Here is a 102,358-nt window from a genome sequence, read left to right as displayed (position 1 = left end):
AGAGACACACTTAAGTTACTTAGCCAATGTATATAACCATAAAGCTAAGGAATTTTATGCACAACATGGCGTAAAATTAATTGAAAGTGCGTATGAAGCACACGAAATAAAAGATGATGTCCCACTAATGATAACGAAACATTGTTTACGATTTGCGTTTAATTTATGTCCAAAACAAGCAAAAGGAATCCAAGGAGTAAAAACCAAAGTAACGCCAATGAAATTGATTCAAAACAATGAAGAATTATTATTAAAGTTCAATTGTAAAGCTTGTGAAATGCAAGTTTGGGGAAAAATCAAAAGCCACATCTTAAAAAAACCGTTACCTGGTAGTGATGTTATTTTTATGACAAAGAATTAAATTACTATAATAACAAAAATAACAAAAATAACAAAAAAATTTAGTTTTAAATTGATGAGAACAGATATAAAGCAGTAGTTTCAAAAAATAAAGTTAGTAATGCAAGCTGGAATTAATTCTATAATTACCTGTTTTGTAAACTAAGCTTATTCATTATCACTAAAGTGCCTATATGTGAAACTATACTTGGTTAATCAAATAGGCATTTGCCTATCAACACACTTTAATTAGCAACATAAAGCCTGTTTAAGTGACACCAAGCTTAATTGTAAATATCCGAAACAAAGGTGATGAGGTGGCAGAAAGTACGGTTGTAAATAAACACAATAAAAAACAGTCAGAAAACGCATTGATTTTATTTAACTTTTTTTAAACAACTTTGAAGGACAAAGTGCCCAGCATTAAAAAAGAAGAGCGACGATAAACGGCCAATTAAACAGCCGACAAGTTATAACATAATTGATTTTAATGGTCATTTATTCTTCATTCTTAATTCACAAATTGATTAATTTAATTTTTTGTTGGCGGGTTATGTTTTTTTATTTGAGGTCATGATTATGCTAGTTTCATCGTCTAGTTTTACGTACGTTTATCGTGGTACGCAAAATGCCATTATGCGTACCACGATAAAAATATCTATGAAACTTTAAGTCCTTTATCGTCCGTATCAGTTCTAATTATTAATTGCTACTTAACATCTTTTGATTGAGTATTTTGTCAATCAATTATTACTAGAACAGGAAAAATCTCATATTCAAAAGCTAATCGAATTTATACTTTTTATCGATTATTACTAAATGACGGTTATCAATTTGTTAAGAACTCTATGTCACAAAAAACTTTTTGGCTGTACGAAAAAGACTTGTTATTAATTGGTTTAAGTAAAATGTAATTATAAAACTTACAACAACAAAAAAATAACGTAATTCCGTTGCGCAGGGTTATTAATATTGATTTTAGTCATCAGTGTCCGAGCGGGTACGTAGAGCCGACATTATTTTACGATAATATAATTCACAACAACCTTATTTAACATAATATACATTATGCGAACCTAGATAAACGTACATAAAATTAGACAATGAAACCAGCATAATCTGACCTCAATTGAAAAAACACAACTCACTAGTAAAATATTAAATTAATCAATAAATTAACAAACATTAAAAATAAATAATCATTAAAATCAATACGTTAGAATAATGTATATTATGTTAAATAAGGTTGTTGTGAGTTGAAAGGTAAAGTTAATTGTAATTATCACCTATTATTAGAATATTTTTTAAATAATAAAATAATAATTAATGAACAATTGTTATTTTATTATAAAATATGATAACCTGCTCGTTTGATAAACTGTAATTATTCTATTTAGTCAATATGCAAAATATTTTTAAGACATTACGTTCAAACAGTTATTCTGTTCAATGTGAATTATGTAGCATAAGCTCTCTTTGTCTTCCCGCGTTACTTAACAATAATTTAGATAATGTATTAGAGCGTAAAATGTCTTATGCCAAAGATGAAATTATTGTTAAAGCAAATACACCATTTACTAAATTTTATATTATTCATTCTGGTGCATTAAAGACTTTTGTTACAACACCTGATAATCATCAGCAAATTAATGGCTTTTATTTACCTGGTGACATTGTTGGTTTAGATTCAATTTCAACAAAATTATATAACAACAATATCCAAGCGCTTTGCAATACACTTGTTTGCCAGCTTAATTATGATGAATTGATGTCACTGGTTGATCACCAAAAAGATATTAGAGAAATGGTACTTAATTTACTAAGTTCTGATATTTATAATTATCAAAAATTAGTACTTTGTTATTCTCAGAAAAAAGCCGATGAGCGATTAGCAACCTTTATATATTCACTTTATCAACGTTACAAACAAAGAGGTCATTCTTCATTAAATATTAAACTTATGATGAGCCGAGCTGATATTTCTAATTATTTGGGCTTAACAGTTGAAACCGTTAGTAGAAATTTATCAAAGCTTCAAGAGCAAAATATTTTATCAGTTAAAGGAAAACATTTATTTATTAAAGATTTAAATGCTTTGATGGATTTAGGCAAATAAATTTATTTATGTTAAAATAATCACAATAATTTATTGTAAGGTCTTAATATATGACAAGTTTAAAGAAAACATTTATTGCAGTAACTTTGGCCCTCACCCCTATTTCTTCATTTGCTGCCCAACAGTTAACTGAACAGCAGGCTAAAGATCTGCAGTCGTTTAAAAGCATAACTATCCGAGGGGCATTTTATACTGATAATGATTATGTTTTAGCTATGTCAAAAGCGGCAGATAAAGAAGGTGCGGCTTCTTTCTTTATAACAACAACCAATATCAGCCCATCTAATGATACTTTACGTATTGTTTACGCTAAGTTATATAAAGCAGATGCTGCTAAAGCTGAAGAAAAAGCCGAAAATTTACGTAAATTCGAAGGCGTATATGAATATCCAAAATCTAAAGCAATCCGTTTAGAGCCTTTCAATATTGTACGAATTCGTGGATATTTTCCTAGTGAATATGATATAAACCAAGCAATTGCCAAAGAAGCCTCAGCAAAAGGTGCTTATGCCTATTATATCGATTCACGTAGCGAGCTTGGTAGCAATCTACAAATTGCTGCTTATTTGTTTAAGAAAGATGCACCAGAACGTAAACTTCAACCTGAAGACGCAATTCCATATGATTCTGAGGCTGGCCAACTCGCTCTTGCACAAGGCGGAGATGCGGCTATGCAAGTTGAAAAACCGGGATATTATTCTCCTTCAGCTTTTAATGAAAAATTTTATGCTGATAAATTTAATAATAAAGTAAAAGTTATTCGTGAACCAGTAAATAATACAAAAACATCTACAGTAAACAGCACATCTACATCTGAGGTTACAGCAGTGACGACGGAGCCTCAACGCATAAATCGTTACACTGTAACGTTATCAGATGGGCGGAAAATTCAAGAATTAAATGATGCAACAGCGGCTAAAATGGTTGCCTTTGATACAATCAAATTTAGAGGCTACTATGTGACTGATCAGGAAATTTCTTATCAAGCAGGTAAACGCGCTATTGATGCTGGTGCCAAATATTATCATATCTCTCGAGTAGCCCATGACTCTAATGGGCCGAACATCACTGTTTTTGTTGATCTTTATCGATAACTTATACCAATAAATGGGCGCATTTCACTGCGCCCTACTTTTCTATCAAACAAAATTACTTAGCCAACTAACCACTATAATTCAGATTTGACTTTATCGATTTGTTGCTCAATACGTTTTGCGGAAATTGGATACGGAGTACCAAGTTGCTGAGCAAATAGATTCACTCTTAGCTCTTCAATCATCCAACGGATATTTATTACTTCTTCTTGCGATTTTGAATTTTCTGGCAAACTATTCACCCACGTTACATATTGCTTTTCAACCGATTCTATGATGTTCAGCGATTGCTTATCTTTGGTAAAATTTACCATTAGTTTTTCAATTCTTTTTTCAATTGCGGATAAATAACGATTAATATCTGGTAGCCGTTTATAACCTGATTTTGCAACAAACCCTTTATAAACAAGGTGATCAAGTTGTTTTTTGATATCAGATAAAGAAAAGGCTAATGATAAATCGATGCGACCTTTTAGTTTTTTATTGATGTTATTATATAAAACCAAAATGGACTCAACCTGTTTTGCAATATCAACCACAGTTTCATTAATATTGCCTTTGGTATAATTTAACAATGACTGATAATTATCTCGATTTTGAATGATCTGATTATTTTTTTCAATCAAATAGTCAACAGCACAAGCAATGCAATCGTCAATTAAACTAAGCACAGTGCCAAAAGCATTAAAATATAAGCTTAATTTAGATTTATTCGGCAATTTTTCATGTAAATATTTAATTGGTGATGGTATGTTAAGTATAAGTAGACGTCTTAATCCTAGTTTAGTTAGTCTTTGTTGCTCATATTGATTATCGATTAATTTAATGCTTACTGAATTTTGGTTATCAATGATTGCAGGGTAAGCTTTAATAGTGTAATTTTTATGAGTTTCTTCATACACACTTGGTAACAAATCAAAAGTCCAATCAGTTAAATCATTCTGTTCAATTTGAACTGTCTTTTGGGTTGTTAACGACGATAATGCCTGTTGAATTTCGTTTTTAAGCTGTTCTTTTAGCAAAATTAGATCTTTACTTGAAGCAATTTCTTTGTTGTTATTATCAACAATGCTAAAAGTTATTTTCAAATAGTCGGGGATTTGATCTAGTTGCCAATCTTCAGTGGTAATTTTTACTCCTGTCATTTTGTGAAATTCAGTTTCTAAACTTTCTAACAAAGATTGGTCTGTCGAAATAGCTCTACGTAAAAACGCATCAGCATAGTTCGGCGCCGGAACAAGATTTCGGCGCAATGATTTTGGTAATGATTTAATGAGTGCAATGATTAAATCTTTTCGGAAACCAGGTACTTGCCAATCAAACCCTTTATTTTTGATCTGATTTAATAAATTAAGAGGTATCTTAATTGTGACACCGTCACGATTATGCCCTATATCGAATTGGTAACTGAGTGCTAATTTTAGATTGCCTTGGTGCCAAAAATCAGGAAAATCATTTAAATTAACTAATTCTGCCGACTGTTTGATCAACATCTTTTTCTCAACACTAAGAAAATCAGGATCAGATTTTTGTTTTTGTTTCCACCAAGTATCAAAGTGTTTAGATGAAATAACGGATTTATCAATTCGTTTATCATAAAAATCAAAAAGTTCATCATCATCGATTAAAATATTTTGTCGGCGAGACTTATGTTCAAGATCTTCAACTTCGCTGATTAATTTTTGGTTCTTTTTATAAAACTGATGACGAGTAAACCAGTCTCCCTCAACTAAAGCATGACGAATAAATAAAGAGCGACTTAACACAGGATCGATTTTACTATAATTTACTATTCGGCTAGCAACAATAGGCAAGCCAAACAAAGTCACTTTTTCATTTGCTATAGTCGTTCCCTGTTTTTTTGACCATCTCGGCTCGTTATAACTGTATTTCACCAAATGTTTAGCTATAGGCTCAATCCACTCGGCTTCAATTTTTGCTACTACCCTTCCCCATAGTCGGCTGGTTTCTACCAGTTCACTAGCAATACACCATTTTGGCTGATTTTTGAAAAGAGCCGAATTAGGAAAAATGGCAAATTTAATATTACGCGCCCCAATATACTCATGCTTTTCAAGTTCTTTCATTCCAACATGAGATAGTAAACCACTTAGTAACGATATATGTAATGAACGATAATCTGCTGTATTGCTATTAATTGGAAACGCTAATTGTTTTATCGTTTGCCTAATTTGTGTATAGACATCTTGCCACTCTCGAATACGGAGATAATTTAAAAACTCTTTTTGACATAATCGCCTAAATTGGTTACCAGATAATATATTTTGTTGCCCTTTAATATAATTCCATAAATTAATCAAAGAAATAAAATCAGAATCCTTGTCAACAAAACGACGATGTTTTTCATCTGAGGCTTGTTGCTTATCAAAAGGTCTTTCTCTTGGATCTTGAATTGACAAAGCCGCAGTAATTATCATTATTTCTTTAGTACAGCCTAATCGCTTTGCTTCAAACAACATTCTGGCCAACCTTGGATCGATAGGAAGCTGAGCTAAAGTTTTCCCTATTTCGGTTAAATGATATCGATTATGTTTGGTATCAATTGCGCCAAGCTCTTCTAATAAACGAATGCCATCACGAATATATTTTGAATCGGGTGCTTCAACAAAAGGAAACGCTGCAATATCGCCTAAACCGAGTGAAGTCATTTGCAATATAACTGAAGCTAAATTGGTGCGTAAAATTTCAGGATCGGTAAATTCGGGGCGAGATAAGAAATCGTGCTCATCATATAAACGAATACAGATACCATCTGAGGTTCGCCCACATCGGCCTTTTCGTTGGTTAGCTGATGCTTGAGATATTGGCTCAATTGGCAATCGCTGAACTTTAGTACGATAGCTATAACGACTAATTCTAGCTAAACCAGGATCGATAACATATTTTATTCCTGGTACTGTTAACGATGTTTCCGCCACATTGGTAGCAAGAACGATTCTCCTTTTTGTGTGGGGCTGAAAAATACGATTTTGTTCTGCTGTAGATAGTCTTGCATATAATGGCAAAATATCAGTATGGCGAAGATCTAATTTATTAAGCGTATCAGCAAGATCTCGTATTTCTCTTTCACCTGTTAAAAAAACTAATATATCACCTGCGCTTTCGGTCGATAGCTCATCAATTGCATCAATAATGGGTTGAAAATCATTATTTTTATCGCTATAGCTCTCATTTTCATTTAATGCCAGAGGACGATATCTTACTTCAACAGGAAAAGTACGGCCCGATACTTCAATAATCGGCGCTTGATTAAAATGTTTAGAAAAACGTTCTACATCAATAGTTGCTGATGTTATTATGACTTTCAAATCAGGACGTTTAGGTAATAGCTGTTTCAAATATCCTAAAATAAAATCAATGTTTAAGCTGCGTTCGTGCGCTTCATCAATAATAATAGTATCATATTGCAATAAAAGTCTATCTTTTTGAATTTCTGCAAGTAATATACCATCGGTCATTAATTTAATCAGAGTAGTTTCACTAACGTGATCAGAAAATCTCACTTTGAAGCCAACTAATTGTCCGATTTCTGTCTTCAACTCTTCGGCTATACGATTAGCCACAGAACGTGCAGCTAAACGCCGTGGTTGAGTATGACCTATAAACCCTTTTACTCCTAACCCCAATTCTAAGCAGATCTTAGGTATCTGGGTGGTTTTTCCCGAGCCTGTTTCGCCAGCAATAATAACGACTTGATGATGCTTAATTGCATCATAAATTGCTTGTTTTTTTTCAACAACAGGTAAATTAGCTGGAAAATTAATTTTTTTTGGTAACAACGCTACTCTAGCTTGATAATGTAAAATAGCACTTTGTATATTGGCATCTATATCAGCTATAGTTTGACTTTTTTGGGCTAGTTTAATAATTTTGTGCTTATCTAAAAAAGTCATTGAATCAAGATTTTTTAGTTGTTTTTGCGTTAACATAGAGACCAAATATTTTATTTAAAGTAAAAATTAACTTCAATTATAGCAAATTTAACCTATTAGTAGGAGTTCAAATGAAAAAAACGTTATTGCTAATTTCACTATTTTCTTCTTCTTTACTTATGTATGGTTGTAATGAAGCAAAGAAAATACAAGATACCGATCTTATGCATCACCGTTTTGTGCTCACTAAAGCAAATGGCCAAGATATCTCTTTAGATGATCAAGCTGACATTATATTTGGTGAAAAGATGACTATAACAGGCAAAATGTGTAATCAGTTTTCTAGCCAGGTTACTTTGGATAGCGATAACATTAAAGGTTCAGGTGTTATAATGACTAAAATGCTTTGTAATGACGAACAATTAAACCAATTAGACTATATCATTGAACAGTTAATAGTTAATGGTGCAAAGATCGATTTAACCAATAATCAATTAATCTTAAAAAATGAAAAAAATGAGCTGATTTACCAACTTAAAGATTTAATGTAATTCAAACATTTTATTGGCTAGATACTATGGCTAAAATACCTCTCTCTAATGGCTATAATTAGTTTGTTTTATAAGCAAAAGTATGTATGATATAAAAAACTTTATTTAAAATACTGTTAAGAATATAATAAGGCTAATTTTTAAAGGATTTAACTTATTGATGAAATTATCATACTCTTCAGATATTTTATGTGACTTTTGTAGCTGTTTAAAGCTACAAAAAGTACTTTTAGCCTATCTTACCAATGCCTTGTCATTGGTTTTTTTTTGCATAACGTTGATTTATCGAATTTTTAAATTAAAACATTAACATTAACATTAAATACATTACTAAGTAGATACTATTATGAAAAAGACAAAAATTGTTTGTACTATCGGACCAAAATCTGAATCAAAAGAAATGTTAGCAAAACTATTAAACGCAGGAATGAATGTTATGCGTTTAAACTTTTCTCATGGTGATTATGAGGAACATGGTAACCGTATTAAAAATTTACGAGAAGTAATGCAGGAAACTGGTTTAAAAGCAGCAATTATGTTAGATACCAAAGGACCAGAGATCCGCACTATTAAATTAGAAGGCGGTAATGATGTATCACTTGTTGCAGGCCAAACTTTCACTTTTACAACCGATAAAAGTGTTATTGGAAATGCCGAACGAGTTGCCGTGACCTATGATGGCTTTGCGCATGATCTTAAGCCTGGTAATCGTGTACTTGTTGATGACGGTTTGATTGCTATGGATGTTAAAGAAATCAAAGGCAATGAAGTTATCTGTACGGTTTTAAACAATGGTGATCTTGGTGAAAATAAAGGTATTAATTTACCCGGCGTCTCAATTAAGTTACCAGCCCTTGCAGAAAAAGATAAAAACGACCTGATTTTTGGTTGTGAGCAAGGCGTTGACTTTATTGCTGCATCATTTATTCGTAAACGTTCGGATGTCGAAGATATTCGCGCACACTTAAAAGCCCATGGTGGCGAAGATATTAAGATCATCTCAAAAATCGAAAACCAAGAAGGTTTAGATAATTTTGATGAGATTCTTGAAGCTTCCGATGGTATTATGGTGGCTCGTGGCGATCTAGGTGTGGAAATTGCTGTTGAAGAAGTTATTTTTGCTCAAAAAATGATGATCAAAAAATGTAATAAAGCATCTAAACCTGTTATTACAGCAACACAGATGCTTGATTCAATGATTAAAAATCCTCGCCCTACTCGTGCTGAAGCTGGCGATGTGGCTAATGCAATTATTGATGGTACGGATGCTGTTATGCTTTCTGGTGAAAGTGCTAAAGGTAAATACCCTTTAGAAACAGTCAATGTCATGGCAACTATTTGTAAACGCACTGATGGCACAATTCCAGCGTCATTAGAATTAACATCAAAAGAAGAAAAATTACGTATAACAGCAGCTGTTTGCTGTGGCGCTGTAGAAATCGCTGAGCGTCTAAATGCCCCACTTATTGTTGTTGCAACCCGTAGTGGTAAATCAGCTCGAGAAGTTCGCCATTATTTCCCAAAAGCGCGCATTTTAGCATTATCATCTAGCCAAAAAACAGTTAATCAATTAGCTGTCACCAAAGGTGTAGAGCCTATTTTAATTGATTCAATCAACTCAACTGATGATTTTTATCGCTTAGGCAAAGAGATGGCGGTAAAAGTATGCGGTTTACAACAAGGTGATATTATCGTTATGGTTTCAGGCGCTTTAGTTCCAAGCGGCACCACTAATACAACTTCTGTTCATCGTATTTAAAAATTAAATTTTAATCTTATATAAAATAAAAAAGCTAGCTACCTGCTAGCTTTTTTTTTTACTTAAGCTATTCTGTACAAGATATTATTAATTGAGTTTGAAAAACTAAAATGATTGAAGAAAAAGTATATTTACCTAAAGAACTCAGTTGGTTGTCTTTTAATCAACGTGTTTTACAAGAGGCGGCAGATAAAAGTAATCCACTTATTGAACGTGTGCGTTTTTTAGGCATATACTCAAGTAACCTTGATGAATTTTATAAAGTACAGTTTGCTAACCTAAAAAAATATGTGCTTATTGAACAAGAACAAGCACATTCTTTGCCTAATGCTAAGAATTTATTGCGTCAAGTAAATCAAAAAGTTATCCAATTGGAATTACAATTTGATCAGCTCTACAATGAATTATTATTAGAAATGGCTAGAAACCAAATCTTTTTGATTAACGAACGACAACTTTCCGCCTACCAAGAAAATTGGATCAAAAATTATTATAAACAAAATCTTAGGCAGTACATAACCCCTATTTTGCTTGATAGCCATACAGAGCTTATTCAATTTTTAAAAGATGATCATGCTTATTTGGCTGTAGAAATTATTTGTGAAGATAATATCAGTTATGCATTACTGGAACTACCAACAGATAAGGTTTCTCGTTTTGTATTATTGCCATCTGAAGTGTCCACTAAAAATAAATCCATTATCTTTTTAGACAACATACTTCGATATTGCTTAACGGATATTTTTAAAATATTTTTTGATGCTAAAGAATTAAATGCTTATTCAATTAATATCAATAGGGATGCAGAATACGAATTAAACACCGAATTAGATAGTTTACTTGAGCTTATGTCTCAAGGTTTAAAACAACGTTTAACGGCACAGCCTGTACGCTTTACTTATCAAAAAGATATGCCAAAAGCATTATTTGAATTGTTAATTAATAAATTACGATTAACTGAACAAGAGGCGATGCCTGGCGGTCGCTATCCTAATTTTAAAGATCTGGTCAAGTTTCCTGATTTTGGGCAGAAGAAGCTATTAAATAAAAAAATTTCAAGTCTAAGTTACAATCGATTTAAACAATTTCGTAATGCTTTTGATACAATAAAAGATCGCGATGTTTTACTTTATTATCCTTACTATTCTTTTGGGCATGTTCTTGAAATTATGCGCCAAGCCTCATTTGATCCTTCTGTTACGCATATTCGTATGAACATATATCGAGTAGCTAAAGACTCTCGTTTTATTCATACTGCGATTAATGCTGCTAATAATGGTAAAAAAGTTACTGTAGTGGTTGAGTTACAGGCAAGATTTGATGAAGAAGCAAATATAAAATGGGCAAAACGGCTAATTAGTAGCGGAATTAAAGTCATCTATTCACAACCAAAACTTAAGATCCATGCCAAGTTATTTTTAATTGATCGTAAAGAAGATGATGGAATTGTTCGTTATGCTCATATTGGTTCTGGTAATTTTAATGAAAGAACGGCGGCCATTTATACCGATTTTTCACTATTAACTGCAGATCCAGCCATTACCGATGAAGTTAGAAAAGTATTTAATTTTATTGAAAACCCGTTCAAACCTGTATCATTCAACCATTTGCTTGTTTCACCGCAAAATACACGATTACGATTTTATGAGTTTATCGAACGGGAAATAAATAATGCAAAAGTGGGGAAACCCGCGGGCATTTATTTAAAGTTAAATGCAATAACAGATCAAGATATGATAGATCAACTATATCGCGCATCATGTGCTGGAGTAAAAATTAGAATGGTAGTAAGAGGAACCTGCGTATTGGTACCGCAAATTCCTAACTTAAGTGAAAATATCACGGTCACCAGTATTGTTGATCAGTTTTTGGAGCATGCTCGTGTCTATATTTTTGAAAATGATGGAAGAAAAGATACATATATTTCTTCCGCAGACTGGATGCCTCGTAATCTCGATAACCGTATTGAAGTGGGTGTAAAAATTTTCGATCCAATAATAAAATCAACTATTCATAATATTTTTGATATACAGTGCAATGATAACGTAAAAGCTCGCATTATTGATAAAGATGCCACCAACAATTATGTGCAAAGAGGCAATAAGAAAAAAACCAGAGCCCAATATGCCATTTATGATTATTTGAAACGGTTAGAATCATTTGAATAATGAATTGAGGATTTTAAAGTGAACAAATTCAATGAATATGCCGTAGTTGATCTTGGTTCAAACAGCTTTTATATGGTTATAGTCCGTATCATTGATGGCGCGATGCAAATTATTTATAAAAATAAAAAAAACATTCATCTTGCAACGGGGCTTAATGCTAATAATCAGCTCAATGAATCAAGCATTATACGAGGAGTGCAGTGCCTTGAATTATTTGCTGAACGATTAAAAGGATTTCCAGCTGAACATGTTCGTGTTATAGCGACACATACTTTGCGTGTTGCCAAAAATAAGCATCAATTTTTGATGGCTGCAGCCAAAGTATTTCCTTTTCCTATTGAAATTATTTCAGGTCAAGAAGAGGCTCGCCTTATTTATTTAGGTGCCATGACGACAGAATCAACATCGTCAACTGATACCAAATTTGTAGTAGATATCGGTGGTGGATCGACTGAAATTGCAATAGGAAAAGGAAATGATTTAAAACCATTGCTTGTAGCTAGCCGTCCCATGGGGTGTGTAACTTATGCTAAGCAATTCTTTCATGATCAAAAAATCGATTTTGATTCATTTCAACGAGCAAGGCTTGCCGCCGAACAACAAATTGAAAGTATGATTCATATTATTAAAAAGCAGAAAATCACTGTAGCATTTGGATCATCGGGAACGATTAAAGCTATTTATCGTATTTTATTAGACATTGGTGTCTGTGATGGAATTATTACGCCTAAAAGGCTAAATGATTTAATTCGTTATATTTTGGAATTTAAATCTTGCCAAGATATTAACTACCCTTCACTTTCTAATGAAAGAAAAAGCATATTTGTTAGTGGGCTGGCAATATTTTGTGGTATTTTTTATGCCCTAGGCTTAGAGGCTTTACGCTTTAGTCCGTGTGCATTACGTGAAGGCGTGCTTTATGAACTCATTGATGGTCCTAATTTTCGAGATATTAGACAAAATACAGCTCAATTACTTTCCGATCATTACAACGTTGATCAACGCCATGCAAAACAAGTGGTTAAAACTGCAAAATTTTTATTTTCTCAATGGCAACAACAAACACAAATCGTTATTCCACCTAATTTAGAATCTATATTGTATTGGGCTGCGCAATTGCATGAAGTTGGGTTAAAAATCAACTTTACTTCGATTCATAAACATTCGAGTTATATTTTAAAGAATAGTAATTTGCCGGGGTTTAATGAAGAACAACAATTACTTTTAGCAACGCTTGTTCGTTATCATCGCAAATCAATTAATATTGATGAAATCCCTTATTTCAGTTTGTTTGAATACAAGCATATAATATCAGCCATGCAAATGCTTAGATTATCTATTCTAATAAATAATCAGCGAAATACCGATCTAAACCTTGATGCATTTAAATTAAAATTATCAAAAAATAGCCCCACCCAAATAACGTTAGAAGTTAATCAAGATTTTGTCGAAAAGAATAAATTAATCTTATTGGATTTAGAACAAGAACAAAAATATTGGAAACCGATTGATGATTGGCAATTATCAATTAAAATTTGTCGCTATAAAATTAACTCCGTATAAAAATACCGCCAGTCAATGTGGCGGTATATAATCTTTAGTGTATATAATTAGTTATTAGCTAAGACCGATTATTTTCCACCATAAAATACCCACAGTAAATAAGATAGCCAGATTTATAATGCTACAAATAAACCCGACTTTCCACCAAGTTTTTACAGGAACAAAACCTTCAGCAAATAATAGCGGATTTCTTGCATTGGCAAATTGTGTAATTGAACCAAAATAGTTAGTACAAATAACTAAAGCAAAAATTGCAATAAATGTGGGTACGCCAAGAGCAATAGCTATCGATAAGAAAACTGGAAATAAAGCGGCGATATGCGCATTACCACTGGCAAAAAGATAGTGCAAATAAACATACGCAACACATAAAACAATCAGTACTAATAACCAGCTACTTTCACCTAAATAACCTTGCACAGCACTACCTATTGTATCACCTAACCATTTTGTCACACCAAGTTTATTGACTTGCCCTGCTATCATCAATAATGCCGCAAACCAAATTAATGTATCCCAAGCTGCTTTTTCACTTTTGATGTCATCCCAACTTAATACACCGGTTAAAAGCAAAATAGTCAAACCAATAAAGGCAGTTGTTGTTGAATCAATATTGAAGTTTTTACCAAAAATCCAAAGTGCTAATAATAGAATAACTGTTCCACCCATAATGATTTCTTTAACGGTGATAGATCCCATTTTTTTCAATTCTTCAGCAGCTAATTTAGGTGCTTCTGGTGTCTTTTTTAGCTCTGGGTTAGTTAAAAAGTAGATAACTAAAGGAATAATAATAAATGAAACTAAGCATGGAACAATAGCTACAATAAACCATTGTCCCCAGCCTAATGTGATATCTAGTGATTTTGTCACTAACTTAGCAGCTAATAAATTTCCAGTAAACGCCGTTAAGAACATTGCCGAGGTAATGTCATTGATATGGCTAATAGTTAACATTAAAAATGTACCAATACGGTTTCTTGATTCATCCTTAGGGCTAGAATTAAAATTGATAGCTAATGCTTCAGCTATTGGGTAAATAACCCCACCAGCACGTGCAGTTGTACTTGGAATCGCTGGCGCTAAGGCCATATCAGTGACAGCTAAACCATAGGCAAGTCCCAATGTATTTTTACCTAAGATCTTCACAAGATAATAGGCAATACGTTTACTTAAACCCGTTTTAATAAAGCCGCGAGCAATCATAAAAGCAATAACAATTAACCAAATTAACCCACTATTTAATTCGCTTAATGATACCTCTATAGCGTTTTTAGCACTTTCAGCTCCCGTTGGTCTCAATACTGCAAATACCGTAATGGCTAATAAGCCGATTGCACCAATTGGCATAATTTCAGCAACAATACACGCAATTGTTGCAATAAAGATAATGCTTGTTTGCCAACCTTCTTGACTGATGCCTTGAGGAGGAGATATAAACAACCAAAGTATTGCTGAAATTGCCGCAATAATTATAAATGGCAGCCATTTTACTGGCGGTTTTTTTACTACGTTCATAGTATTTCCCTTTTTAATTTAAATATAATTTTATTACACCGATGTAAATCTTTCTTTTTTAACCTTACAAACTTATCCAGAAAAAACTTCAATAAAATCAATGGGTTTTCTGAATGTTTTTTATCAACACAAAACTGCTATTAAATTAAAACAGTAAAAACAAAGATCTAATATAATCGTTATTTTTATCATTTTTTAATGCTAAGCCTGTTGATTAATCGGTGATTATTTTGTACTGAGTGTCAATTAGTTGAAAAACAAAATTATCTGGGTTTATTAATGCTATTGTTTTATTTTTTAACAAAAATATAGCTGATAAGTTTTGATGCTTTTGTAAATATTTTCTGCTGTTATCAAGTCCCCATCCATAAAATACCGTTGAGTAAATATCACCTTCTAATGAAGAGTTGGATATTACTGTCACACTGTCTAGTTCATTATCTAATGGATAACCTGTCTTGGGATCTAATATGTGATGATAAAGATGATTGTTTTGTATAAAAAAACGTTCATAAATCCCCGATGTTACAACAGACTTATTTTTAACTTTAATAACTCCTGATAACTTATCATCAGTTGCAAATGGTTTTTTTAGCCCCACATGCCAATAGCTGTTTTCATTGGTTAAAGGGCTACCTAAAGTTAATACGTTACCACCTAAATTAATAATACCTTGATAAACTTGATATTTATGTAAAATTAATTTGGCAACATCGGCAATATACCCCTTAGCAATTGCACCTAAATCAATTTCCATGCCGAATTTTTTCAAAAAAACAGAACGATTATTTGTATCTAGCTCAATATTATTAGGATCTGTTAACAATAACCGCTGTTTAATCAATTTTGCTGGTGGAACTTGTTGCCCGTTGAAACCAATTTTCCAAAGTTTAACTAAAGGACCAATGGCAAAATTAAAGCAGCTATTGAAATGCAAACTGACTTTTTGTGCTTGTTCAATCAAAGAAAATACCGAGCTACTCACAGTAACAGGGTGACTGCCCGCAGCTAAATTGATTGACATAACTTCTGATATTAACCTATTTACAGTCAACTTATCTTCAAGCAATTTAATGCTGTCAAAAACGGCCTGTGCAACGGTGTCATTAGGCTCTATAAGCGTTAATGACACCGTTGTTCCCATTAAAGTTTGAGTATATTTATAACTCGACCTTAACATACTAAACAAGACCCAAATCGCTACAACTCAATTAACTTTTTATATAATGGGCAGCTTTTTTACCTGCTTGCATACCGAAAATAATGATATCTGCAACCGCATTACCACCTATTCGGTTTGCTCCATGTATTCCCCCCACAACTTCGCCTGCGGCAAAAACACCTTGAATGACATTTTTATTAGCATCTAAAACTTGTGTTTGAGTATTGATAGTCACACCGCCCATAGTATGGTGAACACCAGGGGCAATTTTTATTGCATAAAAAGGTGCTTTTTCTATAGGATGACGTATGCCCGTTGTTCGGCCAAAGTCCTGATCGTGCTTAGTAATGGCAAACTGATTATAGCGCGCTACTGTGTTAGCTAATGTGCGACTATCAATTGATAACTCTTGTGCTAATTCTTCAAGAGTATTTGCTTGAGTGACCAGCTGATTTGAGACATATTCTTCCACCGATTTATTTTCATCACGAACTTGTTGATCAAATAAGATATAAGCATAATGTTCAGGTAAATGAATAATTTCTGCTGATACTTTATCTCGGGTATCAAGCTCATTAACAAATCGTTGGCCTTTTTGCGATACGAGTATCGCCCCACCACCTCGAATAGATTCAGAAATCAAGTAAGAAGATGTTTGTTCTACTGTTGGATGAATTTGGATTTCACCCATATCAACAGTTCCAGCCCCAAGTTTTTCCAATATCATAATGCCAGAACCCGTTGCACCTTTATGATTGGTGGTAACAAAACCTTTAAGATCAGGGCGATATTTTTCAACCATGGCAGTATTAGCACTAAATCCACCTGTTGCGATAATAACGGCCTTAGTTTTTATCACGCGAGTTGAGCCATCTTCTTCGGAAATTTTAACGCCAATGACTTTATTGTTCTCCGTGACAATTTCAGTAACCGCAGTATCTAACATAACTTCAATACCACGCTTATTGATATTTTTAACTAGACCACTAATTAAAAAACCACCAACTGCCGCCCCGCTTTCTGGGCGATGGGTTCGATCGATGCTCATTCCCCCTGTGGTTGTAATACCACTTAATTCAATATCATTATTATCTAACCAATCGATAGCCTCTGGTGCATTTTCAACAAAGTATCGTAATAAGTCAGGATTATTTTTATTTTTTCCACCTGCCATAGTTTCTTTATAAAAAAGCTCTTTACTATCGACAATGCCTTTGAGTTTTTGGAATTTAGTTTCCGCAGCATTCATACCTGCCGAAGCTTTATTAGTATTACCACCAATCACCGGCATTTGCTCAACAATAACAACCTTTGCCCCATGATCATGTGCTTGAATAGCTGAGGCAAGCCCCGCGCCACCACTACCAACAACGACAACATCAAAAGAAAGATCATCAGGATCCCCCCCTTCGGCAATAATTGCGTCTTTGTTAGATTTTGCCATTGCTTTAGTTACAGCTTTCTTAAATGCTTCACATTGTGTTGTTGCTCCAGAGATAGCATCAACATGTGGACTATTTGAATCAATAATTCTATGTTTAATTTCAGTAAAATTATTTAAAACTTCACTATCAAAATTTTGCGCATTAACTAATTGTATATCTTTTATAAAATCCTTACCTAACTCAACGTTAATCAAAAATTCATAAGATTCATCATTAACTTTCTCTTGATACTGACCTGGTTTGAACTTTTTCACATCAAGGTTAGCATCACGAATCAAACTTTCAACAAGGGAAAAATGCCATAAAGGCTCAGGAATATTAAGCTCTTCCCGTTTATCACTATTGATAAATAGTTCTAACCTTTCCCCTTTTTTAATGCGACTAACCCAATCAGGATAAGCAATACAAGCACGACCAACAGCAACTAAATCATAGCCATTTTTAAAAGCTGCATCGATATCACTTTGATTAACAATATTACCGACGCCCACAACAGGAATTTTAGCTAATTGCTCAGATCGCATTGCAACATATTTATTGATTAGTGGTGTTGTATCTTCGGTATCAACGATCGAAGGTCTTAAAATCGACCCCATTGAGAAATGAACATAATCAAGCCCTTTTGCAGCCAGTTTTTCAAGCAAATACATGGTATCATCAAAACGAATACCAGGGACTTCTAGCTCTTCGGGGGAAAACCGATATCCAACAATAAACTCAGGAGTTGCATATTGTTGAATCATATTATGTGTGATATCTAAAATCGCAAGCGGGAATCGAGTACGATTATCACGATTCCCCCCCCATTTATCATTACGTTGGTTTGAATTAGGTGAGTAGAATTGTTGAATTAAATAAGTATTTGCGCCATGAATTTCTACACCATCAAAACCAGCCTGAATAGCACGACGCACAGCTTGGCCAAACTTGTCAATCATTTCATCTACTTCTTCAGCCGTTAATTCAACTGGAGTTGGAGCATTCGGGCGTGGAGCAGCAATAGCACTCGGGCCTACTGGTGATTGGCCACCAATTAACTTTGGCTCAACCATTCGTCCACCATGATAAACTTGAATAATAGCTTTAGAACCTTGCTCTTTGATAACTTTAGCTATTTTTGCTAATCCCTCAATTTTATCATCACTATCTAAGCCAATTGCGCCAGGAAAAGCTAATCCTTTATTATCAACAAAGCCACATTCGACTATCACTGTGCCAATATCACCAGCTCTTACTCGGTAGTATTCAATCAAATCATGCGTAACAGAACCATCATAAAAACCTGAACAGGTTGTCATCGGCGCCATCATGATGCGATTTTTTAATTCTACCCCATTTGGTAACGTTAACGACTTAAATGTAAGTTGATTTGTCATTTGATATACCTAATTATTTTATTTGAATTCATTATTAGCAATTATGATAGCATCCCAAACAACAATTCTCTATGTAAATTCAGTCTATCAATACATTAAGTATCAATTTTTCGACAGTATTTTTTACATATTTATTAATGAATTAGGCATGCATCGTTTTTAGAATCAACAAAATTACTTCGTTTTCATATAAAAAATCATTAAATTTAATGTATCCAAGTAGAAAAAATCTAAAAAAAAACACTGTAACCATTTCATTTAGTTACATATTTCCTATTATTTTTATGTTGAACTTTAATTTTGTTTAGATAGAATGTCTTGAAACCAACACAAAGAGAATATCGTATATGTTTATAACACCGATTGAGCTTTTAACATTGCAACCGACTTTTAATTCTCTTTCTGCCCTGTTTTTTAATCCTCCTTCATGGAGGATTTTTTTTGTTGCAAAAATCTTTTCTTTTTATTCTTGTTATAAATTAAAAGCCAAAATCAATTTTACTTTAAGAAAGCGCATGATCAGGAGATAGCATGAAATCTTTAACACCTTTTTATAATCCAAGTATAAGCTATGAAGATAATTATGCTCAAGGACCCTTTGGGCTTTTTGCACAATTAGATAAATCACAACAGATTCCAACAAAACCCTCAACGTTCTTAAATATTGATGTCAATTTACCATTCGGTATGCCAGCAGGCCCATTATTAAATGCCAATTATATCAAAGCAGCGTTTGCTTATGGATTTGATTTATGTGTGTATAAAACAGTTCGAACTAAGTTTCATAAATGTCATCCATTACCTAATGTCTTGTCTGTTCATCCTAAAGGTAAACTATCGTGCAACTTAGATACAGTATTAGCAGATACTAATTATAATCAACCTCTATCAATTACCAACTCATTTGGTGTGCCTTCATTTTCACCCGACATTTGGCAACCCGATATGGCTGATGCGGTACAATCGGCGGGTCATGGGCAATGTGTAATCGGTAGTTTCCAAGGCACACAAGGGCATGGAGAAATAGAAAAAGATTATGCTCTAGCGGCAAAATTAGTGCATGAAACTAATGCACCTATTCTTGAAGCAAATTTAAGTTGCCCGAACGAAGGGGCAAGCAAGCTACTATGTTTTGATGTAGATAAAGTTGAACGAATTGTAAATGCGATAAAAACAGCAGTGCCTGATCGCCCTCTTATTTTAAAACTGGCCTATTTTCCTGATAATGAAAGAATTATTTCTTTATTAACTCGTGTGGGTACTATTATTGATGGTTTAAGCACCATCAATACGTTATCGGCAAAACCCGTTGATGCGAATGGTCACCCCGCCTTAGGCGAAAACAGAAAAGAAGGCGGAATCTGTGGTGATGCCATTCGTTGGGCCGGTTTAGATATGGTGAAACGTTTAGCCAAATATCGCAAAGAGATGGATCTAAAATTTGCTATTATTGGTGTAGGCGGCGTTAGCACTAGCGAGCATTATCGTCAATTTATAGACAATGGTGCTGATGCAGTTATGAGCGCAACAGGTGCTATGTGGAACCCATTGCTAGCAATAGAGATCAAAAAAAGTCTTTAATGTCAGCAAATCATAGCCTATAAAGGTTACAGTGTAACTTACTGCTGTAACCTTGTTTTCATAATTCGTATTAAATTGATAATATAAGATGATATATAGAATATATAACAATAAAGATGCCTAAATAACTAGTTACCATTTTTAACAAAATAAACGATAAATGGCTGTACAGGATTTTGACACCATTTACTCTTTAACTAAAAAACAGTATATCAATAATATTGCTTATCTATTACTGATTGATCATTTTTTAAAGCAAAAATAATAATCGCTAATGAAATAGACAATCACTTTGAAGAAAAAAGACTATCCTTATCCTCATAAATTAGAGATTTTGAATATATTCAGAAAATATTAATTGTAGAAAATCATTTCACATAACAAGAGGTGCAGCTTAGATTCTAGACATTGGTTAACATATCGCTTACTTAGATAACCAAGTTTGCTTAAAAAAGTTTAAATAAAATTTAGCAAATTATATATGGGCTGGGCAATGATTTTATACTAACACTCACATCCACCTGAAATTTTTGACGGAAATAACACGGATTTTTTATTTCTCAATATAATTGGATGAAAGCTAACTTTAAAAATTAGAAAAAACAATAAGCATGGCAACTTTTGACAAAAATTATTAGCATATGCGTAGAGGCCATTAGACTATATGGAAAATTTGATTAGTATAACTACTACATGTAATTGGCGGAACGGACGGGGCTCGAACCCGCGACCCCCTGCGTGACAGGCAGGTATTCTAACCAACTGAACTACCGCTCCGCTTTTTAGTCACTTAGATGAAGAACATCTAAAGTAGGCGCAATATTAAAGATTATTTTTAGTCTCGTCAATAAAAAATTTTAAATTGAAATTTAATTGAATACAAAACAATCATTGCAACGAATTCCATAATGCACCGCCACATTTTTTATCAATTTTCTTCAAAACTGCCTCATGTTCAAAAAGCTCATCTTCTGTTGCTTTAATGACTTTTAAAGGAACCCCATTACGCTCTACTCTTTTTATTGCATTAGGTTCAGATGAAGATAAATTATTGTCTTCTGAACTAAAAGATAACGTCGTTTGTCCCCCTGTCATAGCTAAATAAACTTCAGCTAGAATTTCGGCATCTAATAAAGCACCATGCAACGTTCGATGAGAATTATCGATCTGATAGCGTTCACATAATACATCTAGGTTGTTACGTTTACCTGGAAATAGGCGCCTTGCCATAGACAGGGTATCAGTAACAAGACAATGATCAGCAGTTTTAAAATCTAGCCCACAAAGACGAAATTCATAATCCATAAAGCCTACATCAAACGAGGCATTGTGAATGACTAATTCGGCACCATCAATAAATTTAATAAAATCGTGGGCAATATTTTTAAAAATAGGTTTATCTTTAACAAATTCATCACTTATACCGTGGACTTTAAAAGCATCCTGATCAATCAAACGTTCTGGGTTAATATAAACATGGAAATGATTACCCGTTAATCGGCGATTTATGACTTCAACGGCACCTATTTCAATAATCTTATGACCTTCATAATGATTATTACCCTCTTGATTCATACCTGTTGTTTCTGTATCTAATACGATTTGGCGTGTAGGATTATGTATCACTTTCTTCTCTTTTATATCAGTAATTGGGGAAAAACGTTTTTAATGGTATAGTCTAACACCAAAACCCTTTAATGTTGATACCTGATACCTATAGATGAAATAAGGTCAAATGGTTAAATTGGTGGGGGGAAATCAACAAACAAAATAAAGCCCAATTATTGCATGCTTTCAATTGGAATAAAAAATTTAACTAAAACAACAAACTTGATCAACAATATTGAGAAAAGAAATCAGAACATGCTAAAAAAGATAGAAATATATACAGATGGTTCTTGCCTTGGTAATCCAGGTCCTGGTGGTTATGCGGCTATTTTAAAATATAAAGAAACTGAAAAAATATTATCAGAAGGTTTTTTTAAAACAACGAATAATCGCATGGAATTATTAGCTGCGATTGTTGCTTTAGAAAAATTAAAACATCCCTGTCAAATTGAACTATATTCTGATAGCCAATATTTGCGTAATGGGATTATCAATTGGGTAAATGGCTGGAAAAAAAATGGCTGGAAAACAGCCAACAAAAAACCCGTAAAGAATGTCGACTTATGGAAAAGGCTTGATGAATTAGTGCAACCTCATAAAATTGAGTGGATTTGGGTCAAAGGTCATGCAGGGCATATTGAAAATGAACGTTGTGACATTATAGCTAAAACACAAGCTCAATCCCCTACTTTACAAGATATGATATTTGAACAATCTGTAGATAATTAACTTATAAAATAGTGTTATTCAACAAATATAAATTAACTTGCTTTAGAAAAATAACTAATGGTATAAACGTAATATGTATCAATTACATAGTATTAAATCCTTAAAAGACAATTATATTTGGATTCTAACTAATCCTAATAATCAAGCTGTGATTATAGATCCTGGCGAAGCTGAACCTGTGATTAATTATATTAATAAACATCAATTATTACCCCTTGGAATTTTAATTACTCATCACCATATCGATCACACTGGGGGGGTATATGAATTAAAAAATCAATATCAAAATATTGAAATCTACGGCCCTAGCGAAATTGATTTACCAATTAATTATCTTGTTAATCAAAATAGCGTTTGTATTGGTGATTTTAATTTTACTGTCATTGCTGTACCAGGGCATACTCTTGGTCATTTAGTGTATTACTGTAAGCCTTTTTTGTTTTCTGGAGATACTTTATTTTCAGCGGGTTGCGGTAGAGTTTTTGAAGGGACTTATCAGCAAATGTTAGATTCGTTAAATCATTTAAAAAAACTACCTAACGATACTTTAGTTTGTGCAGGGCATGAATATACTCTATCCAATTTAGCATTTGCCTCTCAAATGCTACCCGATGATGAAAACATCAAAAGCTACTTAAATTCGATCTCAAAACAATCGCAAACATTACCGTCTATTTTGTCTAAAGAAAAACAAATTAATTTATTTTTGCGATGCCATGAAAAGCAATTGCAAAATAAATTCAATTTTAACAATGAATTAGATTTGTTTGTTTTTTTTAGGAGCCAAAAAGACATTTTTTAGGTATAATACCGAACTCAATTTAGATGAAAACTTACGAACCAATGAAAAAGTTATTAATATTTACAGCGTTATGTTTGTTTTTAATCGCATGTCAACATAATGGACCGCGATATAATCCTATAGTTAAAATAAAGTATTCCAGAAACACAGCTAATAATATAAATAGTTCTCGTAATTATGCATCTATCACGCAAAATCCATGGCAATATATGCTTAATCAAATTGACGCATATATTCCAGAAAATAGTCGCGTTAATGCAGAGAGAGAACGATTATTACGTAATCCTAAAGGATTTGAAACGATTGCTTCACGTTCAGAGCCTTATGTCTATTACATAATAAATCAACTTCGTAAAAATAATCTACCTGCTGAACTAGCTTTAATTCCTCTTATTGAAAGTGCTTATGATCCACTTGCAACATCATCAGCACAAGCAGCGGGATTATGGCAATTTGTTCCAATTACAGCTAAAGAATACGGACTACAACAAAGTAGTTCATTTGATGCTCGTCGGGATCTTATTGCATCCACTAACTCGGCTATTTCTTTGTTGCAAAATTTAAATAACCGTTTTAACGGCGATTGGTTATTAACTTTGGCGGCTTATAATGCTGGTGAAGGTCGAATAAGAAGAGCCATTGAAAAAAATCAGGCTAAAGGTTTACCAACTAATTATTGGGCACTAGAATTGCCGACAGAAACTATGCATTATGTCCCTAAAATTTTAGCAATTATTGATATTGTTAAGAATAATAAACGATATGGAATTAAGTTACCTGATTGCAATTATGAAAACTCACTTGTTAGAATTGATATATCTAAAAATATTTCGTTAGCTAAAATTGCTAAATACTCTAAGTTATCACTTGATGAGTTAACAACATATAATGCAGGGTATGTGCAACAAACAGTAAATGGTCCTTTCCATTTGCTTGTTCCTTATGCTCATGCGGCAGATTTATTTAAAAAATTACAAGCAGATAACCTTGTTGTCAATGAGGTTACAGAACTTCTACAAGATACTCCTCGTACTAATATGCCATTTGAATTTAGATCTGGCTTTATGCAAAACAATAGTATTGCACGTAAAGAGAGTTTTTCTAGAAATGTGAAAAAGATTGCCTATCTTGTCAAAGCAGGTGATAGCCTTTACTCTATCGCTCAAAGTTATCGTGTAAAGATTACCGATATATTGCAGTGGAATAATCTTAAGAATTCTAAAGTACAAGAAGGCGATATCTTAACAATCAATCTTGCTAATGCAAATCCAATCTAAAATTGACTAATAGAGGATTATGATCTGAAGCTGTTGTACTAATGATTTCAGCAGCATTAAGTTGTAATCCTCGATAAAAAACAAAATCAAGTGGTCTTCCCATAAATGTTTTTCGAATATCCACAGGAAAATTAACAGGCTTAAGCTCAATTGAGCGCACAAGATGATACAACAAATTTAGTCGCTGTTTGCTCCATGCATTAAAATCCCCTGCTAAAATAACTGGACCGTTATGCTCTTTTATTCGAATTAATAGCATACGTATTTGTTGGCGGTAGGCTTTTACACCAATACTAAAATTTACAGCATGAACATTCGCAACTAATAATTGCTTTTTAGAATTGTTGATAGGATAAATAGTAATTAAAGCAGATTTAGGGACACGAATTAATGGCTCTCTTTCTCTGAAAGAAAAAAGAGAAGCTGGTAATACATCTGAAATTGTCATTACGCCAGCATAAATATCATTAAAACAATATGCTGGAACATGATCGGCAATTTTATTATGTTGTGAAATAAAATTAAGTAACGGTGATGTGGTTTGAGCTTCTTGTAATAAAATCAGTTTAGTTTTATCAGCATGTTGTTTAAGAATATCGATACAATCAGCTTTTTTTTGTTTAAAAATATTCCAAACTAAAACCGAAAAGGAAGTTTGATCGATTAACGGCTTATTTACTATAATTGGTTGATTAGGCAAGATTAACTCAACTTCATTACTTGCCTGATATCGTAATGTATAATGTCGTTTTTTAAACATCTTTTCCGTTCAACTTATTCTTCAAATATTCATCAAAAGATAAAGTATCACTCTGCTCTTTTTTATTCTGTTTTTCAATAGATAAATTACGTTGTTGAACAAAATCACCATCAGTTAATAATGCTAAAGGCTCAGCAATAAGCTGTTTTCTATATTGACTTGCTAAAGCTAAACCAAATTTTTCCGTGCCTAAATCACTTATTGCTTGCAATGTTCTTGCTGATAAAGTTAATTCGGGTTGATCAAACATTAAGTCTAAATGCTCGCAGACAGTGCGATAGCTTCTTTCATCGTCTTGATGATCTAAAACATCAGCAACACGTAATAAGTCTTTAAATAATTCATGCCCAACTTTAGCCAAAGGCTCTCGATAGCTATCACAACCCATACCGATTTCAAGCCCTGGTTTTCGGCCCTCCATAATAACTCTATTCCAATTTAGTTTAGCACATTCAAGCTCTTGGCTACTCATTTCAGGAGCAGGTGCTAATGCACACCAAATTAAGAAAAGATCAATAAAGCGTATTTGCTCTTCGGTAATACCCACCGGTGAAAAAGGATTAACATCTAATGCTCGCACTTCAATATACTCAATACCACCACGCAAAAGAGCATCTGACGGTGACTCCCCTGCCATTGGTACTCGTTTAGGTCGAATTGGTGCATAAAACTCATTTTCAATTTGTAAAACATTGTCATTTAATTGGCGATAGTGACCATCAACCTTAATACCTAACTTAGCAAATTCTACTGACTTAGTATGAGTTGCACGTTTTAGGCCTTCAACATAGGTATCTAAATGATTAAACGTAATACCAAGCTGTTTTTGTGCATTATTTGTATACCCTATGTCACTTAATCTTAATGAGGTTGCATAAGGTAAATAACAGTTTCCATTAGTCTGCTCAATAAATGCTTTAGCTTTTTGTGGATCTTGAATAAATGAAGAACACATCGATGGCGATGCACCAAATAAATAAGGAATAACCCAACCGAAACGATAATAATTACGAATTAGCGTAAAATAGCCCTCCGAAATGACCGCTTTACCTTCTTCGGTATTTTTTACTCCATCTCTTGCTTGCCAAAATGCAGTGGGCAATGAAAAATTATAATGAACCCCCGAAATTGTCTGCATCATTGCGCCATAACGGTTTTTTAACCCTTCTCGGTAAACTGTTTTAAAGCGCCCTTCATTTGAAGTACCATATTGTGCAAGGATAATATCTTCTTCATTAGCAACAAAACAAGGCATGCTTAAAGGCCATATCATTTCATCACCAATATTTACACTAGCATAACGATGCAAATCACGCAAAAATGTCAACATATAGTCAATATTGCTATTAACGGGGGTAATAAACTCTAACATTGATTCGGCAAAATCAGTCGTTATCCACGGATGAGTTAATGCTGCCCCAATTTTTGGCGGAAATGACGTTTTTGACAATGACCCATCAGGCAAAATGCGTAAAGTTTCACGTTCAAGGCCTCGTTGAATACCTTGTAAAATGGTATAGTGTTTTTCTAACCAACTAAGTGCTTTTGAGACATCAGGAATCATAATCTTGCTTTTCCTACATTAAGTTTTTATAAGGTTAATATTATCATAATTTACTCGTTACTATAGATCATTTTGGCATTTTGTGAATGGCTAAAATAAATAACGCGTGTTGTAGAAATAAAATAAAAAATAATGCTACCTATTATCAATAGTTAAAACTATCGAGATAAATTTTTATCTATTGCATAGATAGTATTTACTAATCATAATTGAAATCATGATCAATAGAGTAAACATTATGCCTACTTTGATGCCATTCTCTTGTGGTTATGTACTTAAGGTTTGAGGATATTTACATGAACACATTGTTTTCGACATATAGCCACTTTTTTGGCATTAATATTAAGAGAAATAAAGCAATAGAAATTAGAAAAGCCATAATTCATAATTTTAGAAAGCCTTTTATAAAAAAAGATATAAAAACGCATGGTCCTTTATGGAGTCAATATATTGCGTCTCAAGGGGCAATTGATATTAATCATCTTGATATAGATAAAAACATATCGGGTTATGTGTTAATTGATGGAAAAGGCAACAATCTACATCTATTTTTATCTTCTTTAGAAAAGTTTTTATCCTATCTTGAAAATAGAAATGATGGGATATTTCCGCCCATTTATTTTGTAAATAAAGATTTTACTTTTTGCCTTGCTGAAAATGGAGAACGTGGTTCAATGAGGCCAATTTATGTTTATAAAGGTACGATAATCTAAAATTAATAAAAAATAATTATCAATTTGGGCATTAAGGCACAGCTACTATTACCTATATATCAATATAGGAATCAAATGTATTATGTGGCAATGAACCAAGAAATATCCGATTTGAATCATTCCACAATGATTAATTGATAGTAATAGACTTGCTCGTTTGCTTCTCAATCATTTGCCGTGCAAATACGATACCACCTACCCCAACATCTTGTTAAAGCAATCAGTGCTCCATAGGTGGTTCAATAAATTAGAGACAATTTCATGAACTGGGATTATCGCTGTTTTATATTTAAATTTACGATTAGGTTGTCGCTTTACTACATAAAACTGGCGATTTAAAAAACTTGTTGGCTATGCTTTTTAAAACCAAAATTTAGATGATGCCAATAGTTACACCTAGCATTTATTCAACAACTCTAGCGCAGAACTTATGGAAAAATTAAAGCTTTTTATTTTCATGTGCACTCTTTTTTTTCAACAAAATTAAAACTTCCATATGAGCAGTATGTGGGAACATATCAAATAATTGCGATTTAGTAATTTGATAATTATTTAACCATTTTAAATCTTCAACAAGTGAAGATAAGTTACAACTTGAATACATAATATAATTAGGCGACATTTGTTCTAAATACTGTGAAAGCATTTTGCCAGCTCCCCGCCTTGGCGGATTTAGCAATACTAAATCAGGAATCTTTTGTTCAGCAATAGCATACTGGGTAGCATCAAGCGATTTAAAAATTAACTGTTTAAATCCCAGATTATTAGCAGATTTTGTTGCGCACTCAATTGCATCTGGGCTAATTTCAATCCCTGTTAATTGAATATTTTTCTTTATTCCTTGGCTGACACAACTTAATCCAAAACCACCTACGCCACAAAACAGATCCCAAATAGAATAGATAGGTAAATTTGCAATCCAGTCACTTGCTGTTTTATAAAGATTGCTAGCAACATCAGTATTAGTTTGAAAAAAGCTTTTAGGTTTAATAAAAAGAGGAACACCATTTAAGGTCATGGGTAGGAATGGGCTCTTTGTTAAAACTAACTCTTCGTCGCCTTCTAATATTGCCGCATGATTAGGTTGTATATTTATTGATACCACCAATAAGTTTTGAATTTTTTCTTGTAATTGTTTGAAAGAATTATTTATTCTATCAACAAACTTGTGCGATTTTAAAATAAATCGGATCATAAAACAGATTTTATCATCTATTTTACTTTCGGTAATGATAACAAATTTTAACTCCCCTTTCCGCTTATTGATGTTATAAGGCACAAGCTCTTGTTTACGGATGAAAGTTCGAACCAGTTTTAAAATATTTTGCATACTATTTGAGTAAAGAGGACAATCACATAAATCGACCATCTCATTTTCCGTTTGTATACCCAAAATAGGTTTTTCAACAGTACCTAGCACCGCCATTTTTGCTTTATTACGAAAAGCGGTTTCATGGCTAGCAAATGGCTCTTTGACGTCGGTTGGTTTAAACTGATTTAATTGTTGTAACAGCTTATTTTGTTTTTCGGCTAATTGTATGTGATATGGGCGGTCTAACCACTGGCAAGAAAAACATTTTTTTTGCTGATAAAAACGACATTGCATTAATATAAAAACCTTTTTTATAATGAATTATTATGGATTGAATTCACTCTAATAAATAAGTATTGTTTTTTATTTTATACTAAAACATATAGCTTCTTGAAACTTTTTTACAAAAATATTAAGTAAAATACCCATTTAATCCGCTAGTATGATTTGACGAAATAGCGGTGTATGATAGGATATTGTCATTACTATTACAGGAAGAATTTAATGTCTATTAAGTTAAAAACCCCCGCAGAAATCGAAAAAATGCGCATAGCTGGTAAGCTGGCGGCTGAAGTTTTAGAAATGATTGAAGCCTATGTAAAACCAGGCATTAGTACAGGTGAATTAGATAAAATTTGTTACGATTATATTATCAACGTACAAAAAGCCATACCTGCTAATATTGGTTACCATGGTTATCAACACACGAGTTGTATTTCAATTAATGATGTTGTTTGCCATGGCATCCCAAGTTTTGATAAAAAGCTGAAAGATGGTGATATTTTAAATATCGATGTGACTGTTATCAAAGATGGTTTTCATGGCGATACCTCTAGAATGTATATTGCAGGAAAGCCAACAATTACAGGTGAAAAGCTATGCCAAGTTACACAAGAAAGTCTCTACGAAGCAATTAAAATCATAAAACCAGGTATTCGTTTAAAAGAAATTGGTAAAACGATACAAAAGTATGTAGATAAGTTCGGTTTCTCATCGGTACGTGAATATTGTGGCCATGGTATTGGTGAAGTCTATCATGACGAACCACAAGTTTTACATTATGATGCAGATGATGGCGGTGTCATTTTAAAACCAGGTATGACCTTTACGATTGAACCTATGGTAAATACTGGTGACTGGCGCACTCGAACCATGAAAGATGGTTGGACTGTCAAAACGAAAGATCATGGTCTTTCTGCGCAATATGAACATACCATTTTAGTGACAGACAATGGTGTTGAAGTGTTGACGCTACGTAGCAACGAAGATTTTCCTCGTATTATTGAACACTAAGTAAAAAAAGATTCAACAATATGTTATTGTTGAATCTCTCCATTTTATAAATCTCTATCTATAATATTTATATTAGCGTTTTTTTGCGCTAACTTTTTATTTAACTCATCTATTTTACTTCTATGTATATCTTTTTTCAGAGATTTAATATAAGCAGCACAGGAAATTGCAGTCCCCTGATTTGTACTTAACAACATTATCAGCAATCTCTTAAAAATTCGTTCTAATTTAAATTTCATAGCGCTTAGTTTTTAATACAATTTAGTTTTTAATACAATAATGTGTATAACTTGCGTCGATAACCGCTTGCTAGTGGATTACTTGTACCTAGTGCTGCAAGTAAATCAAGTAACGCTTTTTTTAACTGTCCGTCACCAGCATTAAGATCTTTAGTTAATGGGTTAAAAAGCAATTCAAGTGCTTCCTCATGGCGGCCTACCGACATTAATTGTGACGCTAATTGAATCATAAGTTCAATATTGCCTGGTTGCTTGGCTAGTTGATTTTGTAACTGCTGAAGCTCTGGCGAATTAGCCGCTTGTTCAAGCAGTTCGATCTCTGCTTGCAAACTATGATAATCAGCACCTTGATCTTGCAAAGGGATGGTTGCAAGCACTTCTTTTGCTTCGCTTAATTGTTTTAATTGTATATACGCTTTTATCAACAATAGTGCAATATCAGTTCTTGGCTTACCTAGATGGTCAGTTAACGATTTCCACGTCTCTTTTAATAAAGGCAAAGCTTCTTGATATTTTTTTTCATTAAATAAATTTTGTGCTTCAACTAACTTAAGTTCATCCTCATTCGGCAGCACTTTTTTTAGAAAATCATTAATTGCTTCCTCAGGTTGTGGCCCCTGAAATCCATCAACAGGTTGCCCATTTTGAAATAAGTAAACGGTTGGGATCGCTCGTAATCCAAATTGAGCTGCGAGCATTTGTTGCTCATCACAGTTAACACTCGCTAAAATAAATTGCCCATGATGTTGATTAGCTAATTTAGTTAATATTTGAGTCATCGCCTCATAATTTGGACTTCTTGCTGACCAAAAATAAAACAACACGGGAGATTGAGATGATCGTTCAATCACCTCTTGAATATTTTGCTCATTAACATCAAAAATAAATTGATTTTGCATATTATGTCCTAGGGATATGATCGGTTATTACTTGTTGTTTAGAATTTTATCCATTAATCTATCAGGAAGCAAACGTTTAGCAATAGCTGCTATCTTAGTTATTTTTGTTACCCTGTAACGGATTTTTGGCTTAGCGTGCTCTAACGCATGATATAAATAAGGTAAAATGGCTTCAGGCGGTAAAGTGAACCGTTTAGCTATAGGCGGATTTTTTACAATTTTTTCCTTTTCAACCTGATTAACATTATTCGAAAAGTAAGTTTTTAATGGTCCTGGCTCAATTAAACTAACCTTGATATTGGTCTTAGCCAATTCCAGCCTTAATACATCAGACCACGCTTCTAATGCATATTTACTCGCTGAATAAGCCCCTCGCCCAGGCGTTGCAACTATTCCAACAATAGAACTTGTTTGAATAATACGCCCTTCATTTTGTGCCAGCATGGCAGGAAGTAATAATTGCGTCAACTGATGTACACCAAAAAAATTCGTAGAGAATTGAGATTCTAATTGTTCACGGCTGATCGTGTTTAATCGTCCATAAACACCAAAACCGGCATTATTAAATAACGCATATAATTTACCTTCTGTTAAGGCTATAACCGTTTGGGCAGCTTGTTTAACTGATTCTGGATTATCAAGATCAAGCAACACTGTTTCAAACCCTTGCTCGATAAGTTTTTGCTGATCTGATAATTTTCGACACGACGCTATAACACGATAACCGCGTTTTTTTAATGCAATTGCCGAAATAAGCCCTATTCCACTTGAGCACCCTGTGATAAAAATTGTTCGCAATTTCAGCTCCGATTGATTCATATATTGTCAAATTTATCTTCTCAAATTATGATAGCACATCTAAATTAAAGTTACCCAAACAAAGCCCAGAGGATCGTATGAAAATCGCCATTATTGCAGCCATGGAAGAAGAAGTCACCATTTTAAAAAGTAAAATCACCAATTATCATGTTGAGCACTATTTAGGTTGTGATTTTCACTGTGGGCAAATTGCGGGCTGTGACATTGTGTTACTGCAATCAGGTATTGGTAAAGTCGCTGCAGCATCAGGAACAACATTATTATTAAACAATTATAAAGTTGATGCCGTTATCAATACAGGGTCGGCTGGCGGGCTATCTTCTAGCCTCAATATTGGTGATATTATTGTTTCAAAAGATGTTTTTTATCATGATGTTGATTTAACCGCTTTTGGCTACAAACCAGGGCAAATGTCTGGTTGCCCTGTGGCATTTGCCGCAGAGCCTAAATATCAATCATTAGCTAAAAATTGTATCGAAAAACACGGCGTTAATGCAATTGAAGGCTCTATTGGTAGTGGCGATGCATTTATCAATGGGAAAAGCAATTTGGCAAGAATAAAACAAACTTTCCCTCATGCCATTGCTGTTGAAATGGAAGCGGCTGCCATTGGGCATGTTTGTTGGCTATTTAAAGTGCCATTTGTCGTTGTTCGAGCTATTTCAGATAATGGAGATAGTGAATCTGCTGTTGATTTTCAAGCCTTTTTAAAATTAGCCGCAAAACAATCGTCGTTGATAGTTGAAGCAATGCTAAGTGAGCTTGCGTGAATTATCTTTTCTGGTTTGACATATTAGGGACTATTGTATTTGCTATTTCTGGCGTATTATTAGCAGCCAAAAAAGAAATGGATCCCATTGGCGCTTTAGTTTTAGCTGTTATCACCGCCATTGGTGGTGGCACCATTCGCGATATAGTTTTAAATCATGGACCAATCTTTTGGATCTCTGATTCGACTGATTTGTATGTTGCTATCGTTACCTCGTTAGTGACAATGCTTTTATTACGTTATTCACCTTCAATCACGATACCTAAATGGTTATTTTCTGTATTAGATGCTATCGGGCTTGCAGTATTTGTAGGCATCGGTGTGAATAAAGCCATTGATTCTAATGTAAATAGCTTAGTAGCTGTATGTATGGGAGTAATGACGGGTGTTGGTGGCGGTATTCTTAGAGATGTGCTAGCTCGAGATATTCCAATGGTATTTAAAACCGACATTTATGCTACGGCTTGCTTAATTGGCGGTGCAACTCATGTTATCGCCTATAATGCACTCAAACTCCCATTGGAATATTCAACATTAATTGGTATTATTACCACGCTTATTATTCGATTATTGGCTATTTATCGTAAACTCACTTTACCTATTATTGGATTAAAAAATACTTAAACCTCAAAATAAAACCTACACGCAACCAATAATTAAGAGCAATATGGTTTAAATAAAGATTTACGCCAGCCTGTTAATAATTCAGGCTCATTGCCCTTTTTGTCTACTTTCCATTTTACATACTGATTAATTAAGCGCCTTGAAAGCAATAAATCCTCATTAAGCTTTGTTTTTAAAGAAATAGTCTGTGCTGCTTGTTTTAGTTCTTCGGTAATTTTTTTATAATCGGGGTAACTATTCACTCGGCAGATAGTTGAAATGTCGGGTGTAGGGGTCGCTAAAATATCTAAAATTGCTTGCCCATATAACCGAATTTCCTTCCCCTTTACACCTAGCTTGTCAAGTTCAGCTAATGAAGTGGGCAAGTAACGAGCTATTTTCCATAATACTTCTTCACGAATCACAAAATTTAAAGCAATATCTTGCTCTTTAGCCAGTCTGTATCGCCAACTCGCTAATTTATACAATTGCCCTAAACTTTTACCTTTCAGTTGCCAACTATTTTTAATGTTTAAATAAGCATCGTTTGGATCCATTATTTCACATTTCCGATCTACTGCCATTTGGCACTCTTGATAAGCTGCTTGTAAATAATGATTAGTAGTTAATTTTTCCTTTAAAATGTTGATTAATGGAAAAAGGTATAATACATCGTTAATAGCATAGTTACACTGCTTTTCAGTTAAGGGCCGTTTTAACCAATCTGTTCGAGTTTCACTCTTATCAAGCTCAACTTCTAAATATTTTTTTACCAAGCTAGCATAACCACTACTTAAAGGATTATCTAAAAAAGAAGCTAATATTTGGCTATCGATAATTGGAGTCGGCACAATACCAAAATGATGAAGAAAAACTTCGATATCCTCACTGCACGAATGAAAATATTTTTCAATTTTAGGATCATTTAACATCACTAAAAAAGGTTGCCAATCAGTAATATTAATAGGATCAATTAACGCAGCACATTTACCATCAAACACTTGTAATAGTCCTAAGTGAGGATAAAAAGTTCGAGTCCGAACAAATTCAGTATCTAAAGCAATTGCTGAGCTATTTTCAATTTTTGAACAATAATCAGCTAACTGATCATTAGTTACAATAAGTTGATAAGACAAAATCAAACTCCTATTAAAATATGTTTATTCTTTGTGTATGCTTTTTTCAAATTCTATATCAATTACTACAATCTCAGAACGTGTCATTAGCCGAATTGGTGGTCCCCAAAAACCATACCCGCTACTGACAATACTAGTAAAATGATGATCTTGATTTTGGTACAAACCATAAGTATTTTTATACATTAATTTTTCAACGAGATTGATCGGAAATATTTGTCCTGCATGGGTATGGCCAGAAATCATCAAATCAACACCTAATTCTGCTGGTTCATTAAGATCTTTGGGTTGATGATCGAGTAAAATAATTGGTGTATTGGTATCAGTAAACATAATCAAATCGGATAATGATGCCCGTTTCACATCATAGAGAAATGAAGAAAAATCATCTCGGCCAACTATCGTGATACCTAAATCATCAAAAGAAATAATATCATCCTTTAAGACTTTCATACCTGCTTGCCTAAAAGCGCTAATAATATCTTCTTCTCGGTTATTTACTTCATTTGTCGCTAAATACTCATGATTACCGAATATGACATAAGTACCATATTTAGCTTTTAATTGTCGAAATTGCAGATCAAAATCATTTTGGATAAAAGGTTTTAAGCGTTTATCCAATGTATCTCCAGTAATAACAATAAAATCAGCATTAAGCTTATTGACATCAACAACCATTTGTTGAATAAATTGGTGTGTAGTTAACTCATTAATATGAATATCAGAAAGCTGTACAATACGTAAATGCTCGGTATTAGCTGGTTTATTTATCTTAACCTGATAATAAACAATCTTGGGGTTAATTGCCATTTCATGACCAAAGCAAAATAATAATACTACTATAACGATATATGCAATTTTAAGCCATAGATTAGGTTTTACTTGTTTTTTACTTAGCCAACGTACAGTATCAAAAATAAGCAATACAAAAAAGCAACAAATTATTAAGCCAGTAATAGTATTACAAAACAAAGGTAACCAATAAGTTGAAATACCATTCACTATTTTTAAAAAAATGAGCGATAGTCCCGCTATAAAAACAACAATCCAATAAATAAACCGACAACAACCTGTGACATAAAAATCAAACCAAAACAGCCATCGTTTTCCCAGATAGATGGTTGCTAAAACACTAACCACAAATACTATAAAAATAGTAATAAAATTGACAAACCCCATAATTATCCGAGCAGTTGAATATAAAAAAATGCTATAATAGCAAAATTAATTTCTATAGTACCAATTAGTTTTATGAATATTAAAAAAGACCAATTGTTCTCAACACCGATTGATAAACTAGGCGATTGGACGTTTGATGATAAAGTTGCCGAAGTTTTTCCTGATATGGTGCAACGCTCTGTTCCTGGTTATTCTAATATCATATCAATGATCGGTATGTTAGCTGAACGATTTGTACAACCCAATTCAACAATTTATGATTTGGGTTGCTCATTAGGTGCTGCTACATTATCTATTCGTCGTCATATTACTCAAGAAAATTGCCAGATTATCGCAGTCGATAACTCCCAACCGATGGTTGAACGCTGTAAAAGGCATATTGAGTCTTATAAATCCAATACACCTGTGGATATAATATGCGATGATATTTGCAACATCAATATGCAAAATGCATCAATGGTGGTGCTGAATTTCACTTTACAGTTTTTAACCCCAAAAAAACGCCAACATGTTTTGAATAATATCTATAACGCACTGAAACCTAATGGCATTTTAGTGCTCTCGGAAAAATTTAGCTTTAGCGATACAACAGTCGATGAATTGTTATTTAATATGCATCATGATTTTAAACGTGCTAATGGCTATAGTGAACTTGAAATCAGTCAAAAACGTAATATGTTAGAAAACGTCATGCTAACAGATACAATCCAAACGCATAAACAGCGACTATCTGAAGCAGGTTTTAGACATATTGATACATGGTTTCAATGTTTTAATTTTGGATCTATTATTGCTATAAAATAGCCAATTAATTTCAGCGCAATTGATAAGGATGAAAAAATGATTGATTTTGGTGATTTTTACCAAATTATTGCAAAAAATAAACTTAGCCACTGGCTAGAAGTGTTGCCAGCTCAGCTCGCAAATTGGCAAAGACAAAATAACGATAACCGCTTCAATCAATGGCTAAATAGTATTAAACACTTACCATCTAAAATCCCTTTTCAAATTGATTTACTACATAGTGTAACTGTCAATAGTGAATACCCTATATCTTCAGGCGAGCAACAACGAATTACCCAACTACTGAAAACCATGATGCCATGGCGTAAAGGCCCTTTTCACTTATATGGTATCGATATTGATACTGAATGGCGTTCTGATTGGAAATGGGAGCGCCTAATTAATCATATCGATAGCCTAGAAGGAAAAATTGTTTTAGATGTAGGTTGCAATAGTGGTTATCATTTATGGCGAATGATTGGTGCAGGGGCAGAACTGGCTGTTGGAATTGATCCAATGGCACTTTATCTATGCCAATTTGAAGCTATTCGCAAACTTTTGGGTAACGATCAAAGAGCGCATTTATTGCCTTTAGGCATTGAGCAACTCCCTAAACTTAATGCTTTTGATACGGTATTTTCAATGGGGGTGTTATACCATCGTAGGTCTCCACTTGATCATTTATTCCAATTAAAAGATCAGCTAGTTGAAGGAGGTCAGTTAATTCTGGAAACTTTAATCATCGATGGAGATGAACATCAAGCATTAATGCCAGGTGATCGCTATGCACAAATGCGTAATGTCTACTTTATTCCATCGGTTCCAACCATGATTAATTGGCTCAATAAATGTGGTTTTTCGGATATAAAAGAGATCGACATTTCACAAACTAGCTTAGATGAACAACGCAAAACTGAATGGATGGAATCGGATTCGCTTGCTAATTTTTTAGATCCTGATGATCCAACCAAAACCATTGAAGGATACCCTGCGCCAATGCGGGCTGTTTTTATCGCTAAAAAATAAGACAAATCAGTATATAGGTAGCCACAGCTGTAATATAACATTACAGTTAAATGTGTAAAAATAACCTAAAACAAGAGTGGCTAGCTTATTACATTTTGATGAAGAATATACAGTTATCCAATGCAAAACACTTTGTAAAATCCTCTAACATATTATTAAATTAAAAGCATATTATTAAATTAAAAGAAAGTTGGTTAGCTACCGACCAGCTTGATGATAGCAATATGTTATCTTATTACCTAAGATAAGATTATCATATTTTAAATGTATGACTTACTTACGAGCATATCTAATGTCTATAATCATCTAACTCAATTATTGTTCTATTAAAATTCCTCTGATCACTTATTCATTTAAATTAGCTTAAAATTTCAGTTTAAATGGTTTGTAAAAATAAAAAGTTAACTAATGTTCGCTGGATATTTATATTCAACTCAAACAATTAGGTATATTACAAGTAGATTTTTTATCCATATAATTATACTATACAAAGATTTTCTGGAAATTATCACTCATTATAAAAATAAGCTGTCAGAAAATTTATAAAAGCTTTCAGAAAAATAAATGTTTAAACATAATAAATTAATTTCAAAAATTACATATTAAAAATAGGGAATAAACAATGGGATTGCTTAAATTAATCTTGCAGCTACCTTTTTATATTTTGCAAAAAATTGAGGAAATAATTAGCTATTTTATCATTTTTTTATTGGTTTTAATAAAAGGTATTTTTTGGTTATTTAGCCCAATTATTGGCGATATAAAATGGTCAACACCTAGCTGGTTACCTAATGCAAAAGCATTTTATAATAGAATTGGTTCAGCATTAAATAAAATAAAAACCTTAATTGGTGCAAGTATTATTTTTGGTTTCATTGCTTATTTTTCTGGTAATTATACTTATCATTGGTATTTAAACCGTCCTAAACCAATTGAGCCAGCTTCTATTGTTGTTAGTACCTATTATCCTAAATTGAGTGCTCCGACTACAAATCAAGACAGTTTATCGATTAAATTTATTACTGACTCACTTCGTTCTCCTGTTCCGCTAGAATCACTTAATAAAGAAGAAATAACTGAAGGTATTTCTATTTCGCCAAATATTGAGGGACGATGGAAATGGCAGAACGATTCAACCTTAATTTTTATACCCCAAAATACAACATGGCCACTTGGCATTAAATATACCGTTGAATTAGATCAGGAAAAACTATTAGCTGAAAATAGTAAGCTTGAAGAGAGTCATATAACTTTTTATTCACCTAACTTTAGCTATAGATTTAAAAATCATGGTGAACTTTATTCAGATCCTACACAACTTAATATTAGAAATGTTGTTAATACAATCAAATTTAGCCATCCTGTCGATAGAGAAAGTTTTGAAAAAAACATCATTTTATCGCTTTATGAATATGAAAATGATATCTTTTTAAAAAATATCAATTTTACTGTTACCTATGGAAATAATGACAAAATTGCCTATGTAAAAAGTGCACCTATTCCTTTGCTCGATAAGGAGGGTTATTTAAAAATAACAATTAATAAAGGTGTGACTTCAACGTTAGAAGGAAATCCAATAAATTCTGATATAACTAGCACAATAAATATCCCCGATAAATATCATTTAAGCGTTACCAAAACTGAGCTTACCTTAGTTGAAAAAAGTAATGAAAAAATACAACAAGTATTAATTTTATCATTAAGCCATGCGGTTAAATCAGAGGATGTATCGAAAGTCATTAAAGTCTGGAAATTACCTGAAAATCAAGGTCGCTCATATAAGGAACGATATTACAACGACAATTCTTACCGTTATGAAACAAAATTCAATGTAACACCAGAAATACTCAAAAAAGCCATTCCTTTATCAATAAAGCCAATTGACACTGAACTTACTTATCAAAACCAAATTAGTTTTGAATTTAAAACAGAACAAAATTCTGAGTTATATATTGAAGTTAATCAACCTTTATCGTCTCAAGATGGTTACTTTCTAAAAGAACAGTATCACCAAGTATTAACCGTGCCTAACTACCCAACCTATCTTGATTTTGCGGCAAAAGGATCGCTGTTATCCCTATCAGGTGAGAAGAAACTACCTATCGTTTCGCGCAACGTAGAAAATATGAAGCTAGAAATAGATCGCGTTATACCATCGCAACTTCAACATTTGGTGGCATTTAATACAAACTATGAATTTACAGATATGGATTTTGGAGAGCTTAATAATGATCATTTTGTGGAAAAATACACAGTGACTGAAAATTTTAAAGGTGCTCCAGAAGAAGTTAAATACACAAATGTCGACTTAACTCGTTACTTAACAGCCGACACAAATGGCAATAAAAATCGTGGTGTTTTCTTATTAAGGCTTTATGGAAAAGATAAAAAGGACGCTAAATATGAGTTTATGGCTTCTCGCTTTATTGTTGTTACCGATTTAGGTATTATAGCCAAAAAGTCGCTCGATCAATCTAATGATCTCTTTATTCAATCAATAAGCTCTGGCAAACCAATTAATGGTGCGAAAGTTTCTGTACTTGGAATGAATGGGGTCACAATTACGTCTAAAATGACTGATAGCGATGGACATGTCCGTTTTGCTCCATTGTCTGAATATTATCGAGGTATCAAACCACTTTTATACGTTGTTGAAAAAGGTCGTGACCTATCATTTTTACCAATTAAAAGTTATGAAAGGAATTTAAATCTATCTCGTTTTGATATCGGCGGTATTCGTGAAACTATCGAAGGAGGAGAATTACGAGCTCATATCTTTTCAGATCGAGGAGTTTATCGCCCTGGTGACACATTTCATATCGGTACTATCGTAAGGGCACAAAAATGGACTAATTCATTGGCGGGAGTTTCTGTAGAAGCGGAAATTTACGATCCAAAATCCAATTTAGTACTAAAAAAACCAATTGTACTGGACAAATCAGGATTTAATGAACTTAGCTATAAAACCAGTTATGAATCGCCTACTGGTAATTGGTATATTAATTTATACTTAAAAAATGACAATGACGGGGATGATGAAGATTCTCGTATACTATTAGGTTCTAGCTCCATTGTCATTCGTGAGTTTGAGCCAGATAAAACAACCGTATCGCTTAAGTTGTTACCAGAAATAAAAGATGGTTGGTTAAAACCTGAAAATATCCAAGCTGAAATTAAAGCCAAAAATCTAATTGGTACAGATGCAGCTAATCGTCGAGTAACAAATACATTAATTCTAGAACCATCTTCTCCTTATTTTAAAAAATATGAAGATTACTATTTTTATCAAAATATTTCTAGCCAGAGGACTAGTTTTAAAGTTGAGTTAGATGAAGAAAAAACAGACGAAAATGGCCTAGTCAAAATTAACCTCAATGATAATATGGAAAGCTTTGAGGGTAACTATACACTAAGAATGTTAACGGATGTCTTTGAACCAGAAAGTGGCCGCAGCGTTGCTGCTACTGCAAGTGCTTTTATATCTGCGAGTGATTATTTAGTCGGAGCCAAAGCTGACGGTAATTTAAGATACATTAACAAAGATTCTGTTCGCCATATTGATTTTATCGCAATTAATCCAGCTTTAGATAAAATAGAACTAGCAGACTTAAAACTGGTTTTACTTGAAGAAACTTATTTATCGATTTTAGTCAAACAAGCTTCTGGTCTTTATAAATATGAGTCCCGTCGTAAAGAATCAGTCATCTCAGAACAATCATTTAAGATCAATCAAGATAAAACCCGTTATCAATTAGATAGCAAAAATCCAGGCAATTATATTATTCAAATCAAAGATAAAGAGGATAATTTACTTTACCAAGGAAAATATGCAATTGTTGGTACAGCTAATGTTACTCGCAATTTAGATCGTAATGCCGAACTAGCGCTAAAAATTAAAGAAGCTGAATATAAGCCAGGTGATGAAATAGAAGTGTCAATCACTGCACCATATGTAGGCAGCGGTATTATTACTATTGAGCGTGACAAAGTTTACACTTGGAAGTGGTTCCATACTGACACAACAAGCTCGGTACAAAAAATAAAACTCCCTAAAAATATTGGTGGTAACGGGTATATTAATGTCCAATTTATTCGTGACCCAAATTCAGATGAAATTTTTATGAGTCCACTTAGTTACGGCGTTATACCATTTAAAATTTCAAATGAACAATTTAACGATAAAATCGTTTTACAAGCACCCTCACTTATAAAACCAGGAGAAACACTGCCAATTACTTTACATACTAATACGCCTCAAAAAGCGGTTATCTTTGCTATAGATGAAGGCATTTTACAGGTTGCAAATTATAAACTTAAAGATCCATTAAACAGCTTCTTACGCAAGAAAGCATTATCGGTAAGTACATCGCAAATATTAGATCTTATATTGCCAGAATTTCGTCATTTAATAACGGCTTCCGCTCCTGGAGGTGATGGAGATAATAATGATGTATTATCAAATCATTTAAATCCGTTTAAACGAAAAATAGATGAGCCTGTTGCCTATTGGTCAGGTATTATTGACATAGATGGGGATAAAACGGTTGAATATAAAGTGCCGGATTATTTTAATGGTAAAATTCGTATCATGGCTGTATCGGTTGGCGATAAAACAATGGGACATAACCAAATGTCAACAACTGTACATAATGATATTGTTTTACAACCTAACGCCCCATATTTTGCTGCACCAAATGATGAATTTGAAGTTACACTTAATGTAACTAATTTGATAGAAAAAATCGGCGACAAAGTCATTCCAATCAATGTTAAGGTTTTAACATCACCTAATTTATCAATTAATGGAGATAACAAAAAAACAATTGAGCTGGCTAATGGTAAAGATGGTGTTTTGAAATTTAACTTTAAAGCAACCGACAATTTAGGAAATGCAGATCTTCATTTTTCAGCTAATTACAATGATATTACAATTACTCGTGATATTAGTCTTTCAATAAGGCCGTTAACTGAGTATAGGTTAATTACTAAAATGGGAAGAATGGCAAGTAAGAATGAAATCTTTAGCGGCTTTAGAGATATGTATGGCAGCTTAAGTAAACGTGAAGCTGCTGCCTCTTATTCACCATTTATACTAAGTAAAGGTTTAAGCACCTATTTACAAGATTACCCACACTACTGCTCTGAACAAATTGTCAGTAGAGCAACGCCTATTTTGATAGCTGGCAAATATCGCGATTTTGATTTAATTTCGAAACAGGGGCTAACACCTTTATCAGAATTATTTCAAGTACTTCAATCTCGCCAAAATAGTGAGGGAGCAATTGGCTTGTGGTACTCAACGAATAATGTTGATCCATTTATTACATTATATGCAGTAAACTTTATGCTTGAAGCTAAAGAAATGGGATATAAAGTTCCAGAAAAAATGCTAAACAATGCAAATAAATATTTACAGAAAATTGCTAACTCTAGTTACTATGACAATTATGGCTTTAAAATTCGATCTCATGCAATCTATCTATTAACACGCCAAAATCAAGTAACTACAAGTTATTTAGCATCTATAATTGCAGATCTAAATAGAAATTCAAATACGCAATGGAAAAAAGATATCATAGCAATGTATTTAGCCTCATCATATAAAATGCTAAAAATGGATAAAGAAGCCAATAAATTACTTAAACCAATTTGGCAACAACTAGAAACAGCATACGATCATGCTTGGTGGACAAACAAATATTATGACCCACTAGTTGTTGATGCAGGAAGGATCTATTTAATTAGCAAACATTTTCCTGAAAAGGCAAAAATGATTCCAGCTCAAGCACTTGAAAATATGGTTATCATGCTTAACAAACAAAAATACACAACTCAATCCGCTGCAATGACTATCCTTGCTTTGAGTAGTTATTCGTCAAGTATTGATAAATCTAATTTATCTAATGATGCTCTCCAAATTAGTGCAATACCTAAAGAAGGAGAAAAACAAAAAATCATTGCGAATTTAAATGGAATTCTAGCCAAAGGTAAATTTGATGCTCAAGATACTAAAATCAATGTAACAAATAAATCAGATTTACCTGCTTGGTACATGCTTTCAGAGCAAGGTTATGACACAACACCGCCTAAAGAACCAATTAAACGCGGTCTTGAAATCTATCGTGAATTCACAGACCTTGAGGGCAAATCCGTTGAACAAGTTAAGCTGGGCGATAAAATCAACGTGACGATTCAACTCCGTGCGGTATCAGATGATGGAATAACGAATATAGCAATTGTTGATTTGCTACCTGGCGGCTTTGAAGTTGTACAACAACCTATATCTAATCAGGAAGATGCCAGTGAGGAATATGAAGAATATGAGGAATATGACAACCATGAATACAGTGGTTATAACTGGGTTTCACCAATTGCTACAAAAACTGGTACTTGGTATCCTGAATATACCGATGTACGTGAAGATCGTGTTATTATTTATGGAGAAACTTATAATAGTAAAATACAAAAATTCACTTATCAAATCAAAGCAACTAATGTGGGCACTTATAGTATTCCACCTGCATTCGGTGAAGCAATGTATGATCGTGATATTCAAGCTGTATCCAAAGGTGGGCAGAAAATAACTATCATCCCGTAGCAATATTTTACAACTACTTATCCATTTTCCAAACGGGCTTAAGCCCGTTTTTTCAATATATATTGAATATATAAAAAAAGCTATGTTTCAAAACATAGCTTTTTATGCCTAACTAAACTTTATATTAATAAAACTAAATAACGATATCGATAATACACTTAATCAGCAACAAAAGAATTGATTTTTCTAGTTTCATCAAATGCTTGTTCAAACGCTCTTGTCGCCCCATGATAACTTAGAAGTGGATCTTTTTATCTTGAACATTCTTTCATTATATTATGTTTTGTTTGGAAAGTTTTACTAGATGTTAACTGTTTATATAATGAGTCTAAATCTTTACCTATTAAAGTAAAAAATTTATTTCAATCATTTAACTGATTTTCTAAAAATACTCGACCTTTCTCACAAACAATCGTATCTAACTAGATATTTGGTATCGTATTTTTTTAATCTCGGCGAATTTAGGCGGTGGGTTTGGTTACAGGATGATTCGATGATTGTTTCGGTGTTGAATGCTATCACAGACCGGCATTTACGCTGGGGCTTTCCTAAATGTTTTAATCGTATCAGAAAGCTCGGCTATCAATGGAATCATAAACGGGTATATCGGGTGTATTGTGAATTAAAGCTTAATCTCAGGGTAAAGCGTAAAAAACGCATTCCTCCACGATGCCCGGAAAGGTTATTAGTCCCCAATAAACAAGGTGAATGTTGGTCAATAGATTTTAGGAGTGACAGTAGCCGTAATCAACGTCGCTTTAGGACATTCAATGTCATCGATGACTTTAATCGTGAGGCGTTAGGTATTGATATTGCAGTAAGCTTACCAGTAGGAAGGATTACCCGTTACTTAGATAAACTGGCCGAATATCATGGGTATCCATTAAAAATACGGGTCGATAATGGGCCAGAATTTACAGGAAAAACCTTTACCAACTGGGCTAAATTACATGGTATAACCATTGATTATATCCAGCCCGGTAGCCCTTATCAAAATGGCTATATTGAACGATTTAATCGTACCTATCGTACTGAAGTACTCGATTTATATCTTTTTAACAACTTAGCGCAAGCAAGGAGAATAACTGAAGAATGGTTAACGATTTATAACACCGAAAGACCGCATGAGGCATTAAATAACATGACACCGATTGAGTATAAAACACTAAAACAAGCAGCATGATTTTCTACGTGAGTTGTGTAATAAGTTTGGGGTATTTACACAATAAACACACCATTAATAATTTTAACAGGAAGTTCAACCTCTTATTTTCACCATTAATAACAACTGGAACAGAATTAAAATGACTAGATATTAACTTATCGTAAGCTTCATCACTCACATTAGCCGTTGTATAGAAAGTGGTAAATAAATAATAGTTGCTTTGTGTTGGATTAATTAACCCTGAAGTATTAGATATCGAAGGTTTTACAATAAAATTTAATGATTGATCACCATAAGATAACATATGTTTACCATACTCAAATGTATAATTAACACTTAGTTTTGCAGGAATTGTTAACTCTTTTCTATCAATCGTTATTTTTATTTCATTAACGGTAGGATTGTCAATCATACGATCAATAGAACTAGACAAAAGACTACCCGAATCAAAACAACCCACCAACGCTATGTGGTAAACTGACAATAAAGAATAGTTCGTTTTTTCACCGCATTAATTTTTATAAGCATGTAAAAGGGAAGAGAATATTACCGTAAATGGTATAAAAATCATTTAACTATAAATTTTTTATACCATTTGTCACAAATTTAAAATGAGGATGATGAGTATAAAATCATGTAACACTATCTATAATTAAATAAGCACAGCAGTAATTGATTGATTTTTACGATATAAGTAGAAAGCCCTATACGTATCGCCGACCGGTTTGCACCTACACAACGCATGTTGCGAACAATTCTAATAAAAATTATAAACCGTGTCTAGTTTTTGAAGACCCTGCCATAATTGCTCATACCCCATTTAAGTGTGCTTTACGAGATTAGTGGGCAGGGTGCAGTTGCACGCAATTCTAATATAAAGCTAAACCCTCGTGTCTAGCCGTGTACTAAATCACCCCAAGATTTTTGCTTTTTGCGCTTGAAACTCTTCTTCTGTGATGATACCTTTTTCTTTCAATGTTGCTAATTTTTCTAATCTCTCGTACGGGTCGTTATTTGCGTTTTGTTGTTGTATTTGCTGGGTGTTAGTTCCATTTTGTTTTACGGCTTCCATTGCTTCTTTAACCATGTTTGTAAACGGAATTACATTATCTTTATCTACATTTTCGACTGTGTACGTATGCCCGTCTGCCGCTATTACAATTTGACCAAATAATATTTTTGTTTGTCCGCCAACAGATGAGATGTGGCTTAGGTTTATCGCTATTTGTTTTAAACCAAAAAACATACCTTTATCTAAAAAAATCACTCGGTGATTTGTTAATATAATTAACCACGTTTTGCCATCCATGTGTCCAGACGATATTGCGATAGGCGTTTCATCAGGCATTGCAATTTCTGGAAAATGCAAAAACTCCTTTTTAGTAAAAAAACCACTATCTTTAGATAGCTTTTTTAATCGTTCAAATTCTGCTAATAGTTGCTGTTTTGTTGCTGTTTTATAATCAATCATTTTTTCCCTTTTTCGATGATTAAAGTTAGTTTGTCTTTAAGATACTACCTTGCAATAGCTGATATTCATCATCAGTAATCGCACCCTTTTCTTTCAAGTTTTCCAGCTATAGAATAAAGCTAGTTTTTAATTAAACTTTCAACTCTTTAACATACTCTAAATCCAACCCAAGGGCTTCGGTTAAAAAGCGGCGTGGGCTGTATTCTTTTTCTGCATATTCAATATAAGATTCCAAGCAGTCTGTTTTAAATGTACGTTGATCGTTGCTGTCAAAACAGTAACCAGAAAAATAAACTTCGTTATATGAGTTTATTTGCACTTTATCTAATAATAATTCTCTTTTGCCATCGGAATATTCAAATGAAATTGAAAATAAGCCTGAACTCCAAATTGTGGTTAAGCTATTTTTAAATTTTTCAAAATCTTGTTCTTTCTGTTCGTATTCATTATTATCGGTATAGTTTGAATCGTTATATGAAGCAGTTTGAACTGAAGCTTTTTTAGTACAACAACAACAAGCCCTACATTTTTCAATTCGTCCATTTCTGTTGCCTTGTCCGAAGATTGCTCGACCTAACAAAATTAAACCACAAATAACAAATGAACAAAGAGAAACACCACCTAAAGTAACCATAATTGAATTAGGTGGTGAATCGTCTTTAGGAAAAGTAATGATATAGATGGCAAAAATTATTAAACTAAAAATAAAAACCTTTTTTACTGTGATCTTAGATTTTTTTGTAGACATTATTTATTTCCTATCAAATCAATTTAGTCTTTAATACATTAGATTTTTTATCAGTAACAATAGCGCCACGGCTTTTTAATGTTGCGATACGTTCTAATTTTTCTAATGCTTCATTTGTAACATCAATTGATTTTTTCTATTTTGATACCGTCAATGTTGGAGCGCCCTCGCCCGTACAAAACCATTGCGGATTTATTCCTGTATCCACAATACAACTCAAGACAAGATCATGTGGAAACGACTCCTGTGGATTCTGTTCCCTATTACGCTCGCTGAGGCATTCATTAGATCTGCAATTCCTTTTATTGTTTTTTCATAAGCAATCATGATGCGTTCAATAATATTTCGAATATTTGAATCATATTCCATTTATAACCTCAAAAATATTAACAAATTGTTATTGAAACACAACAATGTGCTATGGCAATCCCAAAAACATAACAAAACGGATGGAAAGCAAGCACCAATAAACATCAATAAGTTTAAATATAGGATTATTAACCATAATTCCAAAAATTGCAATAGCACCACAAGTCCCTTTTGTTACTACACAAAAATTTGCTGAACTGACGGGTATACCTGCGACAGCTAAAAACAAAATTCAAAGAGACGAGTTCCCAATCCGCAAAAAAACCAGTAAAGTGGGTAAAACAAGCGGAGAAACGTTTTTGAGTAATATGGTCGCTCTCACTATTGAGGGTTGCCGTGGTTTTAACGACAATCTAACAAATGACATTAAAGGAGCGGAATAATGAGCTACGCAGCCTATTTAAGTCCGAAATACGCCGGCGTTTCGAAAATAATTTATATTCAAATATAATTGATGTTACTACGTGATATAATAGAGGTGTCAGGCGAAGAACAACAATTTTATTGAATTGAAAAATAAACGAGTCGCATATTGCCGAGTCAATAGAGATTTTTGTAAATTACGAGACGAGTTATTTTTGCTAGAGTACTGGGGAAAATATAACCCGCCCGCTTTTTTTGAAATAAGTCCATTGACAGAAAAATTATACAAACAACAAGGAATCAATACGCAAGCTCTGCTTATTCACAATATATAGCACAACAACAGAACGTTACAACGATTTGAGGGGGAAGAGAGTGGCAGCATCTACGGATTTAAAAACATACAGAGTCTACGTATTAAAGCAAAGAAGAGGTGGTAGTGAAATTCTTTTAGAAACAAGGACTAATACTACCAACTTTGAGATAGCAAAAGCGGCTTTTTGGCAACTGTATCATCAACATTATGATAACAAACATCTTTTATTAATGACTTGTAACAGTAAAAAAATTAATGTATATCGTTATCAATCGAAAACGGGTGACGATTGCTACATTTCTGCAGATGATGCGCTGAATAATGAATAGAGAAAAGCAACAAAACACTAACAGGCGTACCGACCGCGGAATGCAGGATGACTGCGTTTGCCCAGCGCGTACTTGACAGAAGAAGAGAGCGCATTATTAAAAGAACTAGCTGTTACTTACGGCTCTCAAAAAGCTACAATATTTGAAGGTTTAAAACTTTTAAAAGAAAAATTAAACAAAGTAAAAAGAATAGTTAACCAGTGGTGTGCGACATTGTGTCATGTATTCAGAGTTAAGACATAGCTCAACTGAGCTGACTGATTCCAGAATTACTTAAAAGATAAATATTATGAAAGGTTTTAAATTCTCACATTACATTTCAACAATGGCTCTCAATGGCGTATCTATCATGGCCTATTGCAATTGTGATAGATCGGCTTATAGGCTGGCTACAAAAAAGATGGGGCTAAAATTCGCTGCACAATCATAGTTAATTTAACAGCTAAGACATATGATGCTTTGCCGTGCGAGCCTTACAATAACATTGATAGATTTATTGCATGCGCTTCAATGTGCGGAGTTGCTTTTTATTTATCTAAATCAACAGCCATTTTACCGCCACTTATTATTTTTTGATAATTTACAACAGAAGAAAAGTTAAGATGAAATATTGATTTTATTGGTGCCAGTGGTCGGACTCGAACCGACACGCTTTTAAGGGCGGCGGATTTTGAATCCGCTGCGTCTACCAATTTCGCCACACTGGCACTAAACGTGAAAACAAGTAAACGTTGGCATTATACTGAGCTTTACTATATCTGCCAACAGATATTAGCTGTAAGGCATTTCATTTGCCTAAAAAACAAGCTACCACTTACGTTTCCAAGCAGGTAATTTTTTAAGAATGATATAAGCTGTTTGTTTAGCTACGGCTTTATCTACATTGTGATTATTGGCATATTGTAATGCAACTTCATACCATTTTTCGTCAAATGTTTTCATTGTGCCGTCTTTATGAGCACAATGCTTACAATAACTTTTCGACATATCAAGTAGCGGATAGTCACTAATTGCGGTCATTGGCATGCCACAGGCAATACACATTTTCATGTTTTAGATTCCAATTAGATTAAAAAGGTAGTTAAATAATTGCCTGCCTTATCTTGCTAAAAATCCTACTCCTAGTTAAACAAAATTACAAGATAGCATTAAAAATAGATACGTTTATCTTAAAAATTGAGCTCAATTTGTGATGTAACTGGATTTAATTGCTGATGCTGGTGTTGCTGTTGTGATAATAGATAACGTCGTCTTAACGCCCGTTGTTTGCACAAGCGTAAGATTTCTTGTTTTTGCCTATCATTAAAGGTTAACCATTTAAATCTTTCTTCTCTGGAACGATAACAGGTAATACAATAACCTTGTTTATCTGTTTGACAAACACGCTTACAAGGACTTGGAATATCAAAAAATTCTATTTGATCCAACTTATCATTTCCCCTTTAGGCGACACCAAAATTGACTAATGTTCTTTTAACCCTAAACCTTTACTTAGCACTTTAAAACAGCCATCGCAATCGTGTCTCGCAGCATGGAGTAATGTTTGCGTTGGTGCATGAATTAATTTATTGGTTAAACGATGTGAAAACTCAGCAAAAACATCATCAATATTGGCACCTTGTTTGATCGCATTTAAAGCTTTTATTTGTAGCTCACGTTTAATACTTTCAGCATTACTACGATACTGCTTAACATAAGCAACCGCATGTCTAGCCTTAAGCCAACTTATAAAATGTTCTGCTTGCTCTTGAATAAGGTATTGTGCCTCTTTAGCGGCAATGGCTCGTTGCTCTAAATTACTTTCAACTGTTTTTTGTAAATCATCAATAGTATAGAGGTGTACATTATCAAGTTGATTAACTTCTTCTTCAACATCACGGGGAACCGCTAAGTCAATAAATAACATTTGACGATAATTTCTAGCCCGCAAGGTTCGTTCAACCATACCTTTACCAATAATAGGTAGGGGGCTCGCTGTTGAACTAATCACAATATCAACATCCTTAAGTCGGTTAGCAATATCAGGCAATGAAATGATTTCTGCATCAATATCAGAAGCAAGTTTCAATGCTTTTTCGCGAGTTCGATTGGCAATAATAACTTGATTAAATCCATGTGGCTTTAAGTAACGAGAGATAAGCTCTATCGTTTCCCCTGCCCCAACAAGCATAATATTTAAACTTGAGGTATCAACAAAAAGATGGCGAGCAACTAAACAAGAAGCATAAGCAACAGATGCAGTATTTGCACCAATATTGGTTTCACTACGAACCATTTTGGCTACATGAAATGTAGTTTGAAAAAGCTTTTTTAATTGAACAGACAAACAAGCTTGTTGTTGAGCAAAACGATATGCTTGTTTAACTTGTCCTAAAATTTGTGGTTCACCAATGATCATAGAGTCTAAACCACTTGCCACTGCCATTAAATGTTCAACAGCACCTTGTCCATCATGCCAATAAAGTGAATCTCGATAAAGATTAATATCAATATGATGAAATTGCCCTAACCAACTTTCGACTGATTGTTTTAATCTTAGATAATCAGTTGGATGTTCATAACTAAGATAAATTTCTGTTCGATTACAGGTAGACAAAATAGCACACCCTTCAACCAAAGGGTGTTGGTATAAGCTGTATAGCGCTTTATCGACAATCTCAGTAGGAAAAGCAAGCTTTTCTCTTAAAGAGACCGACGCAGTTTTATGATTAACACCAAAAATTGTAATTGACATTGCATCGCTTCTTTTTATAGGTTCTGTTAGGTATAATTATTTTATTAAGCGTTTCTTTAAAATTTGTATTATACATAAAAAACCACAAAGGTTCTTTTTCTTATTCCGACAATTATCAGTTATAATATTGCAATCTTTGAAACTAACAACTAAAGAGTTATTTCATGTCTAAAATTAAATATGCTTTTATTATCATGTTGCTTTTACTTATCACCGCATGCCAAGCAACTAAATCACAAAATACGGCATCAGTTGAACAACAATGGCAAGCACATCAACAAAATCTCAAGCAAATAAATGCATTCCAAGTTAAAGGCAGTATAGCTCATATAAGTGATAAATCTCGAAATTATGGTCGATTTTTAATTACCCAACAGTCAACAGATAATTACGAAGTCAAATTAACTACACCTGTTGGTACCAACATTTTGACGTTAAGCGTGGAGCCTGACAATGCTCAATTAGTTGATCAAAATGGTGGAAGCTATCAAGATGTCAATATTGAAAATCTTATGAAAAAAATATCTAACGTAAACATTCCGCTGAATTCTTTACATAATTGGCTAAAAGGATTTTCAGACAACGTAAATACAGACAAAATAGATAATGCTGGGCGATTAACTTCAACTGTATTTATGCAAAATAATAACAAATGGGCATTAAAAATTCCAAGTTATGCGACTTACACCTATAAAAATAAAAAGATTGACTTACCTGCAGCGATTGAGCTTACACATGATGATGAAGTTATCCGCTTAAAAATTAGTAACTGGATTTTACGATAACGGGTAATAGTTATGAAACAATGGTTATCGCCAGCTAAATTAAATTTATTTTTGTATATTACTGGTCGTCGTGCTGATAATTACCATAATTTACAGACATTATTTCAATTTATTGATTACTGTGACAACTTATCATTTACCCTCCGCCAAGATGATCAAGTTAACCTATTGACATCATTTGCAAATATTCCAGATGATAAAAATCTAATCATAATTGCCGCAGAACGATTAAAATCTTATGTCAAACTAACAAAACTGGGAGTAGACATTGCCATTGATAAAAAGATTCCAATGGGTGGTGGTCTTGGCGGTGCCTCATCTAATGCAGCGACGGTATTAGTTGCGCTTAATCAGTTATGGCAATTAAATTTATCACTGGATGAATTAATTGAAATTGGCCGCACAATTGGCGCTGATGTGCCCATTTTTATTTATGGGCATGCTGCGTTTGCCGAGGGGATTGGCGATCAATTTTCCCCTATAGATATTCCTGAATATTGGTATCTAGTTGCTTATCCTAATATTGAAATATCTACAGTTAAGGTATTTAATGATCCTGAATTAACCCGTGATACGCCTATCCAGAATATAACTGATTTGCTTTCTTTACCGTTTAGCGAATTTAAAAATGATTGTGAAAATGTCGTTCGAAAACGTTATCCAAAGGTAGATAATATTATTACTTATCTTTCACAATATGGCACAACTCGATTAACTGGCACTGGAGCATGTGTTTTTACACAATGCGAATCTAAACAACAAGCTTTAGCGATTCAATCAAAGCTTAAAGCACTATCAGTTCATAGTTTTGTGACTAAATCATTAAACGTTTCGCCTTTATATGAAAGTTAAACAAACACTTTAATCAACAAATATCATTAACGGGTAAGGTGTTTTGTTAACAGAATCAAGATTTAAATATCTAGTAAGTCATATGCATTTAATATCCAAACTTCCAACGAAAAACACTATAATGATAAGTGGTTTTATAAATTTCTTAGTGCTTTTTTATGAACTTTATTCAATTATCTTCTTTTTTCAAATTAAACTACCTACATATTGTATTTATTTGTGAAAATTGAAAGAGCTTACAAAGCATTTTTTACTATATATATTAACTTAACTATTGATGGCTTACATACTTATGATATTAAGTTATAAGTATGGCTAGATTTCAGTATGATATTATGGTTTCGTTATTGCAACAAAAAAGATTGCAGGTATATAATGAAACATTGGCAACTCTTATAGAAAAGACTTAGAGAGCATTTAAATGAATCAGTTACAACAAAAACTTTCATTAATTAAAGACAGTATTCTTACCATTCCCAATTACCCAAAAGAAGGGGTATTATTTCGCGATATCACCAGTTTACTTGCTGATCCTATTGCATTTAAAACCACTGTTGAGTTATTAATTGATCATTATCGTAATAAAAAAATTGATAAAGTCGTTGGCACAGAAGCTCGAGGCTTTATTTTTGCAGCACCAATTGCGCTAGCACTGGGGGTTGGCTTTATTCCCGTTCGTAAGCCTAACAAATTACCTCGTCACGTATTTAAAGAAGAATATCAACTTGAGTATGGTACAGATACTTTAGAAATCCACACTGATGCCATTAAACCCGGTGAACGTGTACTCATTGTTGATGATTTACTGGCTACAGGTGGAACAATAGCTGCAACGGCTAATTTAATTCGTAAGGCAGGGGGTATTGCCGAAAATGCCGCATTTGTAATAAATCTACCTGATTTAGGGGGTGAAACAAAATTAGCTGATATGGGGATTGATTGCTTTACTTTAGTTAATTTTGATGGTGAATAAGAATTATCATTAAGGGCACATTTGGTGCCCTTTTTTCATTTTAAATGCCGTTACCTCTTGTTCTTTCTTAAATAAAAATAATTAGTTAATTTTACTGCATACAAAATAATAAATATGCATTTCTTCCTTTCATTTCATTTAAATTCAAATTTTTAATTAAAATAAGACTTTAACAATAAATATTTAAAAAATGAATATAAATACACTTTTCTACTTGATAAGGTTTTAAAAGTGAATTATTATTCAACAATAAAGCATAATTAATCAATTAATTTAAAGAGGGATGAAATGAAAAAATTTAACCATATTATTGCAAGAACACCTGCCAAATCTCTTATTAATGGTTTAACCTCATCAAATTTAGGTAAGCCTGATTATCAAAAAGCTCTAGAGCAGCATAACAATTATATTCGTGCACTACAGCATTGTGATGTTGATATTACCATTTTGCCTCCCGATGAGCGCTTTCCTGATTCGGTATTTGTTGAAGACACAGTGCTTTGCACACCACATTGTGCCATTATTACAAGACCAGGTGCTGAAAGTCGCCGAGCAGAAACTGAAATCATATCAAGTACAATTGAGCGGTTTTATCCTAATAAAGTTGAACAAATTACCGCACCAGGTACCGTTGAAGCAGGTGATATTATGATGGTGGAAGACCACTATTACATTGGTTTATCAGCAAGAACCAATCAAGTTGGCGCTAATCAAATGATCGCTATTTTAGAAAAATACGGATTAACCGGCTCGGTTGTTGAACTCGAAAAAGTGCTCCATCTAAAAACAGGTTTAGCTTATTTAGAAAATAATAACTTACTAGCAGCAGGCGAATTTATCACTAAACCTGAATTTCAGAAATTTAATATTATTGAGATCCCAGAACAAGAAAGTTATGCCGCTAACTGCATCTGGGTAAATGATCGGGTAATTATGCCTGCTGGCTATCGAATAACTAAAGCTAAAATTGAGCAACTTGGTTATCAGGTTATTGAAGTGGATACCTCGGAATATCAAAAAATTGATGGAGGGGTAAGTTGCATGTCGTTACGATTCTAATCTATCGATATTAATCAAACCTAAAACCACATAATAAGACGACAAGATGAATACACCAGCAAGAAAAAAACTAGGCACCCTCCCCCTTACACTGTTGGTGGTGGGTAGCATTGTAGGAAGTGGGATTTTTAGCCTACCACAAAATATGGCCGAAGGGGCTGGGACTGGAGCTATTTTAATCGCATGGATAATAACCCTATTTGGCATGCTAATGTTAACACGAATATTCCAGTATTTATCGATTCGATTTTACAAAATCAACGATGGTTTATACGGCTATGTGCGAGAAGGCTTTGGTGACTATATCGGTTTTAATGCCGCATGGGGTTATTGGATATCAGCATGGATGTCGTGCACCAGTTACTTAGTTATTTTATTTAGTGCATTAGGATCTTTTGATTGCTTAAGCTTCTTTGGTCACGGCACTACGTTGCCAGCTGTTTTTACTGCTATTTTATTATTATGGATAGTACATTATTTTGTACTAAAAGGAATATATCGAGCTTTTTTATTAAACTGCCTTGTTACACTGGCTAAAATTGTCCCCATCAGTTTATTTATCGTTTGTATTAGCCTTGCATTTAAAATTTCGACATTCAAAATGGACTTTTGGGGAACACCTCAGTTAGGCTCAATGATAAAACAAGTTGAAAACACCATGCTCTACACCGTATGGGTTTATTTGGGCATTGAAAGCGCAACGGTTTATGCGGCAAGAGCCAAAAATATCATCAGTATTAGCCGTGCAACCTTTTTTGGCTTTGCCATTACTAGCCTATTGCTTGTTTGCGTATCAGTATTATCTCTTGGTATTGTGCCACAACAAGAACTTGCCCAAATGAAAAACCCATCAATGGCTTTAGTGATTGAACGTGTCATTGGTAGCTGGGGAGCAACCCTAATTAATATTGGTTTAATTGTATCGGTTAGTGGTGGATTATTATCGTGGTTAATGCTAGCAGCTGAAATGCTATTTTTAAGTGGTCAGGGCAACCAGCACACCGTGCCAAAATGCTTTGGCAAGCTTAATAAAACCGGCACGCCTGCTAACGCATTATGGTTAACAACGAGCTTCATAACAATTTTGCTGATTCTTTCTCACTTTTACCAATCGGGCTATAATACCTTAATCCAGCTATCAACCTCAATGGTGCTCATCCCTTATTTACTTGCAGCACTTTTTGTTTTCAAATTAGCTATACAAAGGCGTAAAGTCTATTTAATCATAATAGGTGCATTTGGATCGACATATGGGGTATGGCTAATTTATGCTGGCGGTATATCTTACTTATTACTGTCGATGATACTTTATAGTATAGGACTACTTTTTTACCTCTATGCTAGAAAGCAACGCTCTTTACCCGTATTTAGTTACTTTCACGACAAAGTGTATGCCTTTTTCATCATCACACTTGCGCTAATTGCCATTGTCTATTTTTATATATTACCAAATTAAATGGTCATGGAGATGACATCTGGGTGCTATTTTCGAAATAGGTAGAAATCAGCTAACAACTGCTTAAATGATTGCGAATAGCACCCATCATCATCTCGCATACAAAGTTGATCCTCAATGATCAAATCAGCTCGGCTTAATGAAAAAGCCATCAACGCCAACGAAAAATCTTTTTTACTCGAATACCTAACATTCATCACCTGAGTTAAATATAAAAAATTTGATTCACACAAAAATCTAAAATGATTTGATAGATGATAAGGCAAAACTAAGCAAAATTGCCCTTTTGGTGTTAATAATCGTTTAACAGCATTAATCAATTGCTGATAGCTCAAACTCTCGGTATAACGAGCTAATTGCCTTTGTATATCTCGGCAATCTACAGCCGATTCAAAATAAGGTGGGTTGCTTACAATTAAATCATAACAAGCCGGTTGATTAAGTCGAAATTGATTAATATCTGCGTGCTTGGCACAAATAGAATAAAATGAGGCTTGTTTGCTATTTTCATTACATTGTGCAATAGCATGATGATCAATATCAATTGCGTCAATCTTGCAATGCGTATTTTCTAACCGTTGAGCTAACATCAATGCAATTACACCACACCCCGTACCAATATCTAACACTTTTTGTGGAATAACTTCAATGGGAACCCATGCCCCTAATAAACAACTGTCAGTTGTAACTTTCATAGGGCTTTTATTGTGTGCAACAAAAAAACGTTTAAAGGTAAAACCGCCTTTTCTCAAAGGTGTTTGGTGGCTAGCTATCATGGTTAAATTTCTTAAACAGTGGTTTATTTGATGCAATCGCATCAGCCCAACGAGTAGGTTCAGGTAATCGATAACCTCGTAAACATAAATTTACCCATTTTAATGCACTATCTTGACTTATTCGATGACCAGCCGAAATAAATAAAGGATTACAATTATCTTTACTACACAATACCCAGCCAATTTGTTCTTGCTGATCTTGCAATGGTGTTACACTACCAGCCCGTTTTGACAATGGCTCAAACTGACCACATAATCTTTTTTTAGCTACACCAATTGTTGGCATATCTAGTAATAAACCTAAATGACTTGCAATACCTAAACGCCGAGGATGAGCAAAGCCCTGTCCATCGACTAACAATAAATCCGGTTTCTGTGTTATTTGTTGCCATGCCTCAATAAGCGCAGGATATTCACGAAAAGATAAATAACCAGGAATATAAGGAAATTGCGTTTTTATTCGAGCGATATGATATTCCACAACATTAAAATCTGGATAAGTAAGAATAACAATAGCCGCTCGGGTAATATCACCACCATTTTCAAAGCCCACATCGGTTCCACCAATAAATTTAACGGATTGATTAAACGCATCTGTTAATTTAATTTGCTTGGCTAACGTCTGTTGAATTTGTTTTAATTGTTGTAAATTGATAGACATTTTAAATCTGCTGAGTATGATTAACCGCAATGAACCAATTGTAACAAATTAATATGCCATATACATTAGTAAATCCAATCAACTTAACAGAAGAAATCAAAAAAAGCCGTTTTATTGTTAATGCTGCACCAGTTACCACGGCCGAGCAAGCAACCAATTTTATTAATCAAGTAAGCGATCTCAATGCAACACATAATTGTTGGGCTTGGAAAATTGGGCAGCAATACCGTTTTAATGATGATGGTGAACCGACAAGCACCGCTGGGCGCCCTATCCTTTCAGCTATTGAAGGACAAGATTGCGATCAAATTGTGGTTGTTGTAACTCGCTACTTTGGTGGAATAAAACTAGGTACTGGTGGGTTAATGCGAGCCTATGGCGGTGCGGCCAGTCACTGTTTACAACAAGGCGAACTTATTGAACTCATTGCCCGTATTACGCTTCAATTTCACTGTTATTATAGCGAATGGCCAATTATTGAAAATCGCCTAAAAGAACTTGGGGCCTTGATTGAACAACAAGATTTTGATGCCGAAGGTGTCAAAGTAGCTATAGGAATAACACAAAACAAGTCCCAATTATTACAAAAAACTCTCTGTGATATCACCCGTGGGCGCGTTATTATCGAGTTGTAAAAAAGAGAAAAACTAGCTCACCCTTTCTACCTATACATATAGGTATCATCGAAAAAATGCCATTTTTCATTAACGTTATTGAGCTATTATTGAATTTAGCCAACACCCTCTTATGAAGGTTACTATATGAATAATATATTGTTATTCGATTTATTATCGTATACAATTTGTCTTTTTTAAATGGAGAGAAGTCATGCGAAACAAAGGTATTGCTTATGTATTGTGGTTCTTTTTGGGTTTTATGGGTATCCATCGTATGTATTGTGGTAAGTGGATAACAGGTTTTGTTTGGTTATTTACTTGTGGAGTTTTTGGAATTGGTTGGTTTTTAGATCTTTTCCTAACTAGTGGTATGGTTGATTATGCTAACTTAATTGATAATTCTAAATTCAATAAATCACAAAATGTTACAGTAAATACATTCATCAATAGTGATAAATAATATAGGTAATTAAGCCACTCAAAATTGCTATTTTTACGCATTATATTAAATATGTCCCATTAAAACAGCATAACATATTGTATAAAATCGACTTTATGTTGTTTTAATGGTATAAAATCATACTAATAAAAATTTCACCTCTATCATCAAATTTAATTAAAAGCTTTTTTCAAAAATACGTAATAACTTTCTACTGACTATTTTAACTTTCTGTATAAAATTTTTAACAAAAAAATATTGCTTTTATAGATAAAAAGCAACATAAGGCACATTAACATATTTATTTAACATTACAATATTTTATGTTTTCTAATTTAAAGAGAAGATGAATTGACTTAAAAATAATGTGAGTTAACTAACAAAAATAAATATAAAAATTAGTCCATTTTACACATAAAAATCGTTCAGAAAAACCATTGATTTTATTTAATTTTTTAATTAGCGAAATACGGTTATATATTAGCAGGCAGGCATGATCTATATAACAATAAAGAAAAATATTTAAACCGCCTACACGGCGGTAAACATTCAAGTATCACTATTGGAGGGTTTAGCTATTTTCTAAACCGCCTACACGGCGGTAAACCCCGCTCGCCCTGTACAAACATTAGAGTTAACTTTCTAAACCGCCTACACGGCGGTAAACTAGAATCGAATATACTATAAACGTTGTTTAATAAAAGGCAAATAAGATTTTTATCTTCAAAAACCCTTTTATTAGGCATCACTTTAACTATTTGTTTTTATTTACTTTAATTTATTGTTAAAAAAAAGGGTTGGCAAGGATTTTGGTAGGATGATAACAACCCATTTGGTCAGCATCCAGTATTATTAAACAATATTATCCTAATATTATTTGATAAAATAACAAACGATTGGCTTTTATCTTCTTTGTTGAAAAAATATCTTTTATTGCCTAAAACAAATAATAAAACTACAATAAAATTACTTTAATCACTTATAACAAAAGCTATGATTACTTATCAAGATGCCACATTAACCGATTTGCCTTTTATTGTTGATGTTTATAATTCAACAATTGCCGGCAGGCAAGTTACTGCCGACACGGAGCCGGTTTCTGTTGAGAGTCGATTAGACTGGTTTCACCAACATAATCAACATGATCGTCCAATTTGGCTAATAAAATACCAAGATCAACCTTGTGGTTGGATTAGTTTATCTTCGTTTTATGGTCGTCCTGCATTTTATAAAACTGTTGAGATTAGCTTATATCTTCATCAAGATTTTCGTGGTAAAAAAATTGGCCAATTTATGGTAGCTGAAATTGAAAAATTTGCCCAAAAAACTGGAATTGAGGCAATTTTTAGCTACGTTTTTGGGCATAATTTACCTAGCGTTAATTTATTTAAAAAAATGCAATATGAACAATGGGGCTTTCTTCCCAAAATTGCTGAACTTGATAATGTTCAGTGTGATTTGCTGATATTAGGTAAACGACTAAATTAAGCCTGCACATTGTTAATATGCCATTTATTATTAATATACCATTTAATGATATAAAACGATTTAAAAGGATTTTTTGATGAGCGCTTTAAATGACCTTAAATATTACGCAAATCAATCTAAAATCACTTCAACCTTGGTTGTTGTAAACATTTTTTGCTTTTTTGCATTTAGATTGCTTGATAGCCGAGGTTTTTCAACCTTGTATGAAAATCATTTTTTAATTGATTGGGGAGCCGATGTGGCAGAACTGACTTTTTCTGGTCAATATTGGCGTATGTTTACCAATTTATTTATGCACGTAGGTTTTACTCACTTAGCCATGAACATGCTGGCATTATGGAGTATTGGACCAATTTTAGAACAGCGTATACCTCGCATTGCTTTTATTGGTGTTTATTTTTTCTCTGGTTTAGTAGGAAGCTTATCAAGCGATATTGCCACAATTCACCATAATGTAATTAGTTGTGGTGCATCAGGTGCTATTTTAGGTGTTATTACTGCATTATTAGCCTATAGCTTAGTGTTTAAAACCAATATACAAGAAATGCCAGTTAAGGCAATGCTACTAAGTTTAATTTTAACCGCTGGATTAGGATTATTGCCTTCAATTGATAATATGGCACATATCGGTGGTGCTTGTACTGGATTTGTTCTTGGTGGGCTAATTTCATTGTGTCTTAAAATTTTTAAATATCCAAGTAAGCTAGCGTTACTTATTATTAGCCTATTATTGATTACTACTGCATTGGCAATATATACAGTATATATGCATTATGCCTTACCTAATGGCTATTATATCTATAATTAATAATAAAAAACGCTGATGATAACCAATCAAACAGCGTTTTATTTAAGCTAACTGTTAAAAGCTATTTAAGATTCGAGCTGGCTCAATTTTACAAGCTCGTTTAGCAGGATAGTAGCTAGCAATTAAGCTAAGTAACATGGCAGTTATAAACACTATCGCCACATCAAAGAAGTGAATTTCAGATGGTAAAAAATCGATAAAATAGATATTACTGTTTAAAATTTTATGTCCCATTAATGATTCAAGGCCCCCCATGATGTTGGAAAGTTGCCATGACAATATCACACCTAAAATAACACCAATTAAACTACCAATTAATCCAGAAATTACCCCATACCAAATAAAAATATGTTTGATTAATCGATTAGTTGCACCTAATGTTTTCAATATGGCGATGTCACGTTGTTTGTCTTTAACAGCAATAACTAACGTTGATACAATATTAAAACAAGCAACACCGATGACCACAATCATTGCCAGATACATAATTTGTCGTATCATCTGAATATCGCGATACATAAAACCAAATGAATTTTCCCAGCTATTAAATGATAAGGTGTCATCTAAGCTCAATGCAGCTTGACCTATAATTTGATTAGCTCGGTATACATCATTGACATTAATCATTATCCCAGTGACACTGTCACCTATATTGAGTAGTTTTTGCGCATCAACTAAAGGCAATAGAGCAACGTTATTACTTAAACTACCACTTAAATCCAAAATACCAATAACCTGTAAGCGAACTCGCTTAGGTGGTTTGAGTTGAGTTGATCCACTTGCTGATACAGGAATTAATAAAGAAACCCAAGCCCCCTCTTTTACCGCTAAAGATTTTGCTAAACCAGAACCAATAATAACTTGTTGATTATCTGCCTTAAATTCTTGCCATTTATGATTGAGCACATAGTTAGGTAATGCACTAATTTGCTGTTCTTGCTCAGGATCAAGCCCTTGTACTTCAACAGCACCGAGTTTACTACCGTTTTCAATAAGCCCAGTAAAACTAACAAATGGAACGGCTGATACAATATTTTTATTTTCTGTAAGCTCTTGCTGTACATGGCGCCAATTCTCTAAATTGCCAGAATCAAGATACAATTGACCATGAGGCACAACAGATAACACGCGGTTATGTAGCTCTCGCTCAAAGCCGTTCATGGCACTTAAGCCAATGATTAATGCCGCTATACCAATAGCAATACTTAATGTTGAAATGATAGATATTAATGACACCATGCCACTTTTACGGCGCCCTTTTCGAAATTTGATGGCGGTAATTAAAGATAAATTCATATTAGTTATCCATTAGCTTTTTATCTGATGATACGCTATCAGATAGTTTGCCATCTCTCATCACCAACTGTTTATCAAGTTTACTGGCTAACTCTAGATCATGCGTAACAACTAAAAATGCAGTGCCATGTTCACGATTTAATTTAATCAATAGCTCAAAGATAGAATCTGCCGTTGATTTATCAAGATTACCCGTCGGTTCATCAGCCATAACTAAAGCGGGATTATTAATTAATGCTCGCCCTATTGCTACACGTTGGCGTTCACCACCAGACAGTTCAGAAGGACGGTGGTTAGCTCGTTTTACTAAGTTAACGGATTCTAACATTGCCCTAGCACGTTGTTTTGCTTCATTTGGCGAAACACCACCAATTAACAGTGGCATAGCTACATTTTCTAATGCCGTAAAATCAGGTAATAGATGATGGAATTGATAAACAAAGCCAATTTCTTGATTGCGTAATCGCGCTTTTTCTTGTTCAGATAATTGATTTAACTGCTGTGATTTAAAAGTGATATCACCTGAAGTAGGTTTATCAAGCCCACCAAGTAAATGTAATAATGTACTTTTACCTGAGCCTGAGCTACCAATAATGGCAAGTAACGACTTTGGGTAAATATCAAATGAAACATCTTTTAAAACTTCCGTTACCATTTTGCCTTCTTTATAAGTTTTATAAAGATTGTTTGCTGATAGTAATTTTTCAGAATTATTCATAACGTAAAGCCTCAGCAGGTTGAATATTGGCTGCACGGTATGCAGGATAAATAGTTGAAATTAACGATAACATAAGCAATCCAATAATAATTAAAATAATTTGCGATGGCTCAACGAGCGACGGTAGCAAAATACCCGCTAAAGATAAACCCAACGCTTGCATGATTTCATTTAAGTTGACTGCAAGTAACAATCCTAAAACACTCCCTAAGAGCGTGCCAATTATGCCGGAGCTTGCACCTTGAATAATAAAAATGAACATAATTTTAAATCGCGATAGACCTTGCGTTTTCAAAATAGCTACTTCACCTTGCTTTTCCATTACCAGTAAACTTAATGAAGTAATAATATTAAAAGCGGCAACAATAACAATTAAACTAATCAATAATCCCATGACATTCTTTTCCATTTTAATGGCTTGAAATAATTCACCGCGTTTTGCACGCCAATCATTAAACACTAACCCTTCTGGTAATGCGGTATTAGTGACCGATGCAATATCAAGGGGTTTGTCTAAGAATAAGCGCCAGCTAGTGATCATATTGGCAGGATAACGTAACAAATTTCTTGCATCAGATTGATTAACATAAATAAGAGATTGATTAATATCATGATTAACTGAAAACAGTCCAACCACATTAAACAAACGTTGCGAAGGAATCCGCCCAACTGGAGTTATTTGGCTTGCATCTGTCACCATTAATCGAATTTTATCGCCTATTGTAACACCTAACTGATTGGCAAGCGTTTGCCCTAAAATAACATTATATTGTCCTGCTTGTAGATCCGAAATTGAACCCATGTAAATATAATCACTTATTGGGTCTTCATCTTCCGGTTTTACCCCCATTAAAGTACTGACAGTAATACTTTGTTCGCTTTGTAATACTACATCACTAGTGACTAAAGGCGTAATGCGATTAACACCTGTAATCTTTTCAAAAGGTGAACTTAAAATGACATTGGGATCAATTCTTCCTTGATTAGAGGTAATTTGAGCTTGAGGAAAAAACTTTAAAATACTGTTTTGCATTTGATCTTCTAATCCATTCATCACAGATAGTACAACGATTAGACCAATAGAACCCAGCATAATTCCAATCATTGATAACCATGATACAAAACGACCAAAACCATCGGTTTTTTGCCCATATACATAACGCAAACCGATATAAAACACTAATGGGCGAAATATTTTTGACATAAACGTATATATTACCTGAAACTTTTTGACAAAGTTTTACGAGTTAAATGCAAGGTGCTTATCATACAGGATTAAACAGTTATAGAAAACAACCACGTACTTACGTTATAATCTAACCTATAATCTTGTAGCAATTTCAACGAACTCATCATGCCTAAAACACAAAATATTTCAACGTTAATACCTAAAAAATCAGGTGAAGTAAAGCACATTGGGCAACTTGTTGGCTCATCTTTATCACAACTTTGTGCACAAATCGTAAATATTCATGATGGCTTAGTTGTGATTATTACTGATGATATGCAACAAGCCTCGCGTATTGATGAAGAGCTAAAGCAGTTCTCGCCTTTCCCTTCGATCTCTTTTCCCGATTGGGAAACATTACCTTATGATAGCTTTTCGCCACACCAAGACATCATCTCTGAGCGTTTGTCTTGCTTGTATCATTTAGCTCATCTAAAAAAAGGGGCTTTAATTTTACCCATCAATACATTAATGCAAAAAGTCTGCCCTAAAAGCTATTTAAATGGGCATGTGTTTATAATGAAACAAGGCTTACAAATTAGTCGAGAGAACCTACGTTTACAACTTGAAAATGCAGGATATCGTTCAGTAAGCCAAGTTATGGAACATGGTGAATACGCCACTCGCGGTGCCCTATTTGATATCTACCCGATGGGAAGTGATCACCCTTATCGAATTGATTTTTTTGATGATGAGATTGACAGCATTCGCACTTTTAATGCCGAAACTCAACGAACACTTGATGAAATAGAACAAATCCAATTGCTACCTGCTCATGAGTTTCCCTTTGATAAAGCAGCTATTGAGCTATTTCGAAGCCAATGGCGCGAAAAGTTTGAAGTCAGATTAGAGCCAGAAAGTATTTACCAGCAAGTGAGTAAAAATATTTTGCCAACAGGTATTGAGTATTGGCAAGCTCTGTTTTTCAGTGAGCCATTAACCTCGCTTTGTTCTTATTTTCTTGATAAGACACTCATCATCAATACCGCCAATATTGAACAATACGCTAATAAATATTGGCATGATATTCGTCAACGTTTTGATAGCCGTGGTGTTGATCCAATGAGGCCACTTTTAGAGCCTAACTTGATCTGGTCTAAAACTGATGAAATATTTGCTTATTTCAAACAATATCCACGCATGGTTTTAACCCACGAGCCAATTATTGAGTCAAATAGAAACATCAATCTACCTTATTGTGCTTTACCAGAAATAGCCATTCAAAGTCAGCAAAAAGATCCTTATTTACAGTTTGAAAAATTTATTGCAGATTTTACAGGAAAAATCATATTTTCGGTTGAATCAGAAGGACGTAAAGAAGCATTACAAGAAATTTTAGGACGAATTAGAATTCACCCAACGCCCCTCAATGAACTTGACGAGCAACAAAGCAACAACAATCGTTTTTACCTAATGATTGGTGCTAGTGAACAAGGTTTTATTAATCAGCAAGATAATTTTGCATTTATTACCGAAAATGAGCTACTAGGCAGACGCATTATTCGTCGTAAAAAAGAACACAAACAGGCCATTAATACTGACTCACTTATTCGTAGTTTAGCTGAGCTAACACCGGGTAAACCTGTTGTTCATTTGGAACATGGTGTAGGTCGATATGCAGGACTCACCACATTAGAAACAGGTGGCATTACAGCCGAATACCTTATATTACTCTATGCTAACGATACCAAACTTTATGTCCCTGTTGCGTCATTAAATTTAATTAGCCGCTATTCTGGTGGGGATGAAGAAAATGCGCCACTAAATAAATTAGGCACCGATACATGGAGTAAAGCACGGCAAAAAGCGGCCGAAAAAGTGCGAGATGTCGCAGCTGAACTACTGGATATTTATGCTGAACGTGAAAGCAAACCAGGTTTCGAGTTTAAACAAGATCGAGAACACTATGAGTTATTTTGCCAAGGATTCCCTTATCAAGAAACCGACGATCAACAAAATGCTATTGGTGCAGTCATTGGCGATATGTGTTCGCCTTATGCCATGGACAGATTAGTCTGTGGTGATGTTGGATTTGGTAAAACAGAAGTAGCAATTCGTGCTGCTTTTTTAGCGGTAATTAATCATAAACAAACCGCTGTTTTAGTCCCTACAACACTCCTTGCAGAACAACACTATGAAAGCTTTTGCGATCGTTTCGCCAACTGGCCAATTCGCATCGAAAGCCTATCTCGCTTTAAGACCGCCAAACAGCAAAAAGCTATTATTGAAGCACTTGGAGAGGGAAAAATTGATATCGTCATTGGTACACATAAATTATTACAAGAAGATATCAAATGGAAAGATTTAGGTTTATTAATTGTTGATGAAGAACATCGTTTTGGCGTACGTCAAAAAGAACGCATCAAAGCAATGCGAGCAAACATCGATATTTTAACCCTAACAGCCACCCCAATTCCAAGAACGCTCAACATGGCAATGACGGGTATGCGAGATCTTTCTATTATTGCAACACCACCAGCTCGCAGGTTAGCGGTAAAAACCTTTGTTCGAGAATATGATGATCTTGTGATTAGAGAAGCCATTTTGCGTGAGATTTTGCGTGGTGGTCAAATCTATTATTTACATAATGATGTATCAGATATCGAAAAAGTCAGCGAAGAATTAGCAAAATTGGTTCCCGAAGCACGCATTACCATTGGTCATGGACAAATGCATGAACGTGACTTAGAGCGCGTCATGAATGACTTTCATCATCAACGCTATAATGTACTAGTTTGCACAACAATTGTTGAAACAGGTATTGATATTCCTAACGCTAATACCATTATTATTGATCGAGCCGATAAATTTGGTTTAGCTCAGTTGCACCAATTGCGTGGGCGTGTTGGTCGTTCTTATCATCAAGCTTATGCATACTTATTAACACCTCACCCTAAATTGCTCAGCAAAGATGCTAAAAAGCGCCTTGAAGCCATTGCCTCGCTTGAAGATTTAGGTGCAGGATTTGCCCTAGCGACACATGATCTTGAAATTCGTGGTGCAGGCGAACTATTAGGTAGCGATCAAAGTGGACAAATTGAAACCATTGGTTTTAATCTTTATATCGAATTGCTTGAAGACGCCGTTAAATCACTCAAAGAAGGCAAAGAGCCAACCCTTGAATCATTACTCAACAACCAACAAACCGAAATCGAGTTACGTTTACCAACACTCATCCCTGATGATTTTATTCCTGATGTAAATACACGATTATCGCTTTATAAACGTATTGCAAGTATTAATAGCCTTGATGAGCTAACAGAAATTCAAATCGAAATGCGAGATCGCTTTGGTCAATTACCCGATGCGGTACTATTTTTATTGGAAACCACCAAAATTCGTTATCACGCCAATCAATTAGGCATCACAAAAATCGAATTTGGTGAAAAAGGTGGCTATATTGAATTTGGTAGCAATAATAAGGTATCGGTTGATTATTTAATTGAAATCATTCAAAAAGAACCGAAAAATTACCGTTTGGAAAGCGCCAATAGATTAAAATTACTTCGTTCACAATTACAATCAACAGAACGAATAGACTACATTAAAACTTTATTAAAAGCGTTTTCTGAGCATCAAGAACCAGCTCAATAAAACAAATATTAATTAAACCAAATAAGCGGAAAATCATGATAAAAAAAAGCATTATTACCACAGCAATTATTGCTGTATTAGGTTCAGGATACATAGGCGCATCTTGGCACACTGGCAATATGATTGAAGCTAATATCGACAATAAAATACAACAAATCACAAAACAAGTTGATAATTATCAAAATTTGTTTAACGTGGTGATTGAATATAGCGATTACCAAAAAGCTATTTTTTCAACGCAACTTCACCTTACCATTAAATTAGTGCCCAAAGATACCGATTTGCAACTTGAACAAGACAAAAAGCAAGCAGAAACAACTATTTTTAATGATGAAATTACAATTCATCATGGGCCATTTCCTATGATGGCACTAGCTGAAGGAAAATTTACACCACAAATAGCATGGATCAACTATGCAATGCCTGAAAAATCAGCGCCCGAGCTTTGGAAATTAGCGGGTAACCAATCGTTTATCACCGCCAATATGGGGATAAGTTATCACGAATATCTCACCATTAAACTGACTAATAAAGCGCTTAAACTGACTGATTCAGCATTCACTTCACATTTTGATGCTAATTATTTTATTCATGGTGGTTTAGATATCTCTGATGGCAATGTTATAATTGAAAGCAATGAAGATTTTTCAAGTATCGTTGCCAAAGCCAATATTGATAAATTTAATTATTATGACAATCCTAAAGAACCAATAATTACTTTAAATAAATTCAACTTATTAGCTGAGCCTAGACCAGAAAAAAAAGGCGTTAATTACACCATAAACGCTAATAAAATAGCCTTTCTGATCGATGAATATTCAGCATCACGCCTTACACTTGATCACCTAAAATACCAAGGGAGTTTAAATAATAAATATCAAGCTCCTAATGCGCATGTCACAATAGATAAAATAACATTTGAGCCTGACATTAACCAGTTTAATGACTCATCAATCATGATTGAAAAACTCACCATTGCAGAAGAAAATACCTTAAGCACGGTTAATACGATAGATGGTTGGTTAAAAGTAGACGCCCAATCAGTATTGTTTGGGCAACAACATTTAGGTAATGGTTCTTTAGATCTTAGCTACCAAGGTATTAATATTGCCATGATATTAAACAATTTTGATATAGACCTTTATGAAGCCGATGTTAATCAACAAGCACCAGCCAACATCAAATTGGCATTAAATAAACTACATTGGCAAAACCCAGCCGGTGATATTAATGCGAATTTTTTCTGTAACATATCTGGTGAATGGGCAGAACTACAACAACTCATGCTAGGTATTGATAACATTGATAGTTTAAAGTTAAAAATTGATGCGCCATTTAATGTATTAGCCTATTATTTAGCGCAAATAAAAACCCCCAATGCAAACGAAGTTACCCAAGAACAGCTAACCAACGCCTTTGCGACATTAAAAACGAATGCAAAAAAGCTATTTGGTAAATCAAAAATGTTTACGTTTAATAAAGATCAAAATGAAGGTTATTATTCTGATATCAAATACACTAAAGGAGATCAGAACGTGACCGTAAATGGACATCTATTAGATAAAAGAGATTTTTTTGAAAATTTTTTATAATTTATTTTTTTAAAACACAATAATAATGAATAAATTAAATTGCTAACGTGATTGCATTGACTGATTGTATCGATATTTAAATGCAAATTTAATCATGCCTATTTAGGCACTTTACATTCGTATATAAACAAGGCATGTAAACTAAATAGAAATAAATATAGAAATAAATATTTTTCAATATATTAAAAAAATATCGCCTATAAGGTATAAATCGATTAAAATTATCAAAATAATATATTAAATTTAGCAAAAATAACTAAGAGACTCATAATGAAAAAAACAACACTTGCAATAGGAATCGTTGCTGTATTAGGCGTTGCCTACGTAGGCATAGCATGGCAAACAGGTAATATCATTGAAAATAATATCGATAATCAATTAGCACAAATAACAGCCAAAATTAACGAATTTCAAGATGATTTTACAGTGTCAGTAATGAAAAGCAATTATGAAAAAAATATATTTTCAACTAAATTACATTTAACTGTAACAGTATCACCTCAAAATACCTTAGATGAAAATGCTAAGCCTAAAACCTTATTTGACGATGATATAACTATCCACCATGGTCCTTTCCCTATTGCAGCGCTTGCTAAAGGGACATTAGCCCCACAAAAAGCTTGGCTAGAATACGAAATGACAGAACAAAGCAATCCAACACTTTGGAAACTTGCTGGTAATCAACCATTTATTGCTGGGCATATAGGAATAAGCTATGGCGAATATATCACGCTTAAATTAGCCAATAAAGCAATTCAAGTCACACAAAGCGAAATACCCACCATCGATAATGGCTTACTCAATGTAAGTAATGGGAGTTATACCTTCAGTGGCTATGCGGATGCTACCGACGTAAAAGCTAAAGTGCAATTGGATAAATTAGATTACATTTCAGATGATAACAATTATAGTTTGAAAGATGTTAATGTATCGCTAAAACCACTTAATACACTAGAAGACTTTGAATACCAATTTAATATTGGACATGCTAAATACACGCTAGATGGCATAACAAAAAGTACGGTTAATATTGATAATTTCCAATCAAAAGGTAATTTTAACTACAAAAACCAAAATGGTGATACACAAAGTAGCGTCGATAAATTAGCATTCACCTTTGCTACCGCTTCATTTTCAAAAGTTCAATCGGTAGTAATCAATAACATGATTGTAAACCAAAAAAGCACATTAAATAATGCTAATACCGTAGATGGTTCATTATTTAGTAGCATAGATTCAATTCTGTGGGGACAACAAAATCTAGGAAAAGTATCATTAGACTTTAATTTCCAAGGTGCCGATAAAGATCTATTTTCTGATCAATTTAGCCTTGAAGACTTTGATGAAATTATTGATAGCAGTCGCCCAGTTCATACAAAATTTTCACTAAACAAATTTAATTGGCACAACGCGGCTGGAGATATCAATTTCAATTTTGTGATGGATGTAAAAGATATAGGCAAAGATGCATTAGAAAATAATAATAATAATGTTGATAAAATAGATCGCCTAAAACTACAGCTTAGCGCACCATTTGATGTATTAGGACGTATTTCAGCACAAATAGAACATCCAAATACCGATAACGTCACACCAGAACAAATTAATAAAGCAAGCTCGAATCTAGTCATGATGAGCAAAATGTTTTTATATAATTCACCAATAGTTAATTTCAGTAAAGACGGTAAACAAGGTATATTCACCGACATTGAATATTCTCGTGCCCTTGACAACGTCAAGGTAAATGATAAGACAATGACTAAAAAAGCATTTTTAAATAGTCTTCAGTAAATTATCAATATAAATTCAATTAACTTCCTAATTATTCCGCCAGTTTTATTGGCGGAATGTGATTTAAACTAACCGAATAAAACATTCTTATGAACACTCAGGTCAACGCATCAAATAAAAACCAGTTCAAACGAACCATGAAAACTAGGCATTTAATTATGCTATCACTCGGTGGTGTGATTGGTACTGGTTTATTTTTTAATACTGGATATATTATTGCAACCGCTGGTGCTATCGGCACAATTATTGCTTATTTAATTGGCGCACTAGTGGTTTATTTAGTTATGTTATGCCTTGGAGAGCTAGCGGTTGCCATGCCCGAAACAGGCGCTTTTCACACTTATGCATCACGTTTTATTAGCCCTGGCACAGGTTATACTGTTGCGTGGCTATATTGGCTAACTTGGACAGTTGCACTGGGCTCAAGCCTAACTGCAGCAGGCTTATGTATGCAATACTGGTTCCCTTCTGTTTCAGTCTGGATTTGGTGTTTAATATTTTGCATTGTGATCTTTGTATTAAACATTATAACTGCACAATTTTTTGCTGAAAGTGAATTTTGGTTTTCAATTATCAAAGTGCTTACTATTGTCATTTTTATTATTGCTGGTGCAGCAGCCATTTTTGGCATTATCCCAATGAAAGACAACATGCCAGCCCCATTTTTGCACAATATTACCGATAATGGTTGGTTTCCTAACGGCATCACTCCGATTATTATGACGATGGTATCAGTCAATTTTGCCTTTTCAGGTACTGAATTAATAGGCATTGCAGCAGGCGAAACCCAACAACCAGAAAAAACCATCCCATTAGCTATCAAAACCACTATTTTACGGCTTATTATATTCTTTATTGGCACAATTTTTGTTCTTGCGGCTCTTTTACCAATGGAACAAGCAGGCGTGATAAAAAGCCCTTTTGTCACTGTTTTTGAAAACATTGGCCTGCCTTATGCTGCTGATATGCTTAACTTTGTGATTTTAACTGCAATTTTATCTGCTGCTAATTCAGGCCTTTATGCATCAGGACGTATGCTATGGTCGCTATCCAATCAAGGAACATTACCCAAATGCTTTAGCAAACTGACCAAAGATGGTATTCCCGCATTTGCTATCACAATGAGTATGTTAGGCGGATTACTTGCATTGCTCACAAGCGTTATCGCTCCTAATACCGTATTTGTGGCATTAACAGCTATTTCAGGCTTTGCCGTTGTTGCTGTTTGGTTAAGCATTTGCGCTTCACATTACTTTTTTAGAAAGCAATTATCTACAACCGAACAAAACACACTAAAATATAAAGCACCATTTTATCCACTTGTGCCAATTTTAGGTTTTATTTTATGTTTGATTGCCTGCATTGGCTTAGCTTTCGATCCTCAACAACGCATAGCGCTTTATTGTGGTATTCCATTTGTGATTGTTTGCTTTATTGCCCACCACTTTACCCAAACCTACCAAAAGCGAGTGACAAAATATGACCAATAATAATTTAATTCACTCGCTCTTAAAGCAAAAAACACACATTATTATTGATGGCGCGCTGGCTAGTGAACTACAACGCCGCGGATGCGATCTTAACGATAGTTTATGGTCGGCAAAAATATTAATTGAAAAACCAGAATTAATCCGCCAAGTCCATTATGATTATTTTAAAGCTGGTGCGAATTGCGCCATCACCGCCAGCTACCAAGCTACACCATTAGGGTTTTCCCAAAAAGGCATTGCGCTTGATGAATCTATCAAACTAATTAAAACCAGCGTTGAACTTGCAAAACAAGCTAAACAACAGTATTTAACGGATACCAAACAAAACAAACTTTTATTAATAGCCGGATCAGTGGGGCCTTACGGCGCATATCTTGCCAATGGTTCAGAATACACAGGCGATTATCATCTTGATAAAGAGGCTTTTATTGCTTTTCATCAAGACAGAATTCAAGCATTGATTGAAGCCAAAGTTGATATTCTTGCTTGTGAAACCCTACCTTCATTTGCAGAAATCAAAGCATTAACTACGCTTATCGCACAATTCCCGACAATGGCATGTTGGTTTTCATTAACGCTAAAAGACTCAAAGCACCTTAGTGATGGCACACCATTATCACAAGTTATCAACTATTTAAACAATATCGAGCAAATTGTCAGTATTGGCATTAACTGTATTGCATTAGAAAACGTCACTCCAGCATTAGAGGTACTAAATAAACTTACCACTAAGCCGCTAATAGTCTACCCAAATTCAGGCGAACAATACGATCCAACTACCAAACAATGGCATAAAAACCATCAACATAATTGTACGTTTAGCAATCAATTACCGACTTGGATTAAATTAGGGGCTAAATTAATTGGTGGTTGTTGTCAAACAACACCGAGTGATATTAAGCAAATTGTAGCGTTATTAAAGGGAGATTGATTTTTATCAAAAAATCGAGATTGTAAAAACAAAAAACTAATAAAATCAATGTCTTTTCTGAACATTTTTTGAATAAATAATAAAAGGAGAATGCGTTTGTTTTTGTAATATTTTAGGCAGGAGAAATAAGTATTATAAAGTATAAAGTGAGATAAATTGAAAGATTATAATTTGTACTAACTCAAACCTAATCTGACAGTTACCCGTTTTTATTGGGTGTCCGTCAGATTAAATAAAGGCTATTACAAATAAGTAGCTTAATTTTCTACGTGAATTGTGTACTAAGTTTGGAGTATTTAAATTTGTTGTAACGCTTTGCTTACTGTTTTAGACGCGCTTCTATCGTTTTCTCAACTTTAACCAGACTTTTAAAGCCATATTTTATTGTTTTGTAACGTTAATTGGGGGTTTAATTATGGCTTAAAAAGCTTGCGACAGCAAAGTTTTGATACTTTATAAATGGTGAAACGACAAGCATTAAATATCAACGCTAAATCAGTGGCTATGTTTTTTCTTTATTGTAATACACTAAACCGCTTCTCGATGATAAGGCGTTAATCTTGAATTTTTATGCATATTATTACAGCATTTTCGCCTAATAATGTAGAAAATGCTATATATTACAAATTAGGATAGCTAATAAAACAGTGTAAGCTAGTTATAGACAAATCTATCCCCCCTTGCATTTTAAGGTGATAATATGCTGTATCAATGTTTTTTGATATTTCAAGTTCACCTATATATACAGGTAAAATATCATCTTCATCTATATTATTTTCATATTTCAGATCAATGATAGTATTTATCTTAATAGTACAAATTTCACCGCCATCATTCATGTTCAAAATTTCAAGTATAATTAAATTTTGATTTAGATCTAAATCGAATCGGGATAGATTAACATCTACAAGTTTAAGATTGTCATCTTTCATCATTTTATTCGCCCATATTATTTGCCCATATTGATAAAATGAGCGGTAAAATATTGTAAATACCCTACTTAATACATAATTCACCTAAAAAATTAAGCTGCTTATTTTGCCGTTCTATAAATATATAAACCCTATTTTTGAACATTAATTGTGTCGCTTTTTTCAAAATCATCTTATCGCAAAAACATGATTCTATAAGTACTGCTTTTCAATTTAATAATAATTTTTGTGCCACAATTAAATAGCTAATGATAGTAATTACATTAATAATAGGTATAAAAACATGGCGTTAATTATAATCAACGATTTCACCTTTGAAAATATTATTGAATTAATTTGCCTCTGAGTAAAAATAGCAAATAAAAATTTTAAGCGATGCAAAGATAAATTAGAATGTTTTGTGCTAATTGAAATAGAATAAAGTAAGTCATTATTGAATTTATCTTGTTGATATAAAGATGTTAAAAAATATCCTCAAGTGCTAGTTTAGAAAGTTAAGGGGTAAAGCATGAACAAAAATCTAGAAAAAACGAGTAAATTTCTAAGTTACATTTTAAGACATCAACCTGAAGCTATAGGTATAGCTTTAGATTCTAATGGGTGGATTGAGATTGAAACGCTAATTATGCAAGCTAATCAACATGGTGAATATCTTACCAGAGATCTAATTGAAGAAGTTGTTAAAACAAGCGATAAAAAACGTTTTACAATTTCAGAAGATGGGTTAAAAATTCGTGCTGCACAAGGACATTCAACTAAACAGGTTGAAATCAAATATCAACAACAAATCCCACCAGAATTTTTGTATCATGGGACGGCCACTCGTTTTATTGATTTAATTAAAGAACAAGGGTTAATTGCAGGTGACCGCCATTATGTTCACTTATCTTTCGATGAACAGACAGCTAATGCTGTAGGCAAACGACATGGTAAACCGATTGTATTAAAAGTAAAAGCTTTGTTAATGCATCAACAAGGCTTCAAGTTCTATTTAGCTGATAATGGTGTTTGGTTAACCCATACTGTTCCTAATACCTTTTTTACGTTTGAGTAAATAGCCCCTAATTCAGCCTGCCCTACTTTATATTAAGCTGATTTTGATCCTAACCAAACATGATATGTTGAACTACAATTCCAAATACAGAATTAAACAAAACTTCCAAATTGGAACAGGTAACAATTTATATAAAAATCGGTGTAACTTTTGTGTAATTGACAATCAACTCATATTTATTTTATGAGTAAAAAACCAAAATAAGACATGATCATTAAGATAAACAATTATTATTGTACTCTAAAATTTAAATAATTTATAAGATTATTACTTTGATTGCGATAACTTATTTCTATTATGCAATATTAGTTAAAAATTACAACAATGAAAAACAATAATGATTGTGGCGATAAAATAACATTAATGATGACATAAAACCAACTCGAAATTGCTTTAGATTATTACTCAATGCACTAAAGCAACAACGACTATCGTATTACCTTCCTTTAGAATCTTAGCCGTTAAATTAACTGCAATATTAACTGTAAATCTTTGCATCCATTTGCAAGCAGGTTTGAGAAAAAACAATTATATTATTTCCAATAAAAATAATATTAGCCGCGTTTTTATTGGAAATTTATCTATAATTTTTTATTACGAAAGAGCGCAAACCAATAGATTGTCCACTTGCTTTTTCCGATAAGATTATCGACAAATCGTAGCTAATTTAAAAGAATCCGAAGCCGGTATCCCCCGTCAAAGAGCTTTGCCGTAAATAGGGTATGGGAATTCAACTTTCTATAAATGGCGTGATAAATACGATAGTATGGAAATCTCAGATATCAAACGCTTAAAACAACTAGAAGCTGAAAATCGTAAGCTTAAGCAGATGTTTGTTGAGCTAAATTTAAAATCTCAGCTTCAGGAGGAAATCATAAAAAGCTATAGTGCCAACTCAAGCACGTAAAGCCTGAGCTGTGCAACTGCAATAAAATCATTCTATTACTATTGCCATGAGCTGCGCTATTGTTAGTTTAAGCAGCTGAGCTTACTATTATCAACCTAAATTACCGGATGATTCGATGATTATGTTAGTGCTAAGTTATCACGGATAGACATTTACGCGGGGTCTTCTTCAGTGTTTTAATCGTATCAGAAAGCGCGGCTAGAAATGGAATCATAAGTGTATTTATCGAATATACTGCCAGTTAAAGCTTAATCTCAGGGTAAAGCGTAAACAACGTATTCCTCCGCGAAGCCCAGAAAAACTATCAGTACCAAATAAGCTAGGTGAATGTTGATGAATGGATTTTATGAGTGACAGCAGTCGCAATCAACGCCGGTTTAGAACCTTCAATGTCATCGATGACTTTAATTGTGAGGCGTTAGGCATTGATATTGCGATCAGTTTACCGACAGGTAGGATTACCCGTTATCAGAATAAACTGACCAGATATCATGGTTATCAACTCGAAATATGAGTAGATAACGGACCGGAATTCACAGGAAAAACATTCATCGGCTGGGCAAAATTACATGGTATAACCATAGATTATATTCAAGCAAGCAGCGTAATTTTCTACCTGAATCTTATACTAACTTTGGGGGGATATTTACATAGCCGATCCATATTCACCTATTTACTTTATAAATTAAGTATAAGCGATATAAATTGGCTTACCTAGTTGGTATTTTTGCAAAAAAAATTGCAAAATGATTAAAACAGAACACGATAAGCAATAATAGAATAATGAGGTAAATAGGATATAAAAAAACAAACATTGATGTTAACTGTAAATCTTATGGTTAAAAGGATAAACAACCCCTAGCACAGCGCCCTAAAACACACCAATAAAAAACTTCAATAAAATCAATGGTTTTTCTGACTGATTTTTAACAAATAAACAAAATGGCATAAGCGTGCTTTTCTTATTTGGATATAAAAAAATATTACTAGCAAGGCGCACAAACCAATTTAAGTTCACAATTCACATCTATAATTATAGAATTTAGTGGCAGCGTTAACTGTCACTAGAACCACATATTGAACAATCGATTGTTAAGTTACTTTTTGAATATCAAATTAGATTGGGATTTTTATTGCTAATGCTCTCACCTTGTTAAAAGCAATGAGAGCATTATATTCGGCATTTATTAAGCAACGCCAGGAATGGTGAAATCCATAATGAGTAATAACGTTGGTAAAATAAAAATAGATAAAACTGTTGATACAAAGAAAATACTTGACGCTTGTTCTTGCTCGACATTCCAATTATAAGCCAAAATAACAGCCGTTGATGCCGTTGGCATTGCTAATAAAAAGACCAGTTCTTCAGCTTCCATACCGGTAATACCAAATAAATATACAGAAATAAGCGCCACCACAGGTGTAATAAAACTTTTTAATATCACATTGATCATTAATGGTTTAGATAATGTTAATTTAACACCATGAATACCAACACCAACTGCAATAAGCGAAATAAAGTTACAAGCATTAGACATAATATCAAAGGTATTAAACACAAAATGAGGTAACCATTTTGTGCCATCGGTAACGCTCACAATTAACCCTAAAATAACAGCTAAAAACATTGGCTTCATCAGTGAGTTTTTGACTGCACTAAATATCATATCACCAGTTACCTTACCACCAGACATTTTGGTATCGCATAACTCTAACAGAAATATTGTCATTGGAATCAATGATAACGCCACAACAAAATTAGCAATCGCAACTGAAATAGTAGAAGCCGCACCTAACATCAACGTTAAGAAAGGTACCCCCATTCCCCCCATGTTTGGAAAGCAGCACAACATAGTATTCATAGCCGTTGACTTTAAATCTTTATGTAATATGTACTTATTGGTTAAAAAACAAATTATCCATAAAAATGACATAGTACAGAAAAACGCAAACATCCAAATACCATTAAATATTTGCGAAGGTTTAGCATGCGAAGTATGCACAAAAAGTAACGCTGGGAAGACAAAGTTTGAGACAAGCCCTGATAATAATTTTTTAGCATCTTTTGTAAAGATCCCTTGTTGTACACATAACCAACCAAGAAAAATTAATAAAAAAACTGGAAGACAAGAACTTACAACTTGCCCAACTGCAGACCAGATTAGATTCATTTTTTAAAACTCCTAAAATAATATTACTTAAAATACAAATTCGGTAATTGGCCGGTAACTTCAGATTAGATATTATATTTATAAACCGAAGCAAAATAACTGGGTAACAAAATCAAATATTTTTTATTACCTATAAAACGGCATTTTTTTCTTGAAACTGGATATTATTAATATGTTATTTCACACCGTGTATAATTGCTTAAAAACACGATTAATATGACAACCTTTAATTATATTTAAATGTAAAATATATAAACTTACAGATCATTATACTTACTCTTCTCGAACTTGTGTAAACCCCCCTTTCAGCTAGCTGTCCTAAAAACCCATAAAACCATTACAAATAGGTCTTATATTGATGAATAATTTATATTAGTTCATTAAAAAACAAGGAATAAGCAAAAATAAAAAATGAGTGTTAAAGTATAGTAAAAATTAATATTGCGCTAAAAATTACCTAAATGCTGTTTTTTATAATGCGTTATTCGTTATAAAAAAACACACCTATCATAGTTAATAATTTGATTTAATTTATTTATATAGAATTGTTGCTGTAAAGCTTTATTGTTGATATTTATATAATGACAATGAATAAAGAAACAATATACGGTAAAGTTTGTTTCGAAAAAATCAATTAATGACTAACATAATGTAAATCATTTATTCGCTATTGTAAAATGAGTAATGCTACTTTGCGCTAATTTGACGATATAAGCATCTTACTTATCATTTTTAATGCATCAGCAATAATTAGTGACACTCCTTATTTTAATACTGTTGTGCATAAGCTCCTATCAAGATTGCTTTTAGTGAATGTCACAATGGCTTCCACTAAATCTATATAGAAGAAAAAGTGAAAACAATAATTTTAAAGCTTAACTAATTTTGTCGATAAAGATTTTCTTATTTTTCAAATCAAAGTTAAATGCAACATAGTAACAGTTTTAGATATTAAATATTATAATTCACTTATGAGCCCATATTCACAATCGAGTTACGAAAACGTTTTAACGCAATTAAAAAAAATACTGTACCAATTGCTAATAACCACGCATAAGACGTCCAAACAACACTTAACCCCGCTCCGCGATACAAAATAGCCTGCCCTAATTCAACAAAGTGTGTAGTTGGAGCAAATAGCATAATATTTTGAACAATTTCGGGCATACTTTCACGCGGGGTACTACCACCAGACAGCATTTGCAGTGGTAACAGAATTAAAATAAGTAACATTGCAAATTGCGCTGTTGATTTTGCAACCGTTGCCATGAAAATACCTAGTGATGTTGTCACAAATAAGTGTAGCGCTGCCCCGATTAAAAATAAGGTTACCGAACCTGCAATTGGCACATTTAACCAGCTATGCACCACAAGTAATAAGGCTATCCACGTTGAGATTAATACCACAAGCCCCATCGACCATACTTTTGATATCATAATTTCAAATGGAGTCACTGGCATGGCAAGGAGATGATCAATGGTTCCATGCTCGCGCTCTTTCATTAAGGCGGCACCTGTTAAAATAATGGATAAAGTGGTCACTATGTTAATAATTTCCATAACTGAACCAAACCAAGATCGTGTTAAATTAGGGTTAAAAACGGTGCGCACTTGTATATTAACGGGTAAATTAGTTGCTTGACTATAACGATTTACATATTCGGTTACTTCACCTGTGATAATTTGTGTGATGTAGCCATTACCAACAAAAGCTTGTCCCATTCGTGTTGCATCAATATTTAGCTGAATGTTTGGACTTTGGTTATTGAGCACATCGCGCTGAAAATTAGGGGGGATATTTAAAGCAAATGTAAAGTTATCGGTATCCATGCCATGATCGACTTCATTCATTGAATTTAATTTAACAGGATGATTAAACATTGGCGGATAAAACGCGGCAATTATTTGTCTCGATAAAGGCGAATCATCTTCGTCAACCACTGCTATAGAAGCATGATTTAGGGAATCAGAGGTTGCGGTTGCAGCAATATAAATATCAAAAGTAAAGCAATAGGCAATCAATAATAGCATGATCGGATCACGCAATAATCCCCATAATTCTTTAATCCCTAAACGATAAATATTAGTTAAACTTTGCATAATATCTATCCTTCTTGCTTTTTGAGAAGAAAAATACTTGTGCCAAGCACAATAGGTATTGTGAGCAATAAAACCAATATTGAATTATGCAACTCTATAAAACTAAGTGCTTTATTAAACACACCACGAGCAATAATTAGCATATGCGTTGTTGGGTAAACTTCACCTATATAGCGTCCACCCCCTTCTAATGAGGTGATAGGATTAAGTAATCCTGAAAATTGAATTGCCGGTAACATGGTTCCCACGCAAGTTAGGAAGATAACGGCAATTTGGCTACGGGTGACAGTTGAAGCCAATAAACCTAATCCTGTTGCAATAATACAATAAGCAAATGCTGCTAGGCACAAAGTAAACAGGCTTCCTTTTATGGGAACACCAAAAATAGTGACTGCCATAACGAGTAGTAATAAAAAACTGAACATTGAAATAATGATATAAGGTACTTGTTTTCCCAATAAAAATTCAGCTTTAGTTACTGGTGTCACATATAAATTGATAATCGATCCCATCTCTTTTTCACGTACAACAGATAAAGCTGCTAACATTGATGGGATCATTAATAATAAAATAGGTATTACCGCTGGTACCATTGCTGGTAAACTTTTAACATCTGGATTATAACGGTACCTTGCTTCTATATTTGCAAGGCTAGTTGAGGCTTGCCCTGTTGTCTCTTTGACTTTTTCGCTTAACCACGCAAGATGCATACCTTGGACGTAGCCTTTAATGGTTTCAGCGCGCAAAGGCATTGCGCCATCAATCCAAATTGCAATATCAACGGGATCACCTCGTTGTATATCTCGTCCAAAATTCGGTGGGATTTCAATCGCTAGAGCAATATCATTACTGCGTAATCGTGCATCCATGTTGTTATAGTCAGTAATTGGTTCCCTTTCAATAAAATATCGTTTAGAGCCCGATAAATTAAGGGTATAGTTTTTACTGATTATACTTTGATCCCGATCAAGTACAGCAAAACGTAAGTCTTCAACATCCATGGTAATGCCATATCCCATAACCAACATTAAAATGGCTGAACCTAATAAAGCTAATAAAGCACGCAAAGGATCTCGAGATAATTCTAGTGTTTCACGCCATATACACCCTATCATACGTCTGGTGCTAAATCCTTGGAAAGGTTGCTTTGCTGATGTTTCAGTAGCATGATTAGTTGTTGTTTTCGGCGTTTCAATCAATTGTTCTTCACTATGACTATTATCAGCCCCAGCATCAACAAGATAACGAATAAATGCTTCTTCTAATGTGTTGGCCTTTTTTGCACTAATTATATTATCTGGTGTATCACTCGCTAACACTTTACCGGCATGCATTAAAGAAATTCGATCGCATCTAGCTGCTTCGTTCATAAAGTGAGTTGTGATAAACACGGTGACTTTATCTTTTCTAGAAAGCTCGATAATTAAACGCCAAAAATCATCACGGGCAATGGGATCAACACCTGATGTAGGCTCATCAAGAATAAGGATCTGTGGGTTATGTACAACAGCAACTGATAATGAGAGTCGTTGTTTTACCCCTAAAGGTAAGCTATCGGGTAGATTTTGTGACTCTTGTTCTAAGCCAAAACGTTTAAGCAGTTCCGCAACTCGAGCGGGGATTTTACTTTCCTCAAGACCAAACAAGCGCGCATGTAATACCAAATTTTGTTCAACGGTTAATTCATTATATAAAGAAAAGGCTTGAGACATGTAACCTAAATGCCGTCTAACGTTAATATCACTGGCATCAATTGGTTTGCCAAATAGCCAAGCCTCTCCTGATGAGATCGGCAATAATCCCGTTAGCATTTTCATGGTTGTCGATTTACCACAACCATTTGAGCCTAAAAAGCCAAATATCTCACCTTGTTTAATTGAAAAATTAACATGATCAACAGCAATAAAGTTGCCAAATTGTTTAGTTAAATTTTTGGCTTCTATTGCTATTTGTAAATCTTGATTAACATCTAAAGGAGGAATTTCAACAGCTTGATAAGCTTGTTTGGCACTTTCGGGCATTAACTGAATAAAGGCATCATCTAAATTATCTTTATTTGTTTGAGATAATAATGATTTTGGTGTGCCTGTTTCAAGAATCTTTCCACCATACATTGCCACCAACCAATCAAAGTTTTGCGCTTCATCCATATAGGCGGTTGCCACAATCACGCTCATTTGTGGCCTTTGTTTACGAATTTTATTAATCAATTGCCAAAATTGAGCTCGAGAAAGCGGATCAACCCCTGTTGTAGGCTCATCCAAAATTAATAAATCAGGATCATGAATTAATGCAGAACATAAGCTCACTTTTTGCTTCATACCGCCAGATAAGCGCCCTGCGGGTCTTGATAAAAAAGGATATAATCCAGTACTATGGGTTAACTCATCAATACGGCGCCTGCGCTCTGCGGCATCATTCCCAAATAAACGAGCAAAAAATTGTAAATTTTCTTCTACTGATAATGTAGGATACAAATTTTTTCCTAACCCTTGTGGCATATAGGCAATTCGGGTACACACATTTTTACGGTGTGATTTATCCTTCATATCACCATCTAATACATAAACAGAACCGTCTTGAATAACATGAGCACCAGCAATGAGCGATAATAAACTCGATTTACCCACACCATCAGGGCCAATAAATCCAACCATACAACGCGGTGGAATCAAAAGATTAATATTATCAAGCGCACAGTTTTTTTTGTAGTGTAGCGTTACATTACTTACTTTTACTACTGCATCATCAAGGGATTTAGTTTCGTTAAGTAAAGCTAAATCCTTATTGTCTGAATCTGACATATGCTGTCTCCAATTATTTTGTTGGACATTTTGCAACATCAGATAAGCCGGCTGGCCATGGTGTATTCGTATCTAACCTAACCCAAGCAATGCCAGGTAATCCCGTTTTAACTTGAGAAATAAAGCATTTTAATAATTGAGGATCTAATTGTGCTTTAACTCTAAACATCAATTTTTGACGTTCATCTTTTGTTTCAACTGTTTTTGGCGTAAATTGAGCAACACTTGATACAAATGATATTTTGGCTGAAATCGCTTTATCGGGTAAAGCATCAAGAACCAGTCTTACTTCGTCACCAATACCAACTTTACCAGCGACTGTTTCTGGCAAAAAGAATGTTAAATAAACGTCGGACAGATTAACCAGATTCAATACCTTACCACCTGAAGGTAAAACTTCCCCCAGTTGCGCAATACGATATTGAATACGTCCATCAACAGGAGCAATTAAGGTGCTGTCATTAATATTCGCTTGAATTTCATTGATATTTGCCTGCGCAACTTCAATCGCCGCATCGGCAGTGGTAACTTGTGATTTAGCTGAATCTAACACCGCCTTTGCACTATTGACTTTAGCGGTATCATCATCAAATTGCTGAACCGAAATCGCCCCTTTTTGATAAAGTTCTTGAGTACGTTGTAAATGTTTATTAGCAATATCCAAATCACTCTCTTTTTGAGTAACAGCCGCTAAAGCAACAACTTTATCACTCATAGCTTGTCGATGTTGAGCTTGGGCTTCATTTAATTGTGCTTGTAAGGTATCAGTTTGCATAACCACTAGTGGTTGCCCTACCTTGACAAAATCGCCTTCATCAACGTTAATTTTTTCGATTCTACCCGCTAGTTTAGTTGAAATATTGATTTCCGTTGCTTCAATACGCCCATTACCACTAATAAAATTCGAGCCATATCCATCAGTTTTTAACTGCTGCCATAAAATAAAAACGATAGCAACAACCACAACAGCAATAATAACCCATTTTCTGCTTATTTGTTTCATGAATAACACCTTTTTAACACGGTTTATAACAAATCTAAACGAAGTAACAAATCGTTATAGGGCATTTACTTGTATTGGTTAAATAATAGCAAATGTTTATAACAAATAAAATCTGTTCATAAAACAAACGCAATAAAAGCTAAAAATTTATAGCATGTGAAATACTTTAATATTTTCTTAAATAACAATAATATTGTTATATATGTAACGGTGTAGATATATCTATCATTATTTAATATTTCGAAATAATCTTTTAACAATATAAGGATGTAAAATAGAAACTGGCAACATATATAATTTACCCCAAATATTATGATTTTTAACTGAGGCAATTAAATATAATGTATTTTTATTTGAATTATCGTGCTCATCTATAACAATAATGCAGACACAAACATCCAAATGGGAATCTTTTACAACTAATGTAAGTTTATTGTCGGTTTCCTCTGTAATAGTAAAAAAATGAACCATATTGTTTAAATTTGAATCATGATTCTCTTTTCGAGAACGGCTAAAACCGTTAATAGGCTTAATACCAACTGCTTTCACTAAACAATCCCTTATTCTAAAGAGTATTTCTAACCATTTAGGTTAGTGAGATGTCATTATTTCATAGGCTTGATATGCGGTCAGATTTTTAGAAATCGCTTTTTTCTGGTAATCTAAGTAATCTATTTCATTTGCAATTAAAGTAGCATTACTCGGCAATATCTGGCGTGTTTTTTTAATATTTTCTTGTTTTCTGCTCATATGATTAATATTTTTAGTTAACAAAATAGCAGGTTATGATCGCACAAAATACCAACAATAAATTCGTAAATCAATAGAAAACAAGCTACCTTAGTTAAGAATACAACAATCGTTTCTTAGTCATTATACATATGACTTTAATTAGAAATAGCGTTACTTATAATTAATATCTCAATAGATTAAATGGTCAATTGAAAAACCATGGTAATTTATATGCAAACACGAATGTAAATGTTATGCTTACAGTATTAAAAATAGATAACTTCAAGCTACTATTTAAAGGGGATTTTATGTCTCTGCTTTCTTTTTTAATACTTTATAACAAATTTAGTTTTTCCCCCCAATAATGAGCAATGTTACTAATGAAAAAGTTACTAATGAAAAATTAGGTTATTCTAACCAACAGCTCAACAAGAAAGTAGCTACTTATGATTATTGTTCTGTTTGCTTCATTTCTAACTTTCCCATTTAGGTTATCAAACAACTTAAATGCTAAATTAAATAAAGATTATTATAAGAAGTAAAGGAGTTGTATTTTGATATTACAAATTATATTGATGATTATCATTGCCTATCTTGGGGGATCACTTTCTGGAGCTATAATTATCAGCCGAATCATGCAGTTGCCTGATCCTTCTGAACATGGCTCACATAACCCTGGAGCAACCAATATTTTACGATTGAATGGCAAATTACCCGCTATTTTTGTTTTAATTTTTGATATGTTGAAAGGTGCCATTCCCGTTTATATAGCTTATCGGCTTGGAGTGACACCTTTCTTTTTAGGGATTATTGGTATTTTTGCTTGTTTAGGACATATCTTTCCCTGTTTTTTTCATTTTCGTGGTGGCAAAGGCGTTGCAACTGCCTTAGGTATGATGATTCCAATAGGTTTTGATTTTACAGGTTGTTTTATTCTGACTTGGTTACTGGCGCTATTGATTACTGGCTATTCATCTGTGGCTGCGATTGTTGGCTTTCTTATGGCACCTTTTTATGTTTGGCTATTTAGACCTGAGCTTACTTTACCCGTTTCTATGCTTTCATGTTTGATTATTATTCGCCATAATAGTAATATTGCACGCCTTTTAAAAGGTGATGAATTAAAAAGTTATCATCGTGCAAAAATAAAAAATGACTAAAATCTATCAATAATAAGTATAGATTTAACAATTTATTATGTAAATTGTTGTCAACTAAGTACTATTGTGCCTACGAATTTGCCTACAATTTTTCAATTTTCACCAACATTAAATACACCTTTAAAATAATTCTTATTTAATAGATTATTGAAAATAAGGTATTATTAACCTAACAATTTAAATCTGCGAGAAATAGATTAATTCATGCAAATAAGTCCATTACTAGAATCTCTTATGGAAGCACTGCGTTGTTTACCTGGTGTTGGTCCAAAATCAGCACAACGAATGGCCTTTCATTTATTACAACGAAATCGACAAGGCGGTATTAAATTGGCTCATGAATTGCATGAGGCAATGATAAATATAGGCCATTGTAAAGAGTGTCGAACATTCACCGAGCAAAATATTTGTTCTATTTGTAAAAATGCTCGCCGTCAAAGTAGCGGACAGCTTTGTGTGGTCGAAACACCAGTTGATATCGTTGCCATTGAACAAACTGGGCAGTATAGTGGTCGTTATTTTGTATTATTAGGCCACTTATCACCATTAGATGGTATCGGCCCTAACGACATTGGCCTTGATTTATTAAAAATCAAACTAGCATCAGAACCAATTAATGAAGTCATTTTAGCCACTAACCCAACCGTTGAAGGCGATGTGACAGCTAATTACATTGCACAAATGTGCGCAGAGTTTAATGTAACAGCAACTCGAATTGCTCATGGTGTACCAGTTGGTGGTGAACTCGAAATGGTTGATGGTACAACACTTTCTCATTCATTTATTGGTCGTCAAAAAATAGAGTTTTAGTGTGACTTGATCTCGTGGCCTAGTTTATCATATAGCATATTAGTTATGTGATTAGTTAGTTATATGATTAGTTAGTTATATAATAGTTAGTTATGCGATGATTAGCTAGACCATAATAATTATGCAAAGAGGATAAATATGAAATATAAAGCCGTTGCCTTTGATATGGATGGTACATTACTTACTAGTAATCGTTTAGTTCTGCCAGAAACAGTCAATATGATCAAAAAAATAAGCGATCAAGGTGTAAAAGTGATTTTAGTTTCAGGGCGCCATCATTCTGTAATTTATCCTTATTATTACCAACTTAACTTATCGACGCCAGCAATTTGCTGTAATGGCTCTTATCTTTACAATTTTGAAAATGAGCAATTGTTTGCGGGAAAACCAATGACAAAAGATCAAGCAAAAACATTATTGGAGTTAGTTAATCAGTATAAGATACATACTTTAATTTATACTGATCAATCGATGACTTATGAAGTCCTTGATGATCATCTTGAAAGCTTTTTTAAGTGGGTTAATACATTACCAACCTTTTTACAACCAGAAATCAAAAAAGTGAATAGCTTTGAAAAACTGATAGATGAATCTGCTTCAATTTTCAAATTTGCCACAAGTAGCCATAATATATCTGCATTGCAACAGTTTTCAAATGCAGTAGAGGCATTAGATATGTTTTCATGTGAATGGTCTTGGTCAAATAGAGCGGATGTTGCAGTGAAAGGCAATACCAAGGGTAATGGTTTAACGCATTGGGCAAAGCACGAAAATATTGATCTAAGTGAAATAATTGCTTTTGGCGATAGTTATAATGACATCAGTATGTTATCTGTTGCTGGATTAGGAATTGCAATGGGGAACGCTGATGATGAAGTGAAAGCTAAAGCAAGTTATGCCATTGGCGATAATAATAGCCCAAGCATCGCAATAGAACTAGAGAAACTCTTTTTATAATTGATTAGTTAGTAATAATAAAATATGTTTGAAATTATTTACCAAGATGACAATCTAATCGCTATTAACAAGCCATCTGGTTGGCTTGTACATCGCAGTTGGCTAGATAAACATGAAACGGTTGTTGTTATGCAAACTTTGCGAGATCAGATAGGTCAACATGTGTTTCCCGTTCATCGGCTTGATCGACCAACATCAGGAGTACTATTATTTGCGCTCTCTAGCGATATAGCACGAATAATGTCTGAACAATTTGCAACGAAGCAAATTGAAAAAACTTATTATGCCATTGTGCGAGGTTACGTGGAAGGTGAAGCTATAATCGATTATCCTTTAGTTGAGGAATTAGATAAAATCGCCGATAAATTTTCTGATAAAAACAAGCCAGCACAAAATGCAGTGACTTTTTACCGAGGTATTAGCAAAATTGAAATACCCATTAAAGTGAGGAAATTTGATAGCGTAAGATACAGTTTTGTCGAATTAAAACCACAAACAGGTCGTAAACATCAATTAAGACGCCATATGAAACATATTTTTCACCCTATTTTAGGGGACAGTAAACACGGCGACCTTCATCAAAACCGAGCATTTGCTGATTATTTCGGTATTAAACGATTAATGCTTCATGCCCATACACTGAAAATCACACACCCTATTGAACAAAAGCAAGTAATATTAAAAGCTACGCTCGATCCTAATTGGCAAAATATCTTATTAAATTTCAAATAACCATTTTTGTGCTTTAATGAAATTGCTTTTTTTTTAGGTAATTACATAGTATCATTTTTGTCACTTTCCTTAGATGCCATTTTTTAATTTATCTACATTTTTATTTTATCTAGGAAAGCACTTATAAATTTAAATAAATCTATAATAGGAATGAAAATGAAAACAATTATTAAATTTTTTAGTGTGTTTTTACTAGCCCTGATGGTAACAGCTTGTTCATCAGAAAAAACACCAGAACAAGTAGCAGAAAAATTTATCACAGCAATCTACAAAGGTGATTTAGATACCGTTATGGATCTGATCTATTTTCCTAAAGAAGATAGCAAAGATATAGATATGACAACGCTTATGAAAAGTAAAATGCAAGAAGCGCTTAAAAGAGGGAAAGCGTTTGCCGATGAACATGGTGGTTTTGATAAAGTCGAAACAGCACCTGCAGAATATACCAATGATGAAAAAACAATGGCTAAAGTACAAGCTATCGCTTCTTTCAAAGATAATACTAAAAAAGATGAAAAAAACATCTCATTAATCAAAGTTGATGGTAAATGGTTAATTAATATGAAAATATAAATTATAGCTAATGTTAATTGTTATGTTAGAAATGATAAAAGGGTAAAATTTTACCCTTTTTAATTGTGAAACAATGTTGATGAAATATTACCGTTTCTTTCCTATTATTTTTCTCATGCTGATAAATTTTGCATTTGCTAATCAGCTTGCTTCTTCTTCCAATCAAACCATTGAATTGCCTTATTCTATAAAAGTAGGAGACTGGGTTTTTAGGAAAGGTATACAAACCGATAGTTTTATTGTCAATCAGTTAGGTGGCGGTGATTTCTCACATATTGGTATGATTATATCAATTCAGCCAGAGATTAAAATTATCCACGCTACAACAAGTGATGATAATAATCGCCTCAATCAAGTAATTGTGTCAACCTTAAACGAATTTATTACTCCTGAATTAGCTGAAAAATATGCTATAGCAAGACCTAATTTTTTGTCTGATGTGCAGCGATCGCAAATTGCCAATGACCTTCTAATTAAACAAGGAGAAGCTTTTATATTAGCACCAAGAGAACAACCCCATCTTTATTGCACAACATTACTTTTTGATTCTATTATTAAATTCCAACCTGATTTTAATGTTGAATGGAAGTATACTCATTTTCCAACATTAAGTGGTTTTTATCTCTTTCCCCAAGCATTTGCAAATTATCCCAATATTACTTGGATCTATAAATATCCATAAAACGCATGGTGGTTTATGGCTCTCTGCGCCAGAGTTTGCGCATTTACCCGTTAAAAGGGGGCAAGAAATACTATCGCCACACTCTACAATAAACTAGTTCGTTATTATCTTTTCCAATTTAGAATTGGCGTAACCCATTTTTCAATGGTTAAACAACTGATGTTAACACGTTGATAATGGTGGTGATTTTCTTTATGGTGTAGCCGCTATATTTCTTGACCGCAATAAAGTATTCGTTTTGTTTTTTGTAGATTATTCTACATTAGTATCTCATATAACCGTAAACAGGCGATGACTAAACTATAAAAGGCGATAAAAACTTATTAGCAAATGATCTACAAAAACAGCCGACTTAAGTATATACTCTTTATTAATTTAATTAGCTTTATCATAGTGTAAGTTAGTTGCAATTAATGCCATTATCAGTATTAATCTTCATCAATATTTTTAAGGATCATTTAGCATGATTATAGGTAATATCAATCATTTAAGGTTAGTTCCTTATCTTCCAGAAAAAATAAAACAGTCAATTGAATATATTAAAGATAACGTGAATAGGAATACTCCTATAGGGCGTTATGATATTGATGGCGATAAAATGTTTTTTATGGTATCGGATAATTCTCCACGTCACATCAACGAGGCTAACCCAGAATATCATGAAAAATATATTGACGTTCAGATTGTTTTAGAAGGACAAGAAGGAATGGCAGTGTGCACGTTACCGCCTCACACAACAATTTTAGATGATAAATTAACAGAAAATGATATTGCTTTCATTGAAACACCGAAAGAAGAAACCATATTAGTTTTACAACCAAACGATTTTATTGTATTTTTTCCTCATGAAGTGCATAAACCACTTTGCGCAATTGATGGCAAAATGGTGACTGTTCGTAAAGTTGTGGTAAAAATTGCATTTGATTATTTAAATTTAGAATAAGGATCTTAGGTAAATATTATGGCAACAAAAATTGCGGTTATTGGCGAATGCATGATCGAACTTTCAATGAGACAAGATTCGACTACACGAGGCTTTGGTGGTGATACACTTAATACATCTGTTTATTTGTCACGTTTATTAAAAGATAATGTTTTTTCAATTTATTATGTCACAGCGCTTGGCACTGATCCTTTTAGTCAAGAGATGTTAAATTGTTGGCAAAAAGAAAATATTCAAACGGAATTAGTACAAAAAATGCCTGACAAACTGCCTGGGCTTTATTCTATTGTTACTGATGAACAGGGCGAAAGATCATTTTATTATTGGCGCAATGATGCTGCCGCTAAATTTTGGTTGAAATCATCTGAGGCAGATAAAATCATTCAACAAATTACTCAGTGTGATTATGTCTATTTGAGTGGTATTAGTATTGCCATTTTAGATGCTGAAAGTATTGTTAAATTATTAGCACTTTTAAAACGTGTTAAATCTCATGGCGGTAAAGTCATCTTTGATAATAATTTCCGTCCACATTTATGGAGTAGCCTTGAATTAGCTCGTAGTGTTTATGCCGATATTTTATCCTATACAGATATTGCATTCTTAACGTTAGATGATGAAGATTTGTTATGGGGCAAGTTGCCTTATGAGCAAGTCATTGAACGTACAAAGCAGTTTGGCGTTACTGAAATTGTAATCAAACGTGGCAGTGATAGTTGTATTATTGATTCTGCTGAAGGTCGTTTCGAAGTTCCAGCTAATAAAATAGCAAAGGAAAATGTAATTGATACCACAGCAGCTGGTGATTCGTTTAGTGCTGGTTATCTTGCTGCCCGTTTAAACGGAAAGAATCCAACACAATCAGCATTGCAAGGTCATTTAGTTGCTGGTACAGTTATACAATATCGAGGGGCAATTATTCCCGTTGATGCCACACCTAAATTAATCAATTAAATTTGCAAAAAAGCGGTCATTAATGACCGTTTTTATTCATGTTATAACAAATAAGTGCAACAAGTATTTTGTTAAAATTTTCAGAAAAATTAGTGTTTGAGTATAAAAACACTTAATTAATGCATTTCTCTATATAGTAGTATATTTAATTAAATGCCACTGGTATAATATACAGTTGGTTTTCTATTCATTTAGTTTAAAAACACATATAAGAAGAGATCTATGTCAATCAAAGATATCGATATTCGTGGTGCGCGAACGCATAATTTAAAAAACATTAATGTAACCATTCCAAGAGATAAGCTAGTTGTAATTACTGGTCTTTCGGGATCGGGCAAATCTTCGTTAGCATTTGATACTCTATATGCGGAAGGTCAACGACGTTATGTTGAATCTTTATCGGCATATGCTCGTCAGTTTTTGTCACTAATGGAAAAACCTGATGTAGATCATATTGAAGGCTTATCCCCTGCTATTTCGATAGAACAAAAATCAACTTCGCATAATCCCCGTTCGACAGTTGGAACTATCACTGAAATTTATGATTATTTACGATTGCTTTTTGCCAGAATTGGGGAGCCTCGTTGTCCAAATCATCACTTACCATTAGCGGCTCAAACAGTATCACAGATGGTTGATAGTATTATGGCGTTGCCTGCTGAAAATCGTTATATGTTACTTGCACCCGTTGTCACAGAGCGCAAAGGTGAGTTTGTTAAATTATTTGAACAACTTGCTGCCAGTGGATATATTCGAGTAAGAGTAGATGGTGATGTCTATGATCTTTCAGATCCCCCTTTACTTGAATTACAAAAGAAACATACCATTGAGGTTGTGGTAGATCGTTTTCGTATTCGTGATGATTTAAAACCTCGTCTTGCTGAGTCAATTGAGACAGTGCTTTCAATCACTAATGGCATTGTTAAAGTAGCAAATTTGGATGATCCGCAAGCCCAAGAACATTTGTTCTCGGCTAATTTTGCTTGCCCTATTTGCGGTTATAGTATTTCGGAGCTAGAGCCTAGATTATTTTCATTTAATAACCCAGCGGGTGCATGTCCTGAGTGTGATGGATTGGGTATACAACAATATTTTGATTCAAAACGGATTGTGCAGATGCCAGAAGTTTCCTTAGCGGCTGGTGCAATTAAAGGTTGGGATCGCCGCAACTTTTATTATTTTCAGATGCTAAAATCATTAGCTGAGCATTATAAATTTGATATTGATAAACCATATGAAAAGCTACCACAAAAAATAAAAGATATCTTATTGAATGGCTCAGGTAGCACTGAAATCCAATTTGTGTATACAAATGACCGTGGTGATGTGGTTAAGCGTAAACACCCGTTTGAAGGTATTCTTAATAATTTGGCGCGTCGCTATAAAGAAACAGAATCGCAAACTATCCGCGAAGAGCTAGCAAAATATATTAGTCATCGACCTTGCCCTTGCTGTGATGGTTCAAGATTATGTACAGCAGCAAGAAATGTTTTTATAAATGATACTAATTTGCCGACGATTAGCGATTTAAGCACGCAACAAGCTAAAGACTTTTTTGATAAATTGTCATTGACTGGGCAACGAGCACAAATAGCCGAGAAAATATTAAAAGAGATCAACGATCGTTTACAATTCCTGATTAATGTTGGTCTCAACTATTTAACGCTTTCACGTTCAGCAGAAACTTTATCAGGTGGTGAAGCCCAACGTATTCGATTGGCTAGTCAAATTGGCGCTGGGCTTGTTGGGGTGATGTATGTACTTGATGAGCCTTCTATCGGTTTGCATCAACGCGATAATACCCGCTTGATTGACACATTAACGCATTTACGTGATTTAGGTAATACGGTTATTGTGGTTGAGCATGATGAAGAAGCTATTATGGCTGCTGATTATGTCATTGATATTGGACCTGGTGCTGGTGTACATGGCGGTGAAGTTGTAGCACAAGGTACGCCAAAACAAATTATGGCATGTAAAACCTCTTTAACAGGACAATATTTATCTGGAAAAGAACAAATTGAAATTCCAGCTGATCGCACTAAAGTTGATAAGAAAAAAATGTTATCGCTTATTGGTGCAACGGGAAATAATCTCAAAGATGTTACATTAAATATTCCTGTTGGATTATTTACCTGTATTACTGGGGTATCAGGATCGGGAAAATCAACTTTAATTAATGACACCTTATATCCATTAGCTCAAAATGAACTTAATGGTGCAGAAAAAAGCGATATAGCACCGTATAAAGCGATTAAAGGGCTTGATTATTTTGATAAGGTCATTGCTATTGATCAAAGCCCAATTGGTCGTACACCTCGTTCTAATCCTGCAACATATACTGGATTTTTTACATCGATCCGTGAACTTTATGCTGGTGTACCAGAATCGCGTGCTAGGGGATATACTCCAGGTCGATTTAGCTTTAATGTTAAAGGTGGACGTTGTGAGGCTTGTCAAGGTGATGGATTAATTAAAGTGGAAATGCACTTTTTACCCGATATTTATGTGCCTTGTGATCAGTGTCATGGTGCCCGTTATAATCGTGAAACCTTAGAAATCAAATATAAAGGTAAGTCGATTAACGAAATTTTAAATATGACCGTTGAAGAAGGACGTGAATTTTTTGATGCAGTTCCGATGGTATCACGCAAGCTACAAACATTGATTGATGTTGGATTGTCTTATATAACTATTGGGCAGTCAGCAACCACATTATCGGGTGGTGAAGCACAACGTGTAAAGCTTGCAAAAGAATTATCTAAACGAGATACAGGTCGAACTTTATATATACTAGACGAACCAACAACCGGTTTACATTTTGCTGATGTGAAGCAATTGCTAGCACAATTACATTCATTGCGAGATAAAGGAAATACCATTGTTGTTATCGAGCATAACTTGGATGTGGTTAAAACCGCTGATTGGATTGTTGATTTGGGTCCTGAAGGAGGTAATGGTGGCGGTGAAATTATCGCCGAAGGCACACCAGAAGAAGTGGCAAAATCTAAACAGTCCTATACGGGAAAATACTTAAAACCATTGTTAGAAAAACAAAAAGCCAAATAGCCAAGTGCTATCACTTCTACTCAAAACATATAAGATGGGCGAAATATAACGCCCATTTTTTGCATTATTCAAATGAGGAATTCAACAATGGCAAATATTCATCCCACCGATATTCTCTAATCGGCATAGGATTAGCATTTTTAAAATATAAAACTAACGCAGGTTTAATACCATTCCAATCATCAACAAATTCATACCTAACAAGATCGCCATTCTTGATTAGCTTCTTCGCTTTCGCGTGATAATTAAAGTAGCTCATAGTTAATATTGATAATATTATGATTGCCAAATTGAAAAATAAATGAAGCTCAATAAAACAGAAAAATGATTAATTTAAATGGAGGCGCGTCCCGGAGTCGAACCGAGGTAGACGGATTTGCAATCCTTGATATAGTTTTTAAAAAACAATAACTTACAAATAAATCAAATGGTTAAGGACACAATAAACAACAATAAATACTAATAAAATCTAACTCGACCGCCATTTTACCGCCATTTTTTAACGTTTGATTAGAGGGTTTAATATCACCGCTTCCTCTAAATGATCGGGTGCAAAATGCGCATATCTCATTGTGACTTTTATATCAGTGTGACCTAGGATTTTTTGTAGTACCAATATGTTGCCACCATTCATCATAAAATGACTGGCGAAAGTGTGGCGTAATACATGGGTTAATTGACCGTCAGGTAAATCAATGCCGCACTTTTCAATCATTTTACGGAAATATTTATCACTAATGTTACATTTAAATAGCCTTCCCTTTGTTTTCGGCAATTCATTTAGTAATTCTTGTGTTATTGGTACCGTTCGATTACGGCGTCCCTTTGTTTTGATGAACGTAATCCGACCGTCTTTTATTTGTGAGCCTTTTAGATCACATATTTCAGACCAGCGGGCACCTGTTGATAGCCCGATCTTTACTTTTATTAGCAGCTCTTTATCTGTACTTAATGCTGATTCAGCAAGCACGGCATCAATTTGATCTGCCGTAAAGTACGCCATTTCTTGCTCGGATGTTTTAAATTGTTTAATGTTATCTAACGGGTTGGGTTTGTCCCATTCTCCAAGCCGTTTTAATTCATTGAATACAGAACGAAAATAAACTAGTTCCAAGTTTAGAGTGCGTTTTGAAACAACTTTTTTAGACTTGACCCTATAAATTTCACCATTCAATCGCTTTTGGCGATAGTTAGTAAAATCCTTGGCTGTAAAATTATCAGCCAAAGGATCGCCCAAACTTTCACAGATAAAATCAAGTATTCGCTTTTCTCGTTCGCCGTCTTCCAGAGTTTTACCATGTGATAAATACCACGTATTAACTAAATCTGATAACCGCCGCCGATCTTGTTTTTCAGCCACCCACGGCTTAATTGCTGCTTGTTCTTCGATGTAACTTTCATATGCCAACGCTTCGCCCTTAGTTGTAAATGTCTTGCGAATGCGTCTGCCACCTTCTAAATATTTTTCAAACAACCATTTGCCATTACTATTTTTACGTACGCTCATGCAAATTTATCCCTTAGGTTTGTAGCCGGGGCATAGCGAGTTTAAACGTTTGCTAATTTCGCCCATATTAGCAACCATTTCCTTGACTAATTTTTTATTTTGGTCGCTTTTATCTGCAACGTAATTAAGGGATAACTGACTAAACGCAAAAATCTTAACTGTCATTGTTTGAGCCAATAACACTGGTTCGCTGTTATCTTTTTGTAGGGAGTGCATCATAATAACTGTAATATAATCCCTTAAAAATTCATCCGTCCATTCGTCTGTCGTGCTTTTGTCGAAATCAGGAGCAAGTAGCGTGTCCTTTATTTTTAGCATCAGCTCGCCGTCAAGTTCTAGCATTTCGTTAGCTATTTTGCACTGCTCTTTAGTTGCAGCAAAAGTGGATACTGATAACATCATTAACAAAATTGCAATTATTTTTTTCATTTTCCTATCTTCCTAATTTTAATGGATTTTTAATTTCGCAGTTTTTGGCTTCTTCTAAGAATAGCTTTAATGCATTTTCTAAACTTGAGTAGGTTCTTGTATCCATTCTTTCGCTACCAACACCATAAGGCCTGTGTTTTGATGATGATTGATAAATTAAGACCGTTGGCTTTGCTTTTGGTTTCCCGTTTTTAAAAGAATCGTGGAGTGAAAGATAAGTGATTTTGTTAAAATAATCGTCAACACTATCACCGAAGAAAACTTGCCATCCCAAACCTTCTAATGTGTCTTTATAAGTAGTATAAATTTGCTCAATAGTTAAATATGGAATAATTTCTATCTTTTGTTCTTGTTGAAGTTCAAATAAATCAAACTTTATTACTTCATTATTTTGGTCAAGAATTTCTATTTTTTTTAAACTAAATGATTTAACACGATTGTATTTTGTATCTACAGCTTTAAGCGTTCCCCCTTCCATGTATCGAGGGATGATCACTCTTTCTTCTCCCGGTTTTGATCCGCCGTGATAAATAATCCTTAGTTCCTTACCTTCTTCAATTGTTTGTAGCAAAAACTCCAAGATTGTCATACTCATCACCTAATTTTTAAACAGTTATTTACATTGTTTCCTATTTGTTAAAAATACTATTTTTTAATAATATATATTCATCATCCGTTATAGCTCCGTCTTTTTTTAAAGCAGCTATTCTTTCTAATTTTTCTAAATCCTCGCTTGAAAGGTTAATAGAGTTATTTTCTATTTTTACACCTTCTACTCCGGGATTACCCACGCCAGTACAAAGCCAAATCAAATTAGCGTTAGTGTCCATAAAACACTTTAAAACGAAGTCATAAGGCAATGAGTTTCTTAAAATTCTACTCGCAATAACACTTGCAGATATCCCCCATATTTCAGCCAACTCTTTTGCTTTTTTAACTTTATATGCCTGCATAATTCTGTTTACAACAGACTTACAATTATCAAATTCAATCAAGATCATTTCCTCATTAAATAAAAAAATATGACAAATCATCATATTTAATATTGACAAAACATTTCACTATATTTATGATGAATCATCATTTATTTGCATCATTAATAACTAATAATCACTAATAAACACTAATTAAAGGATTAAACACTATGACAGTCCAAATTGCAATAGCTATTACAGCCCCATATGTCACAGCCCAACAATTTGCTGATTTAGCAAAAATCCCTGTGGCAACAGTTAAAAACAAAATTCGAAACGGCGAATTACCAATCCGTAAAAAACATAGTACCGCAGGGTCAGCAAGTCGTGAAACACCATTGATCAACATGGTTGCGCTTACTCTTGAGGGCGCCGCCAGCTACAAGGGAAATTTAACTATCAATATCGAGGGGACAGAATAATGAGCATCGCTATCTATTTGAGTCCAAAGTCAGCCGAAGTGCCGACAACTATTTACATCCAAGTCAACAAACATAATTCAAACGGTTGGCTCGAAAAGCCAAATGGCAAAGTCACTAAATTAACTTGTAAGAAATAAAGGAATGAGCATGACAGTAGATGTTATACCAGTCAATAACTGGGAGTGCAGAGCTATACAAGAGGCGATATTAAAAAGTGCAGAAAATCTGCACTTAGATCCGGTTTCTCTTGCTGAGCAACTTATAACGGCGTTCGATAAAGTTAATAAGCATTACAGCACCCGCAGTCGTGAAATTGCAACCGTTCAAATCACCCCGGGCGAATTTAAGTTTATGGGGGAATAGGAAATGCAAACAACCAACATTAACCCACGAAGCTACTTGCGTGAGTTTCACCAAATCCTAAGCGGTAAGCGGAGCCTAGCCCGTACTGCATTTAACAATCTAAAACCCGGACAAAAAAGATTGTTATTAGATGCTGCGGGTATTAGACCTCGCACCACAACAATTTATAACAGCAATAGCTCGTTTTTACATACGTACAGTATGAGTTATGACGATTTGTCAGATCAGGAATTAGACAACCTGAAAAAAGGCTTAAGACGGCTACAAACAATTATCGATGCATTTTCACTTTGTGAAGATGTGGATTTTAAAAAAGAAATTAGGAAGGTGGCATAAATGAGTACTTTTACCGTAGCGCAATTTGAAGAAGCCTTAAGCATGGCTAGATATGGCTTAAAAATAGGTTTATGCGATGTTTTTACATCAAAATTAGAACGATTAGCAGCTCATATCAGAACTAACGACATGACGCCAACTGAAGCAGCCGAGCTACTCGATCAGGAAGTCGAAAAAATGCGTTCAGAAATGCGAGGAGATCATCATGGCTGATATAGCAGATAAAGCGCAATCGCAGATTGATAATGCATTAACGGCGGCATTAAGTAATGCAACTGTATATCGTGGTAAATCTGCTCTTTATTGTTGCCAATGCAGCGATCCAATTCCGCAGGCGCGACGCGACGCAATACCCGGAGTGAGTTTATGTGTCGATTGTCAAGAAGAAGAAGAACAGAGGGCGCGCCATGGGCTTTAAAATTCCGGGCTACTTGCGTGACAAACTGAGCGAGCAAATCAACAAAACAGAATTTGATAAGGCAATTTTTGGTCAGAACTGGTTTTCACCAGCGCTAGAACTAGATTCATCACGCATTAAGAAAACGCAAAAAAAAATTGCTCATGAAGAAGACCCAAGGCTTGCCGAATAAAACACGTTTATTTATTTAACTAAATAAGTGGCTTACGTGGCCACTTAAATTAAGGCTTGAGATACATATGAAAATTAAAATAAAACATCCTCTATTGCGCTATTTTGGGGGCAAATTTCGGTTGGCGCCGTGGATTATTTCGCACTTTCCTGCTCATGAAGTTTACGTCGAACCATTCGGCGGCGCCGGGAGTGTGTTATTGTTAAAAGATAGGCTGCCTCGAGAAGTTTACAACGATATCGATCGTTCAGTTTTCAATTTGTTTAAAATTTTACGCAATCCCGCTGATGCCCATAAATTAATTAAATTGATTTCGCTAACACCGTTTCATCGTGAAGAATATCTAAACGCGTGTTATTCAGAAAGTAACTGTGAGCTAATACAAGCAAGTCAATTATTGATTAGATCGTTTATGTCTTTCTCATCAAACGGTATACATCAAAAAAATTCCGGCTTTTCAGGTAGTACAAAAAAAGGGCTAACAACTGATGCGTCAACGTGGGCAAATATTCCCAATAATTTATTATTAGTCGTTAAACGACTGCAAGGCGTTATTATTGAAAATGTACCAGCTATCGAATTATTCGATAAACATGACTCCCCCAAAACCCTGTTTTATTGTGACCCGCCATATCTTCACCAAACAAGAACTAGCAAAAACGGTTATCAATATGAGATGACATTCGCAGACCATGAAATGTTATTAAAAAAACTGACATCATTGTCCGGATCTGTTGTCCTCTCTGGTTATAACAATGATTTATACAACGACTACCTAAAAGGCTGGACAAAACACTCTACTAACGCCCGCGCAGCAACTCAACGAGGGGCAATTATCCGCAATGAGTGTTTATGGATCAAGGCTAGCAAATGAATATGAAAAAATCATTTTTAAAGTGGGTCGGTAGCAAAAGCCGACTAATCCCTCAATTACTCCCACATCTGCCTGGTGGTAAACGGTTTATTGAGCCGTTCGTTGGGGCGGGTAATGTTTTCATCAATACTAATTATGATAGCTATGTGCTGTGCGATAAAAACTGTGATTTAATAAATGTTTACAGGTGGTTACGAGATGATCTCGCTAGATTGCTAAATGAAACTAAATCACTATTTGATAGCCAACCCGATTTTTACGATGTTAGATCTCGATTCAATAACTCCACATTATTATTGTCGGTACAGCGTGCCGCCGAGTTTATTTACCTGAATCGTCACTGTTTCAATGGTGTTTGTCGTTATAACGCCAAAGGAGAATTTAATGTTCCGATTGGTAGTCATAAAAGCATTTATTTTCCAAAAGATGAACTTATTGCATTTAGCAATAAATTGATTTCCGTGCCGGTTGAGCTAGTACGAGCTGATTTTAGCGCTGTTATCGAAAATACCACAAGGGGTGATGTGATTTATTGCGACCCGCCGTACATTTCCGACGAT

At 33.9% G+C, this 102,358-nt stretch carries 87 protein-coding genes, 2 tRNA genes and 2 pseudogenes (1 of these 91 running past the window's edge); 56 read left to right on the top strand and 35 right to left on the bottom strand.

From position 1 onward, the window contains the following. The 4 genes and pseudogenes from A9G47_RS01035 to A9G47_RS01025 all read left to right on the top strand — a co-directional run. Positions 1-361: pseudogene (locus A9G47_RS01035) on the top strand (collagenase-like protease); the annotation flags it as partial. Positions 362-1,085: 724 nt separating this feature from the next. Next, positions 1,086-1,253: a phage/plasmid replication protein, II/X family gene (locus A9G47_RS14755; RefSeq protein ID WP_081301462.1), complete on the top strand. Its 168-nt coding sequence runs from the start codon at positions 1,086-1,088 to the stop codon at positions 1,251-1,253. 488 nt (positions 1,254-1,741) lie between these two features. Then, on the top strand, positions 1,742-2,455 hold the full coding sequence (locus tag A9G47_RS01030) for a helix-turn-helix domain-containing protein (protein ID WP_065567210.1): 714 nt from the start codon (positions 1,742-1,744) through the stop codon (positions 2,453-2,455). Between the two features lie 50 nt (positions 2,456-2,505). Then, complete coding sequence (locus A9G47_RS01025) at positions 2,506-3,549, top strand: YdgH/BhsA/McbA-like domain containing protein (RefSeq protein ID WP_065567211.1); 1,044 nt, start codon at positions 2,506-2,508, stop codon at positions 3,547-3,549. 74 nt (positions 3,550-3,623) lie between these two features. Here the strand turns inward: A9G47_RS01025 and hrpA are convergent, their stop codons facing one another. Further along, positions 3,624-7,499 carry an ATP-dependent RNA helicase HrpA gene (hrpA, locus tag A9G47_RS01020; RefSeq protein WP_065641950.1) on the bottom strand — a complete coding sequence of 1,292 codons (3,876 nt, stop codon included), beginning with the start codon at positions 7,497-7,499 and terminating at the stop codon, positions 3,624-3,626. A 74-nt stretch (positions 7,500-7,573) separates the two neighbouring features. Here hrpA and A9G47_RS01015 point away from each other — a divergent pair, with 74 nt between their 5' ends. From A9G47_RS01015 to A9G47_RS01000, 4 genes are all read left to right on the top strand, one after another. Further along, on the top strand, positions 7,574-7,993 hold the full coding sequence (locus A9G47_RS01015; RefSeq protein WP_065641949.1) for an META domain-containing protein: 420 nt from the start codon (positions 7,574-7,576) through the stop codon (positions 7,991-7,993). Between the two features lie 346 nt (positions 7,994-8,339). Beyond that, on the top strand, positions 8,340-9,752 hold the full coding sequence (gene pykF, locus A9G47_RS01010; protein WP_065579392.1) for a pyruvate kinase PykF: 1,413 nt from the start codon (positions 8,340-8,342) through the stop codon (positions 9,750-9,752). Between the two features lie 110 nt (positions 9,753-9,862). Further along, positions 9,863-11,920, top strand: coding sequence for a polyphosphate kinase 1 (ppk1, locus tag A9G47_RS01005; RefSeq protein ID WP_065567215.1), 2,058 nt, complete (start codon positions 9,863-9,865; stop codon positions 11,918-11,920). Positions 11,921-11,992: 72 nt separating this feature from the next. Continuing rightward, the gene (locus A9G47_RS01000; RefSeq protein ID WP_081303482.1) at positions 11,993-13,483 is read left to right on the top strand and encodes a Ppx/GppA phosphatase family protein; all 1,491 of its coding nucleotides are present in this window, start codon (positions 11,993-11,995) and stop codon (positions 13,481-13,483) included. 54 nt (positions 13,484-13,537) lie between these two features. On the opposite strand, the gene A9G47_RS00995 is transcribed toward A9G47_RS01000, so the two are convergent. The 3 genes from A9G47_RS00995 to A9G47_RS00985 all read right to left on the bottom strand — a co-directional run bounded on the left by A9G47_RS00995 (position 13,538) and on the right by A9G47_RS00985 (position 18,981). Further along, positions 13,538-14,998, bottom strand: coding sequence for a DASS family sodium-coupled anion symporter (locus tag A9G47_RS00995; protein ID WP_065641947.1), 1,461 nt, complete (start codon positions 14,996-14,998; stop codon positions 13,538-13,540). A 214-nt stretch (positions 14,999-15,212) separates the two neighbouring features. Then, positions 15,213-16,130: an FAD:protein FMN transferase gene (locus A9G47_RS00990; RefSeq protein ID WP_218056999.1), complete on the bottom strand. Its 918-nt coding sequence runs from the start codon at positions 16,128-16,130 to the stop codon at positions 15,213-15,215. A gap of 79 nt (positions 16,131-16,209) precedes the next feature. Then, positions 16,210-18,981: a flavocytochrome c gene (locus A9G47_RS00985; RefSeq protein WP_065641946.1), complete on the bottom strand. Its 2,772-nt coding sequence runs from the start codon at positions 18,979-18,981 to the stop codon at positions 16,210-16,212. A 531-nt stretch (positions 18,982-19,512) separates the two neighbouring features. On the opposite strand from A9G47_RS00985, the gene A9G47_RS00980 reads away from it, so the two are divergent. Further along, entirely contained in the window at positions 19,513-20,562 is a 1,050-nt protein-coding gene (locus A9G47_RS00980; protein WP_065641945.1) for a dihydroorotate oxidase, read from the top strand. A gap of 700 nt (positions 20,563-21,262) precedes the next feature. On the opposite strand, the gene A9G47_RS00975 is transcribed toward A9G47_RS00980, so the two are convergent. Both A9G47_RS00975 and dnaQ read right to left on the bottom strand, forming a co-directional pair. Continuing rightward, positions 21,263-21,339: transfer RNA gene (locus A9G47_RS00975), tRNA-Asp, on the bottom strand. Positions 21,340-21,450: 111 nt separating this feature from the next. Continuing rightward, positions 21,451-22,188, bottom strand: a complete 738-nt coding sequence (gene dnaQ, locus A9G47_RS00970) for a DNA polymerase III subunit epsilon (RefSeq protein ID WP_081297789.1) — start codon at positions 22,186-22,188, stop codon at positions 21,451-21,453. A 237-nt stretch (positions 22,189-22,425) separates the two neighbouring features. Here dnaQ and rnhA point away from each other — a divergent pair, with 237 nt between their 5' ends. From rnhA to A9G47_RS00955, 3 genes are all read left to right on the top strand, one after another. Further along, on the top strand, positions 22,426-22,899 hold the full coding sequence (gene rnhA / locus A9G47_RS00965; protein WP_065566966.1) for a ribonuclease HI: 474 nt from the start codon (positions 22,426-22,428) through the stop codon (positions 22,897-22,899). 73 nt (positions 22,900-22,972) lie between these two features. Continuing rightward, positions 22,973-23,701 (top strand): hydroxyacylglutathione hydrolase, encoded by a 729-nt coding sequence (gene gloB / locus A9G47_RS00960; RefSeq protein ID WP_065641944.1) that lies wholly within the window; start codon positions 22,973-22,975, stop codon positions 23,699-23,701. Between the two features lie 209 nt (positions 23,702-23,910). Then, positions 23,911-24,978, top strand: coding sequence for a transglycosylase SLT domain-containing protein (locus A9G47_RS00955; protein WP_176700628.1), 1,068 nt, complete (start codon positions 23,911-23,913; stop codon positions 24,976-24,978). Here A9G47_RS00955 and A9G47_RS00950 read toward each other — a convergent pair. Continuing rightward, positions 24,959-25,738 carry an endonuclease/exonuclease/phosphatase family protein gene (locus A9G47_RS00950; protein ID WP_065582657.1) on the bottom strand — a complete coding sequence of 260 codons (780 nt, stop codon included), beginning with the start codon at positions 25,736-25,738 and terminating at the stop codon, positions 24,959-24,961. The two genes, A9G47_RS00955 and A9G47_RS00950, sit on opposite strands and share 20 nt — an antisense overlap. Further along, entirely contained in the window at positions 25,731-27,302 is a 1,572-nt protein-coding gene (gene gshA, locus A9G47_RS00945; protein ID WP_065641943.1) for a glutamate--cysteine ligase, read from the bottom strand. Before gshA ends, A9G47_RS00950 begins: the two co-directional genes overlap by 8 nt. Before the next feature lie 296 nt (positions 27,303-27,598). Here gshA and A9G47_RS00940 point away from each other — a divergent pair, with 296 nt between their 5' ends. After that, positions 27,599-28,015, top strand: coding sequence for a hypothetical protein (locus A9G47_RS00940; protein WP_065641942.1), 417 nt, complete (start codon positions 27,599-27,601; stop codon positions 28,013-28,015). 439 nt (positions 28,016-28,454) lie between these two features. Here A9G47_RS00940 and rlmC read toward each other — a convergent pair whose 3' ends face one another. Then, positions 28,455-29,621: a 23S rRNA (uracil(747)-C(5))-methyltransferase RlmC gene (rlmC, locus tag A9G47_RS00935; protein WP_065580879.1), complete on the bottom strand. Its 1,167-nt coding sequence runs from the start codon at positions 29,619-29,621 to the stop codon at positions 28,455-28,457. A gap of 210 nt (positions 29,622-29,831) precedes the next feature. On the opposite strand from rlmC, the gene map reads away from it, so the two are divergent. Further along, entirely contained in the window at positions 29,832-30,620 is a 789-nt protein-coding gene (gene map / locus A9G47_RS00930) for a type I methionyl aminopeptidase (RefSeq protein ID WP_065566973.1), read from the top strand. A gap of 268 nt (positions 30,621-30,888) precedes the next feature. Here the strand turns inward: map and A9G47_RS00925 are convergent, their stop codons facing one another. Together A9G47_RS00925 and A9G47_RS00920 are read right to left on the bottom strand one after the other, a co-directional pair. Continuing rightward, positions 30,889-31,758 carry a co-chaperone YbbN gene (locus A9G47_RS00925; protein ID WP_065566975.1) on the bottom strand — a complete coding sequence of 290 codons (870 nt, stop codon included), beginning with the start codon at positions 31,756-31,758 and terminating at the stop codon, positions 30,889-30,891. A gap of 27 nt (positions 31,759-31,785) precedes the next feature. Then, positions 31,786-32,577, bottom strand: a complete 792-nt coding sequence (locus A9G47_RS00920) for an SDR family oxidoreductase (RefSeq protein ID WP_065588766.1) — start codon at positions 32,575-32,577, stop codon at positions 31,786-31,788. Positions 32,578-32,654: 77 nt separating this feature from the next. On the opposite strand from A9G47_RS00920, the gene mtnN reads away from it, so the two are divergent. Together mtnN and A9G47_RS00910 are read left to right on the top strand one after the other, a co-directional pair. Further along, complete coding sequence (mtnN, locus tag A9G47_RS00915) at positions 32,655-33,347, top strand: 5'-methylthioadenosine/S-adenosylhomocysteine nucleosidase (protein ID WP_065641941.1); 693 nt, start codon at positions 32,655-32,657, stop codon at positions 33,345-33,347. After that, on the top strand, positions 33,344-33,970 hold the full coding sequence (locus A9G47_RS00910) for a TRIC cation channel family protein (RefSeq protein ID WP_065566978.1): 627 nt from the start codon (positions 33,344-33,346) through the stop codon (positions 33,968-33,970). The genes mtnN and A9G47_RS00910 overlap by 4 nt, the downstream gene beginning before the upstream one ends. A 32-nt stretch (positions 33,971-34,002) precedes the next feature. Here the strand turns inward: A9G47_RS00910 and rnd are convergent, their stop codons facing one another. Continuing rightward, positions 34,003-35,085, bottom strand: coding sequence for a ribonuclease D (gene rnd / locus A9G47_RS00905; RefSeq protein ID WP_065641940.1), 1,083 nt, complete (start codon positions 35,083-35,085; stop codon positions 34,003-34,005). Between the two features lie 24 nt (positions 35,086-35,109). After that, a complete protein-coding gene (locus A9G47_RS00900) occupies positions 35,110-36,264 on the bottom strand; it encodes a metallophosphoesterase (protein ID WP_065566980.1) in 1,155 nt (384 codons plus the stop codon). Between the two features lie 72 nt (positions 36,265-36,336). On the opposite strand from A9G47_RS00900, the gene cmoA reads away from it, so the two are divergent. The 4 genes from cmoA to A9G47_RS00880 all read left to right on the top strand — a co-directional run bounded on the left by cmoA (position 36,337) and on the right by A9G47_RS00880 (position 45,854). Continuing rightward, complete coding sequence (gene cmoA / locus A9G47_RS00895; protein ID WP_065641939.1) at positions 36,337-37,068, top strand: carboxy-S-adenosyl-L-methionine synthase CmoA; 732 nt, start codon at positions 36,337-36,339, stop codon at positions 37,066-37,068. Between the two features lie 36 nt (positions 37,069-37,104). Further along, on the top strand, positions 37,105-38,073 hold the full coding sequence (gene cmoB / locus A9G47_RS00890; RefSeq protein WP_065641938.1) for a tRNA 5-methoxyuridine(34)/uridine 5-oxyacetic acid(34) synthase CmoB: 969 nt from the start codon (positions 37,105-37,107) through the stop codon (positions 38,071-38,073). 622 nt (positions 38,074-38,695) lie between these two features. Beyond that, positions 38,696-44,671, top strand: a complete 5,976-nt coding sequence (locus A9G47_RS00885; protein WP_065641937.1) for an alpha-2-macroglobulin family protein — start codon at positions 38,696-38,698, stop codon at positions 44,669-44,671. A gap of 493 nt (positions 44,672-45,164) precedes the next feature. Further along, complete coding sequence (locus tag A9G47_RS00880) at positions 45,165-45,854, top strand: IS3 family transposase (RefSeq protein ID WP_081303477.1); 690 nt, start codon at positions 45,165-45,167, stop codon at positions 45,852-45,854. A 4-nt stretch (positions 45,855-45,858) separates the two neighbouring features. Here the strand turns inward: A9G47_RS00880 and A9G47_RS00875 are convergent, their stop codons facing one another. The 3 genes from A9G47_RS00875 to A9G47_RS00865 form a co-directional block, all read right to left on the bottom strand. Further along, positions 45,859-46,269, bottom strand: coding sequence for a hypothetical protein (locus A9G47_RS00875; RefSeq protein WP_141674770.1), 411 nt, complete (start codon positions 46,267-46,269; stop codon positions 45,859-45,861). 477 nt (positions 46,270-46,746) lie between these two features. Then, a complete protein-coding gene (locus tag A9G47_RS00870) occupies positions 46,747-47,307 on the bottom strand; it encodes a PH domain-containing protein (protein ID WP_065567524.1) in 561 nt (186 codons plus the stop codon). Positions 47,308-47,437: 130 nt separating this feature from the next. Then, complete coding sequence (locus A9G47_RS00865) at positions 47,438-48,055, bottom strand: hypothetical protein (protein ID WP_065641935.1); 618 nt, start codon at positions 48,053-48,055, stop codon at positions 47,438-47,440. 1,107 nt (positions 48,056-49,162) lie between these two features. Here A9G47_RS00865 and A9G47_RS00855 point away from each other — a divergent pair. After that, a complete protein-coding gene (locus A9G47_RS00855; RefSeq protein WP_065641933.1) occupies positions 49,163-49,432 on the top strand; it encodes a hypothetical protein in 270 nt (89 codons plus the stop codon). A gap of 620 nt (positions 49,433-50,052) precedes the next feature. Here the strand turns inward: A9G47_RS00855 and A9G47_RS00845 are convergent. The 4 genes from A9G47_RS00845 to hemA form a co-directional block, all read right to left on the bottom strand. Then, positions 50,053-50,139: transfer RNA gene (locus A9G47_RS00845), tRNA-Leu, on the bottom strand. 100 nt (positions 50,140-50,239) lie between these two features. After that, positions 50,240-50,482 carry a zinc ribbon domain-containing protein gene (locus tag A9G47_RS00840; RefSeq protein WP_065567530.1) on the bottom strand — a complete coding sequence of 81 codons (243 nt, stop codon included), beginning with the start codon at positions 50,480-50,482 and terminating at the stop codon, positions 50,240-50,242. Between the two features lie 119 nt (positions 50,483-50,601). Next, positions 50,602-50,859: a DUF1289 domain-containing protein gene (locus tag A9G47_RS00835; protein WP_065567531.1), complete on the bottom strand. Its 258-nt coding sequence runs from the start codon at positions 50,857-50,859 to the stop codon at positions 50,602-50,604. A 35-nt stretch (positions 50,860-50,894) separates the two neighbouring features. Next, positions 50,895-52,166 carry a glutamyl-tRNA reductase gene (hemA, locus tag A9G47_RS00830; protein WP_065641931.1) on the bottom strand — a complete coding sequence of 424 codons (1,272 nt, stop codon included), beginning with the start codon at positions 52,164-52,166 and terminating at the stop codon, positions 50,895-50,897. A gap of 164 nt (positions 52,167-52,330) precedes the next feature. On the opposite strand from hemA, the gene lolB reads away from it, so the two are divergent. The 5 genes from lolB (at position 52,331) to A9G47_RS00805 (ending at position 57,291) form a co-directional block, all read left to right on the top strand. Then, positions 52,331-52,951, top strand: a complete 621-nt coding sequence (gene lolB / locus A9G47_RS00825; RefSeq protein WP_065580862.1) for a lipoprotein insertase outer membrane protein LolB — start codon at positions 52,331-52,333, stop codon at positions 52,949-52,951. 12 nt (positions 52,952-52,963) lie between these two features. Next, positions 52,964-53,803: a 4-(cytidine 5'-diphospho)-2-C-methyl-D-erythritol kinase gene (gene ispE, locus A9G47_RS00820; protein WP_065589107.1), complete on the top strand. Its 840-nt coding sequence runs from the start codon at positions 52,964-52,966 to the stop codon at positions 53,801-53,803. A gap of 421 nt (positions 53,804-54,224) precedes the next feature. Further along, entirely contained in the window at positions 54,225-54,776 is a 552-nt protein-coding gene (apt, locus tag A9G47_RS00815) for an adenine phosphoribosyltransferase (RefSeq protein WP_065582634.1), read from the top strand. Positions 54,777-55,064: 288 nt separating this feature from the next. After that, complete coding sequence (gene ddaH / locus A9G47_RS00810) at positions 55,065-55,835, top strand: dimethylargininase (protein ID WP_065641930.1); 771 nt, start codon at positions 55,065-55,067, stop codon at positions 55,833-55,835. A 46-nt stretch (positions 55,836-55,881) separates the two neighbouring features. Further along, positions 55,882-57,291: a basic amino acid/polyamine antiporter gene (locus A9G47_RS00805; RefSeq protein WP_065580484.1), complete on the top strand. Its 1,410-nt coding sequence runs from the start codon at positions 55,882-55,884 to the stop codon at positions 57,289-57,291. 26 nt (positions 57,292-57,317) lie between these two features. On the opposite strand, the gene A9G47_RS00800 is transcribed toward A9G47_RS00805, so the two are convergent. Both A9G47_RS00800 and nfi read right to left on the bottom strand, forming a co-directional pair. Beyond that, the gene (locus A9G47_RS00800) at positions 57,318-57,986 is read right to left on the bottom strand and encodes a tRNA1(Val) (adenine(37)-N6)-methyltransferase (RefSeq protein WP_176700627.1); all 669 of its coding nucleotides are present in this window, start codon (positions 57,984-57,986) and stop codon (positions 57,318-57,320) included. A gap of 70 nt (positions 57,987-58,056) precedes the next feature. Continuing rightward, the gene (gene nfi / locus A9G47_RS00795) at positions 58,057-58,728 is read right to left on the bottom strand and encodes a deoxyribonuclease V (protein ID WP_141674769.1); all 672 of its coding nucleotides are present in this window, start codon (positions 58,726-58,728) and stop codon (positions 58,057-58,059) included. Positions 58,729-58,781: 53 nt separating this feature from the next. Here nfi and A9G47_RS00790 point away from each other — a divergent pair, with 53 nt between their 5' ends. From A9G47_RS00790 to A9G47_RS00775, 4 genes are all read left to right on the top strand, one after another. Next, a complete protein-coding gene (locus A9G47_RS00790) occupies positions 58,782-59,363 on the top strand; it encodes an IMPACT family protein (protein WP_065641928.1) in 582 nt (193 codons plus the stop codon). 193 nt (positions 59,364-59,556) lie between these two features. Beyond that, positions 59,557-59,805 carry an NINE protein gene (locus A9G47_RS00785; RefSeq protein WP_065641927.1) on the top strand — a complete coding sequence of 83 codons (249 nt, stop codon included), beginning with the start codon at positions 59,557-59,559 and terminating at the stop codon, positions 59,803-59,805. A 972-nt stretch (positions 59,806-60,777) separates the two neighbouring features. Next, complete coding sequence (locus A9G47_RS00780; RefSeq protein WP_065641926.1) at positions 60,778-61,272, top strand: GNAT family N-acetyltransferase; 495 nt, start codon at positions 60,778-60,780, stop codon at positions 61,270-61,272. Between the two features lie 76 nt (positions 61,273-61,348). Further along, the gene (locus A9G47_RS00775; protein WP_065641925.1) at positions 61,349-62,080 is read left to right on the top strand and encodes a rhomboid family intramembrane serine protease; all 732 of its coding nucleotides are present in this window, start codon (positions 61,349-61,351) and stop codon (positions 62,078-62,080) included. Between the two features lie 54 nt (positions 62,081-62,134). On the opposite strand, the gene lolE is transcribed toward A9G47_RS00775, so the two are convergent. The 3 genes from lolE to lolC are packed head-to-tail and all read right to left on the bottom strand — an operon-like array spanning position 62,135 to position 65,289. Continuing rightward, positions 62,135-63,376: a lipoprotein-releasing ABC transporter permease subunit LolE gene (gene lolE / locus A9G47_RS00770; protein WP_065641924.1), complete on the bottom strand. Its 1,242-nt coding sequence runs from the start codon at positions 63,374-63,376 to the stop codon at positions 62,135-62,137. A gap of 1 nt (position 63,377) precedes the next feature. Further along, entirely contained in the window at positions 63,378-64,094 is a 717-nt protein-coding gene (gene lolD, locus A9G47_RS00765) for a lipoprotein-releasing ABC transporter ATP-binding protein LolD (protein ID WP_065641923.1), read from the bottom strand. Next, positions 64,087-65,289, bottom strand: coding sequence for a lipoprotein-releasing ABC transporter permease subunit LolC (gene lolC, locus A9G47_RS00760; protein WP_065582811.1), 1,203 nt, complete (start codon positions 65,287-65,289; stop codon positions 64,087-64,089). Before lolC ends, lolD begins: the two co-directional genes overlap by 8 nt. 159 nt (positions 65,290-65,448) lie before the next feature. Between lolC and mfd the strand changes: the two genes are divergently transcribed. The 5 genes from mfd (at position 65,449) to mmuM (ending at position 74,720) form a co-directional block, all read left to right on the top strand. Next, positions 65,449-68,916, top strand: coding sequence for a transcription-repair coupling factor (mfd, locus tag A9G47_RS00755; protein ID WP_065641922.1), 3,468 nt, complete (start codon positions 65,449-65,451; stop codon positions 68,914-68,916). 35 nt (positions 68,917-68,951) lie between these two features. Continuing rightward, the gene (locus A9G47_RS00750; RefSeq protein ID WP_065641921.1) at positions 68,952-70,508 is read left to right on the top strand and encodes a DUF945 family protein; all 1,557 of its coding nucleotides are present in this window, start codon (positions 68,952-68,954) and stop codon (positions 70,506-70,508) included. Positions 70,509-70,778: 270 nt separating this feature from the next. Further along, positions 70,779-72,299 carry a YdgA family protein gene (locus A9G47_RS00745; protein ID WP_065641920.1) on the top strand — a complete coding sequence of 507 codons (1,521 nt, stop codon included), beginning with the start codon at positions 70,779-70,781 and terminating at the stop codon, positions 72,297-72,299. 89 nt (positions 72,300-72,388) lie between these two features. After that, on the top strand, positions 72,389-73,789 hold the full coding sequence (gene mmuP / locus A9G47_RS00740; RefSeq protein ID WP_065582784.1) for an S-methylmethionine permease: 1,401 nt from the start codon (positions 72,389-72,391) through the stop codon (positions 73,787-73,789). Next, complete coding sequence (gene mmuM / locus A9G47_RS00735; protein ID WP_065641919.1) at positions 73,779-74,720, top strand: homocysteine S-methyltransferase; 942 nt, start codon at positions 73,779-73,781, stop codon at positions 74,718-74,720. The genes mmuP and mmuM overlap by 11 nt, the downstream gene beginning before the upstream one ends. A 620-nt stretch (positions 74,721-75,340) precedes the next feature. Here mmuM and A9G47_RS00730 read toward each other — a convergent pair. Continuing rightward, the gene (locus A9G47_RS00730; RefSeq protein ID WP_065588917.1) at positions 75,341-75,655 is read right to left on the bottom strand and encodes a hypothetical protein; all 315 of its coding nucleotides are present in this window, start codon (positions 75,653-75,655) and stop codon (positions 75,341-75,343) included. Between the two features lie 505 nt (positions 75,656-76,160). Between A9G47_RS00730 and A9G47_RS00725 the strand changes: the two genes are divergently transcribed. The 3 genes from A9G47_RS00725 (at position 76,161) to A9G47_RS14110 (ending at position 78,127) form a co-directional block, all read left to right on the top strand. Next, positions 76,161-76,706: an RNA 2'-phosphotransferase gene (locus A9G47_RS00725; RefSeq protein ID WP_065641918.1), complete on the top strand. Its 546-nt coding sequence runs from the start codon at positions 76,161-76,163 to the stop codon at positions 76,704-76,706. 715 nt (positions 76,707-77,421) lie between these two features. Beyond that, complete coding sequence (locus tag A9G47_RS13380; protein ID WP_141672050.1) at positions 77,422-77,613, top strand: transposase; 192 nt, start codon at positions 77,422-77,424, stop codon at positions 77,611-77,613. A gap of 346 nt (positions 77,614-77,959) precedes the next feature. Continuing rightward, positions 77,960-78,127 (top strand): hypothetical protein, encoded by a 168-nt coding sequence (locus A9G47_RS14110; protein ID WP_176700626.1) that lies wholly within the window; start codon positions 77,960-77,962, stop codon positions 78,125-78,127. Between the two features lie 673 nt (positions 78,128-78,800). On the opposite strand, the gene A9G47_RS00715 is transcribed toward A9G47_RS14110, so the two are convergent. The 5 genes and pseudogenes from A9G47_RS00715 to A9G47_RS00695 all read right to left on the bottom strand — a co-directional run. Next, positions 78,801-79,784, bottom strand: coding sequence for an AEC family transporter (locus A9G47_RS00715; RefSeq protein ID WP_065580310.1), 984 nt, complete (start codon positions 79,782-79,784; stop codon positions 78,801-78,803). Positions 79,785-80,753: 969 nt separating this feature from the next. Next, on the bottom strand, positions 80,754-81,884 hold the full coding sequence (locus A9G47_RS00710; protein WP_065566834.1) for an ABC transporter permease: 1,131 nt from the start codon (positions 81,882-81,884) through the stop codon (positions 80,754-80,756). Positions 81,885-81,889: 5 nt separating this feature from the next. Next, positions 81,890-84,688, bottom strand: a complete 2,799-nt coding sequence (rbbA, locus tag A9G47_RS00705) for a ribosome-associated ATPase/putative transporter RbbA (RefSeq protein ID WP_065641956.1) — start codon at positions 84,686-84,688, stop codon at positions 81,890-81,892. Between the two features lie 13 nt (positions 84,689-84,701). Then, entirely contained in the window at positions 84,702-85,691 is a 990-nt protein-coding gene (locus tag A9G47_RS00700; protein ID WP_065566833.1) for an HlyD family secretion protein, read from the bottom strand. A 228-nt stretch (positions 85,692-85,919) separates the two neighbouring features. After that, a pseudogene (locus A9G47_RS00695) lies at positions 85,920-86,270 on the bottom strand (DUF2867 domain-containing protein); the annotation flags it as partial. Between the two features lie 728 nt (positions 86,271-86,998). Here A9G47_RS00695 and plsY point away from each other — a divergent pair. The 9 genes from plsY (at position 86,999) to uvrA (ending at position 96,303) form a co-directional block, all read left to right on the top strand. Next, positions 86,999-87,583, top strand: coding sequence for a glycerol-3-phosphate 1-O-acyltransferase PlsY (plsY, locus tag A9G47_RS00690; protein WP_065641917.1), 585 nt, complete (start codon positions 86,999-87,001; stop codon positions 87,581-87,583). Positions 87,584-87,787: 204 nt separating this feature from the next. Beyond that, positions 87,788-88,393 (top strand): recombination mediator RecR, encoded by a 606-nt coding sequence (recR, locus tag A9G47_RS00685; RefSeq protein ID WP_065566831.1) that lies wholly within the window; start codon positions 87,788-87,790, stop codon positions 88,391-88,393. 138 nt (positions 88,394-88,531) lie between these two features. Beyond that, complete coding sequence (locus A9G47_RS00680) at positions 88,532-89,350, top strand: pyridoxal phosphatase (protein ID WP_065641916.1); 819 nt, start codon at positions 88,532-88,534, stop codon at positions 89,348-89,350. 24 nt (positions 89,351-89,374) lie between these two features. After that, on the top strand, positions 89,375-90,082 hold the full coding sequence (gene truC / locus A9G47_RS00675; protein WP_065566829.1) for a tRNA pseudouridine(65) synthase TruC: 708 nt from the start codon (positions 89,375-89,377) through the stop codon (positions 90,080-90,082). A 156-nt stretch (positions 90,083-90,238) separates the two neighbouring features. Further along, complete coding sequence (locus tag A9G47_RS00670) at positions 90,239-90,655, top strand: DUF4878 domain-containing protein (protein ID WP_065566828.1); 417 nt, start codon at positions 90,239-90,241, stop codon at positions 90,653-90,655. Positions 90,656-90,728: 73 nt separating this feature from the next. Beyond that, positions 90,729-91,337 carry a hypothetical protein gene (locus A9G47_RS00665; protein WP_081297853.1) on the top strand — a complete coding sequence of 203 codons (609 nt, stop codon included), beginning with the start codon at positions 90,729-90,731 and terminating at the stop codon, positions 91,335-91,337. 463 nt (positions 91,338-91,800) lie between these two features. Then, positions 91,801-92,280, top strand: coding sequence for a YhcH/YjgK/YiaL family protein (locus tag A9G47_RS00660; protein ID WP_065580791.1), 480 nt, complete (start codon positions 91,801-91,803; stop codon positions 92,278-92,280). A gap of 15 nt (positions 92,281-92,295) precedes the next feature. Then, positions 92,296-93,234, top strand: a complete 939-nt coding sequence (locus A9G47_RS00655; RefSeq protein ID WP_141674768.1) for a sugar kinase — start codon at positions 92,296-92,298, stop codon at positions 93,232-93,234. 228 nt (positions 93,235-93,462) lie between these two features. After that, complete coding sequence (gene uvrA / locus A9G47_RS00650; RefSeq protein WP_141673624.1) at positions 93,463-96,303, top strand: excinuclease ABC subunit UvrA; 2,841 nt, start codon at positions 93,463-93,465, stop codon at positions 96,301-96,303. Positions 96,304-96,802: 499 nt separating this feature from the next. Here the strand turns inward: uvrA and A9G47_RS00640 are convergent, their stop codons facing one another. The 4 genes from A9G47_RS00640 to A9G47_RS00625 are packed head-to-tail and all read right to left on the bottom strand — an operon-like array spanning position 96,803 to position 99,234. After that, positions 96,803-97,810: a phage integrase gene (locus A9G47_RS00640; RefSeq protein ID WP_065641914.1), complete on the bottom strand. Its 1,008-nt coding sequence runs from the start codon at positions 97,808-97,810 to the stop codon at positions 96,803-96,805. Positions 97,811-97,816: 6 nt separating this feature from the next. Further along, positions 97,817-98,239, bottom strand: coding sequence for a hypothetical protein (locus A9G47_RS00635; RefSeq protein WP_065641913.1), 423 nt, complete (start codon positions 98,237-98,239; stop codon positions 97,817-97,819). 4 nt (positions 98,240-98,243) lie between these two features. Continuing rightward, complete coding sequence (locus A9G47_RS00630; protein WP_065641912.1) at positions 98,244-98,828, bottom strand: hypothetical protein; 585 nt, start codon at positions 98,826-98,828, stop codon at positions 98,244-98,246. A gap of 40 nt (positions 98,829-98,868) precedes the next feature. Then, a complete protein-coding gene (locus A9G47_RS00625; RefSeq protein ID WP_065641911.1) occupies positions 98,869-99,234 on the bottom strand; it encodes a helix-turn-helix domain-containing protein in 366 nt (121 codons plus the stop codon). A gap of 149 nt (positions 99,235-99,383) precedes the next feature. On the opposite strand from A9G47_RS00625, the gene A9G47_RS00620 reads away from it, so the two are divergent. From A9G47_RS00620 to A9G47_RS00585, 9 genes are all read left to right on the top strand, one after another. After that, positions 99,384-99,635, top strand: a complete 252-nt coding sequence (locus A9G47_RS00620) for a hypothetical protein (protein ID WP_065641910.1) — start codon at positions 99,384-99,386, stop codon at positions 99,633-99,635. Next, a complete protein-coding gene (locus A9G47_RS14105; protein ID WP_176700624.1) occupies positions 99,635-99,772 on the top strand; it encodes a hypothetical protein in 138 nt (45 codons plus the stop codon). Before A9G47_RS00620 ends, A9G47_RS14105 begins: the two co-directional genes overlap by 1 nt. A gap of 10 nt (positions 99,773-99,782) precedes the next feature. Continuing rightward, positions 99,783-99,998, top strand: coding sequence for a hypothetical protein (locus A9G47_RS00615; RefSeq protein ID WP_065641909.1), 216 nt, complete (start codon positions 99,783-99,785; stop codon positions 99,996-99,998). 3 nt (positions 99,999-100,001) lie between these two features. Continuing rightward, positions 100,002-100,334 carry a hypothetical protein gene (locus A9G47_RS00610; protein ID WP_065641908.1) on the top strand — a complete coding sequence of 111 codons (333 nt, stop codon included), beginning with the start codon at positions 100,002-100,004 and terminating at the stop codon, positions 100,332-100,334. Further along, positions 100,335-100,547, top strand: a complete 213-nt coding sequence (locus tag A9G47_RS00605) for a DUF2732 family protein (protein WP_065641907.1) — start codon at positions 100,335-100,337, stop codon at positions 100,545-100,547. Further along, positions 100,540-100,752, top strand: a complete 213-nt coding sequence (locus A9G47_RS00600) for a TraR/DksA C4-type zinc finger protein (RefSeq protein WP_065641906.1) — start codon at positions 100,540-100,542, stop codon at positions 100,750-100,752. The genes A9G47_RS00605 and A9G47_RS00600 overlap by 8 nt, the downstream gene beginning before the upstream one ends. After that, a complete protein-coding gene (locus A9G47_RS00595) occupies positions 100,742-100,924 on the top strand; it encodes a hypothetical protein (protein ID WP_065641905.1) in 183 nt (60 codons plus the stop codon). The genes A9G47_RS00600 and A9G47_RS00595 overlap by 11 nt, the downstream gene beginning before the upstream one ends. A gap of 67 nt (positions 100,925-100,991) precedes the next feature. Beyond that, entirely contained in the window at positions 100,992-101,798 is an 807-nt protein-coding gene (locus A9G47_RS00590) for a DNA adenine methylase (RefSeq protein ID WP_065641904.1), read from the top strand. Between the two features lie 2 nt (positions 101,799-101,800). Then, a protein-coding gene (locus A9G47_RS00585) for a DNA adenine methylase (RefSeq protein ID WP_065641955.1) crosses the window boundary here: on the top strand, positions 101,801-102,358 show its 5' portion. It continues 255 nt past the right edge of the window; the window shows 558 of its 813 coding nt (coding positions 1-558); its start codon is at positions 101,801-101,803; its stop codon lies off the right edge, out of view.

The sequence above is a fragment of the Gilliamella sp. WF3-4 genome (assembly GCF_001690275.1).
Taxonomy (GTDB): Bacteria; Pseudomonadota; Gammaproteobacteria; order Enterobacterales; family Orbaceae; genus Gilliamella; species Gilliamella apicola_C.
Note: the sequence above shows the minus strand (reverse complement) of the source record. Positions and strands in the feature narration are given on the sequence as shown.

Excerpts from the sequence above, each read along its gene's own strand:
- A9G47_RS01030 (WP_065567210.1), top strand. The coding sequence starts at position 1,742 with ATGCAAAATATTTTTAAGACATTACGTTCAAACAGTTATTCTGTTCAA.
- A9G47_RS01025 (WP_065567211.1), top strand. The coding sequence starts at position 2,506 with ATGACAAGTTTAAAGAAAACATTTATTGCAGTAACTTTGGCCCTCACC.
- hrpA (WP_065641950.1), bottom strand. The coding sequence starts at position 7,499 with ATGTTAACGCAAAAACAACTAAAAAATCTTGATTCAATGACTTTTTTA.
- A9G47_RS01015 (WP_065641949.1), top strand. The coding sequence starts at position 7,574 with ATGAAAAAAACGTTATTGCTAATTTCACTATTTTCTTCTTCTTTACTT.
- pykF (WP_065579392.1), top strand. The coding sequence starts at position 8,340 with ATGAAAAAGACAAAAATTGTTTGTACTATCGGACCAAAATCTGAATCA.
- ppk1 (WP_065567215.1), top strand. The coding sequence starts at position 9,863 with ATGATTGAAGAAAAAGTATATTTACCTAAAGAACTCAGTTGGTTGTCT.
- A9G47_RS01000 (WP_081303482.1), top strand. The coding sequence starts at position 11,993 with ATGGTTATAGTCCGTATCATTGATGGCGCGATGCAAATTATTTATAAA.
- A9G47_RS00995 (WP_065641947.1), bottom strand. The coding sequence starts at position 14,998 with ATGAACGTAGTAAAAAAACCGCCAGTAAAATGGCTGCCATTTATAATT.
- A9G47_RS00985 (WP_065641946.1), bottom strand. The coding sequence starts at position 18,981 with ATGACAAATCAACTTACATTTAAGTCGTTAACGTTACCAAATGGGGTA.
- A9G47_RS00980 (WP_065641945.1), top strand. The coding sequence starts at position 19,513 with ATGAAATCTTTAACACCTTTTTATAATCCAAGTATAAGCTATGAAGAT.
- rnhA (WP_065566966.1), top strand. The coding sequence starts at position 22,426 with ATGCTAAAAAAGATAGAAATATATACAGATGGTTCTTGCCTTGGTAAT.
- gloB (WP_065641944.1), top strand. The coding sequence starts at position 22,973 with ATGTATCAATTACATAGTATTAAATCCTTAAAAGACAATTATATTTGG.
- A9G47_RS00955 (WP_176700628.1), top strand. The coding sequence starts at position 23,911 with ATGCTTAATCAAATTGACGCATATATTCCAGAAAATAGTCGCGTTAAT.
- A9G47_RS00950 (WP_065582657.1), bottom strand. The coding sequence starts at position 25,738 with ATGTTTAAAAAACGACATTATACATTACGATATCAGGCAAGTAATGAA.
- gshA (WP_065641943.1), bottom strand. The coding sequence starts at position 27,302 with ATGATTCCTGATGTCTCAAAAGCACTTAGTTGGTTAGAAAAACACTAT.
- A9G47_RS00940 (WP_065641942.1), top strand. The coding sequence starts at position 27,599 with ATGAACACATTGTTTTCGACATATAGCCACTTTTTTGGCATTAATATT.
- rlmC (WP_065580879.1), bottom strand. The coding sequence starts at position 29,621 with ATGCAATGTCGTTTTTATCAGCAAAAAAAATGTTTTTCTTGCCAGTGG.
- map (WP_065566973.1), top strand. The coding sequence starts at position 29,832 with ATGTCTATTAAGTTAAAAACCCCCGCAGAAATCGAAAAAATGCGCATA.
- A9G47_RS00925 (WP_065566975.1), bottom strand. The coding sequence starts at position 31,758 with ATGCAAAATCAATTTATTTTTGATGTTAATGAGCAAAATATTCAAGAG.
- A9G47_RS00920 (WP_065588766.1), bottom strand. The coding sequence starts at position 32,577 with ATGAATCAATCGGAGCTGAAATTGCGAACAATTTTTATCACAGGGTGC.
- mtnN (WP_065641941.1), top strand. The coding sequence starts at position 32,655 with ATGAAAATCGCCATTATTGCAGCCATGGAAGAAGAAGTCACCATTTTA.
- A9G47_RS00900 (WP_065566980.1), bottom strand. The coding sequence starts at position 36,264 with ATGGGGTTTGTCAATTTTATTACTATTTTTATAGTATTTGTGGTTAGT.
- cmoA (WP_065641939.1), top strand. The coding sequence starts at position 36,337 with ATGAATATTAAAAAAGACCAATTGTTCTCAACACCGATTGATAAACTA.
- cmoB (WP_065641938.1), top strand. The coding sequence starts at position 37,105 with ATGATTGATTTTGGTGATTTTTACCAAATTATTGCAAAAAATAAACTT.
- A9G47_RS00885 (WP_065641937.1), top strand. The coding sequence starts at position 38,696 with ATGGGATTGCTTAAATTAATCTTGCAGCTACCTTTTTATATTTTGCAA.
- A9G47_RS00880 (WP_081303477.1), top strand. The coding sequence starts at position 45,165 with ATGATTGTTTCGGTGTTGAATGCTATCACAGACCGGCATTTACGCTGG.
- A9G47_RS00870 (WP_065567524.1), bottom strand. The coding sequence starts at position 47,307 with ATGATTGATTATAAAACAGCAACAAAACAGCAACTATTAGCAGAATTT.
- A9G47_RS00865 (WP_065641935.1), bottom strand. The coding sequence starts at position 48,055 with ATGTCTACAAAAAAATCTAAGATCACAGTAAAAAAGGTTTTTATTTTT.
- A9G47_RS00840 (WP_065567530.1), bottom strand. The coding sequence starts at position 50,482 with ATGAAAATGTGTATTGCCTGTGGCATGCCAATGACCGCAATTAGTGAC.
- hemA (WP_065641931.1), bottom strand. The coding sequence starts at position 52,166 with ATGTCAATTACAATTTTTGGTGTTAATCATAAAACTGCGTCGGTCTCT.
- lolB (WP_065580862.1), top strand. The coding sequence starts at position 52,331 with ATGTCTAAAATTAAATATGCTTTTATTATCATGTTGCTTTTACTTATC.
- ispE (WP_065589107.1), top strand. The coding sequence starts at position 52,964 with ATGAAACAATGGTTATCGCCAGCTAAATTAAATTTATTTTTGTATATT.
- apt (WP_065582634.1), top strand. The coding sequence starts at position 54,225 with ATGAATCAGTTACAACAAAAACTTTCATTAATTAAAGACAGTATTCTT.
- ddaH (WP_065641930.1), top strand. The coding sequence starts at position 55,065 with ATGAAAAAATTTAACCATATTATTGCAAGAACACCTGCCAAATCTCTT.
- A9G47_RS00805 (WP_065580484.1), top strand. The coding sequence starts at position 55,882 with ATGAATACACCAGCAAGAAAAAAACTAGGCACCCTCCCCCTTACACTG.
- A9G47_RS00800 (WP_176700627.1), bottom strand. The coding sequence starts at position 57,986 with ATGAAAGTTACAACTGACAGTTGTTTATTAGGGGCATGGGTTCCCATT.
- nfi (WP_141674769.1), bottom strand. The coding sequence starts at position 58,728 with ATGTCTATCAATTTACAACAATTAAAACAAATTCAACAGACGTTAGCC.
- A9G47_RS00790 (WP_065641928.1), top strand. The coding sequence starts at position 58,782 with ATGCCATATACATTAGTAAATCCAATCAACTTAACAGAAGAAATCAAA.
- A9G47_RS00785 (WP_065641927.1), top strand. The coding sequence starts at position 59,557 with ATGCGAAACAAAGGTATTGCTTATGTATTGTGGTTCTTTTTGGGTTTT.
- A9G47_RS00780 (WP_065641926.1), top strand. The coding sequence starts at position 60,778 with ATGATTACTTATCAAGATGCCACATTAACCGATTTGCCTTTTATTGTT.
- A9G47_RS00775 (WP_065641925.1), top strand. The coding sequence starts at position 61,349 with ATGAGCGCTTTAAATGACCTTAAATATTACGCAAATCAATCTAAAATC.
- lolE (WP_065641924.1), bottom strand. The coding sequence starts at position 63,376 with ATGAATTTATCTTTAATTACCGCCATCAAATTTCGAAAAGGGCGCCGT.
- lolD (WP_065641923.1), bottom strand. The coding sequence starts at position 64,094 with ATGAATAATTCTGAAAAATTACTATCAGCAAACAATCTTTATAAAACT.
- mfd (WP_065641922.1), top strand. The coding sequence starts at position 65,449 with ATGCCTAAAACACAAAATATTTCAACGTTAATACCTAAAAAATCAGGT.
- A9G47_RS00750 (WP_065641921.1), top strand. The coding sequence starts at position 68,952 with ATGATAAAAAAAAGCATTATTACCACAGCAATTATTGCTGTATTAGGT.
- A9G47_RS00745 (WP_065641920.1), top strand. The coding sequence starts at position 70,779 with ATGAAAAAAACAACACTTGCAATAGGAATCGTTGCTGTATTAGGCGTT.
- mmuP (WP_065582784.1), top strand. The coding sequence starts at position 72,389 with ATGAACACTCAGGTCAACGCATCAAATAAAAACCAGTTCAAACGAACC.
- mmuM (WP_065641919.1), top strand. The coding sequence starts at position 73,779 with ATGACCAATAATAATTTAATTCACTCGCTCTTAAAGCAAAAAACACAC.
- A9G47_RS00730 (WP_065588917.1), bottom strand. The coding sequence starts at position 75,655 with ATGATGAAAGATGACAATCTTAAACTTGTAGATGTTAATCTATCCCGA.
- A9G47_RS00725 (WP_065641918.1), top strand. The coding sequence starts at position 76,161 with ATGAACAAAAATCTAGAAAAAACGAGTAAATTTCTAAGTTACATTTTA.
- A9G47_RS14110 (WP_176700626.1), top strand. The coding sequence starts at position 77,960 with ATGAGTGACAGCAGTCGCAATCAACGCCGGTTTAGAACCTTCAATGTC.
- A9G47_RS00715 (WP_065580310.1), bottom strand. The coding sequence starts at position 79,784 with ATGAATCTAATCTGGTCTGCAGTTGGGCAAGTTGTAAGTTCTTGTCTT.
- A9G47_RS00710 (WP_065566834.1), bottom strand. The coding sequence starts at position 81,884 with ATGCAAAGTTTAACTAATATTTATCGTTTAGGGATTAAAGAATTATGG.
- rbbA (WP_065641956.1), bottom strand. The coding sequence starts at position 84,688 with ATGTCAGATTCAGACAATAAGGATTTAGCTTTACTTAACGAAACTAAA.
- A9G47_RS00700 (WP_065566833.1), bottom strand. The coding sequence starts at position 85,691 with ATGAAACAAATAAGCAGAAAATGGGTTATTATTGCTGTTGTGGTTGTT.
- plsY (WP_065641917.1), top strand. The coding sequence starts at position 86,999 with ATGATTATCATTGCCTATCTTGGGGGATCACTTTCTGGAGCTATAATT.
- recR (WP_065566831.1), top strand. The coding sequence starts at position 87,788 with ATGCAAATAAGTCCATTACTAGAATCTCTTATGGAAGCACTGCGTTGT.
- A9G47_RS00680 (WP_065641916.1), top strand. The coding sequence starts at position 88,532 with ATGAAATATAAAGCCGTTGCCTTTGATATGGATGGTACATTACTTACT.
- truC (WP_065566829.1), top strand. The coding sequence starts at position 89,375 with ATGTTTGAAATTATTTACCAAGATGACAATCTAATCGCTATTAACAAG.
- A9G47_RS00670 (WP_065566828.1), top strand. The coding sequence starts at position 90,239 with ATGAAAACAATTATTAAATTTTTTAGTGTGTTTTTACTAGCCCTGATG.
- A9G47_RS00665 (WP_081297853.1), top strand. The coding sequence starts at position 90,729 with ATGTTGATGAAATATTACCGTTTCTTTCCTATTATTTTTCTCATGCTG.
- A9G47_RS00660 (WP_065580791.1), top strand. The coding sequence starts at position 91,801 with ATGATTATAGGTAATATCAATCATTTAAGGTTAGTTCCTTATCTTCCA.
- A9G47_RS00640 (WP_065641914.1), bottom strand. The coding sequence starts at position 97,810 with ATGAGCGTACGTAAAAATAGTAATGGCAAATGGTTGTTTGAAAAATAT.
- A9G47_RS00635 (WP_065641913.1), bottom strand. The coding sequence starts at position 98,239 with ATGAAAAAAATAATTGCAATTTTGTTAATGATGTTATCAGTATCCACT.
- A9G47_RS00630 (WP_065641912.1), bottom strand. The coding sequence starts at position 98,828 with ATGACAATCTTGGAGTTTTTGCTACAAACAATTGAAGAAGGTAAGGAA.
- A9G47_RS00620 (WP_065641910.1), top strand. The coding sequence starts at position 99,384 with ATGACAGTCCAAATTGCAATAGCTATTACAGCCCCATATGTCACAGCC.
- A9G47_RS14105 (WP_176700624.1), top strand. The coding sequence starts at position 99,635 with ATGAGCATCGCTATCTATTTGAGTCCAAAGTCAGCCGAAGTGCCGACA.
- A9G47_RS00615 (WP_065641909.1), top strand. The coding sequence starts at position 99,783 with ATGACAGTAGATGTTATACCAGTCAATAACTGGGAGTGCAGAGCTATA.
- A9G47_RS00610 (WP_065641908.1), top strand. The coding sequence starts at position 100,002 with ATGCAAACAACCAACATTAACCCACGAAGCTACTTGCGTGAGTTTCAC.
- A9G47_RS00605 (WP_065641907.1), top strand. The coding sequence starts at position 100,335 with ATGAGTACTTTTACCGTAGCGCAATTTGAAGAAGCCTTAAGCATGGCT.
- A9G47_RS00600 (WP_065641906.1), top strand. The coding sequence starts at position 100,540 with ATGGCTGATATAGCAGATAAAGCGCAATCGCAGATTGATAATGCATTA.
- A9G47_RS00595 (WP_065641905.1), top strand. The coding sequence starts at position 100,742 with ATGGGCTTTAAAATTCCGGGCTACTTGCGTGACAAACTGAGCGAGCAA.
- A9G47_RS00590 (WP_065641904.1), top strand. The coding sequence starts at position 100,992 with ATGAAAATTAAAATAAAACATCCTCTATTGCGCTATTTTGGGGGCAAA.